This is a genomic window from Actinomadura madurae (assembly GCF_900115095.1).
GTDB classification, from domain to species: Bacteria; Actinomycetota; Actinomycetes; order Streptosporangiales; family Streptosporangiaceae; genus Spirillospora; species Spirillospora madurae.
This window is the reverse complement of record NZ_FOVH01000026.1, coordinates 1-111,489: the sequence shown is the minus strand read 5'-3', so window position 1 is coordinate 111,489 and position 111,489 is coordinate 1. Positions and strand designations below refer to the sequence as shown.

The following is a 111,489-nucleotide window of genomic DNA, read 5'->3' as shown; positions in this document are numbered from 1 at the left end:
CGCGACCAGTCCAGCTCACCGCGCGCACCCAGCTCGTCCAGCACCAACCGGTGCAGCTTGGCCCACACCCGTGCCGCCGTCCACTCGGTGAAGCGCCGGTGCGCGGTAGGACCCGACGGCCCGAACACCGGCGGCAACTGCTGCCACGTACAACCTGTGGTGGCCACGAAGATGATCGCCGCCAGCACCTCACGATCCCCGTACCGGCGCCGGCCACCGCCCTGCGGCCGCGTCGGAGCGGGCGGCACCACCCGCTGGAACAGCTCCCACAACTCCTCTGGCACCAGCCGCTCGACCATTTCCACGACCGCAGGCTACCGCCACCAAACCAAATGAGATGATGTCTTAGCTCGGCGGCAATCCACGTACAAACGCCCCCACCGAACCATTGCGCGGCCTGCAACCGGACCTGTTTTGGTCGTTCCCGGCCGGCAGCGGTCATCCCACCGCCCTGGGGGCATCTCGCCACGCCACCGGCATACGCCACACCACCGGCCGTCCACTCGCCCGGCCGCCATCACTCATCAACCCTGGTTGGCGGCCGATTGCGGAACGCGGCATCCATCAACTTCGATCTCGCCGACCCGCCGCCGGCGACCAGCCAACTGAAGTGGCTGCCGGGGGTTACGCTGCGGACGCTCGGCCGGCGCCCCGGGCATGTGGTGTCGCGCACCGAATTGTGCAGGGTGCCGCCGAGGTGACTGGTCGGCGCGCCCAGCGGCCAGCGACGCCTGGCATTGGGCAGGCCGCCGCGGGAAGCCCACCCGAAGCGCGACGCGAGCCTTCCGGCGAGCGCGCTCGCGCCTCCCAGGCGGTGCGGAAGTCGCCTGGCCCCGAGGGGCTCTTCATCCCATCGCTCCATCCTCTGGCCTCTTTCCGCCTCGATCCAGCAGATAGGAGGTGGCCCCACCGAAACGAGGACCTGCCCGGCCCGGCTGCGCTCCGGCAGCCGTTCGAGGGAGTAGGACCCGATCCGCAGCTTAGGGATTGGGTCCTACCCCATCCGTGCTCGGCGCGGGCCTCGGCCAGCAGTCGCGACTGGAGATAACGGTCCGCTGGACAGCGGAGGCGTTCGCGGCTCGGTCAGTTGACCGTAGCGGCGGACCAGCATGACCGCCCCCGGTGCGCTCAGGGACTCGTGAGGACGACACGGGTGAGAACGGAAGGACAGCAGTCCCGCTGTGGGCGCAGTCAGCGGGCGACGCGGTAGCGGAGGTGGGTGACGCCGTTGCCTTGGAGGGTGGCGATCGGGCCTTCCAGGTCGACCGGGCCGCCCAACTCGCTCAGGTAGGGCACGCCGTCGCCGAGGAAGACCGGCATGAGGTCGATCCACACCTCGTCCAGCAGGCCCAGTTCCAGGGCCTGGCGGGCGATGGTCCCGGCGGCCACGTTGACGTACCTGTCGCCCGCCACGGCCTTGGCCTGCTCGATCGCGCTCGCGACACCGTCGGTGACGAAGGTGAAGGGGACGGTGGTGTCGCGATCCTTCCAGTCGTCGGGGACGTTGTGCGTGACGACGAAGACGGGTTCGCCTGTGGGTGAGTCACCACCCCAGCCGTTGGTCAAGTCGAACAACCGTCGGCCGATGACGCCTGCCCCGGCGGTTCCGGCCATCTCACGCCAGTGGAGCGCGCTGGCCTCGCTCAGACCCAGGGTCATCTTCCCTGAGAGCATCGGAATCGCGACGTTTCCGGAGTCGTGCCAGCGGTGCAGCCGATCGAAGCCGCTCTCCTGCGGGCCTGCGATGAAGCCGTCCAGGGACATGCTCGCCGTGGTGTACACCTTGGTCATGGTCGGGTTCCCTTCTCTTCGCCCTCGCTGTCTGGACTGACCGCACGCGTCCAAGAAAGTCATCGGTGCCCGGCCCCCATGTCCGTACCTGGGTGCGGTGGCGGTGCACCTACTGGACCGCCGGCCTGACGAGACCGGAGCCGTGCACGCTCGTCCCAACTCGCGTCCACGGGTCGTCCTAGGGATGAGGATCACGTCGGTGAATCGGCCCCGGGGGGGCAGGACGCGCCAGCCAGCTGCCAGCACAGCGGGGCACGAAACGGTGGGATGTCGGGGATGCGATGCCGCGCGAGGTCCGGGCGGCAGTAGTGGCGTCGCGCGGACGGTCCCGGCTCGTGCCCTTCCCGTCCTACTCGACGGCCTCCTGTGTCACGGGAGACCACGTCACCATGGCCATCACCGGAGACGGCAGTGCGCGTGATCCGCCACGTACTGCCCTACCGGTTCTGTGTGACGGGTTGTCCGGCTGCGGAGAACTCGGGCAGCCGCTCGTGGTTGTGTGCTGGCTGGGGAGCGGCCGGTCTGCTCCCGGACGTCCTCGCGACCTACGAGGGCGAACCAGCTATGTTGCCGATCGAGGTGGTCTTCGCAGGGGATCGTGCGAGCATGCTGCGCGATGGGCGGGCCGATGCCGCACTGCTGTACACGCCGACCGATGACGTCCGTGGGCTGGACACCGAGACGCTGCTGAGCGAGCGCCGGTCGCTGTGCTGTCTGTGTCCTATCCCCTCGCACGTTCGCTGATGCTGCCACCGGTGCCGCCATCGGTGGGATCGTGCTTGTACAGCCTTCGCGCTCAAAGTCGGCCATCCGCAGACTAGGCCGTGATGCACCTGATCGCCCTGGGCCGCACGGTCACCGTGCTGCCGCAGTCATTGACCACGCCCCTGCGCGATGACCTGACGACGATTCCAGTGACCGACGTTCCGCCGAGTGTCCTCGTGCTCGACTGGCCCGCACACGGCACGTCCTCATCGGTCGCTGCCCTCGCCCGCGCCGCCGCGAAAGCCGCCACGGCGCCGCAATGCTAGGCCCCCGTGCGGGTCCGTCCGGAGGCTGTTGGCGTCTCTCGGCCGAGTGCGGCTCCGGCGGCGTGCTGATGTGCCCGCACGATGGCGGGGTCCACGCTGCCGAGGTGCTCGGGGGCCGCCGCCGAGGTGCTCGGGGGCGCCGCCGAGGTGCTGGGGGGCCGCCGCCGCGTTTGCGGGCCTGCCGGGATCACTTCCAGACCCCTGCCGACGGCAACAGGGGACCATGGGAGACGCCGCCCGCCCGCCTGAATTGCGCCCCGGGCCGTCCGGGGGCACTTCGGGCGGGCGCTGCGTCCCGTCGATCTTGTGGCCCAGGATCCAGCCTCTCCCGCCCAGGCGCTGCCCGGTGCGGCTCTTGCGGCAGAACCGGCACATCCTGCACGCGGTGATGCACGACACCTGCACCTGTCGGCATGGCGGAGGTTAGGCGGCCTGGGTTAGCTCGGTTGGTGGGGTGGTGGTGGGGGTCGCTCTTGTGTCGGGGGGTGGGAGGGCGCGGTAGATGTAGCGGCCGGTGCTGTCTTGGGTGATGTGCATCTGCTCCGCGTTGGCGTGTTTGAAACGGTTGTGCCATCCGCAGCAGAGGGCCAGTTTGTCGATGTCGGTGGGGCTGTCGCCTAGGGCCCATCCGTTCACGTGATCGACTTCGCACAGGGTGCCGGGGACTTCGCAGCCTCGGACCGCGCAGGTCGGATAGAGCGTTTCGAGGACTTGGCGTTGGGCTGCGGTGGCGAACCGGACCTTGTGTCCCAAGTAGAGCGGGGTGTGGCCGCCGCCCAGGAGGAGCGGCGAGACTCCTGCGGCCAGGGCCATGCGGCGGGCCTGGGGGGCGGGGATCGGGGTGCCGTCGGTCAGGCGGGCGGGTGCTTCGCCGCCGGTCAGGGTGTCCAGATCGCAGATGACGGTGACCTTGGTGGCCCGGTGGCCGCCCGAGAGGACGCCGGTCAGCGCGGCGGCGGTTCGTTCGGGCAGGTCGCGCTGGTCGTCGGGTCCTGCTGGTTTGGCCAGAGGTCCCAGGGTTCCGTCCCAGATGGCGGCGTCCTCGGGGTTCAGCCAGCCCTTGATGTATCGGCCGCCGTCCAGGGAGCGCGTCACAGTGACCCAGGAGCGCTCGTAGCCGCGCTGGGAGTCTTCAGGGGCTTGCTCGCGCCCGTCTCGTTCGGCGATGACGTCGCGGATGCGGCGGCCGAACGCGGCGACTTTTCCGGCTGAGAAGCCCTGGCCGACCATGTCCAGCAGGACTGATTCCGCCTCCGCGCAATCGGCGTCGTCAAGCCGGGCGACGGCGTCGGCCACGGTGGCGGCGTGGCCGTAGGACAGCTCACCGCCTGCGAGCATCGCCGTCACCTTCGGCAGCCTGTGGCGCTGCCGTGCCAGGGTCACCCGCTCTCTGGCGCGCGACTCGCGCATGCCCAGCCGCGACCGCAGCCATGCCTGGGTGGACGGCAGGCCCCAGCGAAACATTTCTCCAGTGGCGTCCACGCGACCGATCAATTCGGCCAGCGCGCTTTCCTGCGCGTCCGACGCGGCCGCGAGCTTCTCCGCCAACTCCATGCAGGACGACGGGGATTCCGGCGCGGTACGTCCGGCTAATTCAGCGGCGATCGTGGCAGCGGCTTTCACCAACTCCATGGTAGACGCCCCACGCAGATCGACCGCGATCAAATCCATGAGGAAAGTATATCGAATGTGTGTTCGAAGTGGGCCGCGAGAACCACTTCAGTTTTGTCACCGCGGGGATAGTCGGAGGCGGTCCCCAATCGCCGTCCGCTCAGAGAAGCCGGGCCATGGCTTCGCCCTGCCCCTCTTGGACGGTGGGGTGGCGCGTCGGGCAGGGGGCAGGCGGAGCCTGCCCGACGAAAGCTGCACCCAGGGGCCGCAGAGGCTCCGAAGTCAAGGGTGGGACGAAGTCCCATCGCGAAGCGACGCCGAAGGCGCCCTTGACTTCGGAGGGGCGGCCCCGTACGCAGCGCCACCCCACACAATTGCCCGAACACGGACATACTCATCCTAGGTCGGGACTGGGCGACACAACTCGGGTCCAAGTAATCAGACTCCGGACAAATGCTCTCCACTCAATGGTCAGGGAAAGAGTATGGAACAGGCTTCATATCGACATTTGCGACTCGGTTGCCTGTTGGGCTTGGCGTCTGCTCGCCGGCTGGGCGGTGATTGGGCATGTGACGCAGGCGGAGGGCTGCCGGACGGTAGGGGCGGGCGGGCATTATGGCGGGCATGACGTTTCAAGCGAGCGGCACCTTCGACATCGAGGCGTGGGACGCCGACAAGCCCTATGACGAGCAGGGCGGGAACAAGCTGACCCGGGTGCACGTCGGCAAGGCCTTTCACGGGGACCTCGTGGGGACGAGCTCCACCGAGCTGATCACGGTGGAGTCGGCGGCGGGGCCGGTCGCCTACGTGGGAGTCGAGCATGTCCAGGGCATCCTGCACGGCCGCGAAGGGACGTTCGTGTTGCAGCACAGCGCGGGCAGCGAGGACGGGACGCCCGACACCCAGTGGCTGCGGTGGCTGATCGTGCCCACGTCCGGGACGGGCGAGCTGGCGGGCATCCGCGGTGTCGGGCAGATCACCGTCGCCGAGGACGGGTCCCACGCCTGGGCGCTGGAGTACACGCTGGACTAGCGGCCGACCGGCGGCCGGTAATGTTCACCTCATGCCCCCGGTCACCGGCGACGCTACGCGCGAGCGCATCATCGACGCGGCCGAAGAGTGCTTCGGCCGCTTCGGCGTGGCCAAGACCACGGTCGAGGACATCGCCGCCGCGGCGAAGCTGTCGCGGGCGACCGTGTACCGGAGCGTCACCGGCGGGCGGGACGAGCTGATCCTCGCGGTGGTGGTCCGCGACCTGCACCGGTTCCTCGACCGGCTCGCCGAGCGGTTGCGCCGGGAGCGGTCGGTGTCCGAGGCGATCGTCGAGGGCACGCTGGACGCGGTCGAGTACGTCCGCGACGAGCCGGCCCTCGCGCATTTCCTCGTCCCGGAGGCGGCGGGGCACATGCAGGCGGCCGTGGCCGGGGCCGCCGAGCACGTGCTCGCGCTGTGCTGCGACTACGTCCGGCCCTATTTCGAGCAGGCGCAGCGGCAGCGCAGGCTCCGGCCCGACATCGAGGTGGAGGGGACCGTGGAGTTCCTCTTCCGCATCATCACCTCGCTGATCGTGATGGAACGCGACCGGGACGCCGACGGGCTGCGCCGCTTCCTGCGCACCTATGTCGTCCCGGTCATCGCGGCGCCATGACTCCGGCGAGCGGGTAGCGTCCAGTGAAGTCCAGGCGGGAGAAAGGCCGGCAACGATGAAGGACACGGCACACGAGATGCGGGGGAGCTCGGCCGTCCGGCCGAGTCCGGTGTTCCTCGCGGTCGTGGCGGCGACCGTCCTGTGCGGCCTGATCGCCTGGCGGTACGGGACGATTCTGGAGCGGCCGGGACGGATCGCGCTGTTCGGGTTCGTGATCGCCGCCTGGATCCTGTCGCTGTCGCTGCACGAGTTCGGGCACGCGTACATGGCGTACCGGTCGGGCGATCGCAGCGTGGTGTCGAAGGGCTACCTCACGCTGAACCCGCTGAAGTACTCCGACATCACGCTGAGCTTCCTCATCCCGGTCGTGTTCATCATCCTCGGCGGCATCGGCCTGCCGGGCGGCGCCGTCTGGATCGACCGGCACGTGATCCAGGGGAAGCTGCGGCACAGCCTGATCTCGGCGGCGGGCCCGCTGTCGAACGCGCTGTTCGCCGTCATGCTCGCGGTGATCTTCAAGAACTTCGCCGACAGCGGGCACGCGCTGTTCTGGTCCGGACTGGCGTTCCTGGCGTTCTTGCAGGTCACGGCCGCCGTGCTGAACCTGCTGCCGATTCCGGGGCTGGACGGCTTCGGCATCATCGAGCCCTACCTGCCGCGCCATCTGGTGGACCGGGCGAACGCGTACGGCGGCTACGTCTTCCTCATCCTGATCGCGCTGCTGTGGCTCGGGCCGATCAACGAGGGCTTCTTCAACGTCATCTACTACATCACCGACGCGATCGGGCTGGGCGACTTCCCGTTCCGGGTGAGCGGCTCCATCGACCACTTCCCGATCGAGCTGGGGCACTACCTGTTCCAGTGGTGGAACGACTAGTCCGCGACCGCGACGAGGTGCCGGACGATGCGGCGCAGTTGTTCGGCGTAGCGTTCCTGGAACTCGGGTGATCCCGGGTCCATGCCGAAGATGCGGCGGACGGCGAGCGGATTCGTGACCGGCGCCGACACCATCGCCATGACGGCCAGCATCACCGCGCCCGGGTCCAGGTCGGCGGGCAGTTCCCCAGCGGCCTGGCGGCGTTCGAGGTCGGACAGGTCCTCCCGCTCGCCGGACGGGACGTCGTCGAGGTTCTCAGTGAGGCCGCGCCAGGCGTTCAGCCGTGTTCCGCGCGGGTCGTCCAGGACGTGCCGCAGGTACCGGATCACGATCTCGTCGAACGGGACGGACGGGTCGTTGAACTCGGCCTCCCGCTCCAGCCAGCGCCGGCCGAGCGCGCTGTACAGGCCCTCCTTGCCGCCGAAGTAGTAGTTGATCAGCTGCTTGTTCACGCCGGCGCGGTCGGCGATGTCCTGGACGCGGGCGCCCGCGAACCCCTTGGCGGAGAACTCCTCCAGCGCGGCGTCCAGCAGCAGGCGCCGCGACCGCTCGGCGTCGAGGGTGCGCTCGTCCGGGGCGGGGGCGCGCCGCGCGCGCTTCGTCGTCTCCGTCACGGACCCCATCGTAACCGCCCGGCTGATCTCTTCACCCAACCGGCTGGTTGACAAGTTTATCCATATGGTTGAACCTGGTCGCCATGATTCTTGTGACCGGAGCGACCGGGAACGTCGGACGCCATCTCGTCGGCGAACTGCTCACCGCGGGCGCCAGGGTCCGCGCGCTGACCCGCGATCCCGCCCGAGCCCGCCTGCCCAGCGAGACCGAGGTCGCCCGCACCGGCGACATGCCGCTGGACGGCATCTCGGCGATCTTTCTCAACCCGGCCGTGTTCTGGCACGGCTTGGACGATCTGCTGTCCCGCGCCGTCGAGCACGGTGTCCGGCGGGTGGTCATGCTGTCGTCGGCCGCCGCGCTGGACGACGACGCGGCGAATGAGCTGGCCGCGCACCACCTGAAGATCGAGCGGGCGATCGAGGACTCCGGGCTGGAGTGGACGTTCACGCGTCCCGGCGAGTTCTCGTCCAACGCGCTCGGCTGGCGGGAGGCGATCCGCGCCGGCGACCCCGTCCGCGAGCCTTACGCGGCGGCCCGCAGCGCGCCGATCCACGAGCGCGACATCGCGGCCGTCGCCGCGAAGGCCCTGCTCACCGACGATCTCCTCGGCGCCAGGCCGGTCCTGACCGGGCCCGAGGCGCTCACCCACCCGGAGATGGTCGGGCTCATCGGCGAGGCGACCGGCCGCCCTGGGCGCTTCGAGGAGATCACTCCCGAGGAGGCGCGGCGGGAGATGCTCGCCCACCCCTACATGCGCGAGGGCCTGGTGGACGTCCTGCTCCGCCTACGCGCGAACTCGGTCGACCATCCGGCCGAGCCGTCCCCGGAGGTCGAGCGCATCACCGGGCGCCCGGCCCGGACGTTCAAGGAGTGGGCCGCCGACCACGCCGACGCCTTCTGCTGACCAGCAAGCCCCCGCGGAGCGTCGACGAGGGGAGGAGCCGGAGCCGGCCAAGGGGGCGGGCGAAGGAGCGGGACATGAACGCCACCCTGACCAGCCTTGCCGACCTCGCACACGCCGGACGCGCGACCCGGCGACCGACGCGCCGAGACCGCGGGCGGCGGTGCCCGGTGTCGACTGGTGTCCTGCGCCAGCTCCCAACACGGCGGCCGGGGCACTGGGGCCCCAACACCGCCCCACTACACCGACTCGCTGACTCACTGCCCCCGACCCACTGACCCCCGACGCGCCGAGCCCAACTCACCGAACCCGACCAACCGAACCCGACCGACCGAACCCGCCCCACCGAACCAACCGCTCGAACCCAACCAGCCAAACCCAACCAGCCAAACCCAACCGACCAAACCCCGACCGACTAAACCCAACCGACCAGACCACCTGCCGCCGACCACGTTGGAGAGCGCGACCAGGGCGGGGCCGCCCCCGTGGCCCCGGCCTAGTCGCGGTTCTTGGTGGCCGTGATCTCCTGCAGCGCCCACTCGAACCAGTCGCGGCGCATCGCGGCGAAGCGTTTGCCGTACTCGATGACCAGTCGTCCGTAGACGGACAGGTCGTCGTCCCCCCAGTCGATGTCCTTCTCCAGGGCCTTCAGCTCGTCGAGGTACTCGCCGAGTCCCTCCTTGTGCCTGCGGAGATATCTCTGGGCCTCGTCCGGCTCGACCAGTCCGAGGAAGAAGACCCGCAGCAGCGCCTCGTCCCGCCGTCCGACCTTGGCCGGGACGTTCACCAGCCAGTCGTGCAGCTCGGCGCGCCCGGCCTCGGTGATCCGGTATGCCTTGCGACCGCGGGGCCCCTCCTCGGCGACCTCGATCAGCCCGGCGTCGGCGAGCTTGCCCAGCTCGCCGTAGAGCTGGCTCTGCCGGGCCGGCCACACGTTCCCGAGCGAGATCTCGAACACCTTCAGCAGGTCGTACCCGCTGGCACCGTCCATCTCGGCGATGAGCCCGAGCACCGCATGTCGCAAACTCATGCCCTGCAGTGTACAGGTCAGTGTTGACATGTCGAAAGAGGATTGTCTATGTTCGACATGTCAAAGTTGGAATGTCATCGGGAGTGCCAGACCGTGCCGAAGTACTACGCCAGAACGTTCCTCCCCTGGATCCTGCTCGCCGTCGGCAGCGGTTTCGACGTCCGGGCCGGAGCCGTGACGGGGCTCGTCGCCGCACTGGCACTCCTCGCGCACGATCTCCGCCGGGGGCACCGCGCCGACTCCCTGATCCTGGAGATCTCCACGACCGTCTTCCTCGCGGCGCTGACCGTCGCGGCGTTCGCCGCCCCCGACTCCCCACCGATGGGCTACGGCGCCTCGCTCGCGATCGGCTGGCTGGGCGTCACGGCCTGGGGCACGCTCCTGCTCGAACGCCCCTTCACCGAAGGAATCGCCCGCCGTAAGGTCAGCGCGGAGGTAGCCGCGACCGCCGGGTTCCGGCACGCCAACCGCGTGCTCACCGCCGTCTGGGCGGTGAGCTTCACCGTCATGGCGGTCGTGCTCGGCTGTGTCCAGTACTGGTCGCCGGACAGCACGACACTGCTGGTCGCTGTCAAGATCGCCGGGTTCACACTCCCGGCCGTCTTCACCGCCCGTTACCCCGAGATCGCCCGGAGGCGCCACCTCACCAGGTCCGGCGCACCTTCTCCGGAGCCGAAGCCAGAGCCGGAACCCGAGCCGGCGACGGCGTCCTCTCCGGAGCCCGAACCGTCCTCCCGCTGACCCCACCCGGGAAAGGAGCACGAGATGAGCGAGAACACCGCCGACCGTCCCGCCGCCTGGCTGGAGGGGCAGCTGGCCCCCGTAGCCGACGAGATCGTCGCCCGCGACCTGCAGGTGACGGGCACCCTGCCCGCCGCGCTGACCGGCCGGTACTTCCGGAACGGGCCGAACCCGAAGCCCGGCGAGCCGACCCGGCACTGGTTCAGCGGCCACGGCATGATCCACGGCGTCCGGCTGAACGACGGCCGCGCCGAGTGGTACCGCAACCGCTGGGTCAGGACGGACATGTTCACCAAGGGCACGCCGTTCCTGCGCGAGGACCTCACTTTCGACCGGCGCGCGGTCCAGGCCAACACGCACGTCATCCCGCACTCCGGCAAGATCTGGGCGCTGGTGGAGGTCGGCTTCCCGTACGAGATGACGCCGGAGCTGGAGACCGTGGGCCCGTGCGACTTCGACGGCCGGCTCACCACCGCGATGACCGCGCACCCGAAGGAGGACCCGGTCACCGGTGACCTGCTGTTCTTCGGCTACGGCGTCTTCGAGCCGTACCTGACCTACCACCGCCTGACCGCGGACGGGACGCTGGCCGAGAGCCGCGTGATCGACGTCCCCGGGCCGACGATGATGCACGACTTCGCGATCACCGAGAACCATGTCGTCTGGCTCGACCTGCCGGTGGTGTTCGACGCCGAGCTGGCGCTCTCCGGGATGGCCGGACTCCCCTACCGGTGGGACGACGGCTACGGCGCCCGGCTCGGCGTGATGCGGCGGGACGGCACCGGGGACGTCCGCTGGTTCGACGTCGACCCGTGCTACGTCTTCCACGTCGGCAACGCGCACGAGGACGCCGCCGGCCGGATCGTCCTGGACGCGGCGCGCTACCGTCCCGAGAACTTCACCGCCCTGTGGACGCACATCGGCGGCACCGCCCACCCCTCCGTGGCTGCGGCGCGGTCCGACACCGCCCGGCTGCACCGCTGGACCCTCGACCCCGCGACCGGCAGGGCGGCCGAGGAGCAACTGGACGACCGGGGCGTGGAGTTCCCGACCCTCGACGACGCCCGCACCGGCCGAGCGAACCGCTACCTGTACATGGTCGCCGGGGACCGGACGACCGCCGGCAAGGAGATCGTGAAGTACGACCTGCGCGGCGGCTCGTCGGCGGCGCACGTCTGCGAGGGCGCCACGCACGTCGGCGAGGCCGTCTTCGTCCCGGCGCCGGACGCCCGCGCGGAGGACGAGGGCTGGATGCTGTCGGTGGTCACCGGCGACACGGCGTCCGAGCTGCGGGTGCTGGACGCGGCGGACCTCTCGCACGTCGCGAGCGTCCACCTGCCGCGGCGCGTTCCGGCCGGATTCCACGGAAGCTGGATCCCCGACGCCCGGATCGGGGCCTAGGGTGATTTACTAGCCGGTACAGCCGCGCAAGCACTCACTTACAAGGCTCCTCCCGGGAGGTTCCTCATGTCCGTGGCCACGGAGAACACCGAGACGTTCGCGTCCCTGAACCCGGCCACCGGCGAGGTCGTCGCCGAGCATCCCGTCCAGGACGCCGCCGCCGTCGCCGCGGCCGTCGAGCGCGCCCGGGAGGCGGCCGCCTGGTGGCGGGCCCTCGGCTGGAAGGAGCGCCGCCTCCGGCTGCTCAACGTCAAGGGCTCCCTCACCCGCAACCTGGGGAGGATGGCCGAGCTCATCCACCAGGAGACCGGCAAGCCGGTGCAGGACGCCCAGCTTGAGACGATCATGGCGATCACGCACCTGGACTGGGCCGCCCGCAACGCGCAGAAGGTCCTCGGGCCGCGCTCGGTCTACCCCGGCCTCATGGCGATCAACCAGCGTTGCGTGCTGGAGTACCAGCCGCTCGGCGTCGTAGGCGTCATCGGCCCGTGGAACTACCCGGTCTTCACCCCGATGGGCTCGATCGCCTACGCGCTCGCCGCCGGGAACGCCGTGGTGTTCAAGCCGTCCGAGTACACCCCGGGCGTCGGCGTGCTCCTCGCCGAGCTGGTCGACGCGGTGATCCCCGAGCACCCCGTGCTGCAGACGGTGACCGGGCTCGGCGAGACGGGGGCGGCGCTCGCCTCGTCCCCGCACGTCGGCAAGATCGCCTTCACCGGCTCGGCCCGCACCGCCAAGCGCGTCATGGCGGCCTGCGCCGAGAACCTCACCCCGATCGTCGCCGAGTGCGGCGGCAAGGACGCCTGCATCGTCGACTCCGACGCCGACCTCGACGCCGCCGCCGACGCCGCGCTGTGGGGCGCCATGTCGAACGCCGGCCAGACCTGCATCGGCGTCGAGCGCATCTACGTCGTGGACGAGGCGTACGACAGGTTCCTCGGCACGCTCACCGAGAAGGCCCGCGACCTGCGTCCCGGCTTCGACCGGGAGGCGGCCTACGGGCCGATCACGATGCCGTCGCAGCTCGACGTCATCGAACGCCACATCAAGGACGCCCTCGCCAAGGGCGGCAGGGCGGTGGTCGGCGGCGCCGAGTCCGTCCGCAAGCCCTACGTGGAGCCGGTCGTGCTGACCAACGTGCCGGACGACTCGTCGGCGGTGTGCGAGGAGACCTTCGGCCCGACGATCACCGTCCACCGGGTCAAGGACATGGACGAGGCGGTGGAGAAGGCCAACAAGACCAGCTACGGCCTGGCCGGGACGATCTTCTCCGGGGACAGGTCCCGCGCGATGGAGACCGCCCGCCGGATGCGCTCCGGCATGACCTCCATCAACGCCTTCGCCGCGTTCGCCAGCGTCGCCGCCCTGCCGTTCGGCGGCGTCGGCGAGTCGGGCTTCGGCCGCATCCACGGCGCGGACGGCCTGCGCGAGTTCGCCCGGCCGAAGGCCATCACCCGCCAGCGGTTCGCGACGATGAACCTCACCTCGTTCACCCGCTCCGAGAAGGAGATGGCCCGCGTCCTCGGCCTGATCAACATGATCCACGGCCGCCGCTACAAGCGCTGAGCGGCGCCCCCGGCGAAGTCCCGCCTCCACCGCCCACCGCGGGCCGCGTCACGCGGGCGCGGTCGAGGGGCGGGGCGGGGGGCACCTAGACTCCGGGGCATGGGCTCAGAGACGTTCGGCGCACCTGCGCGCAGCCGCCTCCAGGCGTCCCTGGGCGCGATCTCCCCGCCCCCGCAGGGCTTCCGGCCGTTCGCCGACGGTGACGTCCCGGCGCTGGCCGCCCTCATGTGGGACGCCTACCGCGGCACCCCCGACGAGACCGACGTGGGCGACCTCCAGGGTGCTGTCCGCGAGCTCCACCTCACGCTGGACGGCGAGTACGGCACGTTCCTGCGCGAGGCGTCGTTCGTCACCGACCACGAGGGGCGTCCGGTAGGGGCGGCGCTGGTCACCCTCTACCAGGGCCTGCCGCTTCTCGCGTTCCTCTTCACCGCCCCGGTCCACGCGGGACGCGGTCTGGGCCGCGGACTGGTCATGGCGACCATGCACGCCCTGGCCGAGCAGGGCCACGACACCCTCACCCTGGCCGTGACCCGCCGCAACCGCCGCGCCCGCCGCCTCTACGACCGCCTCGGCTTCATCGAGGTCGCCTAGAGTCGCACCTGTCGGCCCGTGTCCGGCCCAGCCGACCCGTATCCGGCCGTGCCGGGCGCGTGTCCCGTGCCGCCGCCCGCGAAAGGACTCCGCGACCATGCAGCAGACGATCACCGCCGCGAACGCGCTGGCCGAACGGTGGGCCGCGACCTGCTCCGGCGCGTCCACCGTCATGGCGGGTCCCGGCGCGTGGCCGCTCCTCGCGCTGCTGGCGTCCGCCGCGGACGGCCCCGGGCGCGGCGAGCTCGAAACGGCCGTCGGACTGGACGCCCCGGCCGCGGGCCGTGCGGGGGCCGAGCTGCTGGCGCTCCTCGGCGACGCGCCCGCCGTCCGGTCCGCGCTCGGGCTGTGGACGCGGCTCGACGTCCCCATCGAACCGGCCTGGGCGCCGCCCGCGACCGCGCACGGCATCCTCACCGGCGAACCCGCCAAGGACAAGCGCGATCTCGACGCCTGGGCGGCGGAGCACACCGGCGGCCTCATCCGGTCCATGCCGATCAAGATGGAGCCGGGGACGCTGCTGGTCCTGGCGTCCGCGCTCACCGTCCGGACGCAGTGGTTCGAGCCCTTCGACACCTTCGACGGCGACGCCTCCCTCTACCGGACCACGCAGCACCTGGAGGACGCCAGGGTCACCGACGCGCCGGACGGGCCGGTCACGCTCGTCCGCGTCGCGGGCACCGACGACGTCGACGTCCATCTCGTCCGCGGCGACCAGCCGCCCGGCCAGGTGCTCAAGGCTGCCTTCGGCACGCTCGACGGCCGCCACCCCGCCACGACCGCGGGCGACCTCCCCGAAGGGACGCCCGCCCCCGGCGTCACCGTCTGGTTCGAGGAGGCGATCTGGCCGACGCCGCAGTTGCGGCTCACGCTGCCGGCCTTCGAGGTCACCGGGGCGCACGACCTCCTCGGCCTGCCGGACGTCTTCGGGCTCGCGTCCGTGCGGGACACGTCCCGCGGCCACTTCCCCGGCATCAGCACCACCCCGCTCGCGATCGGGCAGGCCCGGCAGAACGCGCTGGCCCGCTTCGACGCGGAGGGCTTCGAGTCCGCCGCCGTCACCGCGGTCGGTGCCCTCGCCGGCTCCGCCGCCCCGTTCGGCGATCCTCACCTGGCGAAGCGGGTCTCCGTCACGTTCGACCCGCCGTTCGGCTTCCTGGCCGTGCACCGCCCGTCCGGTCTGGTCCTCACCACCGGCTGGGTGGCGAAGGCCGGCGCGGCCTAAGCCTCACCCGGACGGGACGTCCCGCCTAAGGCGGTCTGAGGCGGCTGAGATAAGGCGTCGTCCCAATGTGGGGCACGGGGTCTTAGGACGAACCTTGTACATGTCGGGCCGAGAGGGTCCGGCAGGGACAAGGAGAAGCAGATGCTCAGCCAGGAGTTCATGAGGGTCGTCATCGAGGACCGCGTGCGCGAGCTCCGGGCCCAGGCGAAGAACACCCGCCGCGCCCGCATCGCCAAGGCGCTCAAGCGCTGACCACCCCGGTCCACCGCGGTCCACCGCCCGGACGACCCGAACCCGCCGACGACGCCGAGAGGGAGAGCGACATGACACGCCCCGAGTTCAGCAACATGATCATCAATGACCGCGTACGGGTGCTGCGGAGCGAGGCGAAGAACGCGCGCCGCGCCCGCCGCATCGCGAAGGCCCGCACGCGGTGACGCCCGCGGCCTGTACGGCACCGGCCAGTACGACAAGAGCCGGTACGGCAAGGGCCTGTACGGCACCGGCCACGCCCCCGTCCTCGGACGGGGGCGTTTCTCATTTCGGGGCGTTCGCCGGCGCGAGCGGGGTGCGGCCGCGGATCAGGTCGGCGGCGCGCTCGGCGATCGCGATGGTGGGGGCGTTGGTGTTGCCGCGCGGGACGGCCGGCATGACCGAGGCGTCCACCACCCGGAGGCCCTCCACGCCGCGGACCCGCAGCTCGGTGTCGCAGACGGCGCCGTCCCCGCCCATCGCGCAGGTGCTCGTGGGGTGGAACAGCGTCGCGGCCTCGCGGCGGACGAAGTCGACGACGGCCTCGTCCGACGCGGCCTGCTCCCCCGGCGCCCACTCGCCGCCGACGAGGGACGCGAGCGGGCCGGTGGCGGCGATCTCGCGGGCCTGCCGGACCCCGGCGACCAGGATGTCCAGGTCGGCCTTGTCGGCGAGGTAGGCCGGGTCGATCAGCGGCTTGGCGTACGGGCTGGCGGAGCGGAGCGTCAGCGTGCCCCGGCTCGCGACCGCGATCGCGGTGACCATGACCGACAGCAGCCGCTCGGACGACTCGGTGAGCCCCTGGTCGACGAACGGCGTGGGGAGGACGTGGTACTGCAGGTCCGGCGCGGGCAGCCCCTCGACCGTCCGGACGAACCCGCCCGCCTCCGCGACGTTGGACGTGTACGGCCCGCGCCCCAGCGCCTGGTACAGGGCGAACGAGCGCGCGTTCGCCAGCTCCCAGAGGGCCTTGGTGCGCGGCGTGGCGAACATGACGTTCACGAACGGGTGGTCCTGGAGCCGCTGGCCGACCGGGGAGTCCGCGACGACGTCGATCCCGAGCGACCGCAGATGACCGGCCGGGCCGATCCCCGACAGCATCAGCAGCTGCGGGCTGTTCACCGCGCCGCCCGACAGGATCACCTCGGCCTCGGCGCGGACCGACCGCATCTCGCCGCGCGCCTCGTACCGGACGCCGGTCGCCCGCCCGTTCTCGATCGTGACCCGGGTGACGAGCGCGTCGGTCACCACCGTGAGGTTCGGCCGGTTCTCGATCGGATGCAGGTAGCCGGCGGCGGCGGACCAGCGCCGGCCGCCCTTGCAGGTCACCTGGTAGAAGCCGACGCCGTCCTGGTCGGCGCCGTTGAAGTCGGGGTTGGCGGCGAGCCCGTACGCCTTGGCCGACTGCACCCACGCTCGGGTCAGCGGGTGCCGGTAGCGGGGGTCCTCGACGCGCAGCGGCCCGCCGACCCCGTGGTAGGGCAGATCGCCGCGCTGCTGGTCCTCGGCGCGGCGGAAGTAGGGCAGCAGGTCCTCGTAGCCCCAGCCCTCGCAGCCGTAGGAGTCGCGCCAGGTGTCGTAGTCGTAGCGGGCCCCGCGGATGTAGATCATCGCGTTGGTGGACGAGCTGCCGCCGAGCGTCCGCCCGCGCGGCCAGTACACGCTGCGGCCCGCCGCGTGCTCCTGCGGGACCGTCGCGTAGTCCCAGTCGTACGGGCCCTTGATCAGCGACGCCACGGCGGCCGGGATGTGGATCTCCGGGGCGTCGTCGGACGGTCCCGCCTCCAGCAGCAGGACCTTCAACGACGGGTCCTCCGTCAGCCGGGCGGCGAGAACGCAGCCCGCGCTGCCCGCTCCCACGATGATGTAGTCGTACACGGCGGCCTCCGGGTTCTTTCCGGAACCCTACCCAACGGGCCTGCGGCGACCGCACGGCTAGGCTGCTGCCCATGGCGAAGAACATGGCGGAGGACGGAGCGAAGGACAGGGTGGAGCACGGGGCTGAGAACGGCGCGGAGAACGGGGCTGGGGACAGGGCTGGGGACAGGGCGAAGAACCGGGACAATCCGGTCGTGCTCTCCCGGATCTACACCCGCACCGGCGACGACGGCACCACCGCGCTCGGCGACGCGTCCCGCACCCGCAAGACCGACCCGCGCCTCGCCGCGTACGCCGACGTCGAGGAGGCCAACGCCGCGATCGGCGCGGCCCTCGCCCTCGGCGCCCTGCGGGACGACCTGGCCGCGCTGCTCACCCGCGTCCAGAACGACCTGTTCGACGTGGGCGCCGACCTGTGCGCGCCCGTCGTCCCCGACCCGCAGTACCCGCCGCTGCGCGTCGAGCAGTCCTACGTCGAACGGCTGGAGGCGGCCTGCGACGAGCACAACGCGGACCTGCCCGCGCTGCGCAGCTTCATCCTCCCCGGAGGGGCGCCCGGCGCCGCGCTCCTGCACGTCGCCCGGACGGTGACGCGCCGCGCCGAGCGGTCCGCCTGGGCTGCGATCGAGGAGCACGGCACGGGGGACGACGGCGGCGTGAACCCGTTGACCGCCACCTACCTCAACCGGCTGTCCGACCTGCTGTTCATCCTGTGCCGCGTCGCCAACGCCGAGCACGGCGACATCCTGTGGAAGCCCGGCGGCGAACGCTGACCCGCCGATCTCCCGCGGAGGACCCCACGTGCACGGGGTGGGGCTAACCCCACCCCCGGATGACCGGCTCCCCTCCTGGTGTCACCGCCGCCACCGGAGCAGGCTTGTCATGCACGGGTGCACGGAGACGGGTGCACGGAGACAACGGGAGTGACCACGTGAGGACCCTGACGATCACCGCCGGACTGGCGGCCGCCGCGGCGGCGCTGGCCGGCTGCGGCAACCTGAGCGTCGGCACGCACCACGAGAACCGCTCCTACACCGCGCCCGCCGGCGTCACCACGCTGAAGATCAAGTCGCACGGCAGCCGGGTCGTCGTCACCGCGACCGACACCTCGACGATCAAGGTCTCCGAACGGCTCCGCTGGACGAACGAGAAGAACAAGCCGAAGGCCAAGCACGTCACCGACGGCGGCACCCTCACCCTGTCGTCCGAGTGCGGCAACCAGGTGATCGGGTACAGCGGCTGCGGGGTGTCCTACCGCGTCCAGGTGCCGCGCTCCATGCCCGTGGACATCAACGGAGAGGACGGGACGATCGTCGCGTCCGGGCTCAGCGGGACCGTGCGGCTGCACAGCTCCAACGGCTCCATCGACGCGACGGGCCTGAACGCGACGGCCGCGACGATCACCTCCAGCGACGGCTCGGTGCGCGTCACGGGGCACGCCGGAACCGCCCGGCTGAGCAGCGAGAACGGCACCATCGACGCCCGCGGGCTGTCCGGCGACCGGCTGAGCGCGAGCACCCGCGACGGCATGATCCGCATGCGGGGCACCTTCCCGGTCGCCGACCTCCACACCGACAACGGCTCGATCGACGGGCGCGGGCTGTCCGGCGACCGGATCACCGCGAAGTCGCGGGACGGCTCCATCGACCTGCGCTTCGGCACGGCGCCCACCGCCGTCACCGCCACGACCGACAACGGCTCGGTCCGCCTCCACCTCCCGCCCGGGGAGCGCTACGCCATCGACGCGTCCACCGACAACGGCGGCAAGAGGATCGACCCGCTCATCCGCCAGGACTCGGATGCCAAGCGCCATATCAAGCTCAGCACCAGGGACGGCGCCATCACGGTCTTCCCCTCCCCCTGACCGGACGGCACGGGGCTCCGGACCGCCGCGCCGCCGCGCCGCCTCAGCGGAGCAGGTAGGCGCCCCGCCAGAGCGGTGTGGAGGACGGGGCGGACGACGAGCCGCGGCCCAGGTCCAGGCGGGCACCGCCGTTGACGGCGACCGTCGTCCGGGCCAGGTGCTGGAGAACGTGGGCGATGGCGTCGGTGTTGCCGTCGAGCAGTTTCCGGTTGACGTTCCCCAGCCGGTCGCACTTGCGGTGATAGCAGGGGTCGTAGGCCGCACCGGCCCTGCCGCCGAACATCGCGGCCTCGGCGGAGGTCTTGCGCCCGCCGGCGCCGGTGGCGATCCCGCCCGCCGGGATGCCCCGCTCGATGAACGGGCCGTAGTCGGAACGCCCGTTGAACTCCGCCTCCGCCGTGGCCAGCCCGCGCCGCTTGAAGTACTCCCGGAACATCCGCTCGATCGCGCCGGACCCCGCGGGCGCCCGCGTGCCCGCACCTGACGAGTGGTCGCCGTCGTAGACGCCGCGGACGCCGTTCGGCGAACCGAGCATGTCGAAGTTGAGGTTCAGGGCGATCTTCTCGCGGTCGGCACGCGACAGCGACCGCACGTAGTGCGCGGACCCCCGCAGGCCCTCCTCCTCGGCGCCCCACCACACGAACCGCACCCGGTTGCGCACGTTCCCCGCGCCCAGCTCCCTGAACTTCCCGGCGATCGCGAGCAGCGCCGCGGCGCCGGTGCCGTTGTCGTTGATCCCCGGGCCCGCCGGGACGCTGTCCAGGTGCGCGCCGGCCACCACCACGTTGCCGGCCCGCCCGCGCGCCGTGTCCGCGATCACGTTGGCCGACGACCGCTTCCCGTGAACCGTCTTCGTCTTCACGCGCAGTCTCAGGCCGCCCTTCCGCGCCGCCTTCACCATCGCCTTTCCCAGGCTGTGCGTGGTGCCGACGACCGGGATCCCGGACGGCTCCGACACCGTCCCGTTCACCGGCCCCTCCGCCCCCGGCCGGTTGTAGATCACCACGGCGGACGCGCCCGCCGCCTTCGCGTTCGCCGCCTTCACCTCGAACGTGCAGGTCCCCCGCTGGAGGAGGGCGATCGCGTCCTCGGCGAAGCGCTTGAAGTCGGCCTTCTGGCAGCCGCTCGTCCCGTCGCCCTTGGCCGGGGCATCGACGGGCTCGGCCCGCGCGGTCACATCGCCGGAACCCGAGTACGCAAGCGTGAGGAAGTCCTTCTCCCAGGCATAGGACGCCGCCGACGGCGCCGTCCGCGCGAGCACCGGACGGCCCCGCTCGCGCCAGTACGGGTACTTGAACCTCTGCACCTTCGGCGTGAATCCGGCCCGCCGCAGCTGCCCGACGACGTACTTCACCGAGACGTCGTAGCCGTCGGTCCCCGCCGCGCGGTTCCCGCCGTTGTAGTCGGCGATCTCCTGGAACGCCGTCAGGTGCGCCCTCACGTCCTTCAACGTCACCATCGCCGCCAAGTCGCGGCGGACCGGCGCCGCGTCGGCCGCGGGCAGCGCGGCCGGCAGGAAGAGGGCGGGCACCGCGACGGCGGCGCCGGTGAGGAGCTTGCGCACGAGCACTCCAGCGGAGGGAGTAGGGAGCTGACCAGCGCGATCCTCACCGCCACCCCCGCCCCTCTCAAGCATCGCGGCCGCAACCACACCGCTTCGATACCGACGCCTTACTCCCTCATTCCAGACCCACTTCTCCCGGACCCGCTCACCTCGGCCCCGCTCAACCCAGCCCCGCTCAACCCGGACCAATTCACCCCGAACCAGGCTCATCCCGGGCCCGCTCATCCCGGGCTGGCTCACTCCGAGCCAGGCTCACCCCGAGCCAGGCTCATCCCGGGCCCGCTCATCCCGGGCTGGCTCACTCCGGGCCGACTCAACCCAGGCCGACTCAACCCGAGGCGACACCCCGGAGCGACTCACCCGGGACCGCTCCCCCGGGCCGAGTCAGCCCGCACCGCCCAGCCCGCGCCGCTCCACCCTGGACCGCCCAGCCCGGGCCGACTCACCCCCGACCGCTCACCCGACTGCCCAGCCCGACTGCCCAGCTCGCGCCGCTCCACCCTGGGCCGACTCACCCCCGGACCTCTCAGCCCGGATCGCTTCACCTGGGCCGCTCAGCCTGGGCCGCTCAGTCTGGGCCGTTTATTCGGGGGAGTGTAGGTCTACTGGGAAGCCGGGTGGGGCCGCCTCTAGCCACGCGAGGAAGCCGGTCAGTGCTGCTGCGCCCATCGCCAGCTCCACCGTCAGGTCGCCGTCCTTGACCTCGATGACGGTCACGTCCGGTAGCAGCCCCTCCGCCTCGTCCGGGTCCGGGTCGCGGCGGTTGGACACGACGAGGCCCCGGCGGTGGATCACCTGCCGGGGCCGTCCGCGGAAACCGAACACGCGGTGCCAGTGCAGCTCGTCGCCCTTGTAGCGGCCGATGCCGAGGCGCCAGACCCCGAGGGCTCCGCCCTCCTGGGACAGTTCGCGCAGGCTGCACTCCACCGTCCCGCCGCCGCGGGTGAACAACCGCCGGCGCACCGCCATGAAGACGAACAGCAGCGCCGCGACGAGAACGAGCGCGGCGAGCACCCCGCCCACGTCCAGTGCCAGGTGCTCGCCCAAGTCCCCCGCCGTCCGTCAGTCCCGCCGCGCGCCTAGGCCTCGATGCCCGCCGCGCGCAGCCGCGCCCGGGCCCGGCGCTCCGGCGTCCCGCTGTCGGCCTCCGCCGACAGCGCCGCGTCCAGCGCCTGCCGGGCGTCCTGGACGTCGATCTCGTCGCCCCGCTCGACCTGCTCCGCCAGCACCGACACCTCGTCGGCGGCGACGGAGAAGAACCCGCTGCCGACCGCCGCCAGGATCGGCTCGCCGCCGTCCGCCGGCTCGATCTTCACCACGCTGCCGTCCAGGAGGATGCCCAGCACCGGGGCGTGGCCCGGCAGGATGCCGAGCGAGCCCTCGATGGTCTGGGCGACCACCGTCCTGGCCTCGCCGGACCAGATCTCGCGCTCCGGCGAGACCAGCCCGACCTTCAGGGTTGCCACGTCTGTCTCCTCCGACTACTGGAGCGGTTCCGGCGGGGCCGCCCCGGGCGCGCGGCCCGGGGACGGCCCCGCCGGAGCGGACTACTTCTCCAGCTCCTTGGCCTTCTTCTCCACGTCCTCGATGCCACCGCACATGAAGAACGCCTGCTCGGGGAGGTGGTCGTACTTGCCCTCGGCGAGCGCCTTGAAGGAGGCGATCGTCTCGTCCTTCGGCACCGTCTCGCCGGGCTGCCCGGTGAACTGCTCGGCCACGTACATCGGGTGCGACAGGAAACGCTCGATGCGCCGCGCCCGCTGGACGGTGACCTTGTCCTCTTCGGACAGCTCGTCGATGCCGAGGATCGCGATGATGTCCTGCAGCTCCTTGTACTTCTGCAGGATCCGGATCACTTCCTGGGCGACCTCGTAGTGCTCGTTCCCCAGCACCTGCGGGTCCATGATCCGCGAGGTGGAGTCGAGCGGGTCCACCGCCGGGAAGATGCCCTTCTCGGAGATGCCCCGCGACAGCGTCGTGGTGGCGTCCAGGTGCGCGAACGTGGTGTGCGGCGCCGGGTCGGTGATGTCGTCGGCGGGCACGTAGATCGCCTGCATCGAGGTGATCGAGTTACCGCGCGTCGAGGTGATCCGCTCCTGCAGCACGCCCATCTCGTCGGCCAGCGTCGGCTGGTAGCCCACCGCGGACGGCATGCGCCCGAGCAGCGTGGACACCTCCGAACCGGCCTGCGTGAACCGGAAGATGTTGTCGATGAACAGCAGCACGTCCTGGTTCTGGACGTCGCGGAAGTACTCCGCCATCGTCAGCGCCGACAGCGCCACTCGCAGCCGGGTGCCCGGCGGCTCGTCCATCTGGCCGAACACCATCGCGGTGTCCTTGAGGACGTCCGCCTCCGCCATCTCCACCCAGAGGTCGTTGCCCTCACGGGTGCGCTCGCCGACGCCGGCGAACACCGAGGTGCCGCCGAAGTTGCGGGCGACGCGGCGGATCATCTCCTGGATGAGGACGGTCTTGCCCACACCCGCGCCGCCGAACAGGCCGATCTTGCCGCCCTTGACGTACGGGCACAGCAGGTCGATGACCTTGATGCCGGTCTCCAGCATCTCGGTCTTGGACTCCAGCTGGTCGAACGCCGGGGCGCGGCGGTGGATCCCCCAGCGCTCGTTGATCTCCAGCGACGCCGTCGGGACGTCCAGCGCGTCGCCGAGGGCGTTCCACACGTGGCCCTTGGTGATGTCGCCGACCGGCACCGCGATCGACTCGCCGGAGTCGACCACCGGGGCCCCGCGCACCAGGCCGTCCGTCGGCTGCATGGAGATCGCCCTGACCATGTTGTCGCCGAGGTGCTGGGCGACCTCGAACGTCAGGGTCTTCTCCTCGCCGCCCAGGCTGACCTGCGCGTTGAGGGCGTTGTAGATGTCCGGGATGGCGTCGGCGGGGAACTCCACGTCGACGACCGGGCCGATGACACGGGCGACGCGCCCGGTCGCGGTCGCCGTCTCTACCTGAGCAGTCATTGTCACTCCCCGCCAGACTCGGCGAGCGCGTCAGCGCCACCGACGATCTCGCTGATTTCCTGGGTGATCGCGGCCTGCCGCGCCTGGTTCATCTGGCGCGTGTAGACCCCGAGCAGTTCGTTGGCATTGTCGGTCGCCGACTTCATGGCCCGCCGCACCGCCGCCTGGAAGGACGCGGCCGACTGCAGCAGCATGTGGAAGATGCGGCTCTCGACGTAGTTGGGCAGCAGCATGTCGAGCGCCGCCTGCGCGGACGGCTCGAACTCGTACGCCGGCGGGACCGTGGAGGTCTCGGCCTCCGCGATCTCCAGCGGCATCAGCCGCGCGACCCGGACCGTCTGCGTCAGCATCGAGACGAACTCGGTGTAGACCACGTGGATCTCCCCGACCCCGCCCTCGGCGTCGGTCTTGAGGAAGTCCTCGGTGAGCCGGCGGCCGATCACCTCGGCGTTCCCGAACGCGGGACGGTCGCTGAACCCGCTCCAGGTCTGCGCGACGTCCCGGTCGCGGAACCGGTACCAGGTGATGCCCTTGTTGCCGACGACGTACGGGACCGGCTCGCGGCCCTCGTCCCGCAGCGCCCTGATCAGCGACTCGGCCTCGCGGATCACGTTGGCGTTGTAGGCGCCGCAGAACCCGCGGTCACTCGTGATGATCAGGACGGCGCTGCGGGTGTCGGCCGGCTGCTCCTGCAGGAGCGGGTGGTCGATCCCGACATGGTGGCTCACCAGCGCGGTCAGGGCCTGCGTGATCTGGTCGGCGTACGGCTTGGAGGCCGCCACCGCCTGCTGGGCCTTGACGATCCGCGACGTGGCGATCATCTCCTGGGCGCGCGTGATCTTGGCGGTCGACTTGACCGTCTTGATCCGCTGCCGGAGTTGACGAAGCTGTGCGGCCATCGCCGTCAGTCCTTCTTGGCGCGGGTGATGGTCTCCTGCTCGACGTCCTCGGCCTCGATCGGTTCGACGGGCTCCTCGGCCAGCAGCTCGCCCTCGCTGGTCTGGAAGCCCTTCTTGAACTCCGTGATGGCGTTCTTGAGGCTGGTGAGGCCGTCGTCGGAGAGCTTGCCGGTCTCCCGGATGGAGGTCAGCAGGCCGGACTCCTCGCGCTCGACGTAGTCGAGGAACTCGCGCTCGAAACGGCGGATGTCGGCGACGGGCACGTCGTCCAGCTCGCCGGAGGTGCCCGCCCACACGGACACGACCTCCTGCTCGACCGGGAACGGGCTGCCCTGCGGCTGCTTCAGCAGCTCGACCAGGCGGGCGCCGCGCTCCAGCTGGGCGCGCGAGGCGGCGTCCAGGTCGGACGCGAACGCCGCGAACGCCTCCAGGTCACGGAACTGCGACAGCGCGAGACGCAGCGTGCCGGCGACCGTCTTCATCGCCTTGATCTGCGCGTCGCCGCCGACCCGGGAGACCGAGATGCCGACGTTGATCGCCGGCCGGACGCCCTGGTTGAACAGGTCGGTCTCCAGGAAGCACTGCCCGTCGGTGATGGAGATGACGTTCGTCGGGATGTAGGCCGACACGTCGTTGCCCTTGGTCTCGATGATCGGCAGACCCGTCATCGAACCGGCGCCCATGTCGTCCGACAGCTTCGCGCAGCGCTCCAGCAGCCGGGAGTGCAGGTAGAAGACGTCGCCGGGGTAGGCCTCGCGGCCCGGCGGGCGGCGCAGCAGCAGCGACACCGCGCGGTAGGCCTCGGCCTGCTTCGACAGGTCGTCGAAGATGATCAGGACGTGCTTGCCCTGGTACATCCAGTGCTGGCCGATCGCGGACCCGGTGTAGGGGGCGATGTACTTGTAGCCCGCCGGCTCGGACGCGGGGGCCGCCACGATGGTGGTGTACTCCAGCGCGCCGGCCTCCTCCAGGGAGCGGCGGACGTTGGCGATCGTGGAGCCCTTCTGCCCGATCGCGACGTAGATGCAGCGGACCTGCTTCTTCTCGTCGCCGGACTCCCAGTTCTCCTTCTGGTTGATGATGGTGTCCACGCAGACGGTCGTCTTGCCCGTCTGCCGGTCACCGATGATCAGCTGCCGCTGACCGCGGCCGATCGGCGTCATCGCGTCGATGGCCTTGATGCCGGTCTGCAGCGGCTCGTTCACCGACTGCCGCTGCACGACCGTGGGGGCCTGCAGTTCGAGCGCGCGGCGCTCGGTGCTCTCGACCGGTCCCTTGCCGTCCAGCGGGTTGCCCAGCGCGTCCACGACGCGGCCGAGGAAGCCGTCGCCGACGGGGACCGAGAGGACCTCGCCGGTCCGGCGGGCCTTCTGGCCCTCCTCGATCTTGCTGAAGTCACCCAGGACAACGGCGCCGATCTCACGCACGTCCAGGTTCAGAGCCAGGCCACGGGTACCGTCCTCGAACTCGATGAGTTCGTTCGCCATCGCGGACGGCAGGCCCTCGATGTGGGCGATCCCGTCGCCGGAATCGACGACGGTGCCGACCTCTTCGCGCGCGGCGGCCTCGGGCTCGTACGACTGGACGAAGCGCTCCAGCGCGTTCCGGATCTCATCCGGACGGATCGTCAGCTCCGCCATGATTCCTCTCTTGCTCCCTTTGGGTAGCTCCGCCGGCGGTTCAGCCGGCGCCGAGCCGCCGCCGGACGTCGTCCAGCCGTCCGGCGATCGTGCCGTCGATGATCTCGTCCCCGAGCTCGATCGACAGTCCGCCGATCACCGTGGGGTCGATCTCGATGTTCAGGTGTACCTCGTGGCCGTAGGCCGCGGCGAGCACCGCGGCGAGCCGCGTCCGCTGCCCGTCCGACAGCGCGGCGGGCGTCCGGACGAGCGCGACCAGCCGCTGCCTGCGCTGGGCGACGAGCCGTCCGTACTCGGCGAGCCCGCTCTCCAGGCTACGTCCTCGCGGGCGCAGCACCAGTTCGGTGACCAGCGTCAGCGTCGCGGGGGTGACCTTGCCGTCCAGCAGCGCGTTCACCAGGCCGAGCTTGCGCTCGCCGGGCAGGCCCGGGCCGGCGAGGGCGCCGCGCAGCTCGGGCTCCCCCTCGATGACCCGGGAGAACCGGAACAGCTCGTCCTCCAGGTCGTCGATCCGGCCGTCGGCCTCGGCGCGGGCGGACTCGGCGGTGACCGCGAGGGCCTCCACCGCGTCCGACAGCTCCGACGGCTTCGACCAGCGCAGCCGGACGACGTCGGCGACCAGCCCGAGAGCGGCCGGCGACACCTTGCCCTCCAGCAGGATCTGGACGAGCTGGGCCTTGTCGGCGCCGTCGCGCGCCGGGTCGGAGACCGCCCGCCGCAGGCCGTGCTCGCGGTCGACCAGGTGCAGCACCGCGAACAGGTCGCCGCCGAGCCGGGCCAGGTCGGCGGAGGGAATGACGGCCTCCAGCCGCTCCTTGGCCTCGGCCAGCGACGCCCTGCTCACCGCTCCCGTAATGGTCATGGCGTGACCTGCTCCTGGGTGCGGGCGCGCTCTTCCAGTTCCTCGAGGAACCGGTCGACGACCCGGCTCTGCCGCGCGCTGTCCTCAAGGGACTCGCCCACGACGCGTCCGGCCAGCTCGACCGACATGGCACCGATCTCGGCGCGCAGCGACTGCAGCGCCTGCTGCCGCTCCGCCTCGATCTGCGCCTTGGCGCTCTCGACGATCCGGCGCGCCTCGGCCTGAGCCTGCTCCTTGGCCTGCGCGATGATCTGCGCGCCCTGCTCCTCGGCCTTGCGGCGCTCGTTGGACGCCTCGACCGCGGCCGACTTCTGCTGGGCCTTGTACTGCTCGAGGACCTGCTGGGCCTCTTTCTGTGCCTGCTCGGCCCGCTCCAGGCCGCCCTCGATCGCGTTCGTCCGCTCCTCCAGGGTCTTCTGGAGCCGCGGGACGAGGATCCGGCCGAGGACGACCATGACGACGACGAACGAGAAGATGCCGACGACGAGCTCGAACGGGTGCGGGACGAGAGGGTTGTTCTCCTCCGCCGCTAGGACGGAAGCTGCTCTGATCATGTCTGCAGCCCTTCCTCAGATGGGACCCGTGGTCAGATGCCCTGGAAGATGAAGGGCGCGACCAGGCCGATCAGGGCGAGCGCCTCGGTGAGGACGAAGCCCAGCAGCATGTTGGTGCGGATCACGCCGGTCAGCTCGGGCTGGCGGGCGATGGCGTTCACGCCCTGACCGAAGATGATGCCGATGCCGATGCCCGGGCCGATGGCCGCGAGGCCGTACCCGATCGAGGTGACGTTACCTTCGACGGCGGCGAGGACTCCCGTCATGGGTTCATTCCTTTTCTGTCGGCCGGCGGAGGCTCCGCCGGTCTGGGCTTACGAGATGGTCGGTGCGGGGGCGGTGCCGGAGCGCCGCGAACCCTCGGGGCTTAGTGGTCCGCTTCGAGGCCGCTCTGGATGTACATGGCCGCGAGCATCGCGAACAGGAACGCCTGCAGGAATTGGATCAGCAGTTCGAGCGCGGTCAGGACGATAGTGACGAGCACGCCCACGATGCCCACGCCGAAGCCGGCGAGGGTCGGCTTCTCGAACAGGAACCAGAACCCGACGAGGCTGAAGAACGCCAGGATCGTGTGGCCCGCGAACATGTTGGCGAAGAGCCGGACCGCGTGGGTGAAGGGCGCGAGGATGAAGGTCGAGAGGTACTCGATGGGCACGAGCAGGAAGTAGACCGGCAGCGGCAGGCCCTTGGGGATCATGTTCGTGAAGTACTTCACCGGGCCCTGCTTGCGCAGGCCCAGGTACACCTTGACGACGTAGACGAACAGCGCCAGGACCACCGGGAACGCGATGTGCGACGCGATCGGGAACTGGATGACCGGGATGACCGCGAAGATGTTCCAGAACCAGATCAGGAAGAACAGCGACATCAGCATCGGCATCCACCGGTCGGTGTTCTTGCCGAGGAAGGGGCGGGCGATCTCGTCCCGGACGAACATGTAGCCGATCTCGCCGATGTTCTGCATGCCGCGCGGCACGAGCTTCGGGTTGGCGAACGCCATCCAGAACAGGCCGCAGACGAGCAGGGCACCCACGACGGCGAAGAGGACGGGCTTGGTGAGCCACTCGGGGCCGCCGGCGAACAGGGGCGGGAAGTCGAACAGCTCCGGGCCGGGGGCTTTGAACTCTTCTCCCCCGGAGGCGAGGACCGTCTGCGCGTTCACGCGGCGTTCCCTTCATCAATGTGGTGACGTTTCACGAAGGCTTCCTCGGCGGCGGGGCCGCTCAGGAGGAGTGGCGCCCGTACTTCACGTAGACCAGGTACACGGCGAGCCCGGCACCGATGACCAGGCCGATCGGGATCAGCCAGGTCTGGTGCGTCCATTCGGACAGCAGCCACCCGATGCCGCCCCAGATGATCATCCCGGAGAGAAGGTAGCTGGGCACGGACCAGGCGACGTCGGCGAATTCCCGCTGGCCGTCCTCCGGCCGACGTTTCTGCTCGCTCATCGCGCTCCGGACGATAGCAGGCCACCCATGCGGTGGTCATATTGGAGTAGTCCCTGGGGATCCGTACCGTCCGCGGAGCCGTCATCACGGACTCCGGTCCAGCACGTTCTCGGGCTCGTCAATGTAGGGCCTGCGCTGCATGACCACGCGGAACTCCGCCGCGATCCACACCAGCGCGAGGCCGATGACCGTCCAGCCGAAGACCTTGGTGTTCCAGATCGTGACCCGGTCCATGGAGGTGACCAGCACCATCACCGCGAGGATCTTAACCATGTAGCTCGCGAGCGCGGCCAGCATCATCGTCTGCGCGGAGTACTTGGCGGCCCAGGAGACCACCAGCGCGCTCACCGAGAAGAAGGCGATCACCACGACGGAGGCCAGCGCCGCCGCCAGGGCGCCCTTGGCGCCGGCGGCCGGCAGGCCGATCAGGACGGCGCCCACCCCGGCCACCGAGGTCGGGATCGCGGCGCCGCGGAACATCCGGGCGTCGGAGGTTTGCATGAGGGCTCCGGCTGGTCACGGTAAGTGTTCGTTCCTTGTTCGTGAAAGGTATCACAAGCGTCCGGATTGTCCACAATTACCCTAGAGGTAATGCCCTGTCGGGTCTGCCGGACTCGCTGGGGCACGCTCGCACCACGGACTTTAACCCAGGTCAGGCAGTGCGCGGGCGCTATCGGACGGCGGGGCCGTGATCGGGTCAGACGCGCGCCGGCGGGCGTTCGGCGGGCTGCTCGCCGGAGCCGGGGCCGGCCGTCCGGGCCGACCTGCGGCGGCCGGGGATGCGCAGCATCAGCAGGACGCCGGCGATCGCCACCGCCAGCGTGACGCCGAGGGTGATCCACGCGGCGTCGAACAGGGCGAGCCCGACCAGCCCGGAGGCCAGCAGCCCGACCCAGAAGTACATGATCAGCACGGCGCGGCGGGTGGAGTGGCCGAGCTCCAGCAGCCGGTGGTGCAGGTGCTGCTTGTCCGGGGAGAACGGCGACCGGCCCTGGTTGGTGCGCCGCCACACCGCGAGCAGCATGTCGATGAACGGGACCGCGGCCACCGCCGGGATCAGCAGGATCGGGACGAAGAACGGGAACAGCCCGTTGGCGAGGATGGCCGGGTCGAACTGGCCGGTCAGCATGATCGTGGACGCGCTGAGCAGCAGGCCGATCAGCATCGAGCCGGTGTCGCCCATGAAGATCTTGGCGGGGCTGAAGTTGTGCGGCAGGAAGCCCAGGCACATCCCGAACAGGATCGCGGCGATGAGCGTCGCGCCGGTCAGCGTGGTCAGCCCGATCGTCCGCGACAGCAGGTAGGCGTAGGAGAACAGCGCCAGCGCGGCGATCCCGACGACGCCCGCGGCCAGCCCGTCCAGCCCGTCGATGAAGTTCACCGCGTTGATCGTGGCGACCACGACGAGGACGGTGAGCGGCACCCCGTAGGCCGGCGGCAGCGACAGCGACTCGCCCGTCGGCAGCGGGATCACGTAGATCTGGATCCCCTGCATGATGAAGATCCCGGCCGCCGCGACCTGCCCGGCGAACTTGGTGAGCGCGTCCACCTCCCAGCGGTCGTCGGCGATGCCGATCAGCACGATCAGCCCGCCCGACAGCAGCAGCGCCCTCGCGACGCTGATCCCGCCGTCGTCGAGGACCTTGCGCATCTCCGGCAGCCCGGTCGCGACCGTCAGCGCCGCCACCATCCCGCCGAACATGGCGAGCCCGCCCAGCCGGGGCGTCGGGATGACGTGCACGTCGCGGTCGCGCGGGACGGCCTGCGCGCCGAACCAGATGGCGAACCGGCGTACCGACGGGGTGAGCAGGTAGGCGACGAGGGCGGCGACCAGGATCGTGAGCAGGTACTCCCGCACTCCCCTGCGCCTCCCTTCGCCGATCATCGGCCCCGTGCCCGCGCCGCGCGGGGGCCTCCCTCGCCGGGGCGGGCCGCACCGCGCCCTCACCTTGGTAGACGGTCCGCCGGGACGATCTGTTCACCTTCGCGACCGACCAACTCTAAACCTCCCGGCGGCCGCGCGCCCCGAATTCCGCCCGCCCGCCCCCGGTTCAGACAACCCGGCCCTGGTTCAGACGGCCCGGCCCTGGCTCAGACAGCCCGGCCTCGGTTCAAGCAACCCGGCCGTGGGTTCAGACAGCCTGGCCGTGGGTTCAGAGAGCCCGGCCGTGGGTTCAGGTAGCCCGCCGTGGTTCAGACGGTCCAGCCTCGGTTCAGACTGCCCGGCCTCGGTTTCGGTAGACCACCGCCGTTCCGACGATCACGAGCGCGATCCCGGCGACGCAGCGGTCGCCCAGCGAGAACGCCCACGGGCCGCGGGCCGCGATGTCGTCCCCGGCGTCCGCGACGACGAGCAGCAGCCCCGCGGCGGCCATGGCGGTCCCGGCCCGCGCGCGCGGCACAGGGCGGCGGGCGACCAGTGGCACGGCGGCGAGCGCGAGGGCCAGCACCGCGGTGCCGGGCCAGTGGCCCGTCCAGCGCGGCGGCACGTACCGCGGCGGCTGGACGGCGATCGCGTGCTCGGGCAGCCGGACCCGGATCTTCATGCCCTCGTGCGGGGCGAGGTGGTTCTGGATGAAGTCGACGGCGTACGGGCCGTCGCGGTCGCGCAGGCACCGCGTCGTCGCGCCGTGCCTCCCCGCCCGGCAGCTCGCGTACCGCAGCGGCACCGGCGCCACCACCCGGACCGCCGCGTTCCCGATGGGCACGTCCCAGCTCCGCCCGATCGCGTCCCAGACCAGCTCGACGCGGCCGGCGCGCCGGGTGAACGCCCGCCCCACCTCGTATTCGATCACGTAGGCCTGGCGGCCGCGGACCTCCCGGTGCCGGTCGCCGACGCTGATCTGCACGTCGTGCAGGAACCGCGTCGTCCGCACCCGGGCCGGGGCGCCGGTGGAGGAACTGCTGCTGACGTTCCGCACCTCGTAGAGCCGGTCGCCGATGCGGAACGGCACGTGCCGGACGATGCCGTGCTCGCCGGTCCGGTCGAAGTCGTAGGTGATCGTCTCGCGGACGTACAGCACGCCGTCGGCGCCGATGGTGAGCACGACGTCGTAGGCCGGGATGCTCTCGCCGCGGTAGATGAGCTCGCCCGGCCGGCCCGCTCCGGGGAAGTCAGCTCCTGGTGCGCCGGGGGCGGGCTCGGCGGGACCGGCGGCGCGGGCGGGCAGCCCGAGCACGGCGGTCAGCAGCAGCACGCCCGCGGCGATCGCGGACCCCCGGACACGGCCACGCACGTCAGGCATGCTGTCACCGTTGCCGCGATCGTGTCGGCCTAACAAGGCCGATGTCCCCGCCGCGCCACACCTGCGGCCCCCGCGCGAACGCCTTCCGGACCATTGGACGCGCCCAGCAGCACCCCGGTTCACAGAACCATCGTTTTAGTCCGTCCCTGGTCAGCCGGAATAACCAATTGATCGTGAACGTCCGGAGACTGCTAAGTTATCGCTCGCTAACCCCCCGAATCTGAGCCTGGAGGGACCTATGCGGCGAATCGCTGCAGTCGCCCTGACCGCCGGCACCCTGATGGCCGGCATGGCCGCCGTGAGCGCCCCCGCCGAAGCCGCCGCCACCGGCAACTGGAAGCCGTACGACTCCTACGGCGGCATCTACACCTGGGGCAAGTACTCCCGCAGCGGTGGCAGCACCGCCGTGACGGGCTACCTGCGCGACACCAAGAAGAACGGCTGGACCGCCTGCGTGCGGTTCCTGTTCACCGAGGGCAGCAAGAAGTACTACTCGCGCTTCAAGATCGTCGGCGTGACCTCGGGCGGCACGAAGTACAACTTCGACGGCAAGGCCACCGTCAAGATCAGCGTGAAGTCGAGCTACGGCAGCCACATGTGGGTGCAGGAGTGCGGCCGCAACAAGAAGACCGGCAAGTACTACTACGGCAAGGGCCGCAAGATCTTCTGATCGCGCCCCCGACGGCCTGACGCGAACAGGCCCCGCCCGGCCCGGCGGGGCCTTACTGCTTTTCCGGGTCGGGCTCCTCTGTGGCGGCCTGCTCGCGGGTGCTCTGCGCGGGGGTGCTCTGCGCGGGGGTGCTCTGCGCGGGGGTGCTCTGCGCGGCGGCGGTCTGCGCGGCGGCGGTCTGCTCGGCGGCGGCCTGCTCGGCGGCGGCCTGCTCGGGAGTGCTCTGCTCGGCGGGCGTCTGCCGGGAGGTGCTCGGCTCGGGGGCGGTCTGCTCGGGGGCGGTCTGCTCGGCGGCGGCCTGCTCAGGGGTGCTCTGCGCGGGGGCGGCCTGCTCGGCGGACGTCTGCTCCACGGGCGTCTGCTCGGCGGGCTTGGAGAGCGACGGGCCCGTGGCGGAGGACGTTTCGTCCGCTTCTCCGGTCCGCTCAGCGCCCGTTGCAGGGGCCTCAGCCGCACCATCGGGCGCCTGCGCGGGCTCCCTCTTGCTCAGGGAAGGCCCGCCTTCCCGCGGGGCGGACGAGACATCTGCGGGCTCTCCGGCTTCGCCCCGGACGTCCTGTTCGGCGGGCTCGTCCGGCTCGGTCTTCTCGTCCTGTTCGTCCTCGTCGGTGAGCAGGACGCCGACCACGGAACGGATCTTGTCCGCGGGGATCGCGCCGACCCGCAGCAGCCGCGGCACCGGCCCGGTCAGATCGATGATCGTCGAGGGGTCGGCGTGCCCGGACGTGCCACCGTCCAGGTAGACCGAGACGGAGTCGCCGAGCATCTTCTCCGCCTCGTCCGCCGTCCTGGCGGCGGGCTGCCCGCTGAGGTTCGCGCTGCTCACCGCGAGCGGGCCGGTCTCCTTGAGCAGCTCGACCGCGAGCTCGTGCATCGGCATCCGGACGGCCACCGTGCCCTTGGTCTCGCCGAGGTCCCACATCAGGTTCGTGTTCGCCCGGCACACCAGCGTCAGCGCGCCGGGCCAGAACTCATCGATGAGGTCCTGCCCGTAGGTGCCGAGATCCTCCACCAGCGCCGCCGCGGCCCGCACGGACCCGACCAGCACCGGCGGCGGCATCTCCCGCCCGCGGCCCTTGGCGTCCAGCAGCGCCGTCACGGCGGGCGGCACGAACGCGTCCGCACCGACCCCGTACACCGTGTCGGTCGGCAGGACGACCAGCTCACCGCGCCGCACCGCCGACACCGCCTCCGCGATCCCGCGCGTGCGCTCCATCGGCTCGGTGCAGTCATAACGTCGGCTCACGCCCGCCATTTTCCCACGCCGCACGGCGCGCTCACGCCGTCTCCCCCGGGTGTCAGTCCGCGGCGAGGCGGGCGGTGACGAACCGGTCCCGGTTGGCGAGGTCGCGGCGGTTGCGGACGTCCCGCCAGCCGTGCTCCTCCGCGAAGATCCAGTAGACGCCGTTGCCCTGCAGGTCGCTGTGCTCCACGGCCGCGTAGCCGCCGGGACGCAGCAGCCGGCGGGCCGTCCGCTCGACCACCCGGATCGCGTCCAGCCCGTCGTCGCCGCCGCCCCACAGCGCGTCGGCCGGGTCGTGGTCGCGGACGTCGGGCGGGACGTACTCCCACTCGCTCATCGGGATGTACGGGGGGTTGCTGACGACCAGGTCGACGGTGCCGTCCAGCTCGGGCAGGGCGGCGGCGAAGTCGTCCAGGTGCAGCCGGACGCGGCCGCGCTCGTCCAGCTCCTCGATGTTGCGGGTCGCGTGCACGAACGCGGTCGGGTCCTTCTCCACGGCGTGGACGCGGGCGCGCGGCGCCTCCAGCGCGATCGACAGCGCGATCGCGGCCGAGCCGGTGCCGAGGTCGACCACCAGGGGGTCGCGGACGTCCATGTCGCGCAGCGTCTCCAGCGCCCAGCCGACCATCACCTCGGTCTCCGGCCGCGGGACGAACACCCCCGGCCCGACCTTGAGCTCCAGGTAGCGGAAGAACGCGCGCCCGGTGATGTGCTGGAGCGGCTCCCCAGCCTCGCGGCGCGCGACGAACTCCCAGAACCGGGCGTCGAACGCGCTGTCGGGGACGCCGTGCAGCTCCGAGCGCCGCACCCGGTGCACCGCCGCCGCCAGCTCCTCGGCGTCGGCGCGGGGCGAGGCGGCACCCGCGTCCGCGAGCCGCGCCGTGGCCCTGGCGATCTCGTCCAGCAGCAGGTTCATGACTCTGCCTTCCGAGGGGGGACGACCCCCCACACCCCCCGAACCGCCGCGCTCACGGGCTGCACCTTCCGAGGGGGGACGACCCCCCACACCCCCCGAATCGCTGCGCTCACGGGCTGCACCTTCCGAGGGGGGACGACCCCCCACGCCCCCCGATTCGCTGCGCTCATGGGCTGTGCCCTTCGAGGGGGGACGACCCCCCGAATCGCTGCGCTCATGGTTTCTGGGCTTCGGCCAGGCGGCGTTCCATTTCGGCGTCGACGAGCGCCTGCGTGACGTTGTGGAGGTCGCCGTCCAGGACCTGGTCGAGGTTGTAGGCCTTGTAGCCGACCCGGTGGTCGGAGATCCGGTTCTCCGGATAGTTGTAGGTGCGCACCCGCTCGGACCGGTCGACCGTCCGGACCTGGCTCTTGCGCTCGGCGGCCGCGGCGGCGTCCGCCTCCTCCTGCGCCATCGCCAGCAGCCGGGACCGCAGGATGCGCAGCGCCTGCTCCTTGTTCTGCAGCTGGCTCTTCTCGTTCTGGCAGGAGACGACGACGCCGGTCGGCAGGTGCGTGATGCGGACCGCGGAGTCGGTGGTGTTGACGCTCTGCCCGCCCGGCCCGGACGAGCGGTACACGTCGATGCGCAGGTCGTTCGGGTCGATCTGGACGTCGACGTCCTCGGCCTCGGGCGTCACCAGCACGCCGACCGCGCTGGTGTGGATGCGTCCCTGCGACTCGGTCGCGGGCACCCGCTGCACGCGGTGCACGCCGCCCTCGTACTTCAGCCGCGTCCAGACGCCCTCCTCCGCGGAGCCCTTGGCCTTCACGGCGACGGTGACGTCCTTGTACCCGCCGAGGTCGGACGGGTGCGAGTCGAGGATCTCGGTCTTCCAGCCGGCCCGCTCGGCGTAGCGCAGGTACATCCGCAGCAGGTCGCCGGCGAACAGCGCCGACTCCTCGCCGCCCTCGCCGGCCTTCACCTCGAGGATGACGTCCTTGCCGTCGTTGGGGTCGCGCGGGACGAGCAGGTGCCGCAGCCGCTCCTCGAGCTCGGCGCGGCGGGTCTCCAGCTCCTCGGCCTCCGCGGCGAACGCGGCGTCCTCCCCGGACAGCTCGCGGGCCGCGGCGAGGTCGTCCTCGGTCGCGGACAGCTCGCGGTGCGTCTCGACGATCGGCCGCAGCTCCGCGTAGCGCTTGCCGAGCTTGCGCGCCAGGCCCTGGTCGGCATGGACGGACGGGTCGGCGAGCCGTTCCTCGATGCCCGCGTATTCGCTGATCAGATCGTCGAGATTCACGCTGTGTCCTGGCCGTTTCTAGGTGGGGGACGGCCCCCCGCGCCGCACCGGTTCCGGCCCGGAGGCGGAGATCGTCCCCGGATACCGGCTCCGGAAGGCCCGGGGACCTGGAAGCGTCCCCGGGCCGTCCCTGGTATGTGTGTGCGGCGGTCGCCCTACTTGCCGGCCTTCTTCTTGCCGAAGCGCTGCTCGAAGCGCGCCACCCGGCCACCGGTGTCGAGGATCTTCTGCTTGCCCGTGTAGAACGGGTGGCAGTTCGAGCAGACGTCCGCGTGGATCACGCCGTTCTCGGCGGTGCTGCGGGTCTCGAAGGTGTTGCCGCACGTGCACGTCACGGTCGTGACGACGTAGTTCGGGTGAATGTCGGGCTTCATGGTTCTCCTCGCCTCAGGCGGTCGCCGGGCGCCTCCAGGCTCGCATGGGGAAGCCCATGGGAGTTGTGGGAGACGTGAACCGGTACCGCAGCGGTTGCACACCAAGTGTGCCAGATACCCGAACGTGGCGAGGTCACCGGGCATTCCCGATCTTGCCCGTCCGGTGCCGGCGGCGGGCGGGGGCGGCGGTCAGCCGGTGTTGCGGCCCAGGTAGGCCAGCACGGCCATGACCCGGCGATGCCCGCCCTGCGCCGGCTGCAGGTCCAGCTTCATGAAGATGTTGGAGATGTGCTTCTCCACGGCGCCCTCGGTGACGACGAGGTCCTCGGCGATCGCCCCGTTCGACCGCCCCTGCGCCATCAGCCCGAGCACCTCGCGCTCCCGCGGGGTCAGCGCCTCCAGCGGGTCGCCGGTGCGGCGCCGGCCGAGCAGCTGGCCGATCACCTCCGGGTCGATGACCGTCCCGCCGGCGGCGATGCGGCGGACCGCGTCGATGAACTCGGCGACGTCCGACACCCGCTCCTTCAGCAGGTAGCCGACGCCCTCGGCGCCGCCGCCGATCAGGTCCGTCGCGTACCGCTCCTCCACGTACTGGGACAGCACGAGGATCGGCGTGCCCGGACGCCGCGCCCGCACCGCGAGGGCCGCGCGCAGCCCCTCGTCGGTGAACGACGGCGGCATCCGGACGTCGACGATCGCGAGGTCGGGGGCGTGCTCGTCGACGATGCCGAGCAGGCCGGGCCCGTCCCCCACCGTCGCCACCGTCTCGATCCCCGCGTCGTCGAGCAGCCGGACGAGCCCTTCCCGCAACAGCACCGAATCCTCGGCGATCACAACCCGCATCCGCCCATTATCGGGGCCGCGGGGGCCTCGATCACCAGGTACAGGGCAGATCCGCGCGAATGATCGTGGGGCCGCCGGCCGGGCTGTCCACGATGAGTATGCCGTCGATCGTCGCCGCCCGGTCGGCCAGCCCGGCCAGTCCGCCGTTCGGCCGCGCCTGCGCGCCGCCCATCCCGTTGTCGATCACCTCGACGACCACCCAGCGGTCCTCGCGGACGACGCGGACGGTCGCGCGGGTCGCACGGGCGTACTTCGCGATGTTCGCCAGCGACTCGGCGACGATGAAGTAGGCGATGCTCTCGACCGCCGCCGGAGGACGTTCCGGCAGGTCGACGGTCACCTCGACCGGGACCGGCGCGCGCCCGGCGAGACCGGACAGCGCCGGGTCCAGCCCGCGGTCGGTGAGGATCGCCGGGTAGATGCCGCGGGCCAGGTCGCGCAGCTCGGAGATCGCCTCCTTGGTGCCCGAGTGGGCCTGCTCGATCAGCGTCCGCGCACCCTCGGGGTCGTCGTCGAGCTTGGCGCGGGCGCGCCCGATGTCCATCGCCACGGCCAGCAGCCGCTGCTGCGCCCCGTCGTGCAGGTCGCGCTCGATGCGGCGCCGCTCGAACTCGGCCGCGTCCACCCCGCGGGCGCGGCTGGCCTGGAGGTGCTCGGTCCGCTTCCGCAGCTCGGCGTTCTCCGCCTGCGAGGGGCTCGGGCCGAGCATCAGCGCGGCCCATGCGGCGTGCCCGATCGCCATGACGCGCGTGACGTACATGGCGGCGACGAGGAACACCAGCCCGATGAGCGAGAGCGGCAGCGCCTCCACCGGGTTGCCCGCCCAGTACGAGACGCCCACGTTGATCTCGGCGCCCCCGTCCACGGCCACGAGCACGGGCAGGAACAGCAGCGAACCGGTGGCCGCCCAGACCGTCACCGACACGACGAACTCGACCAGCGTGACCGGGAACAGCACGAGGAGGTACAGCAGGTCCTTCCAGGTGCCCGGGTCCGCCGCCATGCCCTTCAGCCGGACCAGCGGATTGCGGCCCTCCGGGGGCTTGCGGTACGGGTTCGGGATCCGGACGCCGAACGCGGCCCGGACGAGCTGCCGCTCCAGCATCGCGCCGAACCGCCACGCGACCATCATCAGCGCGAGCATCGGGAACCCGACCCAGATGATCAGCAGGCCGACCGACAGGGACAGCCCGACGACGAGGGCGATGAACCAGCCGAGCCCGAACGCCGCGCTCACCCCCAGGTACAGCGCCGAGCGCCAGGTCAGGGACGACTTCGCCATCGCGACCGGATGCCAGGACCGGTTCATGACGGACGCGTCCCCGCCGGCCCCGGTCGCCGCGGCCCACCGCGTGGCCGCCCACCCGATGGCGGCCTCGCCCCTGCCGCCGGACTCTCTGCTCAGCTCGCCCACGTCGTCCCTCCGTACCCGTTCCAACGTACGGTCCAAGCGTGCCGGGCGGCAGAGGGGGCGACCATGACGTCCGCCGCCGGATCGAGGGTGGGGTTATCCCCACCTCTTTTATGGAGTCTTGTTCATGGAGTCCCGGCCCGCGGCCCTCGCCTTCGGCTTCGCCTCACCGGTCAGGTCACGCGCTCGCGCGGTGGCCGGGGCCTGATCGAGGCATGTCCCCCAAGACGGCGACGCCCCCGCCCGGTGGTCGGGCGGGGGCGTGCGTGTGTTCCTAGCGGTCGTCGGAGACCGTGGTCTTCTGGACCTGGAGCAGGAACTCGGCGTTGGACTTGGTCTCCTTCATCTTCTCGATGAGGAGTTCCAGCGCCTGCTGCGTGTCGAGCGCGTGCAGCACCCGGCGCAGCTGCCAGACCACCCGCAGTTCCTCCGGAGCCATGAGGATCTCCTCCTTGCGGGTGCTGGACGCGTCCACGTCCACCGCCGGGAAGATCCGCTTGTCGGCGAGGCTCCGGTTGAGCTTGAGCTCCATGTTGCCGGTGCCCTTGAACTCCTCGAAGATGACCTCGTCCATGCGGGACCCGGTCTCCACCAGCGCGGTGGCGAGGATCGTCAGCGAGCCGCCGTTCTCGATGTTGCGGGCGGCGCCGAAGAACCGCTTCGGCGGGTACAGCGCCGTGGAGTCGACACCGCCGGACAGGATCCGGCCGGACGCGGGCGCCGCCAGGTTGTAGGCCCGGCCCAGGCGGGTGATCGAGTCGAGCAGCACGACGACGTCGTGGCCCAGCTCGACGAGCCGCTTGGCGCGCTCGATCGCCAGCTCGGCGACCGTGGTGTGGTCCTCGGCGGGCCGGTCGAAGGTCGAGTGGATGACCTCGCCCTTCACCGTCCGCTGCATGTCGGTGACCTCTTCCGGACGCTCGTCCACGAGGACGACCATCAGGTGGCACTCCGGGTTGTTCTTGGTGATCGCGTTGGCGATCGCCTGGAGCACCATGGTCTTGCCGGCCTTCGGCGGCGACACGATCAGGCCGCGCTGCCCCTTGCCGATCGGCGACACCAGGTCGATGATCCGGGTCGTCAGGATGCCGGGGTCGGACTCCAGGCGCAGCCGCTCCTGCGGGTACAGCGGCGTCAGCTTCGTGAAGTCGACGCGGCCCTTGGCCTGGTCGGGCTCCATCCCGTTGACGGTGTCGAGGCGGACCAGCGCGTTGAACTTCTCGCGCCGCTCGCCCTCGCGCGCCTGCCGGACGGCGCCGGTGATGACGTCGCCCTTGCGCAGCCCGTTCTTGCGGACCTGCGCGAGCGACACGTACACGTCGTTCGGGCCGGGCAGGTAGCCGGTCGTGCGGACGAACGCGTAGTTGTCGAGGATGTCGAGGATGCCCGCGACCGGGATGAGGACGTCGTCCTCGGTGATCACCGGCTCCTCGTAGCGGTCGCGGCCGCGGCCCCGGTTGCGCTCCCGGAACCGACGCCCGCGCCGGCCCCGGCCGCCGCCGTCGTCATCGTCGTGCTGGCCGCCGCCGCCCTGGTTCTGGCCGCGCTGCCGGCCGCCGCCGCCCTGGTCCCCGCGGTCTCCCCGGTCGCCGCGGTCGCCCCGGTCGCCCCGGTCGCCGCGGCCCTCGCCGCGCTCCCGGCCGCCGCGCTGCCGCTGGCGTCCGCCGCCCTCGCGGCCCTCGCGCCCGTCGCGGTTGCCGTCCCGGCCGCCGTCGCGCCCGCCCTGGGATTCGCCGTCCTCGGCGTTCTGCTCGCGTCCCTGGTCGCGGCCCTGCCGGTCGCCGCGTCCCTCGGAAGCCCCCCGGTCCTGCTTGTCGCCCCGCTGCCGGCCGCCCTGCCGCTCGCCCCGGTCGGCCTTCTCCGCCTTCTCCGGGGACTTGTCGGCCTTCTCGGCGACCTTCTCGGCGACGCCGCCCTGCCCCTCGGACGGGCCCTGCTCGGCCGCCGGCGCCTCGGCTATGGCGACCTGGTCGTCGGACACCTCGCGCTTGGCGGCGGTGGTGCGGCTCCGCCGCGGACGCTCGGCCTTCGCCGGGGCAGCGGCTCCCTGCTCGCCCCCCGCCGAGCCCTGCTCCTGGCCGCCCTGCTTCTCCTGGATGGCGGCGATGAGCTGGCTCTTGCGCATCCCGGTCGTGCCGGTGATGCCGAGGCTGGACGCGAGCGCCTTGAGCTCGGGCAGCACCATGGCCGACAGGCCGGTTCCCGAGCGGCGGCGCCGGGGGGCGGCCGGCTCCGCGCCGGACGCGGCGGCGTCGGCGGGTTCCGTGCTGGTTGCGTCCGTAAGGAGTTCGCTGGATTCGCTCACTAAGGGTCCTTCCCAGGGAGCGGGCGTTGGCCGGCGTTCGGCCAGTCGACCCGGTGGTGCGGCCCGGCGGGGGCGCCGGGACGGGCTCCGCTGATCACGATGGAACCGGGATCTGCGTGTTCTGGGCACAGCCAGATGGTGGACGGGACGTTCCGCTCGTGCGTGTCCCCGGTACCGCCACGTCCGAAGTTTCGCTGGAATGCCTGACAACGGAATGTCACGGTGTCGGGGAGCCTAGTACGCGGGACCGACACGACCGGAGGGTCGAACAGGCGACGCGCGGCTGACGAGCACGCTGCCCCGAACGGGGCATCTGGTGCGGCATTCAGCCTAACATCACCAGGGCACACTGCTATTCCCCAGAGGTCGATGTGTTCGCATTTTACCTAGCGGGATCGTGCCGGACCCTGCACCGGCCGGAGCGGCGCGAATGCCCCCGCCCCCGGCGCCGCCGCCAGGACCGTACCGCAGATCAGCCGGCCATGACGCGGGCGCCGCGGGTCGCGACGTCCAACGGGTGTTCGTGCCACCCTTTACCCACTTCGCGCTCCATCGAATCAACTTGTGATGCTGTTGTGAAGGCCAGGACAGTAGGCCCGGCCCCGGAGATCACCGCGGGCACCCCGGCGTCCCGCAGCCTCGTGACCAGCGCCGCGGACTCGGGCATGGCCGGGGCGCGGTAGTCCTGGTGCAGCCGGTCCTCGGTCGCGTCCAGCAGGACGCCGGTGTCCAGGCCGCCGGTGAGCGCGGCGACGAGCAGCGCGGCACGTCCCGCGTTGGCGGCGGCGTCCCCGTGCGGGACGGTCTCGGGCAGCAGCCCGCGGGCCCGCTCGGTCGCCAGCCGCTGCTCGGGGACGAACGCCACGACCTGCGTGACCTTCGATTCCAAACGGACCGACTTCGGGCCGCACGGCGTCGTCCAGGCGACGGTCAGGCCGCCGGCGAGGCACGGCGCCACGTTGTCGGGATGCCCCTCGATCTCGGTCGCGAGACGCAGCGCCGCGTCGTCGCCGAGGAGCTTCCCGGCGGGGTGCAGCGCGCGCGCCGCGACGATCCCCGCGACGATCGCGGCGGACGACGAGCCGAGACCGCGGCTGTGCGGGATGCGGTTGCGGCAGCGCAGCCGCAGCCCGCCCGGGCGCGCGGGACCGGTTCCGGCCAGGTCGTCGAGGACGCCGAACGTGCGGCGCAGCACCTTGACGATGAGGTGGCGCTCGCCGCGGTCGGCGACCTCGGCGCCCTCGCCGTCCACCTCGATGGTCAGGCCGCCGCCGGTGACCTGCACCTCGACGTCGTCGTACAGCGCGAGCGCGAGGCCGAGCGAGTCGAATCCGGGGCCCAGGTTGGCGCTGGTCGCGGGGGTCCGCACCAGCACCGGGCCTTCCGTCCAGCCCACCTCAGGTGAGACCGAGCTCGGACGCGGCCGAGTGCGCGTCCACCTTGATGGTGGTGGGCGCGGGCGCACCGGAGATGGCCCAGTCGGGGTCCTTGAGGCCGTTGCCCGTCACCGTGCAGACCACCCTGGCCCCGGACGCGACCACACCCCGCTCGCTCGCCTGCAGGAGGCCGGCGACGCTCGCCGCGGAGGCGGGCTCCACGAAGACGCCCTCTTCCCTGGCCAGGAGCCGGTAGGCGGCGAGGATCTGCCGGTCGGTGACGGAGTCGATGGCGCCACCGGACTCGTCCCGGGCGGCGACCGCCAGGTCCCAGGACGCGGGGTTGCCGATCCGGATCGCCGTGGCGATGGTCTGCGGATTCAGGACGGGCGCGCCCTTCACGAACGGCGCCGCCCCGCTCGCCTGGAAGCCCAGCATGCGGGGGGTGCGCGTCGCGACCTCGTCGGCGGCGTACTCCTTGTATCCCATCCAGTACGCGGAGATGTTCCCCGCGTTCCCGACGGGGAGGCAGTGGACGTCGGGCGCGTCGCCCAGCGCGTCCACGATCTCGAAGGCGGCCGTCTTCTGCCCGAGCAGCCGGTACTTGTTGACCGAGTTGACCAGCGCGACCGGGTAGTCGACCGACAGCTTGCGGGCCAGTTCGAGGCAGTCGTCGAAGTTCCCGTCCACCTGGAGCAGCCGGGCGCCGTGCACGAGCGCCTGCGCCAGCTTCCCCATCGCGATCTTGCCGTTGGGGACGAGGACCGCGCAGGTCATCCCGGCCCGCACCGCGTACGCGGCGGCGGACGCGGAGGTGTTGCCGGTCGAGGCGCAGATGACCGCCTTCGCGCCCTCCTCGGCGGCCTTGCTGATCGCCATCGTCATGCCGCGGTCCTTGAACGAACCGGTCGGGTTGGCGCCCTCGACCTTGAGGAACACCTCGCAGCCGGTCAGCTGGGACAGCCGGCGGGCGGGCACCAGCGGGGTACCGCCCTCCAGGAGCGTGACGACCGGTGTCGCGTCCGTCACCGGAAGCCGGTCGCGGTACTCCTCGATAAGGCCGCGCCACGCGCGGACGTTCGCGTTCACGTCGGTCTCCCTGTATGACCTGCGATGTTGCCCGGAGTCTATCGGGACGGCTCTTCGCCCTCGACGCGCATCACGCTCGCCACCTCGCGCACGCTGTCGAGGCCGCGGAGCCCCTCCACCGTCGCCGAGAGGGCCGCGTCGGGCGCGCGGTGGGTCACGACCACGAGCTGCGCCTCCTCGCCCAGCCCGTCCTGCCGGACGGCCTGTATCGAGACGCCGTGCCTGGCGAACTCCTCGGCGACCGTGGCGAGGACACCGGCCTCGTCGGTCACGTCCACCTGGATGTAGTAGCGCGTGACCGTCTCCCCCATGGGAAGCACCGGAAGCTTCGCGTACGTCACTTCCACGGGGCCGGGAGTACCGCCGGCCACGTTGCGGGCCACCGCGACGAGGTCGCCGAGGATCGCGGACGCCGTCGGCGCACCACCGGCACCGGCGCCGTAGAACATCAGGGAGCCCGCGGACTCCGCCTCCACGAACACCGCGTTGTACGCCTCACGGACGCTCGCCAGCGGGTGCGACCTGGGGATCATCGCCGGATAGACGCGCGCGGACACGCCGCGTCCGTTCCGTCCGTCCTCTGAGGGGATGCGCTCGCAGATGGCCAGGAGCTTGACGACGCAGTCCATTCCCTGGGCGCCCGCGACGTCGGCGGCGCTCACTTCCGTGATGCCCTCGCGGTGGACGTCCGCGGCCGTCACCGGTGTGTGGAAGGCGAGCTGCGCGAGGATCGCCGCCTTGGCCGCGGCGTCGAAACCCTCCACGTCGGCGGTCGGGTCGGCCTCCGCGTAGCCGAGCGCCTGCGCCTCCTCCAGCGCGTCGTTGAACCCGGCGCCGTGCGTGTCCATCTGGTCGAGGATGTAGTTCGTGGTGCCGTTCACGATGCCGAGCACCCGGTGCACGTGGTCGCCGACCAGGGACTCCCTGAGCGGCCTCAGCAGCGGGATCGCTCCAGCGACCGACGCCTCGTAGTACAGGTCGGCGCCGTACTCCCGGGCGGCGGCGAACAGCGTCGCGCCGTCCTCGGCCAGCAGCGCCTTGTTCGCGGTGATGACCGACTTGCCGGACTTCATCGCTTCGAGCATCAGCGTCCTGGCCGGCTCGATCCCGCCGATCACCTCGATGACGATGTCGACGTCGTCCCTGGTCACCAGCGTCTGCGCGTCCGTGGTCAGCAGCTCCCGGTCGACGCCGGCGCGCACCCTGTCCGGCCGGCGCACCGCGATCCCGGCCAGCTCCAGCGGCGCCCCGACGCGCGCGGCCAGATCGTCGGCCTGCTCGTTCAGCAGCCGGACGACCTCCGTGCCGACCACGCCGCATCCGAGCAGCGCCACGCGCAGTCCGGGTTTCACGCTTCGACCTCCGCATCGAGCCGCAGCAGGTCCTCCGCGCTCTCCCGGCGGACGATCACGCGCGACCTGCCGTCCCTCACCGCCACCACGGCCGGCTTCGGGACATGGTTGTAGTTGCTGGCCATCGACCGGCAGTACGCCCCGGTCGCCGCGACGGCCACCAGGTCTCCGGCCGCAAGATCTTCGGGGAACCACAGGTCTCGCACCACGATGTCGCCGCTCTCGCAGTGCTTGCCGACAAGCCTACTGAGCATGGGCGATGCGTCGGACGACCGGCTCGCCAGCACCCCGGTGTACTCCGCGCCGTACAGGGCGGTGCGCAGGTTGTCGCTCATGCCGCCGTCCACGGACACATACGTGCGCAGGCCCTCGACGTCCTTCACCGTCCCGACCTCGTACAGCGTGACGCCGCCCGGACCGATGATCGCCCGCCCCGGCTCCACCGTCAGCCGCGGCATGGCCAGGTCGTACGCCTTGCACTCGCGCGCCACGATGTCCCGCAGCCCGTCCGCGATCGACTTCGGGTCGTGCGGCTCCTCCCCCGGCACGTAGGCGATGCCGTAGCCGCCGCCGAGGTCCAGCTCGGGAAGCTCGATGCCGTGCTCGTCCCGGATCGCGACCAGCAGCTCGGCCAGCCGGTGCGCGGCCACCTCGAACCCGTCCACGTCGAAGATCTGCGACCCGATGTGGCTGTGCAGCCCCACCAGCCGAAGCCGCTTCAGGTCCAGCACCCGCCGGACGGCCTCCAGCGCGGCCCCGGAACTCCTGGAGAACCCGAACTTCTGGTCGTCATGGGCGGTCGCGATGAACTCATGGGTGTGCGCCTCGACCCCCGTGGTCACGCGCACCATCACCTTGGGCGTCGCACCCATCTCCTGGGCCAGATAACCGACCCGCGCTATCTCCTCGAACGAATCGAGCACGATCCGTCCAACACCCACCTCAAGAGCCTTCTCAAGCTCCCAGGACGCCTTGTTACTCCCATGCAGCGTGATGCGCTCGGTAGGGAAGCCCGCTGCCAAAGCCACCGCGAGCTCACCGCCACTGCACACGTCCAGCCCGAGACCCTCCTCCTTCAGCCACCTCGCGACGGCCGTACAGAGAAACGCCTTCCCCGCGTAGTGGACGTCCCCGTCATGGAACGCGGCCGCATACTCCCTAGCGCGGCTCCGCACGTCCTCCTCGTCATAGACGTAGAGGGGCGTCCCGTACTCCTTCGCCAGCTCCCGCACATCGACCCCGCCGACGGTGAGCACGCCGTCGTCCCGCTTGGCGCTCCGCGGCCACACGGTCGGCTCCAGCGCGTTCAGATCGTCCGCCGGCCCGGCCGGATGGTCCTCGGGAAGGACGTCGGCGTGCCGCGGCCCGGCAGGATGTACTCGACTCATATCCGCTCTCTAGGGGTCTCACCGATCATGTTCAGCCCGTTGCCGAGAACGATCTCGACGGCCTCCGCCAGGGCGACCCGCCCCGCGTGCACGGCCCCGGGCTCCTCGTCACCCACGGGCAACGCGGAACAACGCTCATGCGCCTCGTGATACGCGAGCGCCACTTTCTCCAAACAGAACATCAGCGGCCGAGCATCCCGTTCCCGCTCCGCCTGCTCCGCCCGCCCCGGCACGTCCCCCAGCGCCCCCACGACCTCCGCCTCGACCGGGCCGGCCTCCAGCCGCCCGGCCTCCAGCCCCAGGCTCGCTGCCCACCGCCCCACCCAGCAGGCCCGCGCATAGGCGTAACGCACCGAGAACCCGGGATTGTCGGACGTCCGGGGCCACTCTTCCCACGTCCCCCGCGGCACCTCGGCCATCCCGTAACCGCGATCACACCGGATCCCGTCCACCAGATCCCCCGGCGCCACCTCGACCCGCACGAACCCGGGCCCGCTGACGACACCCCCGACCCGCCGCGCGATCACCCGCGGATCAACGCCCAGCCGCAGCGCCACGGGACTCTCGAAGACCCCGCCGCCCCAACTGAAGACAACGACCCCACCAGGCACATCGACATCGAGCTCACCCTCCGCCACGGCGTCCCGCACCGCGCGCACGAGGGCCTCACCCACACCGGCTGGAGTCACCCTGGCGAGACTAGCCGACCACTATCTGGACACCGCCGCGAGCTTCCGCACCGTCTGGATCAGCTGGTTGGGGTCGAACGGCTTGGTCACGTAGGCGTCCACGCCGATCTCGTCCCCCCGCCGCACATCATGCTCCTGCGCCCGCGCCGTGATCATCACGACCCTGATGTGCGCCGTCCCGGGATCCTCCCTGAGCCGGACCGCCGTCACCCACCCGTCCAGCCGCGGCATCATCACGTCCAGCGTGATCACGTCCGGCCGGACCTCGCCCACCTTCTCCAGGCAGTCCTGACCGTCCACCGCGGTCGACACCTCGAACCCCTCCAGTTGCAGGTTCACGGCGATGAGCTGGCGGATCACCTCGTCATCATCGACGACCAGCACGCGTCCCAGTGGCTCGGTCACGGCCTCGAAGTTAGCCCACTCCACCCCCCTGACGCACGGCGAACCTCCCCGTACGCGTCACCCCGCCAACCCTGGTAGCCTCATACCGCGTCGCGCCCCCTTAGCTCAGGGGATAGAGCAACGGCCTCCGGAGCCGTGTGCGCAGGTTCGAATCCTGCAGGGGGCACCTCTCTGAGACCAGCGAAATCACCTCGCTGACCAGCACAGACACCAAAGAACCGGGCGGGACCTCAGTCCAACTGAGTCCCGCCCGTTCTCACTGTCTAGCGGTGTCCGCGAGAGACCCACGAGAGAGACACGAGAGTCTCTCGCTCCCCACCGCTCTCTCGTGCCACCCTTGCGCGGCAGAGCCTTTGCAAGCTCCTCCACTACGAGTCCACATGACCGGCAAAACCACGCACATCCACCCCAAAGCAACGTGTGGTGATTTACCGCCTTTGTCATAGGTCTTGGTTACGCTGCCGAGCGTGGATGATCTCTTCGCAGAGACCTTTGACCTTCAGCGCGCATGGTCGGCCAAGAACACGCCTGAGATGCAGCGACGAGGCGTGATCATCCGAACGGAGATTCCCGAGCGGATCCGCAACCACGTCGAGACGATCGCAGCGGAGACGGGCACGACAGTCTCTGACCTCGGCGTTGAAGGCAGGGACGGGACGGGCCTCAAGACGGAAATTCCATGGGTGCGCGTCTTCTCGCGCAGCGCCGCACCACGTGCCACGACAGGTTGGTACGTCGTCTACCTCTTCAGCGCCAGCGGTGACCGGGTCTACCTGTAACTCAACCAGGGCACGACCACATGGACGGGGAAGGATTTCGCTCCCAGGAAGCTCACGGAGATCAAGGCACGGGTCGCTTGGGCGCGCCCTCTCGTGGCAGCTCTCCTAGCCGAACGTGACGACCTCCATGACTCCATCGAGCTCGACGCCCTCAAATCTCAGCTAGGGCCGGGGTACGAAGCCGGCAACGTTACGGCGATTGAGTACCGCCGTGGCTCGCTGCCGAGCGAAGCCACCCTCATCGAAGACCTTCTCTACATGTCCAGGCTCCTTGGGGAGATCTACAGGGGCGAGAAGAGGGCTTCGTACGTTCCTGGAGACACTCCACCTGAGGTCATCGAGGCCGAAGAGGCGTCAGCCAGAGCGGCCCGTCGCAGGAAAGTCCGTTCCAAAGGGCAGGGGATCCGCCTCAATGCTGACGAACGCCGCATCTTGGAGCAGCACAGCGTCAACATGGCGACAAAGTACTTCCGAGATCAAGGTTGGTCGGTGAAGGACGTCGGAGCGAAAGAGTCCTACGACCTCTTCCTGAGGAGGGACGACCAACGGCTTCACGTCGAGGTGAAGGGCACCACGTCAACAGGGGCGCAGGTCGTTCTCACTCGCCCTGAAGTCGAGACTCAGCGCAAGCTGGCCCCGGCCAACGCCCTCGTCGTTGTTCATTCGATCGACCTGGACCGGGCGTCAACACCTCCAGTAGCCAGCGGAGGGATTCTCTGCTGCACAAGCCCTTGGCGCATCGAGGAAGAAGATCTAACCGTCGTCTCCTACGTCTACAAGACAGGGCTGTGACGTACCCACTGCCCTCTTGAGACAGAGCCCTACAAGGAGCGGGACGGGTTGCGATGCCCGCCCCGCTCCCGATCTCATTCGTTGTCCTCAAGCCTCCGTTCGATGCACCGGTTGATGTTGTCCTCTTGGCCGTCCAGGCAACCGGCGTAGCGCTTGAGCAGCACTTCTACCGAGTTGCCCGCACGCTTGGCCACGTCCGCCGGCGAGACGCCAGCGTTGAGCCACGTGCTCAGGGCAGCGTGACGCAGGTCGTACGGGCGCCCGGCAAGCGGCGATTCGACCTGGGCGGGCGGGAACGCGAGTTGGCGGGCTTCCTCCCATGCGCGCGAGTAGGTTGAGGCCCCGAGGATGCCGCCGCGCTCGTTGCGGAACAGGCGCCCGTCCTCGGCCATGCCGAACTCCTCGATGTGCGCCTTGAGGATGGTCACGAGGGACGGCGGGATCGGCACAATGCGGGCAGCCTTGAGGGACCGCTGTTTTAGCCCTCGCCGCTCGTGGCGCTCGCCGTCGTCCGTCCACCTCTTGGAGGTGACTGGGAGCGTCTGAGTGAGCGTCAGACGGCCCCATCCAGCCTCTGGTAGGTAGCAGTCGTTCTCTCGCAGCGCCACGCACTCCGCCGGCCGTAGACCGGCGTAGTAGAGCGTCGCGAAAAACGCCACGAGCCGGCGACCTCGGCCCCGTCCCCACGAGCCGACGTAGCTCAGCGCCGTAAGGAGGTCGCGGGCCTGCGCGTGCGTGATGACGACGCGAGGATCTACCTCGCCCTGCCGGGCCTCATGTGTCCGTCCCGCGGCCTTGAGCGGGTTGTCGGAGGGTTCGCCGAGTTCCATGGCGTACACCACGGCGGTATTGAGCCCTCGCCGACACCGGTTGTAGGTGTCCGTCGCCACGCGCTTGCCCGTGAGCGTGAGTGTGAGCCGCTTCTCTACCTGGCGGACCACGTGCGGGTCGGCGAGCGCCTTGAGCGGCAACGAGCGCTCTCGGAGCCACCTCAAGCCGCTGGTTAACTCGTCCGGCACGTCGGCGCCCTCGTTGGCCGGAGTGACGGCCCAGAGAAATGCTCTCCGTAGTGCCTGGTAACTCGGCCGGTCGCGCCCGTCCTCCACCATGGCAAGGGTCGCCGTCGCGAGGCTGTCCGTGAGGGAGTCGCGGGTCTTGGCCGCGGCGCCGTCCCACCGAACGCCGACGTACGCCTTGCAGAACTCGAACCAGGTGCGCGCAGTCGCAACCTTGAGCATGGACGTCGGCAGGCCGGTGGCCGCGTCGAATTCCTCGCCGCGCGTCATGGCCTGAATGAGGTCCGAGCGGAACCCATCCGCGAGCGCGAACGTGGCGAACGTGACGGTGCAGACCTCGCCGGCGACGACCCATCGGACCATGTGCGGGCGTGTCTTGCTCTTGGCTTTCCCGATTTTCCACGGGCGCCGCACGTCGCGCGTCCGCCCCTTACTTCCGGAAATCCCTCGCCGCCCAGGGCGCGATTCCTCCCCCGTGCTCACGCGGCCTCCTCAAGCTGGCAGAGCCAGCGCTCAAGGACGGACCGGCGTATCCGAACGTCCCCGTTCGGGTATTTGATGCTGCGAGGCGCCTTGCCGAGCTGGCGCCACCGGTAGAACGTCGCGCGCGGGACGCCGAGTTCGGCAATCACCTCGGAGATCGTGAGCAATTCGTCTTTGCGTGCCACGGTGGGCTACTCCTCCTTGAGTGTCGTTCTCTAACCCGATGGATTGCTTGGCGGCTGTGCACCGGGCCAGACAGAGCGCTACGAGTCGTCGGCCTCCCTTCGGCTAGAAGTGCGGAACCTCCGGAACCTGCGGAACCACCGCAGGTCGTAGAGGGTGTGGCGAGTTCCGATGGACGGTCAGGGTTCCGGAACCGGCGGAACCTACGGCGCTCGCTCGGTTCCCCCGGTTCCGGAACCGCCGCGCCCGCCGGAACCCCGTTCATGGGTCGTGAGCTGGACGGGTTCCGGAGGTTCCGTAGGTTCCGGTTCCTCAGCCGAGGTGGCAGGGAGGTACCGCGCCCACGCATCGGCGAGGTGATCGGAGCGATGCCCCATAAGCGAACGGCCGTCGATTTTCACCTTGACCGGCGAAACGTCGTACTGCGAGAGCAGCCGAGAAAGCCCACGACTGTCGAGGGGTACGCCTTTCAATTCAGCCCAGGGGGCATCTTCGATGCTGTGGAGCCGCTCAAGAACTTTTTCCGTGAAGAGAGCGCGAGCGCCGGCGAATATTCGGTGCAGGTCCATCAAGAGCCGAATTCCGAGACTCACACCGCGCTCGGCACCCTGCTTTACGAGATACACGCATGCCTCGCGAGCGCGTTCCGGCCAGTCTCCCCCGGCAGCGTCGGCGATGGCCAAGAGCGGTTCCCAGACGTCCGCCGGGCGGTCGGTGATTCCGGGCGGCATTTCGGGCCATGCGTCGCCGAGCCGCTCGGCTTGAGTGGCGACCCAATCGGCGAGCATCGCGCGAATCTTCCAGCCTTCCGGCTCGTGAACGCGTGCTCGGTACGGCTCCACACGTTCGTGCGGCGCACGGCGGCGCATGCGAACGATGACGGACCTCGTAAGGATCGTGTCCGGCAGGTTGCCGAGTCCCGCGAGCGCCACGGCAGCGAACGCCGGAAACTCCTGTACGCCTTGATTCGTTCCTTCGCCTACACAGCGGTAGGCGACGCCGGCGCGCCGGTGTCCGGCGTTCAGCAGTCCCCGTAGATCCTCGTTGTCCTTGGCTTTCGGGCCGAACACGGTGTCTATCTCGTCAAAGAGCACGGTCGGCCGGCGCTCGCGGTTACCCACCGATCGGTAGAGCGCGGCGGCGCTGCGTTGACGGCATGCATGGGGAAGGGCACCAGCAGCGCGAGGATTTCGAGCGCTCGCGTCTTGCCCGATCCGGGCTCAGGCGAGAGGAACGCCAAACGCGGCGTCGAGTCAAACGCGTCGATGATGTGGGCATGCGCGGCCCACAGCGCCATGGCGTTATATGCCGCCTGACTGGGCAGCACGCAGAACCGAGTGATGAAGTCGTGAGCTGCATTGAGCGCGGCCACGCCCTCCCTGTCGGCCGCAGTGGTCGCGCCGTGGTCGCTGTGAGTCGCGTCGGTCATGCTGCGCCCCTCCTGGTGATGTCGCGCGGGTTCCGCTTGCCCGCTTCGATGGCGCACCGGATCGTGGCCTGCGCTTCGCTGGGTCGGACGTCATCTCGCGACGGTCCGAGATGGACGCTCGCGGCGTCGTACAGAGCGCCCGTCGCGATGTCTTCCGGCAGGACGCCGGCGGCGATGATCCGGCCGAGGTTGTACGCGGCCTTATTCAGCGCCCGATTGCGTCCACCGCCTCAGCGCTCGCCACCCGATCCGCTTCCGCCTTGAGTGCCGCTTGTGCGTAAGCGTCAAGGTCACCGACTTGCGCGGACTGAAGGCAGGCACTCAAGGCGGGAGTGGGGACGGGGGCGGGTTTGAGTAGGCCGGTGAGCCACTCGGGTAGCGGGATCGGGGCAACGCTGTGAACGACCTCGTACGATCCGGCTCCGTCCGGCAGATCGACGTAGCTACCAGGGCCGACGACGTATCCACCATGCGCGCGGGTGTCGATCTTCCAGCCCAGAGCACGCGGCGACTTGCCCGCCGTGTTGGTCAACCGAACCTCGGTCGGCGCTTGGAAGTACAGTTGCCATCCACCTCGCCGAGTCCGCACGGTGAACGTCTCGAACGGGAACGCTTCGCCCTGCCGCCCGCACAGCACGGCGAACGCGTCCGCTCCGTTGTTGACACCGGCCATGTCCCACTCGGGCGGCGGGTGCTCACCGGGCTTGGGAACGTCCAGGTCGATGACCACGAGACCGGAGGGGCCGCAGGCAATACCGACGTTGTACTGAGCACGGGACCAGCACGCGCGAATACGCGCCGGATCGGTAGCGCGCAGGTACCGGCGGTTCTGCTCGGTCAGCAACGATGCGCGGGCGGTGTCACCGGCGCGTACGCGCCGGGCCAGGTCGGTCCACGTGGTGGGCGCCTGGTCCAGATCGATCGGCTCCAGGCCGCGTTCGGTGCGCACATGGTGCTCCAGCCAGCGCAGGTGCCCGCTCAAGCGCCGCAGGTCGGCACGCAGCGCGGCGGGCTGGTCGTCGTGGTCGTCGGCGCGCTCGTCCAGCCGTTCGAGCTGGCCGCGCAGTTCCTCCAGCCGGTGGTCATTCTCCAGCTCATACAGCCTTTCGGCATGTTCCTGGCTGACGGTGCTGTTCAGCTGGTCCAGCCTGCGACGCAGGTCCGCCACATCGTCGGCGAGGTCATCGAGGTCGTCGGCGGCGGCGACGTGAGTGACGGAGTAGGTCACGATCGTGCCCCTTCCCGGGCGGCGTGGCCCGCACCAGTGGGGGCGGTCTGGCTGCGAGTCTTGGCGTTGCCGGCCGAGCTGTCTTTGACCAGAGCGGTGCACATCGGACGGGCGAACGCCACCAGAACGACGATCGCCATCCCCCACAACGAGGACACCTGCAGGATCATCACGACCGTCACGCCGACGGCCGCGCCCATCAAGAACGCGGCGTGCGCCTGGCGGGCCAACGGCACGTACGGGCCGTCGATGCGGGGGTCCACTTGGTCGTAGTGTGCGCCGAACGCCACAACCAGCGCGACGATCGCCAGCAGAATCGTCGGCAGCAGCCAGGCGCGGGCCGGCCAGCCGAACGCCGCCGGCGCCGCGGCGATGGCGGCGAGCGTGGCCGCTACCAGCGCCCAACGCGACGCCCAGGCGTTGCGGCGCTGCCGCGCCTGCCGCCGCACCCGATCGCGCAGCTGATCCTCGGCGGTCAACAGCTGCTCAGTCGCGGTACAGATCGCGTCGGCCAGCGCGACGTGTTCGTCGCTGCCTGGTTCGCGTCAACTTCATGTCCGGGCACAGGGTGCCGACGAGCCGGTGGTCGTCGCCCAGGTCGTACCGGGCGTCCATGCCGGCGAGCGGGTCGGCGACGTACTGGTGGGCGTCGAGGTCCATCAGGTCGGAGAACATCTCCCACAGCGCCCTCGTCTGCGGGCCGGGTCGCATCAGAGCTCCTGTCGGGCTGGTGGGGCGGATCCGTGGCGACCGGGTGGTGCGGCTGCCGAAGCCCTCGATCAAGGAGTACGCCCTGGCCTGTCCCCAGGGCGGGCGACCGCCGAAGCACGGCAAGGAGTTCCGCTTCGCCAACCCCGAGACCTGGCCCGAGGCGGCGATCACCACCGTCAGCGACACCACCAACTACGGCAAGACCGAAGCCCAGGCGTGGGACCGGGTCCACCCGAGGCCTGGCAGAGCGTGCCGGTCGGCCCATCGCGCCCGCGCCCGTTGCCATCGGTTCGGAGGCGGAGGCCCTGTCGGCGGCGGGGGCGCAGGCGGTGCAGACACACGATCACGGTGGGGGACGTATCGCCCGCCTGGCTGGCGAACGGCAGCCTCCACAACGGCACTTGGCATGACGTCTCTGTTGGAGCGCCGGGCCTCGGTGTACGCGCCGACGAGTGGAACGGTTGTCTCTGCGCAACCGGACCTTGAAGAAGATCGCCGCACCAAGAGTCGCGGGCTGCCAGTGCTTGATCTGGCGCAACTCCGCATTGGAGAGAGTTGAAGTGTCTACATCCTCCAGCGAGGACAGGAGTTCCGCCGCAGTCAGAGAGTGACCGGCATCGTGTCATCGGTCGAGCGCATTCAGGGATTCTCACACCGGTACACAACATGGATCCACGGGCGACGAGAGCCATATGCGACAGCGTCGGCCGTCGAGCATCCGTCCGGCCTCTGCACCGCGACGGTTTAAGGACGGGTTCTAACGTTCGTCTCAGGTTCGCTCGGTAGGAAGTAGGCATCCAGGTAAGCGATGCAACCCGTATGTAGGAGGCTAGTGATGGCAGTCGACGCAGCGCCGTCAGGGGAAGCGCCGCCCGGGCGGTTGAGGTTCGGGGCGGCCACCAGGGCGCTGGCGACGACCTTCACTGTCGCCGCCCACGGGTCGCACGCCGACCACAGTGCGGCGCCCGCCGCGACCGGCCCGCACAGCGCGCACGCGGGCGGGTTGTCAGCTCCACCACAGCCGCTGCGCGCCGGCGAGCGGTTCCTCCACCTGACAAACACCTGAAGAGAGACTGACATGAAGTCCATGGGACGCCGCGGCTTTCTAGCCGCTACCACGGCACTTGGCGCTGGTGCCGGCTTGTCCGCGTATGCCGCCGTTTCGGCAGCGGACGGGAACAAGACTCCGGACAAGACTCCGGACATTGCATCGCGAGACCGGGACCTGCCCTTCATCGGCACAGAGGAGACCTTTTCGACTCCCACGTTGTTGAAGCTGAACTCCATCAATCAGGATCACATAGCGTTCCTTGAGGAAATTGGTCTTTCGGATCTAGGCCAACGCCGCATCGGCGATATGGATGCGGGGGGACTCAACGTTCAAATCCTCTCTGCTCATACACCCTCCGTACAAAATGTCCCCGGGCAAAGGGGCATCGACCTTGCCTATCGTCTTAACCGGCAACTTGTAGACGGGCCGATCACCAAATATCCGGGCCGCTTCAAGGCTTTCGCCACCTTGCCCTTGCAGAGCCCGGAGGCGGCGGCGGACGAACTGGAACGCTCGGTTCGGGAAGATGGCTTCTTGGGTGCACTGACCAACGGACACATCGCGAAGAAGTATCTCGATCATCCTGATTTCGAGCCTGTGCTGGCACGTGCCGTTGCTCTCGATGTGCCGATCTACCTGCATCCCGGCTATCCAGCTGACGAGGTCTTCAAGATCTACTACAGCACCACACGGTCTAAATACACGGAAGAGTACCAAGACTACATTTTCAGTGGGTCTGGATATGGCTGGCACCAGGAGGTGCTGACCCAATGCATTCGGATGATCGCGTACGGGGTTTTCGACAGATTCCCCAAACTGAAGATCATCATCGGCCATATGGGCGAAGGGCTTCCCTTCTACTACAAGCGGATCATCAATGACATGGGCGAGCCGACCGAAGACTCGCTCGAGAAGCCCTTCGGGCAATACTTTCAGGACAACTTCTGGGTCACAACCAGCGCATTCCCTCAGACCGAACTGCTCGATCTCCTGCTGAAGTACATAAGCGTGGATCGAGTGATGTTCGCAACCGACTACCCGTTCGCGGACATAAAGGAGCAGACCGACTGGTTCCGCGGAGTCGATTTGCCACGCGAAGCCAAGGAAAAGATTGCGTTCCGAAATGCAGAGAAACTGTTCAGAATGAAAGTGCCCGTGAAGTGACGCGCCAGCGTCGGCAGAAGTGGAGAATGCTTTGGCTGTAAGGCGAGAGTACAGCCAAAGTATGCGATGCGCGGCTGCCGCATCACGCGGTCTTCATGCAACGTTGATCCTGGCTCTGCTGGTTGATGGCTGCCGCTCGCCTCATCGGGGAAGCTTCGCGGTGCGTTCGGGGTGAGCCGCAGTGATGTACCGCATTGCGGACTGCGAGGAGATACCGAACAGGCGCATCAGGTGCAGCGGGTCGTCGACCTCGAATGCCTCGTCGCGGATCCGGTCCTGCCGTAGCGTCTGCATCGTGAGTCCGGTGGGCCGGAAGACGTCGGTGAACGTGGTGCCGATGGGCGAGTGAGTGGTGTCTACCGCGGTCCATCGGTTGATCAGCAAATGCGGGTTGGTGGTCACTGGCCAGCGGCGGTGACGTTCGCGGAGCCACGCGGAGGCGCAGCGGTAGGTGAGTTCGTCCAGGTAGATGATGTGCCGTTTGCCAGGGCACCGGACGATGAGGCGCTCACGGGACAGGTCGAGGTCGGTGAGCAGCAGGTGGCGGATGTCGGTGCCGCTGAGCGCATCGAAGGCGGGATCTTGTTGATCCCGGCGAAGACGAGGCCACGGGTGGGATCGCGGAAGATCACGCCCTTTTGCCGAAGGGCCCGGAAGACATTCCGCAGGACGATGTGGATCGAACGGGCCAGCGTCCCCTCGCGGGTGGCGATGGCCCTTTTGACGTCGTCACGGATGATCTCGCGCAGGCTCTCGACGCCGTCCACGAGCCGGTCCTTGAGGTCGTGGGCTTGGAGGTTGGACTTTTCAGGCTCTCCTCCAAGGGCGCTGTAACCGAGCGAACAGACTTATGGGAGTTCTCAGAAGACCTATGAGTCGCCGCAGGGATTGTATGAAGGCGACACCAGCATGGACCGTGTCCTCACCGCCTACACCTCCGCCACCGAGCGACCCTCACAAACTGTCACTGCCTCACGGAATTTGAGCCAGATCCCGAGAAGCAGGAACGTATTACGTGTGTTCGGGTGCCTGTCCTGTCTCAGGGAAGGCTGCCCAGTGGGGCTTGTTGAACTGGGCGGGCCAGTTGTCAGAGTGCTCCCAGTCCTGGCAGGCGGTTCACGGGTTGTTTCGATGCCGGCAACGCAACGGCACCCGAGCGCGAATCCAGGCCGCCATGCGGCCCGGGCTGATGCGGCCCCGGGCTGATTTCCTGGTATGTAAACGTTCTGAGCGCATACGTCCTGTCTCGGGGTGAGGTGACGACTGCCGATTGCACTGGGCGGTCCTCTCCAACGACGACCTCCGCGACTTCATCGTTCGTCACTTCGGCTCCATGCAAGAGACCGCCAACACCCGCACCACTTCGAGTACATTTCGCGGGCTCGGTTCTCCTTTGACTCTCTGGACCGGTTCCGCCGAAGACCCTGTGGTCACTACTGGACGATGACGCCAAGGCTTATGTCCGTGCAGGTGAGAGTACATAGGCTGTGGCGGTTTCGGCGCCTGGCCCACTTGACCGGGCTTGTCGAGATCGAGTCACACACGCGCGTGCCGGCTGGATAGGGAACTCACAGGCCGCGCAGCAGTGCCTGTTTGGCGGTGGCGAACTCCTCGTCATTGACGATGCCCTCTTTGTGCAGCTCGCCCAACTCGCGCAGCCGCCGCAACAGGGTGTCGTGATCGTGGGCCGGAGCCTCCCGCACGTGAGGCTCGGGGGCGGCGATAGCGGGCGGTGCGGCTTGGACTGCGGGTGCGGACGGGTGCGGCAGATGGGCGACCACGGCGGCCGCCACCAGCGCCGTCAGCCCACCCTCCTTTTGTATGCCCCAGGCGAGGCATTGCGGGTCGTTTTCCGCCGTCTGCCCGGAGTCGCCCGCCCTAAGCCGAAAACGCAGGAAGCCGTAGCCCATCCCCGACTGGGGTGCCCACTCCACTCCCGCGATGTCGGCGAGGTCGAACAACTGTGGCCCGGCTCCTTCCTTGCGTGAACTGGCCATCCAGTTCCACTCCAGGCGCACCCGTTCGCCGTCGAACGATGCCGTGCCGTCCCCCGCCGAAGCGCTCACCGGCACCGGCGGCCCGGGCATGAGGAACCGATCGCAGGGCCCGTCCGGCACCTGTTCGAGCAGGAGCGAGTGGCGGATTTCCTCCACTAGGTATTCGGCGGCGTCCGTCCGGCCCGCGTCGATCGACAGCCGGTAGGGGTCGGCGGCAGAGTCGGTGAGCGCGTTTCCGACGACCTGGCTGAACGGGTCCGCTCCGGCGCGCAGGCGGAGGCGTAGCCAGCCGCTCTTGCGTCCCGGTTCGAAGACCACGCCGGCGATCGCCTCGACCGGCACCACGAGCTCACCCATCGCCTTGCGCAGTTTGTGCACACCCCGCTCACGGGCTGGGACGATGCGCAGTATCTCGCCGTCGAACGTCCATTTGCCTTCGCGCGAAATGGCCTCCATGAACCAAAATCGTAGTACGCGCGGCGCTGGCGGAGGAGAACGACATCGAGCGCCGCGCGAGCCATCCCCACGTTCGCAGCAAGCCTCTGCTGCAGGCTCGATGAGGCGCCCGAAGCTCCTGATGGTTGCAGATCCGGCTGTGGTGATCGATCTGTCCGCCAAGAGCTTCTCAGCTTCCGGGAGTGAATCGTCAACCCGCGATCACGCCGTGGCCCGCGTATCCTCCTGCACAGCGTGAAAACATACTGGCGGCACGATGACGCGGGCGGCAGACGGTGGAGTCCACGCTGACCAGGTCCAAGTCGGCCGCCGCTCTGCTGGTCATCAAGTTCATCAGGTCTTCCAGAACCCCGTCGCGCGCCCAGACCCAGCTGGTGGTGGCGGTCCTGCACTTCGTCCGGGGACGACGAGGATCCCGCCGGGCTCGTCGGTCGCTTGATGGGGCATCTGGCTCAGGGCAGCCATGTGGCGATCTCCCATGGCTATGAGGGCGGCATGGACCTTGGCGGCACCGCGCACTCCAAAGCCGTGTATCGAAGATCGAAGCCGCCGATCTACTCACGAGACCCGGCTGAGGTGTGAATAGTTCTTCACCGGGCTTCACCTCCTTGGCCCCGGCATCGTGTGGGCCCCGAGTGGGCCGCCCGCGTCCCCGCTGCACGGAGCAAACCCGCAAGGGAGCCACTTCATCGGCGCCGTCGCCCGCAAGCCCTGAACCGGTCAGACCCTCCTGGGCGTGACCGCGGTCGGCAGGCTGGTGAAACCGCGCTCATAGGGCGAGTTGATGCGGCGGGCACCGGTCTCATTGATGCTGTAGACGCTGACCCGGGCCGTGAGCTCCTCCAGCGCGACGCGGACCTCCAACCGCGCCAAGTTGGCGCCGATGCAGTGGTGCCGGCCAGACCCGAAGCTGATCTTCGCAGCACTATCGCGGCCCAGGTCGAATCGGTCGGGCTCGTCGAGCACGCGCGGGTCGCGATCGGCCGAGCCGACCAGCAGCATTCGAGCTTTCGCCGGGGTGGTCACGCCATGCAGGGTGAATTGCTCGGTTACTTTCCGCCCGTCAGCCTGCGTCGGCGCCTCCAACCGAACTGTTTCTTCGACCCAGCCGCTGATCTGCCCGAACGCCATCAACGGACGTTCCAGGTGCCGCCAGGCGCAGTGCCAGGCTTTGGCGATCAGGTTGGTGGTGGCCTCGTTCCGGCCGCGATCAGGATCTGTGCCTCGGTCAGGTGGTCGTCGCCCTCGGTGGCATCCAGCAACCCCGAAGTCAGACCGTCGCGACGTTCCCGACGACGTTCGGCCAGCAGATCCTCAAAGTAGCCCGCCACGGCCGGCCGTGCTCAGGTCTTTCACGCCTTTCTGGTGATGCACGATCGCATCCGCGAACCGCCGCACTTCACTGCGATCGGCCTGGGAAACCCCCGTTTGTGCGGGGGAAGCGAGGCTGCGGGAAGAGGATGGTGCTCACCCGGGGCCAGGTGATGAAGTACGGGTTATGTTCGGGGGGCGAGCCACAGCCAAGCGGTGCAGCGGGTCTCTTTGACGCTGACCCGGAGCGGCCGGTAGGCGCTGGGGTTGTACATGCCGCCTCGCTGAGTGGCTTCGTTGTGCAGCTGGTCGGAGATCAGGACCGAGATCGGTGTCGGTGTTCTGTAGTGCGCGTTTGAAGGCTGAGGCCTCGATCAGGCGGAAGAGATGGATGGTGGCGTGCCCGCTCACGCCGCGGTCATCGCGCTGTACATGGCCGAGATGGATGGCCAACCGAAGGCGTAGGCGGGTGGCATCGCCGACGTGCCGGTTGTCGCGGCGCAGGGCGACTGCCAGGTGGTGCACCAGGGGGTCGAGGCAGTAGTCGCAGTCGACCGTCACCGGGACGATGATCAGGACACCGTCGCCGCGGTCTTCGATGTGGCACTCGTCCCAGGGGATCTGGGTCATGGTGAAGGCCACGGCCAATTGCTGGTAGACCCTTGTGCGGAGGACGCTTTGCAGGTCCTCGGTGCGGGCTTGACGGGCCTAGCCGATGATGTCGGCGACGATGATGGTCGTGTACATGGCCGTAGTCGAATACCTCAGTTTGAGTGTGATCGCGTGGATGAGGCTGGCCCTATCAAGCGATCGTCTCGGCGGATCCCACTGCGTTTTCAGTGCAATGCCTGTCCGACGATGTTCTGAATGGCGCTCGGTGGGGTGGGGACGTGGTCACTCCAAAATTCCTCCAATTCCGGGCGGGTCAGGTCGGTATACGGTCGTGTCGGAAGCGGGCGGCCGGTGCGCAGCGCCCAGACCGTGTACAGACACAGGGCGAGTACCTCGTCATCTACACTGACGCCATGCGGGCGACATACTGCGGCATGGCTGGTCGCCGCCGAAGTGGCTCTGTCGCGGGTTGACTGTGGCGGTTCGGGCACGCGCCAACGCTGAAGCACATCGGACCACCCTGGAACCGGAATCGCGGGTACCCGGACAAAACCGGATACAAACCGAATCACAAGTAAGTGCTTGCCTATCATTCAGCGATCTTGGAATGCCGATGATCAAGGTGTTCGGGAAGGTCGGCGAGGCGAGTGTGTCAACTGACCTGTTCCGTTTCCGGTGGCGATGACAGGATGTCCGCCGGAATGTGAGCGGGGTTTCGTCACACACTCTCGGAGCATGGGTTGTCGGACGAGTTCAAGCAGCGCGTGATCAACGACTTCATCGCCGAACTGGACGCCGCGCGAGCGACCGCTGCGCCGCCCTCCTATGCCGCCATCGAACAGCTTGCGGAAGAGTTGCGGCAGCGAACGCAGCAGCCGCCGGGTGGGCCGGTGATATCCCTGCTGAGCTCGACGGTGAATGATCTGTTCACCAAGCAGCGGCGGCGGCTACCAAGGTGGGAGATGACCCGCTCGCTGGTGATCGTGTTCCGTGAGATGGCGGCCCGTCGCGGTCTAGCCCCCGATGTCGCCATCGGAACGGTCGCCAAGTGGAAACAGCGACACGAGAAGGCGCTGAAACTGCTGAATTGCGTGAAACGATCCAGCGAGGGACAGGCTGGGACTTCTCAACTGCAGTTGCCTCGCTTTCAGCGGCAAGCCGACGGCCCCTTCGATGACGAGGACGAGCGGCGCGCCGTTCTCCTCGACTGGGCACGAAAGCAGCAGCCTGGCGTGACCGCCTCCGGGATGCGCGTAGCACGCTCGCTCCAGCCCTGTCTGGTGCTTGAGGAGTGGTGCAGCCGCTTGCGTATCTACGATCCACACGGCATTCCCGCTCACCTGCAGACGGCAGAGTTGGCCGACCACCTTCAGTCTTCATCCGACCGCTACGCCAGGGAAGCGGAGCCGACCACCTTGCAAGCTCATGGGCAACGCATGCTGCGCCGCGCTGATGCCGTCGCATTGTGGATCGTGCTTGAGGAGACGGCACTCCGTCAGCCACCGTATCTGGACCTTCCACCCCACGTGTGGCGCGGACAGTTGCAGCACCTGCTCGACCTGACCAACCTGATTCAGGTCACCCTCCAGATCCGCCCTGCGGGCAGTGCTCACTTCTGCGCCAGAGGCCCGATTCGGCTGCTGCGTTTCCGTCAGGCGGATGTCCCGGACGTACTCGTGTTGCAGGAGTGGCAACACGGACTGTATCCGCCCGATTCGCCATTAGTGAGGGAGTATTATGCTGTGCTGAGCGAGCTGGCTGTTTCAGCGGCGCTACCGGACGACTCGACGCAAATCCTGCGCAGCATCCTCAAGCGGCAGTGACGTCCGACGCCGACGTGGTCTGGCCAACGACCCCAGAGGTCTGCTGTCATGTTGGGGCGCGACGCCTACGTCAAACACCGCCGTGACGACACGGCAAACTCATGGGAGACGAGCGTGAACAGCCGAAACGACGAGCCCGCCCGCCAGGAGCACGAGAAAATGTTGGACGCCACCATCGACACCTCGGTGCCCCACTCGGCCCGAATATGGAATTACTGGCTGGGCGGAAAGGACAACTTCCCGGTTGATCAACAGGCCGGCGACGAGTACGTTCGTGTTTTCCCTGGCATCATCGATCTGGCCCGTCATTCCCGAGCGTTCCTCTCCAGAGCGATCCGCTACCTGGCCGAGGTGGAAGGCATCCGGCAGTTCTTGGATGTGGGGACCGGCCTGCCCACCGTGGACAACACTCACGAGGTGGCGCAGCGGGTGGCCCCGAACTCACGCATCGTCTACGTCGACAACGACCCACTCGTCCTAGTCCACGCCAGGGCGCTTCTGACGAGCACCACCGACGGGGCCACCGACTACGTTGATGCCGACCTCTACGACCCGCCCGCCATCCTGCGCGGCGCCAGAAAAACCCTCGACTTCAATGAACCCATTGCTCTGATCCTCAACGGCATCATGGGCCACGTCACTGACGATGCCACGGCCCGAGATCTCGTCCGGCGCCTCTTGGCCGGACTTCCGTCGGGCAGCTACCTGGCGTTGAACGACGGCACCGACACCGACGAGGCCTTCGCCGAAGCCCAGGAGGGCTACGACGAAACCGGCGCGGTCCCGTACCGACTCCGCCGACCCGACCAAGTCGCCGCCTTCTTCGACGGGCTAACCATGGTCGAACCAGGCTTTGTCCCGGTCAACCGCTGGCATCCTGAACCCAGCCCCTTCGAACCGACGCCGGACGCCCACGCCTACGGTGGCGTCGGGAGGAAAGACTGAATCCCTCAACCGCCATACCGATCAACCCTGGTGAGAAGCCCCTGCGGCGGATCGGGCGTGTGCTGATACTTCGGCGCAGCTCTCTCGAGGCGTTGGGATGATGGCTCCGGGAGTCAGGGGTGCAGGTGGCGAGGATGCCTCGTGGTTGGGGTGCTTTCGGTCTTAGCTTTGAATATTGGACAGTATGCCGTTGGTGCCTGCCGGAGCGGTGTCCGAAGGTACGGTGGGGCTAGTGCTGGTGGTTGGCAGATGGGCGCTTCAGGAAGGGCCTTCAATGTCCGACGTTGCTCCTCAAGCCGCGGCCGCCGATGAGGCGCTGTTCGAGCCGAAGCCGGTTCTTCGGCCGCGCGAGCAGGTGGAGGAGCAGATCCGCCAGGCGATCCTCAGCGGCCAGTTGGCGATCGGGACGCGGCTGCCGAGTGAGGCCGCGCTTGCCTCGAAGTTCTCGGTCTCTCGGACCACGGTTCGCGAGGCGTTGCGCTCGTTGGCGGCCAATGGCCTCATCACGAAGGTGCCGGGCTCCGGAGGTGGCAGCTTCGTCCGAAGCGTGGACCATTGGGCGCTGGGGCAGGTGGTGCTGGAGGGGATGCAGAACCTTCTCAAGCTCGGCACGATTGAGCCGGGTGAGGCGGGTGCTGTACGCCGGATGCTCGCGGTGCCGACCGCCCGGCTCGCCGCGGAGAACCGGACCGGCGCCGACGTCCGCGCGCTTGAACGAATCCTCGCCCAGCTGGCCCGCACTTCGCGCGACGACCCGAAGGCTCTGGCGATGGACACCCAGTTCCACACGACGGTGGCGCTCGCCTCCCGCAACCGGGTCCTCGCATGCCTCATCTACGCGCTGCACATGGTCACCGAGCCCGTTCGCGACGCCGAGTCGGCCGAGGAGGCCGGACGGCGGCACCAGCGGCTGCTCGACGCGATCAAGGCCGGGGATCCCGATGCCGCGGAGCTCGCCATGACCGCTCACGCCGCGTACGTCGAGGAGCATCCCAGACCCGCGCCGAACGGCGCCGCGTCCACGGCACCCGGGCCTGTCGAACTCGGGCCGGCGGACGAGGGCCGGGCCGGCATCTGACCATGGGTCGTGTGACCGCGATTCACGCCGTGTACGGCTTCGCGGCCTGTGCCATCGCCGCGAAGGCCTCGCCCGTCTGCGGTACGAGTTCGGCCTCGGTGAGATCCATGACCTCGTCCAGGTGATCCCGTACGTCCTCGGGCCGTTCGCCCAGGTCTTCCACGCGCGGTGACTCCTTGAGGACGAGACGGGACACGCGACCGAAGGCCGACTGGAGCACCTCTCCATTGAGGCGGCAGTCCTCGTGGGCCAGGTAGGCCACGGTCGGGGCGACTCGATCCGGAGAGTTCCGCATCGCGGCGGTCGCCGCGTCCGATCCCTCCCGCATCGCCACCGCGACCATGCGGGTCCCGGCGCCCGGGCCGATCGCGTTGACCTTCACGTCTCCGTGCCGCGAGGCCTCGATGGACAGGGAGCGGGTGAGTCCGATGACGCCCGCCTTGGCCGCGCCGTACGCCGAGAGTTTCTCGATGCCCTTCGCGGCGGCGGAGGTGGTGTTGACGATGCGGCCGTAGCCGGTCTCGCGCATGTGCGGCCAGACGGCGCGGCACATCCACAGGGTGCCCATGAGGTTGACGTCCATGGTGAGCCGCATGTGAGCGTCCGACATCTCGTCGGCCTCCGCGTAGATGCACACGCCGGCGTTGTTGACCAGGATGTCGACGCCTCCGAACGCGTCCACTGCTGTCTGGACGATCGCGCGGGCGCCGTCGGGGTCCGCCACGCTGTGGGTGTCGGCCACGGCCCTGCCGCCGGCCGCACGGATCTCGTCGACGACGGTGTCGGCGGACGCGTTGTCCGAAGCGCCCTTGACGCCGCTGCCCACGTCGTTCACCACGACTCGGGCGCCGCGCGACGCCAGCATCAACGCGTATGACCTCCCGAGCCCGGGGTCTCCGCCCGCGCCGGTGACGATGGCGACCCGCCCGTCGAAGAGCATTTCTGGCATTTTCTCCCTCTTTCGCGATGCTCTGGTCCTTCGTCAGGCGGTGGCGCACTGTGCCTGGGCTAGGGCCTTCGCCGGGTCGGGCACCATGTTGGCGAGGGCGTGGTCGCAGGCCGTCTCGATCTCGTTCCGTGCCGTTTCCTCCGCCGCCGCGATGGCCTGGTCGGCGACACCGGACGCTCGGAGCTTCTCCGCCAACCGGGTGATCGGCTCCGTGGGACTCCATTGGTCCGTCTCGCCCGCGTGGCCGGTGCGGTGTTCGGGCGGTCGCTCGGTCGTGAGCACAAGGAGGGTCGGTCCTTCACCTGCGCGAGCCCGCTCCACCGCCAGACGGCAAGCGGCTCTGACTGCCACTGGGTCCTGGCCGTCCACGTGGGAGCCGTCCATGCCGCATCCGGCGGCGCACATCCACGGTTCGTCTTCGATGACCGTGTCTGTGCTTGGGGTCACCTCCGGATGGACGTCTTCCTCGCAGATGAAGACCACCGGTAGGCGGAAAGCCGCGGCCATGTTCACCGCCTCTTGGGCACGTCCCTCTCTCAAAGCCTCATCGCCGAACACCGTCAGGGACACGCGGTTGCTCTGGCCGAAACGGCCCGCCATGGCGGCGCCCACGGCGATCGGCAGTCCGGTGCCAGCGGTCTCTCCGTAGAAGCCGTACTGCGGGGTGAAATCGCCCGGAGGTGCGCTACAAGGTCTCCGGGCGGTCGACGCACCGCGTCCGGTGTGGACGCCTGTGGCTCGGTTGAGGGTCTCCGCGAGGATCACGTGTGCCGGTACACCTCGTTGCAACGCCCAGCCGTGCCCGCGGTGGGTGGCGAAGAGAGCGTCTTCAGGCCCCAGCTCGGAGCACGCGCCGACAGGCCCGGCTTCTCGTCCTATCCGTACGTGCGCCGCTCCCGATGGCTGCCCTGCGGCGAGGAACTCGGCGGCCTTCTCCTCGAGGACCCTGATCCTCCACATGTCCATCAGATCGATCAGGTGGTGTTCCCTGGTCATGCCTGCCTCCCTCTGTCCGTCGGGGGCCGTCGTGCGTCCGGGGAATGTCCCGGCGGCTCCGCCGCCATGTGTCGCCCCGGTGTGGCGTGGGGCGGGCCGAGGGTGCGGCAGAGAACCCGGCCGCATACGAGGCTTCCTCGGCGTTGGGAACCTGCGGGACGGTACGGAGTCCTGAGCCGGTCGGTGTCGGTGAAGTCGGTGCGTGCCACTGACCATGGGCCGCTGTCTGCGTCACGGGCCATGAGAGCCCCCTCAAGCCAGGGCCGACCATCACGCGGAGGCCGGCGACCGTCGGAAGTATATGGTCATTTACTTACAGGGTCAATGACCGACAGAGCACCTTCGCCTCGGCTGTCGGACGAGGTTGGCCCCTCCTCCGCGCGGCGAGCAGCCCCCCAGCGGGGGAACCATCGCGAAGGCGCCCTACCTCGCCGCGTGCACCAGTGGGCCGCCTCCGCCTCCGCCCTCGTTGCGCGTAGCTGTCGAACATTTGACTTCGGTTGAGGAAGAAGGGCAACTGTCCGCTCTTGATCAAGATGGCAACTGGCTTCCATCGCGTTCTTGACATGCCTCATCGTCGCGCTTACCGTGAGCTAAGTAAATAGCCATATACTTAGTCTCCGGTGAGGCGGGGTGAGCGACCGTGGCGATCACAGTGACGAGCGGCGACCCGGCCGCGCCCGGCCCGCGTGCGGCCGACGACGCCGGGCACGGTGCGAGCTCGGCGGCGAAGGCGCTGGCGATCCTGGACGCCTTCCGCGGTCCCCGCGCCATCCTGGGGGTGACCGAGGTGGCGCGCTCGATCGGCGCCCCGAAGTCGACCACCCATCGCCTGCTGACCGTCATGGTCGAGAGCGGATACGTCCGCAAGGTCGACGGAAGGTACGCGCTCACCGAGCGGGTCTTCGAGCTGGGCAACCGGGTCGGGTTCACCCTGCTCGGCTCGACGGGTCTCCGGCACCGTGCCATGCCGTTCCTGTCGAGCCTGTTCGTGGCCAGTCGCGAGACCATCCACCTCGCGACGCTGGCCGGGGGTGACGTTCTCTACCTGGAGAAGCTGTTCGGCCACAGCGGCGCCCTGTGCTCGACCGCCGTCGGCGCGCGGCGACCGGCCTACGCGACCGCTCTGGGCAAGGCCATGCTCGCCTTCGCTGAGGACGCGGTCATCGATCACGTCCTCCGGGGCCCCTTCCGTCGCTTCACCAGCAGCACCGTCCGCGGTGCCGGCCAATTGGAACGGCGACTCGACGAGGCCCGATCGACCGGGATCGCATCGGACCGCGGCGAGATGCAGAACAGCGTGTACTGCATCGCGTCGCCGATCCTCGATCCGTGGTCGGGCCAGGCGATCGCGGCCGTCTCCATCTGTTCCTGCACGAACCGCAGGCTCGAAGCGAAGTACGGCCACCTTCTCCTCGCGACGACCCGGGAGTTGTCCCATCAGGTCGCGGGCCCCGCGGATCCCCGCCCCTCCCAGAGAACGGAGCCCCATGGAATACACGAACCTCGGCGCGTCAGGGCTGCGCGTCTCCCGGCTGGGCCTGGGCACCGCGACCTTCGGGCTGGCACCCGACGCGACTGAGGCGGATCGCATGATCCGCGCCGCGCTCGACGCCGGGATCAATTACATCGACACCGCGAACAGCTACGGCAACCAGGCGCGGTTCGACCGGGCGGGACTTCCCGGCGCCGGCGAGCGGATGTCGTCCGAGGAGATCGTGGGTGCCGCACTCGGAAAGCGCCGGGACGAGGTCGTGCTGGCGAGCAAGGTCGGAGAACCGATCGGAGGCGGCCCCAACGATCGCGGTCTCGGCCGCACGCACATCATGCGGATGGTCGAACGGACCCTGAGCCGCCTTCGGACGGATCATCTGGACATCTACTATGCCCACCATCCCGATCCCGACACCGGCATCGCGGAACTCCTCGGCACATTCGATGACCTCATTCGCCAAGGCAAGATCCGCCACTACGCATTGTCCACCTATGACGGGTGGCAGCTGACCGAAGCACTTCTCGTCGCGGAGAACATCGGAGTCCGAAAGCCCATCTGCCATCAAACCCGCTACAGCCTCGCCAAGCGCTGGATCGAGCGAGAAGTGCTTCCCGCCGCGCGGCATTTCGGCTTGCCAACGGCCGTGTTCAGTCCTCTTGCGGGCGGGCTGTTCGCGGCGGGAACAGCGGACCGTCCGTACCAGGGCGACGCTCGCTGGGGAGGGCAGGGATTCACCGGACACGAACGCGACCTGGCCATGGCTGTCACCGGACTCGCGAACAAGTGGGGTCTTACGACATCGGGCGTCGCCCTGGCATGGCTCTTGGGCAGGCCGGGCATCGCCACGGCCATCGTCGGCCCGGAGACGGTGGAAGAACTGAATCAACTTGTGCCGGCGGTCGACGGTGTCAGGTTGGACGACGCGCAAATGGACGAGCTCGACCGGCTCCTCCCCCCAGAGCCGACGCTATGGTCCTGACCTGCGGGTCCGCGGGGCGGCCGTGCGATCTACGTTCCGCCCGCTTGGAGGCGCTCAGCCGCATGACCACCATTGCGGACCGGCCGGTCGTCCTTTGAATCGGGTCTCGGGATGAAGGTATGATGATCTAATTCTCGGATGATCGTACGGCGAGCGGAGGTGCGGGTGGCTGCGGTCCGTCTGCGGCTGCTGAAACGGTGGGGGCGGCTCAACGGCCGCCTGATGCAACAGCCCCGAAAAGGAGATCACTCCCACGAGCCGTTCCGGTCGACGAGGTGAACCGGAATCGCACCGCCCGTGGGGGGCCCGCGCGCGGGCGCAATGCCGAGCTGACTCGCGCCGAGATCGTCAAGGCGGCCGCCCGGCATTTCGCCGCACGCGGATACGCCCATGTGACCCTGCAGGAGATCGCGGCGGACGCGGATGTCACCGCGGCACTGATCAACAGGTATTTCGGATCGAAGCGCGCCCTTTTCGAGGTGGTCGCCTCGGCGAAATTCGGCTATGAGCCGGAGATGCCGGACACCGCGCCCGAGTGGGCACGCCGGCTGCTCGAATTCTGGGACGACGTCCAGGCCCGGACCCCCGCCGTCGCACTGGTGAGGTCGGTCGACCTCGACGGCGGAACGCTGCTGCAGGCGGAACTGGAGGAGCGGTTCACCGGCCCCCTGAGAGCGAAGCTCGGAGACCGGGACGACTCCGAGACGATCCTGCGGTTGATGGCGTCGTTGACAATGGGGCTCGGGCTCTTCGGTATCGGGGCGATCTTCGGCCGCTCGCTGGACGACCTGAGCGAGCACGAACGCGACGCGCTGGAGCGCAAGCTCACGAAGATCATCGAAGCCTGCCTGACCGACGAGTAGGACGCACCGCCCTCCTCCGCCTCTTCCGGCGCCTGACCGGTCTTACGAACGAAAGACGGCGCTCCACTCGTTCGAGCAGGGCCGTCGGTGATCTGACCTCGACGCAGAGGGTGCCGGGCTCACGCCCTGAGCGGCGCCCCGGGCACTCGTGGATCGTGCTCCGGGGCGCCGGGCGGCTGCTCTCGCCGGACGCGCGGATCGGTGCCTACTCAGGCGGCTGTGTGCGGAATCGGGCCATTGTTAGCGTGCGCTTCCAAGCGGCCCTAAGACGTCGGCTCGTTCGCTCCGGTCATCGCTTCCGGGCGTCGATGACCCCAGTAGCTCGCGGCGGTGTAGTGGCCGACGACCCAGGTGTCGTCGTCGACCTGGCGACCGTCGAAACCGTACTCCACCACGAAGTCCGAGGGCGTCTTGAAGAAGCAGCTGATCATGTGGTCGTTGGTGTGCTTGCCGAGTGTCAGGTCGACCATGCCGCCGCCGTTGTCGTAGGCGTGACCCACGGTGTCGATCGAGGCGACCTGCAGCATGATGTGATGCAGCGAGGGCAGCCTGCCGGGAATGGCGACGCCGGCGAGCGTGTGGTGCCGCGTGTTGCAGCGCAGGAAATGGGTCTCCGCGCCCGGTGTCAGGCTGACGGTGTCGCTGAGGCGGAAGCCCAGCTTGCCGATGTAGAAGTCCTTGAAGACCTCGATGTCGTCACACGTGATGAACGCGTGGCCGAGGCCCATGTCGTCGATGACGAACTGGGCGCCCGTGGGCGAGACGAAGGGGGCGGTGGCCTCCTCGTGCCCGACGAAGAACTCCAGGCGGTTGCCCATGGGATCCGTCGCGCTCCGCAGGGCGGACACGCGCCGGGCGGCACAGAGCTCGGCGCCTTCCTCGGTCACCTCGACGCCTTTCGAGTGAAGTTGCTCGGCGAAGTCGGCCAGTTCCTCGCGGGTGCTGATCTCGAATCCGAAGTAGTGCAGGGCGCCATGGGTGCTCTTGTGCACGGCGATCCGGTAGGACCTGCCGTCCATCCGGAAGTACAGCGTGTCGTCGTCCGCGCCGGCCTCACCGACCTGGAGGCCGAGCACGCCGGTGCCGAACTCGCGCCACGCGGTGAGATCGTCGGCGCCGACGCCGATGTATCCGAGGCTTTTGATGTAACCCATCGTCCGGGCTCCTTTGTGGTGGCTGGGCGGGAACTCGCGACCGAAGCGGGGCTCGTCACCGCGCGGCGACGTACTCGGGCATTTCGGGACGGTTCTTGGACACCCCCGCCCAGTCCGCCGTCTTCCGGCTGACCTTTCCGTCGCGGAAGAACTCCAGGAAGATCTGGTTGAACATGTCCGGCTGGTCCGTCTGCCCCTGGTGTCCGCACTCGTCGGGGAAGAAGAACTGGACGTTCGGGAGCCGTTCCTCCTGCAGGTAGCCGAGTTCGACAGGGAAGATCACGTCCTGTCGCCCGTAAAGGTAGATCGCCGGGATCGGCAGCTTGTCGAGGCGGCCCTTGGTGGGGAAGCGCGCGACGTCGACACCGGTCAGCGGCTGGAACGTCTTCACGGTGTGCCGGGCGTACTCCTCGCGCTTGTTGTTGGCGGCCCGCGTGCGCATCTCCAGCAGCTCGTCGCTGATCGACTCGGCCCGGTAGATGATCTTTTCCAGCATGATCCGCATCGAGTCCTTCGTGCCGTCGAAGACCCTGATGTCGGGGATCACGTGGTCGAGCCTCTCGCGGAGCTCCTGCTCTTCGTCGTCGCCGACCAGATCGCCGATGCGGCCGCCGATCAGCGCGTAGCTGATGACCCGCTCGGGGTGGGCCACCACATAGTTCACGGTGTTCAGGCAGCCCATCGAATTGCCCGCCAGGTGGAAGCGGTCGAGGCCGAGCGCCGTGGTGAAGTCGTGCAGGAAGTCCACGTGCCCGGCACGCCCCGGCTCGTAGTACCCCTGCGGGTCCTCGGTCAGGCCGAACGCGGGCTGGTCCGGGCAGTACACGCGGAAGCCGTGCGCTCCGAGGAATGGCGCCATGAATCGCCACCCGGCCGTACCGGAAGAACCGATGATGCCCCCGTGCAGCAGCACCACCGGCGGCCCGTCCTCGCCCGAAGTCATGTAGTGGGCCTTGACGCCGCCGGGCAGCCTGACCCATCGGCTCAACAGGCCGTCGACCTTCATGATCCCCTCGTCGGTGAAAGCCATTGCAGAACTCCTTTGCACTTTCTGCGGCAGACCATCTGCCGGCAGCCTGAGTATGGTCACGGGCATTCGCTGCGTCAGGATGCTTGTTCCGCATCTCTGAACGGCTGCGGACGATTTCTCACACCAATTGACGGGTCGCCTTGCGCAGGTCGATGGCGGGGTCGGCGAGAATCTCCGGCGGGACGGTCAAGCGGGCCGTGATGGCGGTCAGTGCCGCGCGGACGTCCTTGGGCCGGTTGACTCCCACCGCGCCGGTGAGGACGCCGTCCCGGACATAGAAGGCGCAGAAATCCGCGCCCGACGGGTCGCCTCGCCACACCACGTCGTCCGTCGGTTCCGGTGCGCCGGCCATGTGCAGTTTCAGGTCGTACTGGTCGGACCAGAACCAGGGCGATTCGCGGTACGCCGACCCTTTGCCCAGCATCGACATCGCGGCGGCCGCCCCCTGGTCGATGGCGTTCTGCCAGTTCTCCCTCCGGACCCGCCGATCGGCGACGGGCGACCAGAAGCGGGCGACATCACCGGCGGCGAACACGTGGGGGTTGCCGGTGCGGCACAGCTCGTCGACGATGACCCCGTCGTCGACCGTGATGCCCGCCTGCGCCGCCAGATCGCTGTTGGGAAGGGCGCCGATGCCGACCACGACCACGTCGGCGGGATGGCTGACACCGTCCGTGGTGGTGACGGCTTGGACGTGCTGCGCGCCCTCGATCGCCTCGACGCCGACCGCGCAACGCAGGTTCACGCCGTGGGCGAGGTGGAGCGCGGTGAAGCGCCGTGCGATGTCCGGCCCGAGCACCCGCCCCAGGGGCACGGGCGCCGTCTCCAGCATCGTCACGTCACAGCCGAGGCTCCGAGCCGAAGCGGCGACCTCGGCCCCCACGAATCCGGCACCGATGACGACGACCGCGGCTCCGGCGCGCAGCTCCCCCGCCAGAGCCAGTGCGTCGTCGAGTGTGCGCAGGTACGCGACGCCGGGGAGGTCCGCCCCGGGAACGTTCAGCGGACGCGGTCCAGCACCGGTGGCCAGGAGCACCTTGTCAGCGGGCAGGACGGCGCCGTCGCCCAGCTCCACCGCGGCCAGCCGGGGACGCAGTGCGGTGACCGGCCGGCCGGACACAACCTCGATGGCGTTGTCGACGTAGAAGCTCTCATCCCGCAGTCTCGTCGACTCGGCTTCCCGCGAGCCGTCGAGCACGCCTTTCGACAGCGGCGGGCGATCGTAGGGCAGGTGGGGCTCGTCACCGATCAGCACGAGACGGCCGTCGAAACCCTCCTGGCGAAGTGTCTCCGCGGCCCTCATGCCGGCCAGACCGGCGCCGACGATGACGTAGGTGGGGTGTTTGGGCATACCTGTCGTTCCCTCAAATCCGTTCAAGCGGGGCACAGCGGGCAGCGGGGCACAGCGGGGCAGCGGGGCACAGCGAGGGCGCAGCGCGTCCCCGGCGCGATCACACGTCGACGTAGACCGCTCCGTCCTCGACCTTCACGGGATAGGAAGTCAGGCCCCTGGTGGCGGGCGGCGACAGCACCTTCCCCGTCCGGATGCAGAACTTCGCCATGTGCAGAGGGCACTCCACGACCTCGTCGTCGATGTAGCCGTCGGCGAGCGAATAGTTGTCGTGGGTGCAGGTGTCGTCGGTGGCGAAGAACTCGCCGCCGACGTTGAACACCGCCACCGGCGGCTCCGGGGAGCGCTGCAGGACGGTCGCCTCGCCGTCGTCGACGGCGTCGATCTCACAGGCGCGGATCCAGGTCATGGCTATGCACACATCCTTGGAGTCGGAGGAGGGAGATCAGTTACCGGCGGGAAGCGACGGCCCTCGCGGCCGGTCCGCTTCCGGTGCGTCTGTCGCCGCGGCGCCCGCCAGGTAGAGGCCTTGGATGTCTTTCAGCGCCGTCTCGCGCAGGTCGTGTGCGGCTCCGCTCATCTCGACCCGCCCCTGCCGCAGCACGTAGGCGTGGTCGGCGACCTCCAGCGCGCGCTGGACGTGCTGCTCCACCAGCAGCACGCCGATGCCGGTCTCGGCCGCCGCGCGGATGGCCTGGAGCAGCCGCGCCGATGCCATGGGGCTGAGCCCGAAGGACAGCTCGTCGGCGATCAGCAGCCGCGGCCTCCGCGACAGCGCGCGAGCGAGCGAGAGCATCTGCTGCTGGCCGCCGGACAGCATCCCCACGCGGCGGTGCAGGTGCGGCTCCAGCTCGGGGAACAGTTCCAGCGCGAGGCGCCGGTCACCGCGGCTGAGCCGCAAGTTCTCCGCGACGGTCATCCGCATCAGCACCGTGCGCTCTTCGGACACCAGGCCGAGACCGTCCTTGGCCCGCGCGTGGAGGGCCGAGACCACCTCGCAGCCGTCGATCCGCACGGTGCCGCCGTGCTTGCGCAGATCGCCGGCGAGCGTGCGGACGGTGGTCGTCTTGCCCGCGCCGTTCGGGCCGAGGAGGGCGACCACCTCGCCGCCGCGCACGCGTAGGTCGAGATCCCGGACGACGGTGAGGTCGCCGTAGCCCGCCCGGAGCTTCTCCGCTTCGAGAACGACGGCGCGGTCATCCAGGTCGGACGCGGTCGCCGCGGACGGTTCCCGCTCTTCGAGCGCATCGCCCAGGTACGCGTTGATCACTTCCGGATGACTGCGGATCGCGTCCGGGACGTCGTCGGCGAGCTGCCTGCCGAAGTCGAGCACCGTGACCCTGTCGCACAGGCCCAGGATCATCTCGACGTCGTGCTCGACGATCAGCACCGCGACGCGCCACTTCCGCGCGATGCGCTCGATCAGTGCGACCAGTTCGGCGGTCTCGTGGGCGTCGAGTCCGGCCGCGGGCTCGTCGAGCAGCAGCACCGAAGGGCGGCTGACCATCGCCCGCGCGATCCCGCACAGCCGCGCCGTGCCCTGGGACAGCGTCGACGGCCGCATGTCGAGGAACTCGGCGAGCCCGAACTCGTCCACCACGTCCTGCATCGCCGTGGTGGGCCGGGGGCGTCCCGGCCAGACCAGGTCCACGAGGTAGCGCGCCGGGTGGTGCCGCTCGGCGGCCACGAGCAGGTTCTCGCGGACGGTCATCTCCTCGAACAGCTCGACGCTCTGCCAAGACCGCGCGATGCCGCGCCGGGCCCGTTTCTCCGGCGACCAGGCGTCGATCACCTGGTCGCCCAGCAGCACGGACCCGGCCGTGCGCGTGGAGAAGCCGGTGATGACGTCCACCATGGTCGTCTTGCCCGCGCCGTTCGGGCCGATCAGCCCGAGCACCTCTCCCGGACGGACGCTGAGGCTCACGTCGTCGAGGGCCACGACGCCGCCGAACCGCTTGGAGACGTTGCGGACCTCCAGTGCCCTCGGCTGGTGCGGCCGCCCCGGGACGGGCGCGGCCGGGGAACCGGTCCGGCGCCACCTGAAGTCCGGCAGCCGGCGTCCGACGAGGTTGGCGTACAGCGCGGCGAGGCCGTCGGGGCACTGGCGCATCAGCAGGATCACGCCGAGACCCGAGACGATCTGGATCCAGAAGACCGTCTCGGTGTTGCCGGGGAACAGCTGGTCGAGGACGTGTGTCGTGATGCCGCCCTCGGTCTGGGCACCGCCGATGACGCTGCCGGAGGCGAATCCCACTCCCCCGAGCACGGCGTTGAGCACGGCGTTGATCGACCCGGCGATGTCGAACTGGTTGAACTGGATCTGCGGCTGCCGGAACCCGAGGACCACGCCGGCCACCGCCGCGATCGCCGCCGCCAGCGCGAAGGCGAACAGCTTGGCGGTGTGGACGCCGATCCCGAGCGACGCCGCCGCGCGCTCGTTCCCGCGGACCGCGAGCAGGCGCCGGCCGGTCCGGCCGCGGCGCAGGTTGGCCACCATGAGCCCGACCGCGACGAACATGGCCAGGCCGAAGACGGCGTAGCGCGCAGGATGGCCGATCGGGTCGAGCGAGAGTCCGAACAGGCTCGGCGTCGTGACGAGCGTGCCGACGTATCCGCCCGTCAGCGCGCCGTTGCTGAAGACCAGCGCGTTGATCATGAGCGCGAGGCCGAGGGTCGCCACGGTGAGGCTCACCCCCCGCGCCCGGAGGGCCAGCAGGGCCACCAGGAGTCCGGCCGCCGCCGTGGCCGCCACGCCGGCCACGAGTGCGGCGCCGAACGCGAAGCCCTGGGTCGCGACGAGACGGGCGGCCACCCAGCAGCCGAAGCCGGCGAGGGCGAACTGCGCCAGCGACAGCTGGCCCGCGTAACCGGTGACGACCACGACGGAAAGGACGAGGAGCCCGCCGGCGATGCTGATGGTGAACGCGTCGACCCACGTCCCGGAGACCTGGAACGTGATGACCGCGAAGACGGCGCCGGCGCCGATGATGAGGCCCGGCCGGAGCCGGCCGGTGCCCGGCAGCGGCATCCGCGCGGACGTCTCACCGCGCTGGAGGCGGGCCCGGCCGCCGAACACGGTGATCAGGATGACGACCAGGAGCGGGACGGTGTCCGGCAGCCCGGTGATCGAGGGGACGCCGACGCCGAGCGCCTGCGCGATGTCCGGCAGGAGGAACCCCATCACGCTCGTGACGACCCCGATCGCCAGGGCACCCGCGACGGTCAGCGCGAAGGAGGACAGCCGGCCCACCAGAGCGGCGGCGAGTGCCGGCAGGACGGTGAGGGCCAGGGTGCTCCCGGCGAGGCCGATGATCGGCGCGAGGAGGATGGCCGCGAAGCCGGACAGCAGGCCCGCGATCGTGAAGTTGATGAGCTCGATCCTGTTCGGCGACCACCCGTAGGCGCTCGTGACGTGCCGGTTCTCGGCCACCGCCGAGGTGGCGAGCCCGAACAGGGTCGTCGAGTAGGCGATGCGCAGGGCGACGGCGAGCGCGATCGCGATGCCGATGATGAGCAGGCGGTCCTGCGGGATCAGGATGCGGTCGGTGATCCGCACGGGGTCGTTGGGCAGGATCGGCCGCGGCAGCCCCTTGGATTCGTTGCCGAAGGCGATGGCCACGGCGCCTTGCGCGGCCGCCATCACCCCCAGTGTCGCGATCAGTTTCCCGATCAGCGACGCCTCCCGCAGGAACCCCAGGACCACGAGCTGGGTGAGCGCGCCGAGCGAGGCGGCAAGGAGCAGCGCCACGGCCAGGGCGGGCACGGTCGCCCAGCCGAGGTCGTCCCGCATGCCGTAGAAGCAGAATGCGGCGATACCGCCGGCCGCGCCCGCCGAGAAGTTCAGTACGCCGGATGACCGGTAGTCCAGCACTATGCCCAGCGCCACGAGCGCGTAGAGCGAGCCGGTGGCCATGCCGAGCAGCGCGAACGCCATTGTCTGCTGGCTGAGGAGATCGGTTGCCAACATGGTTCTTCTCCACTACGTCGGAATGCGACAGAGGCGTGGCCGGTCGCATCGTCATCGTCTTCGGGGTGGGCCGGCCGGACGGTGCCGCCGCCTCGGTGGGCGGCACCGTCCGGCGCGAGTGGAGGGATCAGCCGGTTCTCGGGGTGAACGGCTTCCCGACCGTTGCCGGCGACGGAGTCACCAGGCGCGGCTTGCCGCCGATGATGCGGGACACGAGGAACTGGTTGGAGAAGATCCGAAGGCGGGAGAGCGACGCGTCGTTCGGGAAGGCGTTCCTGCTCCAGTCGACCGTGCCCGCCAGTTCGGAACGCTTGATCGGCCCGGCCGTGTTCAACTTCCGCACGAGGGTCTTGGCGTCCATTGTCGGGGAGCCCTTGAGAAGGCCGGCCATGATGTGCACCGCGGACCATGCCTGGACACCGAACTCACTCACATCGCATGCACCGGACGGCAGTCCGGCCGATTTGAGTTCACCGATGTACTGCTTCGCGCCCGGAGAACCGGTGTCCCACGCCACCGGCCACGCGGAGTTGAGCACCCAGAGCCCCTCACCGGCCGGGCCCACCTGATCGAGGAATTCGCAGGTGACCCCGGAGCCTAGCTGGATGACCACGGTCTCGGTCAGCGGGCTGCCCTGGGCCGCCAATTGCTTGACCAGGCCGAGGAACTGGTCACCCCCCAGAACCGGATAGACCGCGTTCGCGCCCGCGCTCTTCACCTGCGCCGCGTACTGCGTCATGTCGACCGTGGTCGCCGGCACCGGGAACGAACCCGCGAAAGTGCCGTTGAGGGCCTCCGTCTGACGCTTGAAGAAATCGATGTAGAAGCTCACGCCCGGGGAGTCCAGAGGGAGCACCGCGGCTCTGACGTTGTCGAGTTCGGACGCCGCGACCGTCGCGTAGGCGAGAGCCGCGTTGACGTTGCCCGCGAGCGGGAACCACAGCGGGCTCGTGGTCTCGACGCTGGACAGGCCCGTGCCGCCGATCTCGGGAATGCCGGCGGCCGACGTGATCGGGAACCACGTCCCTCCCCCGACGTCCTGGCCCATGAACGCCACGACCTTCTTGTTCACGAGCTTCCGGCCGCAGGCGGCCTCCAGGTTCGGGTCGTTCTTGCTGTCGCAGCTGACCACCTCGACGGGCCGGCCGAGTTCGCACGACCGGTTCAACGCCGTGGCGGCGGCCTTGGCGCCGTTGGCGTAGGAGGGATCGGCCGGGATGACCGCGTCACCGGTCAGGACGGAGATGACTCCGAACCTCACCGGCTCGCCGGTGCAGGACGGGTTGACGCCCACGCCGCCCGTCTCGGAACTGTCCGGCGCGCCGCCGCACGCCACCGCCGCCAGAGCCAGCAGCAGGACGGGAACGCATATCCGGTACACCCGTCTCCGGGAATTCGCGACTTCCATTGTCGCCCGCTCCTCTACGTTGTTCTTCATGTATCGGGCAGGGGCGATCCGGGATCGTCCCTGGTCCTGTTCATCGGGAGGCGTTCATTGGGAGCCGCCGGCGATGCGTTGTCGCTACTCGGCCGACGAGTGCACGCGTGATCGGCCGCAGTCCTCATTCCGAGGACGGTGCGGTCTCAGAACATGGTGGTGAGGTTGCGCGAGAGCACCACCGACTGATCCAGCAGGATCAGTCTTCTGGCGATCAGAAAGGAATCACCGTTGCGCCTCAGTACGTCCTGCCGTGAACCCACCCACGAGTCGACATCCGTCTTCAGGCGCGTTCTGTAGACGTGAAAGTTGGACTCCACGCTCAGCTCGGCACCGCGGTCCTCGGTGACCCGAACGTTCGTGATCAGGTGCCGCGTCCTCGACGGCGGGTCCTCCGCCCAGGAGGCTCCGCTGGCGAGCTTCTTCCACCTGGCCTGGAGTAGTTCCTTGTCATCGTCGAAGTACGCCATCTCGCCGGGCTTGGTGAACTCCTTCGCCAGTTCGCGGCGCAGGCGCGTGCGCCTGATCGGCATGAAGTAGTGGGTGTCCTCGGAGAACAGCTCCACCCACTGTTCGTGCTTATGCGCGTCCAACAACGCGGCTTCGTCGTTGTAGAACTTCTCCACCTGGTACTGGAGCACCATGGACGCCACCAGCTCAGGAGAGGCGACCGCCTCCAGATCGACCGTCATCGCCACGAACTCCTTTCAGAAAGACGACGTGTTCGGGATTCAGGACGTCGATTCACAGCACGTCCGGTGGCACGGTCGCCTGGCGGAGCGAATCCCAGTCCAGGTCCTTCATCCACTGCGCCCAGGCGTGATAGGTCCACAGCTGGGCGCTCTCGCTCGTGGATCCTTCGATGCGGTGGAGGCCGTGCTCGTTGATGACCTTTCCTCGGCCCAGCCCCATCTTGAGCAGTTGCGGAATCCGCCGGCTGCGATGACCGTGCGTCTGGACGGTCGACTGGGCCCAGTTCTCACCGTCGTCCTGCTCAAGGATTCCGGCGGGCCCGAAGATGTGGCTCGCCATCCTGACGGTCATCTTCCGCTGCTCGGGCGTGGCGTTCTTCTCGACGAAGCTGAACCACCAGATCTCCGTCTTGTTCGGGCTCACCGGCACCCGAAGCGACAGCTGCCCGCCCGCCGTCGCGAGCCAGCTGTTCGGGAAGACGTTCGGATAGCCGCAGACCTGGCTTCCGATCGGGCCGAGCCACTCGCGGGCCTTCGGCCTCTGCCGCCACGAGGTGTCTATCGGCATGCCGCCCAGCCCGTCGACCGACGGGCCGCCCGCGGCGTGGCCGAACTCGGCGAGGAGCACGAGGTCGTGGATCCCGTCGCCCATGAGCCCGCTCGGGATGTCCAGGGACTCGCCGAGCGTGTTCCTCGCACCGCCGACCTCGACGTCGCCATCGGTAGGCGCGAACAGCCCCGATGCGAGAGCGGACATATGCGTGACCTGGGCGTGGTACCAGTCGAACACGTTGTCGACGGCGAACTTCCAGTTGCAGTCGATGGTGAACTTCTGGATGCCGGGAATGATCTCGACATCGCGCGCCGCGATGAGGTCGATCGCGATCCGGCCGGTCGGCCCGAGGTAGTCCTCCAGCGAAGGCGCCGCGGGATCCATCGTGCCGAAGATGAACCCGTGGTAGTTCGCGAGTTGCGCGACCTGGGTCAGTCCATGCTTCGACTTGTCGAGGCCGCCCTTGTAGAACCTGTCGATGTTGGGAACGCCGATCAGTTTCCCGCCCAGGTCGAAGGACCATCCGTGATACGTGCACATGAAGGCCTTGATGTTGCCTTCTTCCGCGCGGCATACCGCGTTGCCACGGTGACTGCACGTGTTCAGCATCGCCTTGATCGAGCCGTCCTTCTGACGGACCGTCAGCACGTTGTCCCGGCCCATCGGCGTCTCGAAGAAGTCGCCCGCCTTCGGGATCTGGCTCTCGTGGCAGAGGAACTGCCAGGCCCTGCCGAAGATGAGCTTCATCTCCTGCTCGAAGATGTCCTCGTCCGAGAAGATGCGCCGGTCCACCTCCCCCCGTTCGAGCGAGACCAGCTCGTCAAGTCGCGTCGCGCTCAGGGCATTCATGCGTCCACCTCGCGTCGTGTGGTTCGACCACGCTCTGTCGTGGGTCCGGTCACGGTCGCACCGGCGCGAGCCCGTTCCCAGACCGCTGTTCCACACCACGGAACGCTCGGTCCGACATTCATCTGTCGGACGAGCACGTCACTTTGGCCGCAGGTCACCACAGCGCTGCGGCTCGCGCCACGCAGGGCCTACGTCACCGACCCGCGACCGAGCATCGCTTGGGCGCACTGCAGGTAAACGGGCCGACCTCAACTGGAGATCGCCGGCCGGTACCTCGGCACGAGTGGCGTTGGCGTCCGGGCCTGCGCACTTCTTAAGGGGTTGCCGTTTCGGGGCGCAGGCCGGCTATGAGCAGGTCGAAGAGGCGTGCTGTCTGGGCGCTGTCATCGGTGGCGAGGAGGATGCCTACCAGGGCCGTTAGCAGGTCCTCGGGTTGCGTGTCCGGTCGGAGGCGGCCTTGCCGGGCGCCGGCGGAGAGCAGGGTTCGGACGGCGGTGTCGAGGTTCTCGCGTGCCTCGGCGTCGGCGCCCGCGTCCATGGTGATGATCGCTTTGAGTGTTTCGGCCATGCCGCGTTTGGTCGCGACGAAGTCGGCGTAGGCGTCCATCCACAGCCGCAGGGCCGTGACGGGCTCGTGGTCGGCGAGCAGTGACTCGGCGCGGGCGCAGAGGGCGGCGCGTTCGGCGCTGAAGAGCTCGCCGATCAGTGCCTCTCGGCTCGGGAAGTGCCGGTAGAGCGTGCCGATGCCCACACCCGCCTCACGAGCGACGTCCTCAAGGACGAGCGGCTTGCCGCTCGTGAAGGCGGCGCGAGCCACCGCCAGGAGACGGTCGCGGTTGCGCCGGGCGTCCGCCCGCATGCCATCACCTCTCGTTCGCCGACGCCACAATCGGAGGCACCTCCGATTGTGCTACGTTTCGGAGGGTCCTCCGGTTTGGAGGTTACCAGCGATCGGAGTCATGACATGACCGTCGGTGATGCCACGCAGTCCCGCCGTCCGCGGCCGGGTGGGATCGGGTCCCTGTACGGGCGCCCTGTCGCCCGTATCGGGTACGGCGCGATGCAGCTCGAACACGGGGACGACAGATCTGCTTTCGCCGTGCTGCGCCGGGCCGTCGAGCTCGGCGTGAACCACATCGACACCGCCGAGTTCTACGCCGCGGGCCTCGTCAACATGCGCATCCGCGCCGCCCTGCACCCGTACCCCGATGACCTGGTGCTGGTCAGCAAGATCGGCGCCACGAGCGACGTGAACGCCGAATGGGGGCTGCGGCCCGCGCAGACGCCCGCCGAGATGCGCGCCGAGGTGGAGACGAACCTTCGCACGCTGGGTCTGGAGCGCCTCGACGTGGTCAACTTCTACCCGATGGGCCGGAACCCGGGCATCCCCGAGGAACAGCGGGTCGACTTCGACGATCAGCTCGCCGAACTGGTCGCCCTACGGGACGCCGGGCTGATCGGGGGGTTCGGCCTGAGCCACGTCGACGCCGGCCAGTTGCGTCATGCGCTTCCGGCCGACGTCGCCTGCGTGCAGAACGGTTACAGCCTCGTCGACCGTTCGTCCGAGCCCGTCCTCGAGGTCTGCCGCGAGTTCGACATCGCCTGGGTGCCGTACTTCCCGCTCGGATCGGGAGTGCCGGACCTGCCCAAGGTCGCCGACCTGCCGGCCGTGCGGGAGGTGGCGTCACTGCTGGGCGTGAGCGCGGCTCAGGTCGGGCTGGCCTGGCTGCTCGCGACCGGCCCGCACGCGTTGCTGATTCCAGGGACCCGCAGCATCGAGCACCTGGAGGAGAACATCGCCGCCGGTGATGTGGCGCTCGATGAGGGAGCGTTGGCTTTGCTCGCGGGGTCTCGGTGACAGGCGGTCAGATCTGCGGCGGTGGTCGTTTCAGCAGGGTTGTGGCTATGGCGACTTGGGCGGGGTCCAGTGCCGTTTGCCGTCTTCTATGCCCCACATCCATTCGCGTTCCTGGGGTGCCCGGGGAGCGGGCCGGGGTCAACGCATGGCCCGCCCTGTCCGGGACGATCATTCCGGCCCGCGACTGATTCCGGCCCGGGTCGGCCCGTGGGTGGGCCGACCCGGGCCGGGGGCTTACCTCGGGCTGTCGAAGGTCCATACGGCGTGGGCGCCGGGGCCGGCGACGAGGGTGGAGTTGCCGATCCGCTCCGTGTGGCGGGTGGTCATGGGCTGGTTGAGGGACATCTCGACCCGCCGCATACCTGCCCGCTCGCGCGGGACGCCGTGGAGTTCGATCCTCGTCCCGCCGCTCACCGCGACGACGCCGTCCGGGAGCTTGCGGAGCGTGAAGCCGCCGGCCTTCAGCAGCGGCACCGTGTTGGTCAGGTCGCGCTCGGGGACGGCGAGCTCGATCGCGGTGATGTCGCGCATCTGGTGGTCGCGGTAGCCGTCGGGCAGGTAGCGCTCCCGGCCGACGTCTCCCTCGTGGCTCGCGGGCTCGGTCTGGCTGCGCGGGTCGGCGAAGTACTCCGGCCGGTACTCCATCGCCCAGGGGTCGAAGGCGTCGTACTGCTGCCCGGTGGTGCGGATGGTGTCGAACCACGGCACCGGCACGCCGTCGCCGAAGTCACGGGTCTGGTCGTACTCGGCGGGGTCGCTGATCCCCTGTGCCTTGAGCCGGTCGGTCACCGTCGCCAGCTCGCCCTGGTTCTCGACGGACAAGGCCAGCCCGGACGAGCCGAAGAGGGCGTCCTGGCCGGGCAGGTCGCCCTCGCTGAAGAACTCGATGTAGGTCTCCCGTCCCTTCAGGTAGCGGCCCTTCCAGGTCAGGCCGCCACCCGTGGTCGTGCGGACTTCGAAGTCGGAGAACGCCCGCAGGTAGGTGGAGTGCTCCACGGCGTCCGCGGTCGCCCTGTCGAGCACCGCGTAGGAGTGGTTGTAGAACAGCAGCTGCGGCCGGGCCGCGTCGGCCCTGGCCGTCCCGGCTCCACCGCCGGCCGTCCCGCTTAAGGCCACGGCGAGAGCGGCGGTGAGCGTCGTGATCGTCCGTACTGCTCGGCGCATCGACATGAAAATGATCATAAGACGACCAAGATCACGAACGGGGGCTTTCCGCGCCGCGGGCTGACTGCGGCCGTCCACATTTCAAGATCATGCAGGTCACGGGTCCGGCCGTTTCGTGTCTTTTGTATGGCGCCGACGCGGTGCCGGTTTTCGGGGACCTGCTCTGCCGATTTTGGGTGATTTTTCCTTTTTGTCTGGCTGGTTTGGGCTTGGCGAGAGGGCGGGGAGGTCGGACGTGGCAGGAGCCCTCGTTCGCCCATGGCCCGGCCGACCTCCGGCCGCTCTTCCGCGCTACTTGCGGCGTGCCACGTCGTATGCGGCGCAGCCGATCAGTTCGAGGGAGACCTGGAGCCGTTCGGGGCTGATGTTCAGGGCGATCGTGTCCTCGGGCGTGTGGTAGATCGGTTCCAGCTGGCTGGGCGCCTCGCTGCCGCGCCAGCTGAAGTTGCCCGCCGGGATGCCGCGCTCGTAGAAGGCCTCGTGGTCGCTGGAGCCGCGGGCGGTGGGGCCCTCGGTCTGGCCGGCGTAGCCGAGGCGGCGCGCGGCGGCGTTCACCGCGGCCGTCGTGGTGTTGTCCGCGCCGTCCACCGACAGCAGCCAGTACGTCCCCGCGGGCGGGTGGCTGGTGGCGACCATGTCGTTCTGGAAGCAGCCGGTTATCTGCGCGACGCCCGCCTCGTCGAGCTGCTTCACGTAGTGCCGCGCACCGATGAGGCCGGACTCCTCCGAGCCCCACAGGCAGACGCGAATCGCCTGCTGGGTCGGCAGCCGTTTCAGGACGCGCGCCAGTTCCAGGCACAGGACGGTTCCGCTGCCGTCGTCGTTGGCGCCCGGCGAGCCGGGGACGCTGTCGTAGTGCGCGCTGACGATGACGGCCTTGCCCGCGGGGTTCGGCAGCGTCGCCTTCCGCTCGGCCAGGACGTTGTACGAGGTCAGCCCGGAGTAGTGGGTGACCTTGAAGGACAGCCGCCGGGCGCCCGCGCGGATCCGCTCGCCGTGGTACTCGGCCAGGCCCAGCACCGGGATCGCGACCTCCTCCGACAGGGTCGGGACGAAGGAGCCGGGCTTGCGCTCGGGGTAGGTCTCCGAGCGCGCGTTGATGATGAGCACCGCCGTGGCGCCCGCGTCCGCGGCGGCCTTGGCCTGCGCGGTCTCCTTGCCGGAGACGCGGTCGAACAGCACCAGTCTGCCGCGCACATCGGCGGGGACCTCCGTGACCGGGCCCACGTCCACCACCGTTCCGGACACCGAGGCGACGGCGCCCTGCGGGGAGGCGCTGCACTGCCAGAGCCGCTCGCCCCGGGCGCGGATCTCCGCCAGGTACTTGTCGGCGACCGGGAAGGGCTGCAGCGCGACCTTGTAGCCGAGGTCGCGCAGGTACCCGGCGATGTAGCGGGCGGCGCGGTGCTCGGAGGGGGTGCCGGAGATGCGCCAGCCGATCCCGTCGCTGAGCACTCTCAGGTGGCGCATCGCCCGGCGGACGTCGACGCGGCCGACCACGGCCCTGTCGCCGGGGGTGAGCGAGGGTGGCAGGAGGGCACCGGGGCGCTGCCGGGTCGCGGCGGCGGCGGTGCCGGGGAGCAGGCCGACGGTCGCGAACCCGGCGAAGGCCGCGGCTCCCGCCAGCAGATCACGGCGCTTGACCTCGGACATGGCGTCTCCTCAAGGGATACGGGCCGCGCCCGCCGGCCTCGGGTCTCGAGGTGACGGACGGCGGCGAGATAAGGAACCATGCCCCCGTTTGAGGCGAAACTACGTAATCACCGTGATGACGACAAGAATGCGTCGTCAATCCGAAACCGGACCGTGATCAAGATCAGCAAGAGAAGGCGCTAACGAACATATCGATATGAAAAGCGCGCCCGTGGCTTGTCAATCGCGCACATGGCGGTTCGGGAGAACCTCTGTCATCGGCCGGTGAGCCGGACGGGCAGTGACCGCAGTCCCCGGAAGACGGGGAAGGGCAGCCAGGCGAGCTCGTCGTGCGGACGGTCGAGCGCGATGCCGGGGAATCTGGCCAGCAGGGACCCCAGCGCGATCCGGCCCTCCAGGCGGGCCAGCGGCACGCCGAGGCAGCGGTGGATCCCGTGCCCGAAGGCCACGTGGGCTCGGCCGTCGCGCGTGAGGTCGAGGCGGTCGGGATCGTCGAACGCGCCGGGATCGCGGTTGGCGGCGGCCAGCCCGACGATGACCACCGCCCCCTCCGGGATCGTGACCCCGCCGATCTCGATGTCCTCGACGGCGTAGCGCGGCGAGGCGCGCGCGGTCGGCCCGTCGTAGCGCAGCAGTTCCTCGATCGCCGCCGGCAGCAGGTCGGGACGGTCCCGCAGCAGGCGCAGCTGGCCGGGATTCCGGAACAGCGCCGCCATGCCGTTGCCGATGAGGTTGGTCGTCGGCTCGTGACCGGCGAAGAGCAGTTGCTGGGTCAGCGCGACCACCTCGGCCGAGGACAGGCGTCCGTCCCGTTCGTGCGCGGTCAGCAGGGCACTGAGCAGGTCGGGCGCGTCCGCCCCTTCCGCCGCGGCCTTGGCGGCGACCAGGTCGGTGACGTACTCGCGCAGTCGCCGGCCGCCCTCTTCGCGTGACATCACCGGATCGCGCACGAATCGGGGCGTCAGCGCCGCGGTCACCCAGACGCGGAAGTCGTCCAGGTCCGGCGCGGGCACGCCGACCAGCTCGCTGATGACGGTGAGCGACAGCGGGTAGGCGAAGTCCCCGATCAGGTCGGCCGTGTCCCCGGCCGCCATCGCGTCGAGCAGCCCGTCGGTGATCTCCCGCACGCGCGGTTCGAGCCCGGCCACCCGGCCCGGGGTGAACGCCCGGGTGACGAGGTCGCGCAGCCGGGTGTGCTCGGGCGGATCGACGCTGTGCAGGTCGAACGTCGCGTCCTGCGGCTCTCCGGACACGATCCCCGCCGCGCGCAGAGCGTCCCAGGCACGGCGCGGGTCCTTGGACAGCCGCTCGTCGGCGAGCGCGGCGCGGGCCTCGTCGTACCGTGTGATCAGCCAGTACGCGAGCCCGTTCGGATCCTTCATCTTCAAGACGGGCGCCTCCTCCCGAAGGCGCGCGTACACCGGGTGCGGATCACGGAAGAACGCGTCTGTATAGATCACTTCCTGATTGTTCCGCATCTGTCTGCCTGTGACCCGTGATCCGCTGCGGCCCTCTGTGGCCGCCGCCTGCGTCAGCGTTGGCGGACGGGGAACGGGGTGATGGTGATCTCGGTGCAGCAGACTCCCGGGGGCTGGTCCAGGGCGAACCGCACCGCGCTCGCCACGTCGCCGGGGTCGAGCAAGGCGGGATAGGAGTCGTAGTAGGCGGCGGCCTTGTCCTGGTCGCCGCGCCAGCGCGTGGCGGCGAAGCCGGTCCGCGTCATGCCTGGGAGCACCTCGGTCACGCGGATGCCGAGGTCGGCGCATTCCTCGCGGAGCGCGGCGGTGAAGCCGTGCACCGCGGACTTGCTGGCGCTGTAGGCGGCGAGCCCGGCGGCGGGGCGGACGCCGTTGACCGATCCGATGTTGACCACGTCCGCCGGATCCGTCTCGGCCAGTACCGGCAGCAGCGCGTGCGTGAGACGGAGCAGCCCCGCGGCGTTGGTGTGCAGCACCGAGAGGGCGTCGTCGATGTCGGAACGGTGGAAGGGGGTACGGCCGCCGACGTCGTGGCCGGCGCAGTTGACCAGCGCGTGCAGGTCCGCAGGCCCGTTCCGGAGGGACCGGGCGAGGCGGTCGACCGACTCCTGGTCCGTGACGTCCAGGGCGGCGGGGACGCAGGCGGGGCCGAACCGGTCCGCGAGGGCGGTCAGCACGTCCAGCCGGCGGGCCGCGATCGTGACGTGCCAGCCGGCCTCCAGGAGGGTCTGCGCGACGGCGGCCCCGATGCCGCTGGACGCGCCCGCCACCAGGGCGTGCCTGCTCATCGCGGCCGCCCGGGGTGCGGAGCGTGCGCCGTCCAGGGCTGCGCCTCCTCGAACCGCGCCGCCGCCGCCATCACCCGGTCGTCACGATGCCGGTCGGCGACGATCTGCAGGCCCACGGGCAGCCCGCCGCCGTCCAGGCCGCAGGGGACGCTGGCCGCCGGATGCCCGGTGAGGTTGAACGGGTAGGTGAAGGGCAGCCGCTCGAACAGCGGGATCTCCGGCTCCCCCTCGGCCGGCCACGCGGTGATCGGCATGGTGGGGGTGAGCAGCAGGTCGTAGGTGTCGAACAACTGCCGCACGCGATCGTAGAGCTCGGCGCGGCGGGCGAGGAGCCGCCGGTATTCGAGGGCGCTGCGCGCGTGCCCGTCCTGGACGAAGGCCAGCAGGCTCGACTCGATCCAGTCGGGACGTTCCTCCGCCTTCTCCGCGAAGCGGGCGACGAAATGGATCCCCCAGGTGGGTTCGATGATCTCCCGGGCGAGCGTCCCCCAGCCGATCGGCACCTCCTCCACGGAGGCCCCGAGCCGCTCGAAGACCAGGGCGGCCCGCCGTGTGGCCTCGGCGACGTCCGGTGCCACGGTGGCGTGGCCGAGGTCGGGGCTCCAGGCGACGCGCAGGCCCCGCACGGAACCGCGGCAGGCCGCGACGAAGTCGGGCGGTTCACGGTCGATCGACTGCGGGTCCCGCCGGTCGGGGCCCGCGAGCGCGTTGAGCATGAGGGCGGCGTCGGTCACGGTGGTGGTGAGCGGGCCGGCGGTCGCCAGAGCGGCGTACCAGTCGTTGCTCGGCCATTTGGGGATCAGCCCGTTGGACGGCTTGAACCCCACCACCCCGCAGTGCGCGGCGGGGATGCGCACCGAGCCCGCGCCGTCCCCGCCCTGCGCCAGCGGGCCGAGCCCGGCGGCGACCGCCGCGGCCGCGCCGCCCGAGGAGCCGCCCGGGGTGCGGGTGAGGTCCCAGGGGTTCCTGGCGGGCGGGCCCAGCAGGTTGTCGGTCATGTCCTTGTAGCCCGCCTGCGGCGTGTTCGTCTTGCCCAGCAGGGGTGAGCCGGTGGCGCGCAGCCGCGCGGCGACCAGCGAGTCGTGGTCGGGGACGTGGTCCTTGTTCCACAGCGAGCCGCCGGTGGTGCGGATCCCGGCGGTGGGCTCCAGGTCCTTGACCGAGTGCGGGACGCCGTCGAGCGGGCCGAGACGCTCCCCGTTCAAGGCGCGCGTCTCCGCCTCCTTGGCGTCCCGGCGGGCCCGTTCCGGCGTGACGGTGAGGAACGCGTTGAGGTGCGGGTTGAGATCGTCGATGCGCTGGAGGAGGGCCTCGGTGAGCTCGACCGGGGAGAGCAGCCCTGCCGCTATGAGCGCGCCGGCCTCGTTGGCGGGCAGCCGCCACAGGTCCGTGCTCATCGCTCGTCCGCGGCGATATCCGCGAGCGCCTCGCGGAACACGTCGAGCGTGGCCGCGACGTCGTCATGGGTGTGCGCGGCCGACAGGTACCAGTTGCCGCGGGCGCTGGCCCAGACTCCCCGTCCCAGCAGGCCCTCCACGAGCCGCTGGTAGCGCGGCATGTCCGGCGGCACCGTCTCGTCCCAGGGGTCGCCGGGGTCGCGGTCGACCAGGGCGACGTGGAAGGCCGCCGGGAAGCCGCGGACGCGCAACCGGACTCCGGCCTTCCCGGCGACCTCCGACAATCCCGACATCAGGCGCGACCCGACCTCCTCGATGTGCCGGTGGACGCCGCCGTCGGCGATGGCGTCCACCGTGGCCACGACGGCGGCCATGCTCGCGGTCGAGCCGTTGTAAGTGCCGCGGTGGTTGACCGTTCCGTCCTCGACCCTGGCGAGGGCGGCGCGGTGCCCGGCCACCGCCGCCACGGGCCAGCCCGAGGCGATGCCCTTGGCGTAGGTGGCGAGGTCCGGGACGACGCCGAACACCTCGGCCGCCCCGCCGGGCGCCAGCCGGGCGCCGGTGACGATCTCGTCGAAGACCAGCTGCGCCCCGCACGCCCGCGTGAGGCGCCGGCACGCCTCCAGGTAGCCGGGCGCCGGGAGAGTGCCGCGGTGGTTGACCATCACCGGCTCCATGATCACTGCGGCCACGCGGGAGCCGCGGCGCTCCAGCAGCGTTCTCAGGGCGTCCTCGTCGTTCCAGGGCAGCACGTGGGTCCAGGGGTCCACGCCGGCCGGCCATCGCCCCGCCGCCTGGTCGCCGCCGGGCGACGGGGCGTCGTCCACCAGCCAGCCGTGGTAGTGGTTCTCGAACCGCACGATCTCCTGGCGGCCGGTGTGCGCCCGCGCAACGCGGAGGGCCAGCTCGGCGGCCTCGCTGCCGGTCGTGGTGAACCGCAGCATCTCCGGCCACTTCAGCAGGGCCCGCAGCTTCTCCGCGGCCTGCACTTCCAGCGGGTGCTGGGATCCGAGGCTCATCCCCGACTCCGCGGCGGCGGTCGCGGCCTTGAGCACGGCGGGCGGCGCGTGCCCGAGCATGCTGGGGCCTCGGCCGAGGACGTAGTCGATGTACCGCCGGCCCGCCACGTCCCACAGGTACGCCCCGCTCCCCCGTTCGAAGAACATCCCGGCGTGGCCGAGGCGGGCGTTGGAATGCACCCCGCCCGGGGCCACGTCCAGGGCCCGCGGACGCAGCCCGGCGGTCGCGTCGCCGCCGTCATCTATGCGGTCGTCGGTCATCGGTCGCTCCCTGTCGCGTGTTCTCGGCTCGCGTGTTCTCGGCTCGCGTGTTCGCGGCTCGGCATGTCCGGCGTGGGGTCTCAGTACGCGGTCGCGGTCTGCCGGCCCTTGGGTTTCAGGACCGGGGTCTCAGTCTTGGACGAGATGACTTCGAGCACGACCGGGCCGCCGGTGTGGTCGGCGGCGGCCTTCGTCGCGGCCTCCGCGAACTGGTCCGGCGTCGTGCACCGGTGCGCGAGGGTGCCCATGGCGACGGCTGCGGCAGCGAAGTCCACGTCCGTGAAGTCCTGCGAGATGGGCTCGCTGCCCGGGTACCGCTGCGCGGCCGAGTGCCGCGTCCAGGCGAGCACCGAGTTGTTCAGCACCGTCGCCACGACCGGGAGGCGCAATCGGGCGAGCGTCTCCAGCTCCGACTGGGAGTAGGCCCACCCGCCGTCCCCGGCGACGCAGTACACCCGGGCGGCGGAGCCGGCGTCCCGGAGCGCCAGCGCGCTGCCGATCGCCGCCGGCAGGCCCCAGCCGAGCCCGGCCAGGCCGCGCGGGGCCACGAAGGCCCGGCCGGCCCGGGGGGCGCGCCAGTGCGCGGCGCCCCAGCCGGAGGACAGGCTGGCGTCGGTGACCAGGACGTCGTCCGGGGCCATGACCGCGCTGAGGGTCCGCATCACCGCCTGCGGCTTCACGGCGCCGTCCCCGTCCACGCCGTCCCCGGGGGTTCCCCGCCACCACTCCTCGGCCAGCCGGCGGACCCGTTCCAGGTCCCAGTCCCCGGGGCCGCGCTCCGGCAGGGCGTCGGCGAGCGCCCGGGCGCCGAGCTTGGCGTCGCACTCCAGCCCGAGGCTCTGCGGGAAGTTCCGCCCGATCTCCGTCGCGTCCAGGTCGAGGTGGACGATCGGTGTCCCCGGCGGCGGCAGCGTCCAGTTCAAGGTGGCGCTCTGGGCGGCCTTGGTCCCGATGAACACCACGCAGTCGGCCTCGGCCAGCAGCTCGTTCACCAGCGGCAGCCCGAAGGTCCCCGCGGGGCCGACGGCCAGCGGATGGTGCTCGGAGAGCACGCCCTTGCCGTTCAGCGTCGTGGCCACGAGCGCTCCCAGGCGCTCGGCCAGCCGCCGGACCTCGTCGCCGGCTCCGGCGCTCAGCGCCCCGCCTCCGGCGAGCAGCAGCGGCTTGCGGCTGTGGCGCAGCAGTTCCACGGCGCCCTCCACCGCGGCGGGATCGGGGCTCGTGCGCGACTGCGGGTAGACGGTGCTCAGCGGGGTGACGGCTGAAGACCCGTGCGGAGGCTCCGGGTAGTCCGCCGAGAACACGTCGTCGGGGATCTCCAGGACGACCGGGCCGGGCCGCCCCGACGTCGCGATCCGCAGCGCCGCGGCCAGCAGCCCGTCGAGGTTCTCGGGCAGCTCGACCCGGCCGTAGTACTTCACGCACGGTTCGAGGTACGAGCGCTGCTCGAAGCCCTGGGAGGCGGACCCGAACCGGCGCCGGGTCTCCCAGTGCCGCGGGATGTCGGCGATGATCGCCAGCATCGGGACGGAGCTGGTGTAGGCCTCCAGGAGGCCGGACACCAGGTTGCTGACGCCGGGCCCCACGGTCGCGTCGCACACGCCGACCCTCCCGGACATCCGCGCGTACGCGTCGGCGGCGAACGCGGCGCTGCGCTCGTCCCGCATCAGTGTGTGACTGATCACGCCATGCTGCCCGGCGATCCCGTGGTAGAGCGGCGTCGTCTGCCCGCCCGGGACGCCGAAGACGCGCCGTACCCCGGCGTTGACCAGTAGCGCGGCGAGGCGCTCACCTACATGCACGGCATGCTCCTGGAAGAGTTATTCACATCATGGTTACGATGACCTTAATCTGAACATAGGGAGCTGAGTAGGGTGTGGTCAACCCTCATGAACACGCCGACCACGATGTGGTGATCGACGGGAGGGGCCAGTGCGCAGTGGTGAAAGGTGCCGCGATGTCGATGGATCCGGGGAAGATCGGGACGATCAAGGTTCTCGACAAGGCCGCGGCGATCCTGCAGGTACTCCGGGAACGCGAGCGGGTCACCCCGGCCGATCTGGTCGAGACCGTCGGGGAGAGCCGGACGACCGTCGTGCGGATCTGCGAGACCCTCGTCCGCCACGGGCTGCTGGAACGCGAGGACTCGTCGCGCGTCAGCTACCGCCTGGGCCTGACGCTCCTGGAACTGGGCGCGCTGACCCGGCAGCGGCTCAGCATCCGCGACGTCGCCCACCCCGTCCTGGTCGAGCTGTCGGCGAAGACCGGCGACTCGACCAACCTCGTGGTGCAGCGGGACGACGCGGCCGTCTGCCTCATCCGGGTCGTCGGCTCCTACCCCGTGGTCAGCCAGGCCCTCTACGAGGGGGGCCGGCTCCCCTACGACCGGGGCGGATCCAGCCTCGCGCTGCTCGCGTTCGGCGACGCGGAGCTCCAGGAGTCCGTGCTGGCGCGGCTCGAGCCGGACCGGCGGCCGGCGCTGCGGGACAGGCTCCAGGAGATCCGCGAGGCCGGCTACTGCGTCAGCCGGGGCGAGTTCCTGCCGGAGACCGGCGCGGTCGGGGCCCCCGTCTTCGGCGTGCACGGCGACCACGCGATCGCCGGTGTCAGCGTCAGCGGCGTGGTCGGCCGGCTGGCCGACGACCGCCTGCCGGAGCTGACGGCCGCGGTCATGGCCGCCGGCGAGAGCATCAGCCGCGGCCTGGCCTACAGCGGCCCGTACCCCCGGCCCGCCTGACCCCACCCCGACATCCACCCCCGATCCCGCCGGCGCCCGCGCCCTGACACCACCGACGTCGCCGGACCGGCGGCGCGGACACGTCCCGCCTCTCCTTCGCCGCGCCTCTCCGTCGCCGCGCCTCACCTTCGCCGCGCCTCACCTTCGCCGCGCCTCACCTTCGCCGCGTCTCCCTGGCGTCGGCATGCCGTCGTGGCCGCGTCCGGCTTCCCGTCACCAGCGCTTCTCCGCACGCCATCGCGCATTTCCGGTGCGCCGGGCCATTGACAGGCGTCGTCCGACTCGCGCATAGTGTCCGCACACATCGTGGTTAGCGTAACCACAATGTGGTGAATGGACGCTCCGGGGGGACGCCCCGGCGCGAACCACGGGAGGCGTGATGAAGAAACGCAGCCGGATGGCCGCCGTCCTCTGCGCGGTGCTCTCCTCTGCCGCCTGCGGCCTGGTGGGGGCCGGGTCCTCCGGGTCGGACGGAGCGGACTACCCGTCCAAGGAGGTGCGGATCCTCGTGCCGTTCGCCGCCGGCGGCACCACCGACCTGCTGGTCAGGACCATCGCCAAGGGCATGGAGAAGCGACTGGACAAGCCGGTCGTGGTGGAGAACAAGCCCGGCGCCGGCGGCGGGAACGCCTACAACGAGGTCCTGCGCGGCGAGCCCGACGGCTACACGCTGTGCGACCTGAGCCTGCCCTTCGCGGTCATCAGCTCGACCCGGCAGAACGTCGGGTACACGATGGACAAGTTCCAGCCCATCGGCGTCACGTACCGCGGGCCGAACGTCGTGGTCGTCCCGACCGGCTCCCGGTACCAGAGCGCGAAGGACCTCTTCGACGCGGCGCGTGCCGAGCCCGGTGACGTCGAGATCGCGACGGCGGGGGCGACCGTGTCCGCGCACATCGAGATCGAGCGCATGCAGCGCGAGTACAAGGTGCCGATCAAACCGGTGCCGTTCGAGGGCGTGGCGCCCGCCCTGACCGCGCTGCTCGGCAAGAACGTGGACGCCGGGATCGTCGACGCCAGCAAGGAGACGCTGCGGCGGATCTCCGCGGGCGAGCTCCGCGCGCTGGCGGTCACCTCGCCCGAGCGCGCGCCCTACCTTCCCGACGTCCCCACGTTCAAGGAACTCGGGTACACCAACCTCACGCTCAGCGTCAGCATCGACGGCCTCGCCGGCCCGAAGGGCATGCCGGCCGCGGTGACGCGCAAGCTCCAGACGGCGCTGCAGGAGACCCTGCGGGATCCCGAAGTGATCAAGACGATCGGGGAGAACTACGTGCCCAAGGAGTTCGTCGGGCCCGAACCGTTCGCCAAGACGATCAGCGATCTCCAGCAGACCTACAGCCAGGTCTTCAAGCGCTGACGGGGAGGCCCGCATGCGGCAGCTACTGCAGTTCGTCGGCCGGAGGGCCGCCGCCCTGGCGGCCCTCGCCGCGGGATCCCTCGGCATGGCCGGCTCCATGGCCGTGGAGTTCGGATCCCCGAACGACCCGGGAACGGGCATGTGGCCGCTCATCGTGAGCTGCCTGACCGTCCTCGGCTCGCTGGTCCTCCTGGTGCGTCCGGGCTCCGAGGACCACGAACCGTTCACCGGCGGGACGCGGGCCGTCGCGTCGGCCACCGCGGGCATGGTCGGCTACGCGGTGCTCTTCCCGCACACCGGGTTCACGCTACCGGCGTTCCTGCTGCTGGCGTTCTGGATCCGGGTGCTCGGCAAGGAGCCGTGGCGGCTCACGCTCGCCGTGTCCGCGGCCTCCTCGACCGCCTTCTTCTGCCTGTTCTCGCTGGTCCTGAACGTCCCGCTGCCCCGGGACCTCATCTGGGGAATCTGAGGAACACCGCGCATGGGTCTTCTCGACGGCCTGGCCGTCGCACTCCAGCCGACGAACCTGCTGTTCGTCTTCATCGGCGTGTTCGCCGGGATGGTCATCGGCGTCCTGCCGGGGCTCGGCCCGGTCGCGACGATGTCCCTCCTCCTCCCGCTGACCTTCGCGATGGGCCCCGAGTCGGCGATCATCATGCTGGCCGGCATCTACTACGGCTCCATGTACGGCGGGACGATCACCTCCGTGCTGCTGCGGCTGCCCGGCGAGGCCGCGTCGATCGTCACCACGTTCGACGGCTACCAGATGGCGCGGCAGGGCAGGGCGGGGCCGGCGCTCGGCATCGCGGCGGTCGGCTCGTTCCTCGGCGGCACGGTCTCGGTGGTCGGCCTGACGCTGGTGTCCGGCCTGCTCGCCAAGGCCGCGCTGTCCATCGGGCCGCCCGAGTACGCGGCGCTGACCGTGCTCGGCATGGCGATGGTCGCGTTCCTCGGGACGAGGTCGTTCAGCAAGAGCCTGGTCATGGTCGGGATCGGCCTGCTGATCGCCACCGTGGGGCAGGACCCCATCACCGGGGAGGCGCGCCTGACCTTCGGCTTCAGCCAGATACTCAACGGGATCGACCTGGTCGCCGTGGCCATGGGCCTGTTCGGCATCGGCGAGATGCTCTACAACCTGGAGAACCAGACGGCGGCGCCGGCCGCGCTGCCCGCGGTCTCCCGCGCCTGGCCGTCCCGGCGCGACTGGCGGCAGGCGCGCGGCTCGGTGCTGCGCGGCGGGGTGATCGGCTTCTTCATCGGCATCATCCCCGGCGGCGGGGGCGTGATCTCCTCGCTGGTCTCCTACGCGGTCGAGAAGCGCCGGGCCAAGGATCCGGGACGGTTCGGCCACGGCGCCATCGAGGGCGTCGCCGGGCCGGAGACGGCCAACAACGCCTCCTCCACCACGGCGTTCATCCCGCTCCTCACGCTCGGCCTCCCGTCCAACGTGGTGATGGCGGTGATCTTCGGGGCCCTGCTGATGCAGGACGTCACGCCGGGGCCGCAGCTCATCAACGACCACCCGCAGGTCTTCTGGGGGGTGATCGCCTCGATGTACGTCGGCAACCTCATGCTGCTGGTGCTGAACGTGCCGCTCGTCGGGATGTTCATCCGGCTGCTCCGGCTGCGGTTCACGCTGCTCGCCCCGCTGACCGTCACGGTGATCATGCTCGGCGTCTACACGATCAACAGCAGCACCTTCGACGTGTGGGTGGCGCTCGTCTGCGGGATCATCGGCTACCTGATGCGCAAGGCCGGCTTCGACCCGGGGCCGCTGGTGCTCGCGCTGGCCCTCGGCGCCATCCTGGAGCGCTCGTTCCGCCAGTCGCTGCTCATCTCCAACGGCGACTTCGCCATCTTCGCGACCCGCCCGGTCTCGGCCGTCATCCTCCTCGTCACGCTCGCGCTGCTGGTCAGCCCCCTGATCGGCGGGCTGCGGCGGGGGTCGGAGAAGCGCGGAGACCCAGAGCCGACCCTCTCGGAGAAGAACCGATGACCTCCCAGGCAGATGGTGCGGACGAGTGCGACCTCGTCATCACCGGCGCGCTCATCGTGACGGCCGACGAGGCCGGCACGGTGCTGCCCGGCAGCGTCGCGGTCCAGGACGGCCGCATCGCCGACCTCGGTCCCGACGGCACGATCGCCGCCCGGTACCGGGCGGGCCGCGCGATCCGCGCCGACGGGGCCGTCCTGCATCCGGGCTTCGTCGACGCGCACATGCACATCAACCAGTACGCCGCCCGCTCGGCCCTTCCCGCACTCGAACGCGCCGGGAAGACGATGGGCCACTGGAAGGCGCGGATCACCACCGCCGACGAGGTGGCCAGCGCCCGCCTGGCCGTTCTCGACCTGCTCCGCTCCGGCCATACCGGCTTCGTCGACCCGGGAACCGTCTACGAGCCGGACGCCGTCGCCGAGACGGCGTCGCAGGCCGGCGTCCGGGCCTGGCTGACCGACCCCTACGTCGCCGACCGGGGCCACGACCTCGCCGCGTCCCACCCCGAGCTGTTCGGCGGGGGCTTCCTCCGGAGATGGCCGCGCACCACCGACGAGGCCATGGCCCGCGTGGGCGGCCAGCTCTTCCGGAACCGGGAGGACGGGCTCGTCCAGGGCTTCGTCGGGCTGTACGGGGAGGCGAGCGACTCCCCCGAGCTGTACCGGTACGCCGCAGAGGTCGCCCGGGACAACGGCGTCACCGTCCAGGAGCATCTCGGGTACACGCAGTCGCGGTACATCGCGGAGGATAAGCGGTACGGACGCACTCCCGTCCAGCGGCTCGCCGACGCCGGCCTGCTCGGCGAGCACACCTCGTTCGTCCATATGAACCGGGTCACCGCCGCGGACGCCGACCTGCTGGTCCGCGCGGGGGCATCGCTCGTGTGGTGCCCGTACGGGCAGATGCAGGCGCTCTCCCGGCCGGACGCCGAGCCGCGGATGCCCGAACTGTGGCGCCGCGGGACCCCGGTCGGCATCGGCAGCGACATCGCGCGCGCCGGCGGCCTCGACGCGCTCGGGACCCTGGCGGTCTCGGCGTCGACCATGGCGGGCGACGCCGTCCGGCCCGCCGAGGTGCTCCGGATGCGAGGCGCCGGCGCGGCCCGCACGGTCGGCGCCCGCGGCCTCGGCGAGATCCGGCCCGGCCACCGCGCCGACCTCGTCCTGCGGTGGCCGGCCGCCTCCGAGGCCCTGGGGGCCGACGCCGCACTGGAGACGGGCGTCCTCGGCGCGTGCGGATCGGTCCGCACCGTGATCGTCGACGGCGCGGTCGTCTTCGAGGACGGCCGGCCCACGCGGTTCGACGCGGCCGACGCCGTGCGGCACGCCCGCGCCTCCGTGCGCCGCCTGCTGGAGAGCATCGGATGACGCGGCGGGTCCGGTCAGGCCGCCCGCTCTCAGCCGGGGAGCGTGCTCAGCTCGCCGCCGTGGACGGCGACGACGGTCCCGTTGATGTAGCTGCTGCGGTCGTCGATCAGGAACAGGACGACGTTGGCGACCTCCTCGGGCTCCCCGATGCGGCCGCGGACGTTGGTGCGCGCACCGAGCGCGTCGATGTTCTCGCCGAGCATCTGCTCGGTGCCGTCGGTGCGCGTCGGGCCGGGCGAGACGCCGTTGACCCGGACCCCGCCGGCACCGAACTCGGTGGCCCAGGAGCGGGTCAGCAGCTCGGTCGCCGCCTTCGACGCGCCGTAGGCGGTGCCGACCGGGGCGACCGCGGTGCCCGCGGTCGAGGTGACGTTGACGATCTGGCCGTACCCGCGCTTGGCCATCGCGGGCGCCAGGGCCCCGACCAGGAGGAACGGGGCGCGGGTGTTGATGGCGACGTGGCGGTCGAAGGCGGCCGCGCTCGTGCCGGGCGTGCTGGTGAACTCGTAGACGCCGGCGTTGTTGACCAGGATGTCCACCTCGCCCGCCTCCGCGGCCAGCTTGGCGACCTCGCCGGGGTCGGCGAGGTCGGCGGACACGAAGCGCGCTGTGCCGCCCCGCCCGGTGATCTCGGCCACCACCTCGGCTCCCCGCCGGGCATCGCGGCCGTGGACGACGACCGCGGCGCCGCGCTCGGCGAGCTGGACGGCCACGGAGCGGCCGATCCCGGCGGTCGCGCCGGTCACGAGGGCGGTACGGCCCGCAAGTTCAGTGCTGGTGGACATCGGAGACCCCTTTCTGGGTTGAACCACCCAATTTGTACCACGATTTTTGGGTGATTCAATCCAGTTCGGTATCCTGGGGCCCGTGACTGAGAGCACGGCGACCGGGAGCACGGCCAAGCCCCACCGGCTGACCCGCAAGGGACGGGCGACCCGGGACCGCATCCTGCAGGCGGCGACGGACCTCATCGCCCAGCACGGGGTCGCCGGCACGGCCACCGAGGACGTCCGCCGGGCCGCCGGGGTCAGCGGCTCGCAGCTGTACCACTACTTCGACAGCAAGCGGGCCCTCGTCCGGGCGGTCATCACCCGCCAGGCCGACGCGCCGCCGGTGCCCGGCCAGCCGATCATGGGATCGCTCGACAGCTTCGAGGCCCTGCGGGCCTGGGCGGACGCGGCCATCGAGCGCCAGGAGCAGAACGGCGGCCGCGGAGAATGCACGCTCGGGTCGCTCGCCGGGGAGCTGAGCGCCACCGACCAGGGGACGCTGGACGACCTCAGCAAGGGATTCCTGCGATGGCAGGGGCTGCTTCACGAAGGGCTCGCCGCCATGAAGGAACGAGGAGAGCTCCGCGCGGACGCCGACCTCGACGAGCTCTCCCTCTCCCTGCTCACGGCCCTGCAAGGCGGCAACATCCTCAGCCAGACGTTGGGCAACGCCGCGCCGCTCCGGGCGTCGATGAACGCCGCCCTGAGCCACATCCGCGCCTACCTGGCCCCCGCATAGGCCCTGACCCCCGCATAGGCCCCTCGCCCCCGCATAAGACCACGTGGGACCGCGCCGCGTGCCCGTCAGAGGAACAGGTACGGGAGCGGGTCCGGGCCGCCCCGTTCCCGGCGAACGCGGCGGCCGGCACGGCCTTCAGCGGCCGACGAAGACCGGCGGGCGTTTCTCCAAGATCGCGCGGGCGCCCTCCTTCGCGTCGGCGGAGCCGGCGCACAGGTCGAGCAGGCGCTCGGCCCGGCACCGGTGCGCCGGCCGATCGGGGCTGGTCACGGCGGCGATGGCCGCCTTGGCCGCACGGACGGAGAGCGGCGCGTTCGCCGCGATGGACTCGGCGACGGAGGCCGTGACGGCATCGAGGTCGCCGTCGGCGGCGAGGCGCGTCACGAGGCCCATCCGGTGCGCTTCGGCCCCGTCGACGCGCCGTGCGGTGTACAGGAGATCGGCGGCGGCCGACGGGCCCACCGCGGCGACCAGGGCCTTGACCTCGGGCATGGGGTACCCGATGCCGACCCGCGCCGCCGGGATGCCGAACACGCTGTCGGGTGCGGCGATGCGGACGTCGGCGTGCAGGGCGACGGCGGCCCCCGCGCCGAGGCAGTGGCCGCGGATCATGGCGATGACCGGACGGTCGAATCCGTCCAGGCCGCGGAACAGCTCCGCGGCGGCGTCCGGTGCGTCCCCTCCGCCGCCCGGCATCCCTCTGAGGTCGGCGCCCGCGCTGAACGTGGCGCCGTGCCCGGACACGATGAGCACCCGGACGTCGAGGTCGGCGGCGAGACGGTCCAGCGCGGCGGCGGCGTCGAGCATCATCCGCGACGTCAGCGCGTTGCGCCTGCGCGGGTTGGCGAAGACGAGGCGGGCGAGGCCGCCGGACACATCGACCTGGATCCGGGCCTCCTCGGCACCGTCCTGACGACCGGCGGCACCGTCCTGACGACCGGCGGGACCGTCCCGACGGCCGGCGGCACCGCCCGGCGCGCCCGGCTCGCCGGCGCGGTCCCCGCTCCGCGGCGCGGCGGTCATCCCGCGGCCTTCCCGGCGATGCTCGGCTCCGCCGGGGCGAGCCCGAGGACCCCGTCGGCGGCGAGCCGCTCGATCCGGTGCTGCTCGTAGCCGAGCTCGCGCAGCAGCCGGGTCGTGTCCGCGCCGAGCGCCGGCGCGCGGCGGGTCGCGCGGGGCGCCCCGTCGGACACGATCGGCGTGTTCACGATGGTGGGGTGGCCGAAGCGTTCCTCGTCGTGCGGGAACATCTCCCGGGCGGCGTAGTGCGGGTCGTCGATCAGGGCGTCGATCGTGTTGACGGGTCCGCACGGCACGCCGGCGTCGCGCAGGCGGTCCATCCACACGTCGCGGGGGGCGGAGCCGAACCGCACCTGGAGGAGCCGGGCGAGCTCCTCGCGGTGGACGAACCGCTCGTACTCGGTGGCGAACCGCGGATCCGAGACGAGGTCGAGGTCGAGGACGCGGCAGAGCTCCGGCCACGCGCGGTCCACCGCGCCGATGACCAGGGTCCGTCCGTCGCCGCAGGCGAACGCCTGGTACGGCGCGGCAAGCCGGTGCGCGGTGCCGAGAGGGCCGGGCGGGACGGACGTCCCGAGGTAGTCGGCGACCTCCCAGACGGACCAGGAGGCCACGGCGTCGGCCAGCGAGACGTCGATGTGGGCGCCGCCCCCTCCGCCGCGGACCCGCTGCAGGGCGGCGAGGATCCCGATCGCTCCCCACATCCCGGTCCCGATGTCGGAGACGGGGTAGCCGGCCTTGGCCAGCTCGCCGTCCGCCGACCCGGTGACGCTCATCAGTCCGCCGTAGGCCTGGGCGATCAGGTCGATGCCCTTGGCGTCGCGCATCGGGCCGTACTGGCCGAAGCCGGAGATCGAGCAGTAGACCAGGTTCGGGCAGTCGTGCTTGAGGTCGTCGTAGCCCAGTCCCTGAAGGGCCAGCGCTCCCACCCGGAAGTTCTCGACGAGGATGTCGCTCCCGGCCGCGAGCCGGCGCACGATCGCCTGCCCCTCGGGACGCTTGATGTCGACGGCCAGGCTGCCCTTGCCCCGGTGGACGAGGTCGAACGGGATCGGTCTGCGCCGCGGGCCGACGACGCGGCGGCGCATGCCGTCCCCCGCGACCGGCTCGACCTTGATCACCTCGGCGCCGAGGTCGGCGAGGATCGTCGTGCAGTACGGGCCGGCGAGCGCGCCGGTGATCTCCAGGACGCGGACGCCGGCGAGGAAGCTCGACTGCGGCGGGTCACCTTCGCGCAATGGGTTCGACACAATCACCCTCGGTTCTCAAAGCGGATCAGTGGACCGTAATACGGTACGCTAGGCAGGAGAGGTCGCCCACGTCAACCGGCGGCCGGCGCACCCGCCATGACGGGCACAGCCGTTCAGAACAACATGTCCAGGACCGGTGTGCGCCCCACCGGCGATGAGTGGCATGCTGGACCGGAGTGCGAACCAGGAGGAGCACATGCGCAGTGTCAAGACCGCCTTCCAGGTCCTGGACGCGGTCGCCGACCACCAGCCGGTGGGCCTCAGCGAGCTGGCCCGGCGGCTGGGGCTCCCGAAGGCGACGGCCCAGCGCAGCCTGGCCGTCCTCGCCGAGGTCGGCTGGATCAAGCAGGACGGTCAGGACATCACCCGCTGGGTGCTCAGCGACCGCGCCCGGATCGTCGCGCAGCGGGTGGGCGACCACGCGCGGCTTCGCGACGCCGCGCTGCCCAGCCTCGCCCGCCTCCACGCCGACACGCTGGAGACCATCCACCTCACCGTGCCGGACGACCAGGACGTCGTCCTGGTCGAGCGGCTCGACAGCCCCCACCCGGTCCGGGCCGTGCGGCCGATCGGCACCCGGCTGCCGCTGCACGCCTCGTCCACCGGCAAGGTCATCCTCGCCCACATGCCGGAGGAGGAGATCCGCACGTACCTCGCGCAGAACCTCTCCTCGCCCGCACGCCACACCAAGACCGACCCCGAGGCGCTCCTCGTGGAGCTCAAGCGCGTCCGCGAGTGCGGCTACGCCGTGGCGGAGGAGGAGGCGGCCGACGGCATCGCCTCGGTGGCCGGGGCGATCCGGCCGGACGGGCAGCGGGCCGTGGCGGCCATGAGCATCTCCGGACCGGTGTCGCGGATCCGGCCGGACATCTACCAGTTCTACGGGGAGAAGGTGAAGGCCGCCGCCGAGACGGTCAGCAGGGAACTGGCCTCCTGGTGATCCCCGCCCACCGGTGCTCCCGGCGGTGATCCCGGCGGTGATCCCGGTCAGGGCTCTCGGGCCCCCTAGCCGGAGAACGCGCGCGGTTCGGCCAGCGACGGATCGACGAGCGTCTTGACGCTTCCCCCTCCCCTCTCGGCCATCGACGTGAGCGCGGCCTCGACCGCGTCCAGCGGCTGGACGCGCGGGGCGACGTCGGCCCAGCCGGCGGCGCGGCTCCCGAGCAGTTCGAGCGCGCGGGGAAGGTCCACCCGCCGGACGTGGGCCATCGACCCCAGCAGGTCGATCTCCTGGACGGCCAGCCGGGTCACGTCGACCGGCGGCGGTTCCTTCTGCAGCCCGGCCACGACGATCCGGCCGCCCGGCCGCACCAGCGCCGTCGCGGCCGCGAGCGGTTCCGGCGCACCGGTCATCTCGTACACGACGTCCCAGGGGCCGCCGGGGGCGAGGCGCTCGACGAGCGTCCCGCCGTCGTGGTGCACGGTCTCGACCTCGCCGAAGCCGCCCACGACGGCCAGCCGGCCCGCGTCCCGGTCGCAGACGGTGACCCCGGCGCCGGCGGCGAGCGCCGCCCACGTGGCGAACGTCCCGATGCCGCCGGCCCCCAGGATCAGCGCCGACTCGCCCGCACGCGGCCGCCCCCTGCTGACGGCGTGCTGGGCGATCGCCATGGGCTGCGCCAGCGCGGCCGTGTCGCCCTGGACGCCGTACCTGCCGGTCTCCTCGCAGACGGCCGCGGGCACGACCGTGTACTCGGCGAGCCCGCCGTCGCGGTGGACCCCGGCGGTCCAGTACTCCTCGCACAGGTTGGTCGTGCCGCGCCGGCACGGGGCGCACCCGCCGCAGGCGGCCCCCGCGCCGCTTGCGACGAGGTCGCCGGTGCGCAGCCCGGTGACCTCCGGCCCCGTCGCCACGACGCGCCCGGCGAACTCGTGGCCCAGCACGACCGGCCATCGCGCCCGCTCCCGGCCCGGGATGATCACCGGGCCGGCCCGGTGCAGGGCCGCGTCGGTGCCGCAGATCCCCGCACCGGTGACCTTCAGCAGCACCTCCCCCGCGCCGGGGGACGGCCGCGCGATGGTCTCCAGCCGGGCGTCCCGCGCGCCGTGCAGCCGCAGCGCCCGCATCGTCGTGCTCACTTCCAGAATCCCCCCGCGGGGCTGACCCCGTGCTTGGCGCACAGCTCCTTCAGCAGCCCGGGGACCATGTGCACCCCGTGCCGCGCGCAGAGCCTCGTCACCGACTCCATGTCGGCGGCCCCCGAGTCGTTGAGGTCGCTGAGGGCCCGCATGTAGGTCTCGAACCCCCGGCCCGGAGTAGTGATCTCCAGCATCTGGGCCGGCTCGTCGGTGGCGTTCCACAGCGTGTGGACCTTGCCGGCCGGACGGTGGATGTAGCCGCCGGCGCCGATCTCGAACTCCTCGCCGTCGACCCAGAACCCGAGCGTGCCCCGGACGACGTAGGTCGCCTGGTGCTCCTTCTCGTGGGAGTGCGGCGCGACGATCAGCCCGGGAGGCACGATCTGGTCCATCACGTTGAGCGAGCCGTCCGTCCAGTCCGAGGCGCCGATGACGACGGTGACGGCCCCGACGCTGAGGCTCGTCCCGGTGTCGATCGACGCCACGTGCGGGACGTCGGGGTCGCCGTGCGAGTCGGGCATGGATTCACCTTTCCTTGCAGGGAGGCGCCGCTGGGCCGGCGCCCGGCGGCGGGCGTCAGCGCCCGGCGGCGGGCGTCAGCGCCCGGCGGCGATGGGGACCTCGCACCCGGAACGCTCCAGGACGGCGTCACGGGACTCCAGGACGGAGGCCGCGAGCTCGCGCGGGTCGACGTCCAGCAGCCGGCCCGCCCACTTGCGGGGCTCGCCGGCCACGAGCACGCCGGTGATGTTGCGCGGGTCGGTGCCCAGCACCAGTGTGCCGACGGCGTCGTTGAGCGGCATGTTGTTCACCGCCATGGCGTCGACGATCAGCAGGTCGGCCTGCTTGCCGGGGGTCAGCGAACCGGTGCGCGCCGCGACCCCGTTGGCCTTCGCCCCGGCCACCGTGGCGTATCCGAGGACCTCTCGCGCGGTGAGCATCGGCGGCGCGCCCTCGTCGCCCGCGTACCGATCGCGCTGCGACAGCATGCGCTGGGCGTTCAGGACGGCCTGCATCTGGCTGAACATGTCCGACGGCAGCGAGCACTCGACGTCCACGCTGAGCGCCGGCGCCACCCCGTGCTCCAGCGCCTCCAGGACCGGCGCGACACCGGCCTCGCAGCCGAGCAGCGAGTCCGACGTCGGGGCGATCACGACCGGGCAGCCGGCGTCGGCCAGCACCCGCCAGGCGTCCCCGTCCAGGCTGGTGCAGTGGATCCAGGTGACGTCCGGGCCGAGCAGGCCGGTGGCGGCGATCTCCGCGATGTGCTCCGACGCCAGCGGACCGAACACGGCGTCCACCGTCACGCCGATGCCGAGGTCGCGGGCCGACTCCAGCGAGTCCGCGCTGAGCGCCAGCTCGCCGGTGACCATCGGAGCGATCTTGGCGCCGACGCCCATGCGCAGCGTCACCAGCGCGTCGTCGGAGGACAGCTCCTTCGCGCGCAGCCGGGTGAGGTCCGCGAGCCACCGGCCGTCCCGCTCCCCCGCCAGGGTCGGGCAGTTGGCGATCACCGCCCGCGCGCCCGAGTCCCGCCACGCCTGGACGGCCGCGTCCGAGTGGGCCGGGGTCCTCGGGTTGTGGAAGAAGTCGAGCACGGTCGTCACGCCGGCGTCGAGCGCGCCGGCCGCGGCCAGCCGGGTGCCCGCGTAGACGTCGTGCGGCGTGTAGGCCGGCGCGATGCCGAAGTGCATGAGCTCCAGGTAGTAGGCCAGGTCGGCGTCCGGCAGCCAGCGGCGGAACTGGGTCTGCCAGCAGTGCCGGTGGGCGTCCTGGAACCCCGGCGCCAGGATGTGGCCGCTCGCGTCGATCACGACGGTGTCCGGACCCGCCGCGCCCGACAGGTCCGGGCCGATCTGCGCGATCGTGGAACCGGAGACGAGCAGGTCGCCGGTCGGCAGGTCGCCGATCCCGGGATCCATGGAGACGATGCTCGCCCCCCGCAGCAGGATGCCGCGGGTCGAGGCGCCGCGGTCCCGGATCGCCTTCAGCCCCTGAGCATCAGATGGCGTGAACATGGTTGGTTTCCCCTGTCAGTGGAAGACCTGGAGGTCCCGGCGGTCGATGATCGGGGTGCGCAGCACACCGATGTGCTCGACCTCGACCTCGACGACGTCGCCGTCGTTGAGGAAGCGCGGCGGGTCCATGCTCGCCCCGACCCCGGAGGGGGTGCCGGTGGTGATGACGTCGCCGGGCAGGAGCGACACGGTGTCGCTGATGTAGGCGATGATCTCGGGCAGGCCGTGGATCATGTCGCCGGTGGAGGCGTCCTGGACGACCTCGCCGTTCACCCGGGTCCGCAGGCGGAGGTCGCGGTGGTCCGGCAGCTCGTCCGCGGTCACGAGGACCGGGCCGATGGGGCCGCTGCTGTCGGCGTTCTTGCCGAGGGTGAACTGCATCGTCTCGGTCTGCTTGCGCCGGGCGCTGAGGTCGTTGAACGCGGTGTACCCGAGGACGTGGTCCAGCGCGCCGGCCGCGCCGACGGCGAAGCCCGGGCGGGCGATGACCGCCGCGAGCTCGACCTCCCAGTCCAGGCCCGGCTCGTTGGGCGGGACCGGGACGGGGGCCCCGTCGACGACCAGGGTGCTCTCCCAGCGGCCGAAGATCATGGGGTGCTCGGGCAGGTCGATCCCGCCCGTCCGTTTGGCCTCGTCGCCGTGCGCGAGGTAGTTGATGCCCACGCAGAACACCCGTGCGGTCTCCGGGACGAACGGCACCACGTCCAACTCCGCCAGGGGGAGGCGGTCCGTGCCGCCCGCCTGCCCCAGCGCCACGTCCGGCTTGGCGTAGAAGTCGGCCGTGGTGGCCAGCGGCTCCACCGACTCGCCGTCCAGACGGCCGATGTGCCGGACGCCGTCGCTCTTGTAGCCGATCAGTCGCACGCGGGAATCCCTTCGTTTCTTGATTACCGGATATCGCTGACCGTGCTTTTCACGGAAAGACCTGCACCTGGGCGTCCGCCGGAATGAAGTCGTTGTCGACGGCGCTGCCGTACTCGCGGAACAGCTCGTAGACGATCTCGCGGGTGATCTTGCCGTCGGTCATCTCGAAGCAGTGCACGACCCGGGCGTTCAGCCGCGTCCCCGGGGGGTACGGCAGGTTCGGCATCTCCTCGCCGACGATGGTGACCTCGCCGACCTGGTCGTCGAACACGATGTTCTCGGTGGCGAACCGGCGCAGCGTGGTGAGCTTGTGGTAGCGGACGGTGCGGAAGATCCCCAGGTAGGCCTCCTTGACGTCGGCCGGATCGGTGTAGATCATCCCGCGCGCCGGGGCCTCCCAGACGATGCCGGGCCCGTAGAGCTCCAGCGCCTTGTCGATCGTCTCCGGGGTCTCGTTGTGGAAGTGCGCCTCCACCACTTTGAGATTCCGCGCGATGACCTCTTCCCGGGTCAGTGCGCTGTCCGGGAGTTCTGTCGTCTCCGCAGAGGGCATGGCTCATCCCTTCTTTTGATGAATGTTCTTTGACGACCCGCTTTTCGATGACCGCTCAGAGTCCGACGGTCACGGTCTTGCTCCGGGTGTAGGCCGCGATCGCCGCCTCGCTGGAGCATTCGGCGCCGATCCCGCTCTGCTTGAACCCGCCGTACGTCATGCCCGCCAGCTGGCCGAGCCCACGGTTGACCTGCACCCATCCGCTGTCGATCGCGTGCGCCGTCCTGAGCGCCAGGCCGGTGTCGCGGCACCACACGTAGGCGGCGAGGCCGTAGTGGCTGTCATTGGCCATGGCGACCACGTCGTCCCACTCGCGCCACGGGATCACCACCAGGACCGGCCCGAAGACCTCTTCCCTGGCGACCCTCCACGACGGGTCGACGTCGGTCAGGATGACCGGGGACATGAAGTAGCCCTTGGTACCGTCGGCGGCCTCGGGTTCGCGTCCGAGGCGCAGCGTCGCGCCGTCGCCGACCGCCTCGATCACGAACCGCCGCACCCGCTCGTACTGCCTGCCGTTGATCAGCGAGCCCATGTCGGTGGAGGCGTCGAAGGGGTCGCCCACCCGCAGCGCGCCGCCCAGCTCGACCAGCTTCCGCACGAACGACTCGAAGACGTCCTCGTGGAGGAACAGCCGTGACCCCGCGGTGCACGACTGGCCCTGCCGCCCGAACCGCATGCCCGCCATGACGCCCCGGGCCACGTCGAGGGTGTCGGAGTCGGGGAAGACGATGGCGGGGTTCTTGCCGCCGAGTTCCAGCGAGACGGGCGTGACGCGCTCCGCCGCGGCGCGCATGACGTCCTTGCCGACCGCGGTCGAGCCGGTGAAGGTCAGCTTGTCCACGCCCGCGTGGTTCGCCAGCGCCGCACCGCAGTCCGGGCCGAAGCCCGTCAGCGCGTTGACGACCCCCGCCGGGACGTGCCGCTGGAAGATCTCGGCCACGTGCAGCGCGGCGAGCGGGGCGTCCTCGGCGGTCTTGAGGACGATCGTGTTCCCCGTGCACAGCGCCATGGAGATCTTCAGCGCCGCGAGCGCGACCGGGGTGTTCCACGGGATCACCGCGGCCACCACCCCGAGCGGCTCGCGCACGGTGTAGTTGAGCAGGTCGCCGCCGACCGGGGTGGTCGTCCCCTTGAGCTCCGCGGCCGTGCCGGCGAAGTAGCGGACGAACGACGCCGCGAGGCCCACCTCGGGGCGGGACTGGGTGCGCAGCGCGTTGCCGGTCTCCCGCGCGACCGTGGTCGCGATCTCCTCCGCCTCGGCCTCGATCGCGTCCGCGACGGCGACGAGGGCACGGGACCGCTGTTCCGGGATCGTGCGCCGCCAGCCGGCGAACGCGGCGCGCGCGGCGGCGACGGCGGCGTCCACGTCGGCCGCGGCGCCGCGCGGCACCGACGCGACGAACCCGCCGGTGGCGGGGTCGAGCACGTCGAACGACTCCCCCGACGCGCCGCCGACCCAGTCGCCGCCGATCAGCATCAGGTGGTGGGATCCGCCGCCCGTCACCCCCGTGCGAGCGGCGCGGCCGTGCGTGTCGTCGATGTCGGTGTCGTCCACGGCTCCTCCAGAACGTTCGTGGCCGCCCTCGTCCCCCGGGACGGTCTCCGCCGGCAGCCCCGGCTCACCGCGTCAGAATGAACCAGTGAACCGCATAGCGAAACGGTACGTGCGTCGCCGACGTGCCGTCAACAGTCTGCCGCGACCCGGCACCGGCTCCCCTGCGATGACATGCCGGGACCCGTCCGCGAGGCCGCCGGCGCGCCACCGGCTCTCTCCACAATCCACATCGGACGGGGTACGGTGACGAACCATCGATCCGCTTTGTGAACCCCTGATGGGTTCGGACGCCGATCCAGGGAGATACCCGTGCGAGAGACCGACCTCACGTCGCGCCCGGCCGGGACGGCCGGTTCCATCCGGAGGGAGACGGCGGCATGACCAGCCAGAAGATCGCGGTCCTCGGCGCGGGGGCGAACGGCGCGTCCATCGGCGCGGACCTGACCGAGGCCGGGCTCGACGTCGTGCTGATCGAGCAGTGGCCGGAACATGTCGAGGCGATGCGCAGGCGGGGCGTGCTCATCAAGGAAGCGGACCGTGCGCGCCGGGTGCCCGTCCGCACCCTGCACCTGTGCGAGGTCGCCACCCTGCGCGAGCGGTTCGACTACGTGCTCATGGCGATGAAGGCGTACGACTCCCGCTGGGCCGCGCAGCTGGTCGAGCCCTACCTGCGGCCGGACGGCCTGCTCGTCGGCGTGCAGAACGGCATGACGGTGGACACGATCGCCGAGGTCGTCGGCCTGGCGCGGACGGTGGGCTGCGTCATCGAGGTCACGTCGAGCATGTTCGAACCGGGCGTCGTCGACCGGTACTCGCCGAGGGAGCGCTCCTGGTTCGCCGTGGGGAGCCTCAGCCCCGAGACCAAGGGGCGGGAGGAGGAGATCGCCGCGCTGTTGCGGCACTCCGGCGCCGTGGAGGTCTTCGCCGACATCCGCGCGGCGAAGTGGATGAAGCTGGTGAGCAACGCGACGGCCCTGGTCACCACGGCCCTGCTCGGCCTGCCGCTGGCGGACGCGGCGGCGATCCCCGAGATGCGCTCGTTCATGATCGCCTCCGGCCAGGAGGCCCTCGACGCCACCGTCGGTCTCGGGAACCCGGTGCTCCCGATCTTCGGCATGTCCGAGGAGGCCCTCGGCCGTCCCGAGGCCCAGGTGGCGAACCTGCTCGACACGCTGCTGCGGGCCTTCGTCGTCGCCGGCGGGAAGACCACCGTCCTGCAGGACTGGATCAAGGGCCGGCGCAGCGAGGTCGACGACGTCAACGGGCTGGTCGCCTCGACCCACCGAGACCTCGGGAGCCGGGCGCCCGCCAACGAGGCGGTCGTCGAGGTGGCGCACCGTATCGAGCGGGGCGAGATCGAGCCGCGCGTGGAGAACCTCGGCCTGCTCCTCGAACTCGCCGGCCGCTGACCGCCGGGGCCCGCCCGGCGACTCCGCATCTCTTCCCAAATCTGGACCGACGATCCATAATACGGACCAGGCCGACCCTGCTTCGACCGAACCGGGAGAGATCATGACGGAGACGAAGGACGAGGCGACCCTGCCGATCCTGCCGAGCCTCGAAGCGGCGGGAAGGTCGATCCTCTTCTACGACGCGCGCACCCCGAAGGCGTTCCTGCCCCGGCCCGTCACGGAGGAGGAGCTCCGCCGCGTCTGGGACCTCGCCCGGTGGCCTCCGACGTCGATGAACAGCCAGCCGCTGCGGATCCTGTTCGTCCGGTCCGCCGCGGCGCGGAAGCGGCTCGTGACCCACATGTGGGCCCCGAACCGCGCGAAGGTGGAGGCCGCCCCGGTCACGGCCGTGCTGGCATGGGACACCCGCTTCCACGACCGGTGCACGGAGACGGCCCCCGACAAACCCGGCCTCCGCGAGATGTACGACTCCAACGAGCGGCTCCACCGGCTCACGGGCGAGTACAACGGCGCACTCCAGGCGGCCTACTTCCTGCTCGCGGTGCGGGCCACGGGACTGGGCGCGGGCCCGATGAGCGGGTTCGACGCGGAGAGCCTGGACGACGACTTCTTCCCGGACGGGCACCTGAAATCCCAGCTCGTCGTCAACATCGGGCATCCGGACCCCCGGTCCTACACGACCCGGCAGCTTCGCCTCGACGCCGACGACGTACTGCGCTGGATCTGACCGAGGACACCCCTGCCGCGGCCTGAACCGGCCTGGTTCAGGCCTCGCGGAGCCGGGTGCCGGGCCGCCGGCCGAGCAGCCGTGAGATGCCCAGGCCGCCGGCCACCAGCGACGGGAGCGCGGCCTGGTGCGTGACCGAGCCCGTCCGCAACACCACCGACAGGGCCGCGACGACGTGGCCTTGGCCGTTGACGATCCGGGTGGCCACCGAGTCGGCCCCCTCGGTCAGCTCACCGCGGACGACGGCGGTTCCGGTCCGGCGGCACGCCGCGAGCTGGGCCCGCAGCTCCGCGGGATCCACCACGGTTTGCGGCGTGTAGCGGCGCAGCCCACCGCTCAGGACCTTGTCGATCAGCTCCGGGCCGCCGTGGGCGAGCAGCACCTTGCCCACGCCCGAGCAGTGCAGCGGCAGGCGCCCCCCGACCTGCGACACCAGCCCCAGCGCGTGCGGCGCGGAGAACCGCTCGATGATCACCGCCTCGTGCCCCTCCA

Annotated in this window: 106 protein-coding genes, 1 tRNA gene and 2 pseudogenes; 35 read left to right on the top strand and 74 right to left on the bottom strand. The window is 70.2% G+C overall.

Going from position 1 to position 111,489, the window contains the following annotated elements:
• Window positions 1–305, bottom strand: a 305-nt coding sequence (locus BM339_RS43765) for an IS5/IS1182 family transposase (RefSeq protein ID WP_075023178.1), incomplete at its 3' end; no start/stop codon positions are given.
• Window positions 306–1,191: 886 nt separating this feature from the next.
• The gene (locus tag BM339_RS43760) at window positions 1,192–1,791 is read right to left on the bottom strand and encodes a dihydrofolate reductase family protein (protein WP_075024658.1); all 600 of its coding nucleotides are present in this window, start codon (window positions 1,789–1,791) and stop codon (window positions 1,192–1,194) included.
• Window positions 1,792–2,202: 411 nt separating this feature from the next.
• On the opposite strand from BM339_RS43760, the gene BM339_RS49350 reads away from it, so the two are divergent.
• Together BM339_RS49350 and BM339_RS49345 are read left to right on the top strand one after the other, a co-directional pair.
• Entirely contained in the window at window positions 2,203–2,535 is a 333-nt protein-coding gene (locus tag BM339_RS49350; RefSeq protein ID WP_143118831.1) for a type 2 periplasmic-binding domain-containing protein, read from the top strand.
• An 83-nt stretch (window positions 2,536–2,618) separates the two neighbouring features.
• On the top strand, window positions 2,619–2,822 hold the full coding sequence (locus BM339_RS49345) for a type 2 periplasmic-binding domain-containing protein (protein ID WP_143118830.1): 204 nt from the start codon (window positions 2,619–2,621) through the stop codon (window positions 2,820–2,822).
• 423 nt (window positions 2,823–3,245) lie between these two features.
• Here BM339_RS49345 and BM339_RS43745 read toward each other — a convergent pair whose 3' ends face one another.
• A complete protein-coding gene (locus BM339_RS43745; protein ID WP_075024655.1) occupies window positions 3,246–4,493 on the bottom strand; it encodes an HNH endonuclease signature motif containing protein in 1,248 nt (415 codons plus the stop codon).
• A gap of 564 nt (window positions 4,494–5,057) precedes the next feature.
• On the opposite strand from BM339_RS43745, the gene BM339_RS43740 reads away from it, so the two are divergent.
• Genes BM339_RS43740 through BM339_RS43730 form a run of 3 tightly spaced genes read left to right on the top strand, consistent with a single transcriptional unit; the run spans window position 5,058 to window position 6,958 of the window.
• Window positions 5,058–5,465: a DUF3224 domain-containing protein gene (locus BM339_RS43740; protein WP_235206409.1), complete on the top strand. Its 408-nt coding sequence runs from the start codon at window positions 5,058–5,060 to the stop codon at window positions 5,463–5,465.
• 31 nt (window positions 5,466–5,496) lie between these two features.
• Window positions 5,497–6,081, top strand: a complete 585-nt coding sequence (locus tag BM339_RS43735) for a TetR/AcrR family transcriptional regulator (protein ID WP_021596307.1) — start codon at window positions 5,497–5,499, stop codon at window positions 6,079–6,081.
• 55 nt (window positions 6,082–6,136) lie between these two features.
• Window positions 6,137–6,958 (top strand): site-2 protease family protein, encoded by an 822-nt coding sequence (locus tag BM339_RS43730; RefSeq protein WP_021596308.1) that lies wholly within the window; start codon window positions 6,137–6,139, stop codon window positions 6,956–6,958.
• Here BM339_RS43730 and BM339_RS43725 read toward each other — a convergent pair.
• Window positions 6,955–7,572: a TetR family transcriptional regulator gene (locus BM339_RS43725; protein WP_244938714.1), complete on the bottom strand. Its 618-nt coding sequence runs from the start codon at window positions 7,570–7,572 to the stop codon at window positions 6,955–6,957. The two genes, BM339_RS43730 and BM339_RS43725, sit on opposite strands and share 4 nt — an antisense overlap.
• A gap of 83 nt (window positions 7,573–7,655) precedes the next feature.
• On the opposite strand from BM339_RS43725, the gene BM339_RS43720 reads away from it, so the two are divergent.
• Window positions 7,656–8,477, top strand: coding sequence for an NAD(P)H-binding protein (locus BM339_RS43720; protein WP_075024669.1), 822 nt, complete (start codon window positions 7,656–7,658; stop codon window positions 8,475–8,477).
• A gap of 493 nt (window positions 8,478–8,970) precedes the next feature.
• Here BM339_RS43720 and BM339_RS43715 read toward each other — a convergent pair whose 3' ends face one another.
• On the bottom strand, window positions 8,971–9,504 hold the full coding sequence (locus tag BM339_RS43715) for a PadR family transcriptional regulator (protein ID WP_024935208.1): 534 nt from the start codon (window positions 9,502–9,504) through the stop codon (window positions 8,971–8,973).
• A 93-nt stretch (window positions 9,505–9,597) separates the two neighbouring features.
• Between BM339_RS43715 and BM339_RS43710 the strand changes: the two genes are divergently transcribed.
• From BM339_RS43710 to BM339_RS43690, 5 genes are all read left to right on the top strand, one after another.
• A complete protein-coding gene (locus tag BM339_RS43710; protein WP_075024653.1) occupies window positions 9,598–10,245 on the top strand; it encodes a hypothetical protein in 648 nt (215 codons plus the stop codon).
• A gap of 24 nt (window positions 10,246–10,269) precedes the next feature.
• Window positions 10,270–11,646, top strand: a complete 1,377-nt coding sequence (locus BM339_RS43705; RefSeq protein ID WP_075024652.1) for a carotenoid oxygenase family protein — start codon at window positions 10,270–10,272, stop codon at window positions 11,644–11,646.
• Between the two features lie 66 nt (window positions 11,647–11,712).
• The gene (locus BM339_RS43700; RefSeq protein WP_075024651.1) at window positions 11,713–13,212 is read left to right on the top strand and encodes an aldehyde dehydrogenase family protein; all 1,500 of its coding nucleotides are present in this window, start codon (window positions 11,713–11,715) and stop codon (window positions 13,210–13,212) included.
• 99 nt (window positions 13,213–13,311) lie between these two features.
• Window positions 13,312–13,806: a GNAT family N-acetyltransferase gene (locus BM339_RS43695; RefSeq protein WP_075024650.1), complete on the top strand. Its 495-nt coding sequence runs from the start codon at window positions 13,312–13,314 to the stop codon at window positions 13,804–13,806.
• A 97-nt stretch (window positions 13,807–13,903) separates the two neighbouring features.
• Window positions 13,904–15,031, top strand: a complete 1,128-nt coding sequence (locus BM339_RS43690; protein WP_075024649.1) for a serpin family protein — start codon at window positions 13,904–13,906, stop codon at window positions 15,029–15,031.
• Between the two features lie 537 nt (window positions 15,032–15,568).
• On the opposite strand, the gene BM339_RS43685 is transcribed toward BM339_RS43690, so the two are convergent.
• The gene (locus tag BM339_RS43685; protein WP_075024648.1) at window positions 15,569–17,161 is read right to left on the bottom strand and encodes a GMC family oxidoreductase; all 1,593 of its coding nucleotides are present in this window, start codon (window positions 17,159–17,161) and stop codon (window positions 15,569–15,571) included.
• A 71-nt stretch (window positions 17,162–17,232) separates the two neighbouring features.
• Here BM339_RS43685 and BM339_RS43680 point away from each other — a divergent pair, with 71 nt between their 5' ends.
• The gene (locus BM339_RS43680; protein WP_244938715.1) at window positions 17,233–17,934 is read left to right on the top strand and encodes a cob(I)yrinic acid a,c-diamide adenosyltransferase; all 702 of its coding nucleotides are present in this window, start codon (window positions 17,233–17,235) and stop codon (window positions 17,932–17,934) included.
• Window positions 17,935–18,092: 158 nt separating this feature from the next.
• Window positions 18,093–19,025 carry a DUF4097 family beta strand repeat-containing protein gene (locus BM339_RS43675; protein ID WP_021596445.1) on the top strand — a complete coding sequence of 311 codons (933 nt, stop codon included), beginning with the start codon at window positions 18,093–18,095 and terminating at the stop codon, window positions 19,023–19,025.
• Between the two features lie 43 nt (window positions 19,026–19,068).
• Here BM339_RS43675 and BM339_RS43670 read toward each other — a convergent pair whose 3' ends face one another.
• The 14 genes from BM339_RS43670 to BM339_RS43605 all read right to left on the bottom strand — a co-directional run bounded on the left by BM339_RS43670 (window position 19,069) and on the right by BM339_RS43605 (window position 32,215).
• The gene (locus BM339_RS43670; RefSeq protein WP_075024667.1) at window positions 19,069–20,589 is read right to left on the bottom strand and encodes a M28 family peptidase; all 1,521 of its coding nucleotides are present in this window, start codon (window positions 20,587–20,589) and stop codon (window positions 19,069–19,071) included.
• 582 nt (window positions 20,590–21,171) lie between these two features.
• Window positions 21,172–21,636 carry a DUF2550 domain-containing protein gene (locus tag BM339_RS43665; protein ID WP_075024647.1) on the bottom strand — a complete coding sequence of 155 codons (465 nt, stop codon included), beginning with the start codon at window positions 21,634–21,636 and terminating at the stop codon, window positions 21,172–21,174.
• Between the two features lie 32 nt (window positions 21,637–21,668).
• The gene (locus BM339_RS43660; RefSeq protein WP_021596448.1) at window positions 21,669–22,055 is read right to left on the bottom strand and encodes a F0F1 ATP synthase subunit epsilon; all 387 of its coding nucleotides are present in this window, start codon (window positions 22,053–22,055) and stop codon (window positions 21,669–21,671) included.
• An 81-nt stretch (window positions 22,056–22,136) separates the two neighbouring features.
• A complete protein-coding gene (gene atpD, locus BM339_RS43655; protein ID WP_021596449.1) occupies window positions 22,137–23,567 on the bottom strand; it encodes a F0F1 ATP synthase subunit beta in 1,431 nt (476 codons plus the stop codon).
• 2 nt (window positions 23,568–23,569) lie between these two features.
• Window positions 23,570–24,466, bottom strand: a complete 897-nt coding sequence (locus tag BM339_RS43650; protein ID WP_075024646.1) for a F0F1 ATP synthase subunit gamma — start codon at window positions 24,464–24,466, stop codon at window positions 23,570–23,572.
• A gap of 5 nt (window positions 24,467–24,471) precedes the next feature.
• Window positions 24,472–26,106, bottom strand: a complete 1,635-nt coding sequence (gene atpA, locus BM339_RS43645) for a F0F1 ATP synthase subunit alpha (protein ID WP_021596451.1) — start codon at window positions 26,104–26,106, stop codon at window positions 24,472–24,474.
• A 40-nt stretch (window positions 26,107–26,146) separates the two neighbouring features.
• Window positions 26,147–26,968, bottom strand: coding sequence for a F0F1 ATP synthase subunit delta (locus BM339_RS43640; RefSeq protein ID WP_021596452.1), 822 nt, complete (start codon window positions 26,966–26,968; stop codon window positions 26,147–26,149).
• Complete coding sequence (locus BM339_RS43635) at window positions 26,965–27,522, bottom strand: F0F1 ATP synthase subunit B (protein ID WP_021596453.1); 558 nt, start codon at window positions 27,520–27,522, stop codon at window positions 26,965–26,967. Before BM339_RS43635 ends, BM339_RS43640 begins: the two co-directional genes overlap by 4 nt.
• Before the next feature lie 32 nt (window positions 27,523–27,554).
• The gene (gene atpE, locus BM339_RS43630; RefSeq protein ID WP_021596454.1) at window positions 27,555–27,788 is read right to left on the bottom strand and encodes an ATP synthase F0 subunit C; all 234 of its coding nucleotides are present in this window, start codon (window positions 27,786–27,788) and stop codon (window positions 27,555–27,557) included.
• Between the two features lie 101 nt (window positions 27,789–27,889).
• Window positions 27,890–28,684, bottom strand: coding sequence for a F0F1 ATP synthase subunit A (gene atpB / locus BM339_RS43625; protein WP_021596455.1), 795 nt, complete (start codon window positions 28,682–28,684; stop codon window positions 27,890–27,892).
• Between the two features lie 61 nt (window positions 28,685–28,745).
• Window positions 28,746–28,970, bottom strand: coding sequence for an AtpZ/AtpI family protein (locus BM339_RS43620; RefSeq protein WP_021596456.1), 225 nt, complete (start codon window positions 28,968–28,970; stop codon window positions 28,746–28,748).
• An 84-nt stretch (window positions 28,971–29,054) separates the two neighbouring features.
• A complete protein-coding gene (locus BM339_RS43615) occupies window positions 29,055–29,471 on the bottom strand; it encodes a Cg1360 family ATP-synthase-associated protein (protein ID WP_021596457.1) in 417 nt (138 codons plus the stop codon).
• 196 nt (window positions 29,472–29,667) lie between these two features.
• Window positions 29,668–30,828 carry an MraY family glycosyltransferase gene (locus tag BM339_RS43610; RefSeq protein WP_021596458.1) on the bottom strand — a complete coding sequence of 387 codons (1,161 nt, stop codon included), beginning with the start codon at window positions 30,826–30,828 and terminating at the stop codon, window positions 29,668–29,670.
• A 355-nt stretch (window positions 30,829–31,183) separates the two neighbouring features.
• Window positions 31,184–32,215 carry a DUF2207 domain-containing protein gene (locus tag BM339_RS43605; protein WP_083598511.1) on the bottom strand — a complete coding sequence of 344 codons (1,032 nt, stop codon included), beginning with the start codon at window positions 32,213–32,215 and terminating at the stop codon, window positions 31,184–31,186.
• A gap of 238 nt (window positions 32,216–32,453) precedes the next feature.
• Between BM339_RS43605 and BM339_RS43600 the strand changes: the two genes are divergently transcribed.
• Window positions 32,454–32,885, top strand: coding sequence for a hypothetical protein (locus BM339_RS43600; RefSeq protein WP_021598591.1), 432 nt, complete (start codon window positions 32,454–32,456; stop codon window positions 32,883–32,885).
• 400 nt (window positions 32,886–33,285) lie between these two features.
• Here BM339_RS43600 and BM339_RS43595 read toward each other — a convergent pair.
• From BM339_RS43595 to BM339_RS43535, 13 genes and pseudogenes are all read right to left on the bottom strand, one after another.
• Window positions 33,286–34,101: pseudogene (locus BM339_RS43595) on the bottom strand (L-threonylcarbamoyladenylate synthase); the annotation flags it as partial.
• Between the two features lie 82 nt (window positions 34,102–34,183).
• Window positions 34,184–35,044 carry a peptide chain release factor N(5)-glutamine methyltransferase gene (prmC, locus tag BM339_RS43590; protein ID WP_075024644.1) on the bottom strand — a complete coding sequence of 287 codons (861 nt, stop codon included), beginning with the start codon at window positions 35,042–35,044 and terminating at the stop codon, window positions 34,184–34,186.
• Between the two features lie 214 nt (window positions 35,045–35,258).
• A complete protein-coding gene (prfA, locus tag BM339_RS43585; RefSeq protein WP_075024643.1) occupies window positions 35,259–36,323 on the bottom strand; it encodes a peptide chain release factor 1 in 1,065 nt (354 codons plus the stop codon).
• A gap of 155 nt (window positions 36,324–36,478) precedes the next feature.
• On the bottom strand, window positions 36,479–36,697 hold the full coding sequence (gene rpmE, locus BM339_RS43580) for a 50S ribosomal protein L31 (protein ID WP_021598595.1): 219 nt from the start codon (window positions 36,695–36,697) through the stop codon (window positions 36,479–36,481).
• A gap of 189 nt (window positions 36,698–36,886) precedes the next feature.
• Window positions 36,887–37,540: a response regulator transcription factor gene (locus tag BM339_RS43575; RefSeq protein ID WP_021598596.1), complete on the bottom strand. Its 654-nt coding sequence runs from the start codon at window positions 37,538–37,540 to the stop codon at window positions 36,887–36,889.
• 31 nt (window positions 37,541–37,571) lie between these two features.
• A complete protein-coding gene (locus tag BM339_RS43570) occupies window positions 37,572–38,954 on the bottom strand; it encodes a sensor histidine kinase (protein WP_021598597.1) in 1,383 nt (460 codons plus the stop codon).
• Window positions 38,955–39,225: 271 nt separating this feature from the next.
• Window positions 39,226–41,256 carry a transcription termination factor Rho gene (gene rho / locus BM339_RS43565; protein ID WP_075024642.1) on the bottom strand — a complete coding sequence of 677 codons (2,031 nt, stop codon included), beginning with the start codon at window positions 41,254–41,256 and terminating at the stop codon, window positions 39,226–39,228.
• Window positions 41,257–41,728: 472 nt separating this feature from the next.
• Entirely contained in the window at window positions 41,729–42,631 is a 903-nt protein-coding gene (thrB, locus tag BM339_RS43560; RefSeq protein WP_244938716.1) for a homoserine kinase, read from the bottom strand.
• A gap of 22 nt (window positions 42,632–42,653) precedes the next feature.
• On the bottom strand, window positions 42,654–43,721 hold the full coding sequence (gene thrC, locus BM339_RS43555) for a threonine synthase (protein ID WP_075024640.1): 1,068 nt from the start codon (window positions 43,719–43,721) through the stop codon (window positions 42,654–42,656).
• A 38-nt stretch (window positions 43,722–43,759) separates the two neighbouring features.
• Window positions 43,760–45,073, bottom strand: coding sequence for a homoserine dehydrogenase (locus BM339_RS43550; protein ID WP_021592919.1), 1,314 nt, complete (start codon window positions 45,071–45,073; stop codon window positions 43,760–43,762).
• On the bottom strand, window positions 45,070–46,461 hold the full coding sequence (gene lysA / locus BM339_RS43545; RefSeq protein ID WP_075024639.1) for a diaminopimelate decarboxylase: 1,392 nt from the start codon (window positions 46,459–46,461) through the stop codon (window positions 45,070–45,072). The genes BM339_RS43550 and lysA overlap by 4 nt, the downstream gene beginning before the upstream one ends.
• On the bottom strand, window positions 46,458–47,135 hold the full coding sequence (locus tag BM339_RS43540; RefSeq protein ID WP_075024638.1) for a DALR anticodon-binding domain-containing protein: 678 nt from the start codon (window positions 47,133–47,135) through the stop codon (window positions 46,458–46,460). Before BM339_RS43540 ends, lysA begins: the two co-directional genes overlap by 4 nt.
• A 36-nt stretch (window positions 47,136–47,171) precedes the next feature.
• Window positions 47,172–47,534 carry a response regulator transcription factor gene (locus BM339_RS43535; RefSeq protein WP_024935199.1) on the bottom strand — a complete coding sequence of 121 codons (363 nt, stop codon included), beginning with the start codon at window positions 47,532–47,534 and terminating at the stop codon, window positions 47,172–47,174.
• A 115-nt stretch (window positions 47,535–47,649) separates the two neighbouring features.
• Between BM339_RS43535 and BM339_RS43530 the strand changes: the two genes are divergently transcribed.
• The 3 genes and pseudogenes from BM339_RS43530 (at window position 47,650) to BM339_RS43520 (ending at window position 49,126) form a co-directional block, all read left to right on the top strand.
• A tRNA-Arg gene (locus tag BM339_RS43530) sits at window positions 47,650–47,721 on the top strand.
• A gap of 367 nt (window positions 47,722–48,088) precedes the next feature.
• Window positions 48,089–48,589 (top strand): annotated as a pseudogene (locus BM339_RS52090) (MrcB family domain-containing protein); the annotation flags it as partial.
• A 3-nt stretch (window positions 48,590–48,592) separates the two neighbouring features.
• Window positions 48,593–49,126, top strand: a complete 534-nt coding sequence (locus BM339_RS43520) for a protein NO VEIN domain-containing protein (protein ID WP_220126761.1) — start codon at window positions 48,593–48,595, stop codon at window positions 49,124–49,126.
• 74 nt (window positions 49,127–49,200) lie between these two features.
• Here the strand turns inward: BM339_RS43520 and BM339_RS43515 are convergent, their stop codons facing one another.
• From BM339_RS43515 to BM339_RS50435, 7 genes are all read right to left on the bottom strand, one after another.
• Window positions 49,201–50,625 carry a tyrosine-type recombinase/integrase gene (locus BM339_RS43515; RefSeq protein WP_244938717.1) on the bottom strand — a complete coding sequence of 475 codons (1,425 nt, stop codon included), beginning with the start codon at window positions 50,623–50,625 and terminating at the stop codon, window positions 49,201–49,203.
• Window positions 50,622–50,810, bottom strand: a complete 189-nt coding sequence (locus BM339_RS43510) for a helix-turn-helix transcriptional regulator (protein WP_075024635.1) — start codon at window positions 50,808–50,810, stop codon at window positions 50,622–50,624. Before BM339_RS43510 ends, BM339_RS43515 begins: the two co-directional genes overlap by 4 nt.
• A 201-nt stretch (window positions 50,811–51,011) precedes the next feature.
• Window positions 51,012–51,902, bottom strand: a complete 891-nt coding sequence (locus tag BM339_RS48260) for a DUF3631 domain-containing protein (RefSeq protein ID WP_244938718.1) — start codon at window positions 51,900–51,902, stop codon at window positions 51,012–51,014.
• On the bottom strand, window positions 51,884–52,237 hold the full coding sequence (locus BM339_RS52085; RefSeq protein ID WP_075024633.1) for a hypothetical protein: 354 nt from the start codon (window positions 52,235–52,237) through the stop codon (window positions 51,884–51,886). The genes BM339_RS48260 and BM339_RS52085 overlap by 19 nt, the downstream gene beginning before the upstream one ends.
• Before the next feature lie 205 nt (window positions 52,238–52,442).
• Window positions 52,443–53,465: a bifunctional DNA primase/polymerase gene (locus BM339_RS43495; protein WP_075024632.1), complete on the bottom strand. Its 1,023-nt coding sequence runs from the start codon at window positions 53,463–53,465 to the stop codon at window positions 52,443–52,445.
• A complete protein-coding gene (locus tag BM339_RS49335) occupies window positions 53,462–53,944 on the bottom strand; it encodes a hypothetical protein (protein ID WP_075024631.1) in 483 nt (160 codons plus the stop codon). Before BM339_RS49335 ends, BM339_RS43495 begins: the two co-directional genes overlap by 4 nt.
• Before the next feature lie 7 nt (window positions 53,945–53,951).
• Complete coding sequence (locus tag BM339_RS50435) at window positions 53,952–54,176, bottom strand: hypothetical protein (RefSeq protein WP_177287917.1); 225 nt, start codon at window positions 54,174–54,176, stop codon at window positions 53,952–53,954.
• An 835-nt stretch (window positions 54,177–55,011) separates the two neighbouring features.
• Here BM339_RS50435 and BM339_RS49330 point away from each other — a divergent pair.
• Window positions 55,012–55,242, top strand: coding sequence for a hypothetical protein (locus BM339_RS49330; protein WP_143118828.1), 231 nt, complete (start codon window positions 55,012–55,014; stop codon window positions 55,240–55,242).
• Between the two features lie 12 nt (window positions 55,243–55,254).
• Complete coding sequence (locus tag BM339_RS43480; protein WP_024935196.1) at window positions 55,255–56,391, top strand: amidohydrolase family protein; 1,137 nt, start codon at window positions 55,255–55,257, stop codon at window positions 56,389–56,391.
• Window positions 56,392–56,532: 141 nt separating this feature from the next.
• On the opposite strand, the gene BM339_RS43475 is transcribed toward BM339_RS43480, so the two are convergent.
• The 6 genes from BM339_RS43475 to BM339_RS49320 form a co-directional block, all read right to left on the bottom strand.
• Window positions 56,533–56,793, bottom strand: a complete 261-nt coding sequence (locus BM339_RS43475) for a hypothetical protein (protein WP_218163915.1) — start codon at window positions 56,791–56,793, stop codon at window positions 56,533–56,535.
• A complete protein-coding gene (locus BM339_RS49325; protein WP_143118827.1) occupies window positions 56,790–57,158 on the bottom strand; it encodes a hypothetical protein in 369 nt (122 codons plus the stop codon). Before BM339_RS49325 ends, BM339_RS43475 begins: the two co-directional genes overlap by 4 nt.
• A gap of 801 nt (window positions 57,159–57,959) precedes the next feature.
• On the bottom strand, window positions 57,960–58,844 hold the full coding sequence (locus tag BM339_RS43465; RefSeq protein ID WP_075024629.1) for a DUF4429 domain-containing protein: 885 nt from the start codon (window positions 58,842–58,844) through the stop codon (window positions 57,960–57,962).
• A 720-nt stretch (window positions 58,845–59,564) separates the two neighbouring features.
• Complete coding sequence (locus BM339_RS43460) at window positions 59,565–59,975, bottom strand: cytochrome P450 (protein ID WP_075024628.1); 411 nt, start codon at window positions 59,973–59,975, stop codon at window positions 59,565–59,567.
• Window positions 59,976–60,022: 47 nt separating this feature from the next.
• Entirely contained in the window at window positions 60,023–60,175 is a 153-nt protein-coding gene (locus tag BM339_RS50430; protein WP_177287916.1) for a hypothetical protein, read from the bottom strand.
• 136 nt (window positions 60,176–60,311) lie between these two features.
• On the bottom strand, window positions 60,312–60,797 hold the full coding sequence (locus tag BM339_RS49320) for a hypothetical protein (RefSeq protein WP_143118826.1): 486 nt from the start codon (window positions 60,795–60,797) through the stop codon (window positions 60,312–60,314).
• A 710-nt stretch (window positions 60,798–61,507) separates the two neighbouring features.
• On the opposite strand from BM339_RS49320, the gene BM339_RS43455 reads away from it, so the two are divergent.
• From BM339_RS43455 to BM339_RS43445, 3 genes are all read left to right on the top strand, one after another.
• A complete protein-coding gene (locus BM339_RS43455) occupies window positions 61,508–62,590 on the top strand; it encodes a DUF5753 domain-containing protein (RefSeq protein ID WP_075024627.1) in 1,083 nt (360 codons plus the stop codon).
• Between the two features lie 48 nt (window positions 62,591–62,638).
• Entirely contained in the window at window positions 62,639–63,535 is an 897-nt protein-coding gene (locus BM339_RS43450; protein WP_420883417.1) for an SAM-dependent methyltransferase, read from the top strand.
• A gap of 274 nt (window positions 63,536–63,809) precedes the next feature.
• Window positions 63,810–64,613: a FadR/GntR family transcriptional regulator gene (locus tag BM339_RS43445; protein ID WP_075024626.1), complete on the top strand. Its 804-nt coding sequence runs from the start codon at window positions 63,810–63,812 to the stop codon at window positions 64,611–64,613.
• Between the two features lie 22 nt (window positions 64,614–64,635).
• Here the strand turns inward: BM339_RS43445 and BM339_RS43440 are convergent, their stop codons facing one another.
• On the bottom strand, window positions 64,636–65,562 hold the full coding sequence (locus BM339_RS43440; RefSeq protein ID WP_024935192.1) for an SDR family NAD(P)-dependent oxidoreductase: 927 nt from the start codon (window positions 65,560–65,562) through the stop codon (window positions 64,636–64,638).
• Between the two features lie 33 nt (window positions 65,563–65,595).
• The gene (locus tag BM339_RS43435) at window positions 65,596–66,558 is read right to left on the bottom strand and encodes a thiamine pyrophosphate-dependent dehydrogenase E1 component subunit alpha (protein ID WP_075024625.1); all 963 of its coding nucleotides are present in this window, start codon (window positions 66,556–66,558) and stop codon (window positions 65,596–65,598) included.
• Window positions 66,559–67,201: 643 nt separating this feature from the next.
• Here BM339_RS43435 and BM339_RS43430 point away from each other — a divergent pair.
• The 3 genes from BM339_RS43430 to BM339_RS43420 all read left to right on the top strand — a co-directional run bounded on the left by BM339_RS43430 (window position 67,202) and on the right by BM339_RS43420 (window position 69,895).
• Complete coding sequence (locus BM339_RS43430; protein ID WP_075024624.1) at window positions 67,202–68,140, top strand: IclR family transcriptional regulator; 939 nt, start codon at window positions 67,202–67,204, stop codon at window positions 68,138–68,140.
• The gene (locus BM339_RS43425; RefSeq protein ID WP_075024623.1) at window positions 68,049–69,032 is read left to right on the top strand and encodes an aldo/keto reductase; all 984 of its coding nucleotides are present in this window, start codon (window positions 68,049–68,051) and stop codon (window positions 69,030–69,032) included. The genes BM339_RS43430 and BM339_RS43425 overlap by 92 nt, the downstream gene beginning before the upstream one ends.
• Window positions 69,033–69,307: 275 nt before the next feature.
• Window positions 69,308–69,895, top strand: coding sequence for a TetR/AcrR family transcriptional regulator (locus BM339_RS43420; protein WP_021592941.1), 588 nt, complete (start codon window positions 69,308–69,310; stop codon window positions 69,893–69,895).
• A gap of 263 nt (window positions 69,896–70,158) precedes the next feature.
• Here BM339_RS43420 and BM339_RS43415 read toward each other — a convergent pair whose 3' ends face one another.
• From BM339_RS43415 to BM339_RS43375, 9 genes are all read right to left on the bottom strand, one after another.
• Window positions 70,159–71,049: a VOC family protein gene (locus BM339_RS43415; RefSeq protein WP_083598507.1), complete on the bottom strand. Its 891-nt coding sequence runs from the start codon at window positions 71,047–71,049 to the stop codon at window positions 70,159–70,161.
• A gap of 55 nt (window positions 71,050–71,104) precedes the next feature.
• Window positions 71,105–72,079, bottom strand: coding sequence for an alpha/beta fold hydrolase (locus tag BM339_RS43410; RefSeq protein WP_075024622.1), 975 nt, complete (start codon window positions 72,077–72,079; stop codon window positions 71,105–71,107).
• 118 nt (window positions 72,080–72,197) lie between these two features.
• Complete coding sequence (locus tag BM339_RS43405; RefSeq protein ID WP_075024621.1) at window positions 72,198–73,430, bottom strand: NAD(P)/FAD-dependent oxidoreductase; 1,233 nt, start codon at window positions 73,428–73,430, stop codon at window positions 72,198–72,200.
• 100 nt (window positions 73,431–73,530) lie between these two features.
• Entirely contained in the window at window positions 73,531–73,839 is a 309-nt protein-coding gene (locus BM339_RS43400; protein ID WP_075024620.1) for a bifunctional 3-phenylpropionate/cinnamic acid dioxygenase ferredoxin subunit, read from the bottom strand.
• 36 nt (window positions 73,840–73,875) lie between these two features.
• Complete coding sequence (locus tag BM339_RS43395; RefSeq protein WP_083598506.1) at window positions 73,876–77,397, bottom strand: ATP-binding cassette domain-containing protein; 3,522 nt, start codon at window positions 77,395–77,397, stop codon at window positions 73,876–73,878.
• A gap of 127 nt (window positions 77,398–77,524) precedes the next feature.
• Window positions 77,525–78,805, bottom strand: a complete 1,281-nt coding sequence (locus tag BM339_RS43390) for an ABC transporter substrate-binding protein (RefSeq protein WP_177287915.1) — start codon at window positions 78,803–78,805, stop codon at window positions 77,525–77,527.
• A 176-nt stretch (window positions 78,806–78,981) separates the two neighbouring features.
• The gene (locus BM339_RS43385) at window positions 78,982–79,527 is read right to left on the bottom strand and encodes an aromatic-ring-hydroxylating dioxygenase subunit beta (protein WP_024935188.1); all 546 of its coding nucleotides are present in this window, start codon (window positions 79,525–79,527) and stop codon (window positions 78,982–78,984) included.
• A gap of 52 nt (window positions 79,528–79,579) precedes the next feature.
• Complete coding sequence (locus BM339_RS43380) at window positions 79,580–80,929, bottom strand: aromatic ring-hydroxylating oxygenase subunit alpha (RefSeq protein ID WP_021592949.1); 1,350 nt, start codon at window positions 80,927–80,929, stop codon at window positions 79,580–79,582.
• 313 nt (window positions 80,930–81,242) lie between these two features.
• Window positions 81,243–81,788 (bottom strand): TetR/AcrR family transcriptional regulator, encoded by a 546-nt coding sequence (locus BM339_RS43375; RefSeq protein WP_021592950.1) that lies wholly within the window; start codon window positions 81,786–81,788, stop codon window positions 81,243–81,245.
• 105 nt (window positions 81,789–81,893) lie between these two features.
• Here BM339_RS43375 and BM339_RS43370 point away from each other — a divergent pair, with 105 nt between their 5' ends.
• Complete coding sequence (locus tag BM339_RS43370; protein WP_075024617.1) at window positions 81,894–82,787, top strand: aldo/keto reductase; 894 nt, start codon at window positions 81,894–81,896, stop codon at window positions 82,785–82,787.
• Window positions 82,788–83,021: 234 nt separating this feature from the next.
• Here BM339_RS43370 and BM339_RS43365 read toward each other — a convergent pair whose 3' ends face one another.
• The 7 genes from BM339_RS43365 to BM339_RS43335 form a co-directional block, all read right to left on the bottom strand.
• Window positions 83,022–83,957, bottom strand: coding sequence for a DUF5829 family protein (locus BM339_RS43365; RefSeq protein WP_075024662.1), 936 nt, complete (start codon window positions 83,955–83,957; stop codon window positions 83,022–83,024).
• A 285-nt stretch (window positions 83,958–84,242) separates the two neighbouring features.
• A complete protein-coding gene (locus BM339_RS43360) occupies window positions 84,243–85,604 on the bottom strand; it encodes a M20/M25/M40 family metallo-hydrolase (RefSeq protein ID WP_075024616.1) in 1,362 nt (453 codons plus the stop codon).
• A 254-nt stretch (window positions 85,605–85,858) separates the two neighbouring features.
• A complete protein-coding gene (locus BM339_RS43355) occupies window positions 85,859–86,986 on the bottom strand; it encodes a cytochrome P450 family protein (RefSeq protein ID WP_256255815.1) in 1,128 nt (375 codons plus the stop codon).
• A gap of 149 nt (window positions 86,987–87,135) precedes the next feature.
• Window positions 87,136–87,870: an SDR family oxidoreductase gene (locus BM339_RS43350; RefSeq protein WP_075024614.1), complete on the bottom strand. Its 735-nt coding sequence runs from the start codon at window positions 87,868–87,870 to the stop codon at window positions 87,136–87,138.
• A complete protein-coding gene (locus BM339_RS43345) occupies window positions 87,867–89,267 on the bottom strand; it encodes an amidase (protein ID WP_075024613.1) in 1,401 nt (466 codons plus the stop codon). Before BM339_RS43345 ends, BM339_RS43350 begins: the two co-directional genes overlap by 4 nt.
• Complete coding sequence (locus BM339_RS43340) at window positions 89,264–90,547, bottom strand: aspartate aminotransferase family protein (protein WP_075024612.1); 1,284 nt, start codon at window positions 90,545–90,547, stop codon at window positions 89,264–89,266. Before BM339_RS43340 ends, BM339_RS43345 begins: the two co-directional genes overlap by 4 nt.
• 80 nt (window positions 90,548–90,627) lie before the next feature.
• The gene (locus BM339_RS43335; protein WP_075024611.1) at window positions 90,628–92,349 is read right to left on the bottom strand and encodes a thiamine pyrophosphate-binding protein; all 1,722 of its coding nucleotides are present in this window, start codon (window positions 92,347–92,349) and stop codon (window positions 90,628–90,630) included.
• A gap of 155 nt (window positions 92,350–92,504) precedes the next feature.
• On the opposite strand from BM339_RS43335, the gene BM339_RS43330 reads away from it, so the two are divergent.
• The 5 genes from BM339_RS43330 to BM339_RS43310 all read left to right on the top strand — a co-directional run bounded on the left by BM339_RS43330 (window position 92,505) and on the right by BM339_RS43310 (window position 98,007).
• Window positions 92,505–93,284: an IclR family transcriptional regulator gene (locus BM339_RS43330; protein WP_021596363.1), complete on the top strand. Its 780-nt coding sequence runs from the start codon at window positions 92,505–92,507 to the stop codon at window positions 93,282–93,284.
• Window positions 93,285–93,663: 379 nt separating this feature from the next.
• Window positions 93,664–94,644 (top strand): tripartite tricarboxylate transporter substrate binding protein, encoded by a 981-nt coding sequence (locus BM339_RS43325; protein WP_075024610.1) that lies wholly within the window; start codon window positions 93,664–93,666, stop codon window positions 94,642–94,644.
• Window positions 94,645–94,657: 13 nt separating this feature from the next.
• Window positions 94,658–95,113: a tripartite tricarboxylate transporter TctB family protein gene (locus tag BM339_RS43320; RefSeq protein WP_021596361.1), complete on the top strand. Its 456-nt coding sequence runs from the start codon at window positions 94,658–94,660 to the stop codon at window positions 95,111–95,113.
• A gap of 12 nt (window positions 95,114–95,125) precedes the next feature.
• Window positions 95,126–96,640, top strand: a complete 1,515-nt coding sequence (locus BM339_RS43315; RefSeq protein ID WP_075024609.1) for a tripartite tricarboxylate transporter permease — start codon at window positions 95,126–95,128, stop codon at window positions 96,638–96,640.
• Window positions 96,637–98,007: an amidohydrolase family protein gene (locus BM339_RS43310; protein WP_075024608.1), complete on the top strand. Its 1,371-nt coding sequence runs from the start codon at window positions 96,637–96,639 to the stop codon at window positions 98,005–98,007. The genes BM339_RS43315 and BM339_RS43310 overlap by 4 nt, the downstream gene beginning before the upstream one ends.
• A gap of 29 nt (window positions 98,008–98,036) precedes the next feature.
• On the opposite strand, the gene BM339_RS43305 is transcribed toward BM339_RS43310, so the two are convergent.
• Window positions 98,037–98,792, bottom strand: coding sequence for an SDR family NAD(P)-dependent oxidoreductase (locus BM339_RS43305; RefSeq protein ID WP_024935184.1), 756 nt, complete (start codon window positions 98,790–98,792; stop codon window positions 98,037–98,039).
• An 82-nt stretch (window positions 98,793–98,874) separates the two neighbouring features.
• On the opposite strand from BM339_RS43305, the gene BM339_RS43300 reads away from it, so the two are divergent.
• Window positions 98,875–99,516 (top strand): TetR/AcrR family transcriptional regulator, encoded by a 642-nt coding sequence (locus BM339_RS43300; protein ID WP_075024607.1) that lies wholly within the window; start codon window positions 98,875–98,877, stop codon window positions 99,514–99,516.
• A 135-nt stretch (window positions 99,517–99,651) separates the two neighbouring features.
• Here BM339_RS43300 and BM339_RS43295 read toward each other — a convergent pair whose 3' ends face one another.
• Together BM339_RS43295 and BM339_RS43290 are read right to left on the bottom strand one after the other, a co-directional pair.
• The gene (locus tag BM339_RS43295) at window positions 99,652–100,539 is read right to left on the bottom strand and encodes an enoyl-CoA hydratase-related protein (protein WP_083598504.1); all 888 of its coding nucleotides are present in this window, start codon (window positions 100,537–100,539) and stop codon (window positions 99,652–99,654) included.
• The gene (locus BM339_RS43290; RefSeq protein WP_075024606.1) at window positions 100,536–101,774 is read right to left on the bottom strand and encodes a CaiB/BaiF CoA transferase family protein; all 1,239 of its coding nucleotides are present in this window, start codon (window positions 101,772–101,774) and stop codon (window positions 100,536–100,538) included. Before BM339_RS43290 ends, BM339_RS43295 begins: the two co-directional genes overlap by 4 nt.
• A 208-nt stretch (window positions 101,775–101,982) precedes the next feature.
• On the opposite strand from BM339_RS43290, the gene BM339_RS43285 reads away from it, so the two are divergent.
• Window positions 101,983–102,726, top strand: coding sequence for an IclR family transcriptional regulator (locus BM339_RS43285; RefSeq protein ID WP_075024660.1), 744 nt, complete (start codon window positions 101,983–101,985; stop codon window positions 102,724–102,726).
• Window positions 102,727–102,791: 65 nt separating this feature from the next.
• Here the strand turns inward: BM339_RS43285 and BM339_RS43280 are convergent, their stop codons facing one another.
• The 6 genes from BM339_RS43280 to BM339_RS43255 form a co-directional block, all read right to left on the bottom strand.
• The gene (locus tag BM339_RS43280) at window positions 102,792–103,865 is read right to left on the bottom strand and encodes a zinc-dependent alcohol dehydrogenase (RefSeq protein ID WP_075024605.1); all 1,074 of its coding nucleotides are present in this window, start codon (window positions 103,863–103,865) and stop codon (window positions 102,792–102,794) included.
• Window positions 103,862–104,386: a cupin domain-containing protein gene (locus tag BM339_RS43275; protein ID WP_021596352.1), complete on the bottom strand. Its 525-nt coding sequence runs from the start codon at window positions 104,384–104,386 to the stop codon at window positions 103,862–103,864. The genes BM339_RS43280 and BM339_RS43275 overlap by 4 nt, the downstream gene beginning before the upstream one ends.
• Window positions 104,387–104,461: 75 nt before the next feature.
• Window positions 104,462–105,883, bottom strand: coding sequence for an amidohydrolase family protein (locus BM339_RS43270; RefSeq protein ID WP_021596351.1), 1,422 nt, complete (start codon window positions 105,881–105,883; stop codon window positions 104,462–104,464).
• A 15-nt stretch (window positions 105,884–105,898) separates the two neighbouring features.
• Window positions 105,899–106,747 carry a fumarylacetoacetate hydrolase family protein gene (locus BM339_RS43265; protein ID WP_075024604.1) on the bottom strand — a complete coding sequence of 283 codons (849 nt, stop codon included), beginning with the start codon at window positions 106,745–106,747 and terminating at the stop codon, window positions 105,899–105,901.
• Window positions 106,748–106,796: 49 nt separating this feature from the next.
• The gene (locus BM339_RS43260) at window positions 106,797–107,300 is read right to left on the bottom strand and encodes a nuclear transport factor 2 family protein (RefSeq protein ID WP_021596349.1); all 504 of its coding nucleotides are present in this window, start codon (window positions 107,298–107,300) and stop codon (window positions 106,797–106,799) included.
• A 55-nt stretch (window positions 107,301–107,355) separates the two neighbouring features.
• Window positions 107,356–108,858: an aldehyde dehydrogenase family protein gene (locus tag BM339_RS43255; protein ID WP_218163913.1), complete on the bottom strand. Its 1,503-nt coding sequence runs from the start codon at window positions 108,856–108,858 to the stop codon at window positions 107,356–107,358.
• A 377-nt stretch (window positions 108,859–109,235) separates the two neighbouring features.
• Between BM339_RS43255 and BM339_RS43250 the strand changes: the two genes are divergently transcribed.
• Complete coding sequence (locus BM339_RS43250; protein WP_075024603.1) at window positions 109,236–110,267, top strand: ketopantoate reductase family protein; 1,032 nt, start codon at window positions 109,236–109,238, stop codon at window positions 110,265–110,267.
• 103 nt (window positions 110,268–110,370) lie between these two features.
• Window positions 110,371–110,997: a malonic semialdehyde reductase gene (locus BM339_RS43245; RefSeq protein WP_075024602.1), complete on the top strand. Its 627-nt coding sequence runs from the start codon at window positions 110,371–110,373 to the stop codon at window positions 110,995–110,997.
• A gap of 37 nt (window positions 110,998–111,034) precedes the next feature.
• Here the strand turns inward: BM339_RS43245 and BM339_RS43240 are convergent.
• The coding region (locus BM339_RS43240) for an IclR family transcriptional regulator (RefSeq protein ID WP_276526558.1) at window positions 111,035–111,489 on the bottom strand (455 nt) is incomplete at its 5' end.

Bases quoted from the DNA above. Each gene is read 5' to 3' on its own strand.
- BM339_RS52085 (WP_075024633.1), bottom strand. From the start codon at position 52,237: ATGACCGACGCGACTCACAGCGACCACGGCGCGACCACTGCGGCCGAC.
- BM339_RS43635 (WP_021596453.1), bottom strand. From the start codon at position 27,522: ATGATCAGAGCAGCTTCCGTCCTAGCGGCGGAGGAGAACAACCCTCTC.
- BM339_RS43760 (WP_075024658.1), bottom strand. From the start codon at position 1,791: ATGACCAAGGTGTACACCACGGCGAGCATGTCCCTGGACGGCTTCATC.
- BM339_RS43275 (WP_021596352.1), bottom strand. From the start codon at position 104,386: ATGCCCGACTCGCACGGCGACCCCGACGTCCCGCACGTGGCGTCGATC.
- BM339_RS43375 (WP_021592950.1), bottom strand. From the start codon at position 81,788: ATGCGGGCGGACGCCCGGCGCAACCGCGACCGTCTCCTGGCGGTGGCT.
- BM339_RS43650 (WP_075024646.1), bottom strand. From the start codon at position 24,466: ATGGCCGCACAGCTTCGTCAACTCCGGCAGCGGATCAAGACGGTCAAG.
- BM339_RS43720 (WP_075024669.1), top strand. From the start codon at position 7,656: ATGATTCTTGTGACCGGAGCGACCGGGAACGTCGGACGCCATCTCGTC.
- BM339_RS43285 (WP_075024660.1), top strand. From the start codon at position 101,983: ATGCGCAGTGTCAAGACCGCCTTCCAGGTCCTGGACGCGGTCGCCGAC.
- BM339_RS43320 (WP_021596361.1), top strand. From the start codon at position 94,658: ATGCGGCAGCTACTGCAGTTCGTCGGCCGGAGGGCCGCCGCCCTGGCG.
- BM339_RS43395 (WP_083598506.1), bottom strand. From the start codon at position 77,397: ATGTTGGCAACCGATCTCCTCAGCCAGCAGACAATGGCGTTCGCGCTG.
- BM339_RS43705 (WP_075024652.1), top strand. From the start codon at position 10,270: ATGAGCGAGAACACCGCCGACCGTCCCGCCGCCTGGCTGGAGGGGCAG.
- BM339_RS43310 (WP_075024608.1), top strand. From the start codon at position 96,637: ATGACCTCCCAGGCAGATGGTGCGGACGAGTGCGACCTCGTCATCACC.
- BM339_RS43450 (WP_420883417.1), top strand. From the start codon at position 62,639: ATGTTGGGGCGCGACGCCTACGTCAAACACCGCCGTGACGACACGGCA.
- rpmE (WP_021598595.1), bottom strand. From the start codon at position 36,697: ATGAAGCCCGACATTCACCCGAACTACGTCGTCACGACCGTGACGTGC.
- BM339_RS43620 (WP_021596456.1), bottom strand. From the start codon at position 28,970: ATGAGCGAGCAGAAACGTCGGCCGGAGGACGGCCAGCGGGAATTCGCC.
- BM339_RS43410 (WP_075024622.1), bottom strand. From the start codon at position 72,079: ATGGCTTTCACCGACGAGGGGATCATGAAGGTCGACGGCCTGTTGAGC.
- BM339_RS43575 (WP_021598596.1), bottom strand. From the start codon at position 37,540: ATGCGGGTTGTGATCGCCGAGGATTCGGTGCTGTTGCGGGAAGGGCTC.
- BM339_RS43360 (WP_075024616.1), bottom strand. From the start codon at position 85,604: ATGTCCGAGGTCAAGCGCCGTGATCTGCTGGCGGGAGCCGCGGCCTTC.
- BM339_RS43365 (WP_075024662.1), bottom strand. From the start codon at position 83,957: ATGTCGATGCGCCGAGCAGTACGGACGATCACGACGCTCACCGCCGCT.
- BM339_RS43740 (WP_235206409.1), top strand. From the start codon at position 5,058: ATGACGTTTCAAGCGAGCGGCACCTTCGACATCGAGGCGTGGGACGCC.
- BM339_RS43640 (WP_021596452.1), bottom strand. From the start codon at position 26,968: ATGACCATTACGGGAGCGGTGAGCAGGGCGTCGCTGGCCGAGGCCAAG.
- BM339_RS43270 (WP_021596351.1), bottom strand. From the start codon at position 105,883: ATGTTCACGCCATCTGATGCTCAGGGGCTGAAGGCGATCCGGGACCGC.
- BM339_RS43745 (WP_075024655.1), bottom strand. From the start codon at position 4,493: ATGGATTTGATCGCGGTCGATCTGCGTGGGGCGTCTACCATGGAGTTG.
- BM339_RS43425 (WP_075024623.1), top strand. From the start codon at position 68,049: ATGGAATACACGAACCTCGGCGCGTCAGGGCTGCGCGTCTCCCGGCTG.
- BM339_RS43690 (WP_075024649.1), top strand. From the start codon at position 13,904: ATGCAGCAGACGATCACCGCCGCGAACGCGCTGGCCGAACGGTGGGCC.
- BM339_RS43445 (WP_075024626.1), top strand. From the start codon at position 63,810: ATGTCCGACGTTGCTCCTCAAGCCGCGGCCGCCGATGAGGCGCTGTTC.
- BM339_RS43460 (WP_075024628.1), bottom strand. From the start codon at position 59,975: ATGGCGTTCGGGCAGATCAGCGGCTGGGTCGAAGAAACAGTTCGGTTG.
- BM339_RS43315 (WP_075024609.1), top strand. From the start codon at position 95,126: ATGGGTCTTCTCGACGGCCTGGCCGTCGCACTCCAGCCGACGAACCTG.
- BM339_RS43400 (WP_075024620.1), bottom strand. From the start codon at position 73,839: ATGACCTGGATCCGCGCCTGTGAGATCGACGCCGTCGACGACGGCGAG.
- atpD (WP_021596449.1), bottom strand. From the start codon at position 23,567: ATGACTGCTCAGGTAGAGACGGCGACCGCGACCGGGCGCGTCGCCCGT.
- prmC (WP_075024644.1), bottom strand. From the start codon at position 35,044: ATGAACCTGCTGCTGGACGAGATCGCCAGGGCCACGGCGCGGCTCGCG.
- BM339_RS43250 (WP_075024603.1), top strand. From the start codon at position 109,236: ATGACCAGCCAGAAGATCGCGGTCCTCGGCGCGGGGGCGAACGGCGCG.
- BM339_RS43330 (WP_021596363.1), top strand. From the start codon at position 92,505: ATGTCGATGGATCCGGGGAAGATCGGGACGATCAAGGTTCTCGACAAG.
- BM339_RS43355 (WP_256255815.1), bottom strand. From the start codon at position 86,986: ATGAAGGATCCGAACGGGCTCGCGTACTGGCTGATCACACGGTACGAC.
- BM339_RS43700 (WP_075024651.1), top strand. From the start codon at position 11,713: ATGTCCGTGGCCACGGAGAACACCGAGACGTTCGCGTCCCTGAACCCG.
- BM339_RS43340 (WP_075024612.1), bottom strand. From the start codon at position 90,547: ATGACCGACGACCGCATAGATGACGGCGGCGACGCGACCGCCGGGCTG.
- BM339_RS43350 (WP_075024614.1), bottom strand. From the start codon at position 87,870: ATGAGCAGGCACGCCCTGGTGGCGGGCGCGTCCAGCGGCATCGGGGCC.
- BM339_RS43615 (WP_021596457.1), bottom strand. From the start codon at position 29,471: ATGCAAACCTCCGACGCCCGGATGTTCCGCGGCGCCGCGATCCCGACC.
- BM339_RS43730 (WP_021596308.1), top strand. From the start codon at position 6,137: ATGAAGGACACGGCACACGAGATGCGGGGGAGCTCGGCCGTCCGGCCG.
- BM339_RS43480 (WP_024935196.1), top strand. From the start codon at position 55,255: ATGAAGTCCATGGGACGCCGCGGCTTTCTAGCCGCTACCACGGCACTT.
- BM339_RS49330 (WP_143118828.1), top strand. From the start codon at position 55,012: ATGGCAGTCGACGCAGCGCCGTCAGGGGAAGCGCCGCCCGGGCGGTTG.
- lysA (WP_075024639.1), bottom strand. From the start codon at position 46,461: ATGAGTCGAGTACATCCTGCCGGGCCGCGGCACGCCGACGTCCTTCCC.
- BM339_RS43390 (WP_177287915.1), bottom strand. From the start codon at position 78,805: ATGGAAGTCGCGAATTCCCGGAGACGGGTGTACCGGATATGCGTTCCC.
- BM339_RS43680 (WP_244938715.1), top strand. From the start codon at position 17,233: ATGGCGAAGAACATGGCGGAGGACGGAGCGAAGGACAGGGTGGAGCAC.
- BM339_RS43260 (WP_021596349.1), bottom strand. From the start codon at position 107,300: ATGCCCTCTGCGGAGACGACAGAACTCCCGGACAGCGCACTGACCCGG.
- BM339_RS43385 (WP_024935188.1), bottom strand. From the start codon at position 79,527: ATGACGGTCGATCTGGAGGCGGTCGCCTCTCCTGAGCTGGTGGCGTCC.
- BM339_RS50435 (WP_177287917.1), bottom strand. From the start codon at position 54,176: ATGCGACCCGGCCCGCAGACGAGGGCGCTGTGGGAGATGTTCTCCGAC.
- BM339_RS43345 (WP_075024613.1), bottom strand. From the start codon at position 89,267: ATGAGCACGGACCTGTGGCGGCTGCCCGCCAACGAGGCCGGCGCGCTC.
- BM339_RS43605 (WP_083598511.1), bottom strand. From the start codon at position 32,215: ATGCCTGACGTGCGTGGCCGTGTCCGGGGGTCCGCGATCGCCGCGGGC.
- BM339_RS43325 (WP_075024610.1), top strand. From the start codon at position 93,664: ATGAAGAAACGCAGCCGGATGGCCGCCGTCCTCTGCGCGGTGCTCTCC.
- BM339_RS43600 (WP_021598591.1), top strand. From the start codon at position 32,454: ATGCGGCGAATCGCTGCAGTCGCCCTGACCGCCGGCACCCTGATGGCC.
- BM339_RS43245 (WP_075024602.1), top strand. From the start codon at position 110,371: ATGACGGAGACGAAGGACGAGGCGACCCTGCCGATCCTGCCGAGCCTC.
- atpE (WP_021596454.1), bottom strand. From the start codon at position 27,788: ATGACGGGAGTCCTCGCCGCCGTCGAAGGTAACGTCACCTCGATCGGG.
- BM339_RS43435 (WP_075024625.1), bottom strand. From the start codon at position 66,558: ATGACCAGGGAACACCACCTGATCGATCTGATGGACATGTGGAGGATC.
- BM339_RS43415 (WP_083598507.1), bottom strand. From the start codon at position 71,049: ATGGGTTACATCAAAAGCCTCGGATACATCGGCGTCGGCGCCGACGAT.
- BM339_RS43440 (WP_024935192.1), bottom strand. From the start codon at position 65,562: ATGCCAGAAATGCTCTTCGACGGGCGGGTCGCCATCGTCACCGGCGCG.
- BM339_RS43735 (WP_021596307.1), top strand. From the start codon at position 5,497: ATGCCCCCGGTCACCGGCGACGCTACGCGCGAGCGCATCATCGACGCG.
- BM339_RS43405 (WP_075024621.1), bottom strand. From the start codon at position 73,430: ATGCCCAAACACCCCACCTACGTCATCGTCGGCGCCGGTCTGGCCGGC.
- BM339_RS43380 (WP_021592949.1), bottom strand. From the start codon at position 80,929: ATGAATGCCCTGAGCGCGACGCGACTTGACGAGCTGGTCTCGCTCGAA.
- BM339_RS43295 (WP_083598504.1), bottom strand. From the start codon at position 100,539: ATGACCGCCGCGCCGCGGAGCGGGGACCGCGCCGGCGAGCCGGGCGCG.
- atpA (WP_021596451.1), bottom strand. From the start codon at position 26,106: ATGGCGGAGCTGACGATCCGTCCGGATGAGATCCGGAACGCGCTGGAG.
- BM339_RS43695 (WP_075024650.1), top strand. From the start codon at position 13,312: ATGGGCTCAGAGACGTTCGGCGCACCTGCGCGCAGCCGCCTCCAGGCG.
- BM339_RS43370 (WP_075024617.1), top strand. From the start codon at position 81,894: ATGACCGTCGGTGATGCCACGCAGTCCCGCCGTCCGCGGCCGGGTGGG.
- BM339_RS43305 (WP_024935184.1), bottom strand. From the start codon at position 98,792: ATGTCCACCAGCACTGAACTTGCGGGCCGTACCGCCCTCGTGACCGGC.
- BM339_RS43465 (WP_075024629.1), bottom strand. From the start codon at position 58,844: ATGGAGGCCATTTCGCGCGAAGGCAAATGGACGTTCGACGGCGAGATA.
- BM339_RS43520 (WP_220126761.1), top strand. From the start codon at position 48,593: ATGTCCAGGCTCCTTGGGGAGATCTACAGGGGCGAGAAGAGGGCTTCG.
- BM339_RS43715 (WP_024935208.1), bottom strand. From the start codon at position 9,504: ATGAGTTTGCGACATGCGGTGCTCGGGCTCATCGCCGAGATGGACGGT.
- BM339_RS49345 (WP_143118830.1), top strand. From the start codon at position 2,619: ATGCACCTGATCGCCCTGGGCCGCACGGTCACCGTGCTGCCGCAGTCA.